The 115,343-nt window shown below is 39.2% G+C and carries 93 protein-coding genes, 1 tRNA gene and 1 pseudogene (1 of these 95 only partly in view); 34 read left to right on the top strand and 61 right to left on the bottom strand.

The window, feature by feature from the left end:
• From PLEUR7319_RS42940 to PLEUR7319_RS0128885, 5 genes are all read right to left on the bottom strand, one after another.
• Window positions 1–1,098 carry the 5' portion of a DUF1254 domain-containing protein gene (locus PLEUR7319_RS42940; RefSeq protein WP_237743633.1) on the bottom strand. 843 nt of this gene lie to the left of the window's left edge, so 1,098 of the gene's 1,941 nt are visible here — the first part of the coding sequence; its start codon is at window positions 1,096–1,098; its stop codon lies off the left edge, out of view.
• A gap of 104 nt (window positions 1,099–1,202) precedes the next feature.
• Entirely contained in the window at window positions 1,203–1,778 is a 576-nt protein-coding gene (locus tag PLEUR7319_RS0128905) for a GrpB family protein (RefSeq protein ID WP_019508720.1), read from the bottom strand.
• A gap of 385 nt (window positions 1,779–2,163) precedes the next feature.
• Window positions 2,164–2,799: a carbonic anhydrase gene (locus tag PLEUR7319_RS0128900; RefSeq protein ID WP_019508719.1), complete on the bottom strand. Its 636-nt coding sequence runs from the start codon at window positions 2,797–2,799 to the stop codon at window positions 2,164–2,166.
• Between the two features lie 737 nt (window positions 2,800–3,536).
• A complete protein-coding gene (locus tag PLEUR7319_RS37065; protein WP_051044480.1) occupies window positions 3,537–4,895 on the bottom strand; it encodes a DNA cytosine methyltransferase in 1,359 nt (452 codons plus the stop codon).
• On the bottom strand, window positions 4,888–5,910 hold the full coding sequence (locus tag PLEUR7319_RS0128885) for a hypothetical protein (RefSeq protein WP_019508717.1): 1,023 nt from the start codon (window positions 5,908–5,910) through the stop codon (window positions 4,888–4,890). Before PLEUR7319_RS0128885 ends, PLEUR7319_RS37065 begins: the two co-directional genes overlap by 8 nt.
• A gap of 362 nt (window positions 5,911–6,272) precedes the next feature.
• Here PLEUR7319_RS0128885 and PLEUR7319_RS0128880 point away from each other — a divergent pair, with 362 nt between their 5' ends.
• The 5 genes from PLEUR7319_RS0128880 (at window position 6,273) to PLEUR7319_RS0128860 (ending at window position 13,014) form a co-directional block, all read left to right on the top strand.
• Window positions 6,273–7,046: a cyclopropane-fatty-acyl-phospholipid synthase family protein gene (locus PLEUR7319_RS0128880; protein WP_019508716.1), complete on the top strand. Its 774-nt coding sequence runs from the start codon at window positions 6,273–6,275 to the stop codon at window positions 7,044–7,046.
• A 122-nt stretch (window positions 7,047–7,168) separates the two neighbouring features.
• Entirely contained in the window at window positions 7,169–7,957 is a 789-nt protein-coding gene (locus PLEUR7319_RS0128875; RefSeq protein WP_019508715.1) for a globin domain-containing protein, read from the top strand.
• A gap of 118 nt (window positions 7,958–8,075) precedes the next feature.
• Window positions 8,076–9,725 (top strand): hydroxylamine reductase, encoded by a 1,650-nt coding sequence (gene hcp, locus PLEUR7319_RS0128870; RefSeq protein WP_019508714.1) that lies wholly within the window; start codon window positions 8,076–8,078, stop codon window positions 9,723–9,725.
• A 273-nt stretch (window positions 9,726–9,998) separates the two neighbouring features.
• Window positions 9,999–11,063, top strand: a complete 1,065-nt coding sequence (locus PLEUR7319_RS0128865) for a glycosyltransferase family 4 protein (RefSeq protein ID WP_019508713.1) — start codon at window positions 9,999–10,001, stop codon at window positions 11,061–11,063.
• A gap of 103 nt (window positions 11,064–11,166) precedes the next feature.
• Window positions 11,167–13,014, top strand: coding sequence for a response regulator (locus PLEUR7319_RS0128860; RefSeq protein WP_019508712.1), 1,848 nt, complete (start codon window positions 11,167–11,169; stop codon window positions 13,012–13,014).
• 68 nt (window positions 13,015–13,082) lie between these two features.
• Here PLEUR7319_RS0128860 and tatA read toward each other — a convergent pair whose 3' ends face one another.
• On the bottom strand, window positions 13,083–13,256 hold the full coding sequence (gene tatA, locus PLEUR7319_RS0128855; protein WP_019508711.1) for a twin-arginine translocase TatA/TatE family subunit: 174 nt from the start codon (window positions 13,254–13,256) through the stop codon (window positions 13,083–13,085).
• 138 nt (window positions 13,257–13,394) lie between these two features.
• Here tatA and PLEUR7319_RS0128850 point away from each other — a divergent pair, with 138 nt between their 5' ends.
• Window positions 13,395–14,171 (top strand): phycocyanobilin:ferredoxin oxidoreductase, encoded by a 777-nt coding sequence (locus tag PLEUR7319_RS0128850; RefSeq protein WP_019508710.1) that lies wholly within the window; start codon window positions 13,395–13,397, stop codon window positions 14,169–14,171.
• Here the strand turns inward: PLEUR7319_RS0128850 and PLEUR7319_RS43715 are convergent.
• Complete coding sequence (locus PLEUR7319_RS43715; RefSeq protein ID WP_158441889.1) at window positions 14,168–14,362, bottom strand: IS1 family transposase; 195 nt, start codon at window positions 14,360–14,362, stop codon at window positions 14,168–14,170. The two genes, PLEUR7319_RS0128850 and PLEUR7319_RS43715, sit on opposite strands and share 4 nt — an antisense overlap.
• A gap of 256 nt (window positions 14,363–14,618) precedes the next feature.
• On the opposite strand from PLEUR7319_RS43715, the gene recG reads away from it, so the two are divergent.
• Entirely contained in the window at window positions 14,619–17,084 is a 2,466-nt protein-coding gene (gene recG / locus PLEUR7319_RS0128840) for an ATP-dependent DNA helicase RecG (RefSeq protein WP_019508708.1), read from the top strand.
• 109 nt (window positions 17,085–17,193) lie between these two features.
• Here the strand turns inward: recG and psbV are convergent, their stop codons facing one another.
• The 4 genes from psbV to PLEUR7319_RS0128820 form a co-directional block, all read right to left on the bottom strand.
• A complete protein-coding gene (psbV, locus tag PLEUR7319_RS0128835) occupies window positions 17,194–17,685 on the bottom strand; it encodes a photosystem II cytochrome c-550 (protein WP_019508707.1) in 492 nt (163 codons plus the stop codon).
• A 162-nt stretch (window positions 17,686–17,847) separates the two neighbouring features.
• Window positions 17,848–18,042, bottom strand: a complete 195-nt coding sequence (locus tag PLEUR7319_RS0128830; protein WP_019508706.1) for a hypothetical protein — start codon at window positions 18,040–18,042, stop codon at window positions 17,848–17,850.
• 201 nt (window positions 18,043–18,243) lie between these two features.
• Window positions 18,244–18,996, bottom strand: coding sequence for a uroporphyrinogen-III C-methyltransferase (cobA, locus tag PLEUR7319_RS0128825; protein WP_019508705.1), 753 nt, complete (start codon window positions 18,994–18,996; stop codon window positions 18,244–18,246).
• A 3-nt stretch (window positions 18,997–18,999) separates the two neighbouring features.
• Window positions 19,000–19,626, bottom strand: a complete 627-nt coding sequence (locus PLEUR7319_RS0128820) for a sirohydrochlorin chelatase (protein ID WP_144054396.1) — start codon at window positions 19,624–19,626, stop codon at window positions 19,000–19,002.
• A 373-nt stretch (window positions 19,627–19,999) separates the two neighbouring features.
• Here PLEUR7319_RS0128820 and PLEUR7319_RS0128815 point away from each other — a divergent pair, with 373 nt between their 5' ends.
• Window positions 20,000–22,279 (top strand): polysaccharide biosynthesis tyrosine autokinase, encoded by a 2,280-nt coding sequence (locus tag PLEUR7319_RS0128815; RefSeq protein WP_019508703.1) that lies wholly within the window; start codon window positions 20,000–20,002, stop codon window positions 22,277–22,279.
• A 275-nt stretch (window positions 22,280–22,554) separates the two neighbouring features.
• On the opposite strand, the gene PLEUR7319_RS0128810 is transcribed toward PLEUR7319_RS0128815, so the two are convergent.
• Window positions 22,555–22,640 (bottom strand) — tRNA-Leu (locus PLEUR7319_RS0128810).
• Between the two features lie 126 nt (window positions 22,641–22,766).
• Here PLEUR7319_RS0128810 and ndhL point away from each other — a divergent pair.
• From ndhL to trpA, 3 genes are all read left to right on the top strand, one after another.
• Window positions 22,767–22,997: an NAD(P)H-quinone oxidoreductase subunit L gene (ndhL, locus tag PLEUR7319_RS0128805; protein ID WP_019508702.1), complete on the top strand. Its 231-nt coding sequence runs from the start codon at window positions 22,767–22,769 to the stop codon at window positions 22,995–22,997.
• A 19-nt stretch (window positions 22,998–23,016) separates the two neighbouring features.
• Window positions 23,017–23,340 carry a DUF3007 family protein gene (locus PLEUR7319_RS0128800; RefSeq protein WP_019508701.1) on the top strand — a complete coding sequence of 108 codons (324 nt, stop codon included), beginning with the start codon at window positions 23,017–23,019 and terminating at the stop codon, window positions 23,338–23,340.
• 384 nt (window positions 23,341–23,724) lie between these two features.
• Window positions 23,725–24,522: a tryptophan synthase subunit alpha gene (gene trpA / locus PLEUR7319_RS0128795; RefSeq protein ID WP_019508700.1), complete on the top strand. Its 798-nt coding sequence runs from the start codon at window positions 23,725–23,727 to the stop codon at window positions 24,520–24,522.
• Between the two features lie 21 nt (window positions 24,523–24,543).
• Here the strand turns inward: trpA and PLEUR7319_RS0128790 are convergent, their stop codons facing one another.
• From PLEUR7319_RS0128790 to PLEUR7319_RS0128770, 4 genes are all read right to left on the bottom strand, one after another.
• Entirely contained in the window at window positions 24,544–24,813 is a 270-nt protein-coding gene (locus PLEUR7319_RS0128790) for a helix-turn-helix transcriptional regulator (protein WP_019508699.1), read from the bottom strand.
• 931 nt (window positions 24,814–25,744) lie between these two features.
• Complete coding sequence (gene tpiA / locus PLEUR7319_RS0128780; protein ID WP_026102845.1) at window positions 25,745–26,470, bottom strand: triose-phosphate isomerase; 726 nt, start codon at window positions 26,468–26,470, stop codon at window positions 25,745–25,747.
• A gap of 261 nt (window positions 26,471–26,731) precedes the next feature.
• A complete protein-coding gene (locus tag PLEUR7319_RS0128775; protein WP_019508696.1) occupies window positions 26,732–27,589 on the bottom strand; it encodes a DUF928 domain-containing protein in 858 nt (285 codons plus the stop codon).
• A gap of 115 nt (window positions 27,590–27,704) precedes the next feature.
• Window positions 27,705–29,273: a CPBP family intramembrane glutamic endopeptidase gene (locus PLEUR7319_RS0128770; RefSeq protein WP_019508695.1), complete on the bottom strand. Its 1,569-nt coding sequence runs from the start codon at window positions 29,271–29,273 to the stop codon at window positions 27,705–27,707.
• Window positions 29,274–29,430: 157 nt separating this feature from the next.
• On the opposite strand from PLEUR7319_RS0128770, the gene PLEUR7319_RS0128765 reads away from it, so the two are divergent.
• A complete protein-coding gene (locus PLEUR7319_RS0128765) occupies window positions 29,431–30,771 on the top strand; it encodes a histidine phosphatase family protein (RefSeq protein WP_019508694.1) in 1,341 nt (446 codons plus the stop codon).
• A 66-nt stretch (window positions 30,772–30,837) separates the two neighbouring features.
• On the opposite strand, the gene PLEUR7319_RS0128760 is transcribed toward PLEUR7319_RS0128765, so the two are convergent.
• From PLEUR7319_RS0128760 to PLEUR7319_RS0128750, 3 genes are all read right to left on the bottom strand, one after another.
• A complete protein-coding gene (locus PLEUR7319_RS0128760; RefSeq protein ID WP_019508693.1) occupies window positions 30,838–32,541 on the bottom strand; it encodes a DUF262 domain-containing protein in 1,704 nt (567 codons plus the stop codon).
• Between the two features lie 869 nt (window positions 32,542–33,410).
• Window positions 33,411–34,331, bottom strand: a complete 921-nt coding sequence (locus tag PLEUR7319_RS0128755; protein WP_019508692.1) for a hypothetical protein — start codon at window positions 34,329–34,331, stop codon at window positions 33,411–33,413.
• Window positions 34,332–34,386: 55 nt separating this feature from the next.
• Window positions 34,387–35,670, bottom strand: a complete 1,284-nt coding sequence (locus tag PLEUR7319_RS0128750) for an ATP-grasp domain-containing protein (protein WP_019508691.1) — start codon at window positions 35,668–35,670, stop codon at window positions 34,387–34,389.
• Between the two features lie 520 nt (window positions 35,671–36,190).
• Between PLEUR7319_RS0128750 and PLEUR7319_RS0128745 the strand changes: the two genes are divergently transcribed.
• Complete coding sequence (locus PLEUR7319_RS0128745; protein WP_019508690.1) at window positions 36,191–36,907, top strand: hypothetical protein; 717 nt, start codon at window positions 36,191–36,193, stop codon at window positions 36,905–36,907.
• Between the two features lie 77 nt (window positions 36,908–36,984).
• On the opposite strand, the gene ruvX is transcribed toward PLEUR7319_RS0128745, so the two are convergent.
• The 4 genes from ruvX to PLEUR7319_RS0128725 form a co-directional block, all read right to left on the bottom strand.
• Window positions 36,985–37,437: a Holliday junction resolvase RuvX gene (gene ruvX, locus PLEUR7319_RS0128740; protein ID WP_019508689.1), complete on the bottom strand. Its 453-nt coding sequence runs from the start codon at window positions 37,435–37,437 to the stop codon at window positions 36,985–36,987.
• Window positions 37,438–37,532: 95 nt separating this feature from the next.
• A complete protein-coding gene (locus tag PLEUR7319_RS0128735) occupies window positions 37,533–38,828 on the bottom strand; it encodes a GNAT family N-acetyltransferase (protein ID WP_019508688.1) in 1,296 nt (431 codons plus the stop codon).
• 9 nt (window positions 38,829–38,837) lie between these two features.
• Window positions 38,838–39,113 (bottom strand): hypothetical protein, encoded by a 276-nt coding sequence (locus PLEUR7319_RS0128730; RefSeq protein WP_026102844.1) that lies wholly within the window; start codon window positions 39,111–39,113, stop codon window positions 38,838–38,840.
• Window positions 39,114–39,213: 100 nt separating this feature from the next.
• Window positions 39,214–40,692, bottom strand: coding sequence for a tetratricopeptide repeat protein (locus PLEUR7319_RS0128725; protein WP_019508686.1), 1,479 nt, complete (start codon window positions 40,690–40,692; stop codon window positions 39,214–39,216).
• Window positions 40,693–40,816: 124 nt separating this feature from the next.
• Here PLEUR7319_RS0128725 and PLEUR7319_RS39740 point away from each other — a divergent pair, with 124 nt between their 5' ends.
• On the top strand, window positions 40,817–43,069 hold the full coding sequence (locus PLEUR7319_RS39740; RefSeq protein WP_019508685.1) for a DNA polymerase III subunit gamma/tau: 2,253 nt from the start codon (window positions 40,817–40,819) through the stop codon (window positions 43,067–43,069).
• Between the two features lie 14 nt (window positions 43,070–43,083).
• Here the strand turns inward: PLEUR7319_RS39740 and PLEUR7319_RS0128715 are convergent, their stop codons facing one another.
• Window positions 43,084–44,265, bottom strand: coding sequence for an LL-diaminopimelate aminotransferase (locus PLEUR7319_RS0128715; protein WP_019508684.1), 1,182 nt, complete (start codon window positions 44,263–44,265; stop codon window positions 43,084–43,086).
• 209 nt (window positions 44,266–44,474) lie between these two features.
• Here PLEUR7319_RS0128715 and PLEUR7319_RS0128710 point away from each other — a divergent pair, with 209 nt between their 5' ends.
• A complete protein-coding gene (locus PLEUR7319_RS0128710) occupies window positions 44,475–45,974 on the top strand; it encodes a tetratricopeptide repeat protein (protein WP_019508683.1) in 1,500 nt (499 codons plus the stop codon).
• 75 nt (window positions 45,975–46,049) lie between these two features.
• On the opposite strand, the gene PLEUR7319_RS0128705 is transcribed toward PLEUR7319_RS0128710, so the two are convergent.
• On the bottom strand, window positions 46,050–46,817 hold the full coding sequence (locus PLEUR7319_RS0128705) for a PspA/IM30 family protein (protein ID WP_019508682.1): 768 nt from the start codon (window positions 46,815–46,817) through the stop codon (window positions 46,050–46,052).
• 287 nt (window positions 46,818–47,104) lie between these two features.
• On the opposite strand from PLEUR7319_RS0128705, the gene PLEUR7319_RS38655 reads away from it, so the two are divergent.
• A complete protein-coding gene (locus PLEUR7319_RS38655; protein ID WP_019508681.1) occupies window positions 47,105–48,358 on the top strand; it encodes a pentapeptide repeat-containing protein in 1,254 nt (417 codons plus the stop codon).
• A gap of 112 nt (window positions 48,359–48,470) precedes the next feature.
• Here the strand turns inward: PLEUR7319_RS38655 and PLEUR7319_RS0128695 are convergent, their stop codons facing one another.
• From PLEUR7319_RS0128695 to PLEUR7319_RS0128675, 4 genes are all read right to left on the bottom strand, one after another.
• A complete protein-coding gene (locus PLEUR7319_RS0128695) occupies window positions 48,471–49,262 on the bottom strand; it encodes an SPOR domain-containing protein (RefSeq protein ID WP_019508680.1) in 792 nt (263 codons plus the stop codon).
• A gap of 367 nt (window positions 49,263–49,629) precedes the next feature.
• Window positions 49,630–49,869, bottom strand: a complete 240-nt coding sequence (locus tag PLEUR7319_RS0128685; protein WP_019508678.1) for a hypothetical protein — start codon at window positions 49,867–49,869, stop codon at window positions 49,630–49,632.
• Window positions 49,870–49,900: 31 nt separating this feature from the next.
• Complete coding sequence (gene larE / locus PLEUR7319_RS0128680; RefSeq protein WP_019508677.1) at window positions 49,901–50,704, bottom strand: ATP-dependent sacrificial sulfur transferase LarE; 804 nt, start codon at window positions 50,702–50,704, stop codon at window positions 49,901–49,903.
• Between the two features lie 215 nt (window positions 50,705–50,919).
• Window positions 50,920–52,128 (bottom strand): hybrid sensor histidine kinase/response regulator, encoded by a 1,209-nt coding sequence (locus PLEUR7319_RS0128675; protein ID WP_019508675.1) that lies wholly within the window; start codon window positions 52,126–52,128, stop codon window positions 50,920–50,922.
• Window positions 52,129–52,158: 30 nt separating this feature from the next.
• On the opposite strand from PLEUR7319_RS0128675, the gene PLEUR7319_RS41505 reads away from it, so the two are divergent.
• The gene (locus PLEUR7319_RS41505; protein WP_019508674.1) at window positions 52,159–52,326 is read left to right on the top strand and encodes a hypothetical protein; all 168 of its coding nucleotides are present in this window, start codon (window positions 52,159–52,161) and stop codon (window positions 52,324–52,326) included.
• Window positions 52,327–52,465: 139 nt separating this feature from the next.
• On the opposite strand, the gene PLEUR7319_RS0128665 is transcribed toward PLEUR7319_RS41505, so the two are convergent.
• The 5 genes from PLEUR7319_RS0128665 to PLEUR7319_RS0128645 all read right to left on the bottom strand — a co-directional run bounded on the left by PLEUR7319_RS0128665 (window position 52,466) and on the right by PLEUR7319_RS0128645 (window position 57,640).
• Complete coding sequence (locus PLEUR7319_RS0128665) at window positions 52,466–53,239, bottom strand: ABC transporter permease (protein ID WP_019508673.1); 774 nt, start codon at window positions 53,237–53,239, stop codon at window positions 52,466–52,468.
• A 93-nt stretch (window positions 53,240–53,332) separates the two neighbouring features.
• Window positions 53,333–54,211, bottom strand: coding sequence for a PhzF family phenazine biosynthesis protein (locus tag PLEUR7319_RS0128660; protein WP_019508672.1), 879 nt, complete (start codon window positions 54,209–54,211; stop codon window positions 53,333–53,335).
• Window positions 54,212–54,253: 42 nt separating this feature from the next.
• Window positions 54,254–54,910: a glutathione S-transferase family protein gene (locus PLEUR7319_RS0128655; RefSeq protein WP_019508671.1), complete on the bottom strand. Its 657-nt coding sequence runs from the start codon at window positions 54,908–54,910 to the stop codon at window positions 54,254–54,256.
• 5 nt (window positions 54,911–54,915) lie between these two features.
• Window positions 54,916–55,092 carry a DUF4278 domain-containing protein gene (locus tag PLEUR7319_RS39735; protein WP_019508670.1) on the bottom strand — a complete coding sequence of 59 codons (177 nt, stop codon included), beginning with the start codon at window positions 55,090–55,092 and terminating at the stop codon, window positions 54,916–54,918.
• 109 nt (window positions 55,093–55,201) lie between these two features.
• Window positions 55,202–57,640: a hybrid sensor histidine kinase/response regulator gene (locus PLEUR7319_RS0128645; RefSeq protein ID WP_019508669.1), complete on the bottom strand. Its 2,439-nt coding sequence runs from the start codon at window positions 57,638–57,640 to the stop codon at window positions 55,202–55,204.
• Between the two features lie 104 nt (window positions 57,641–57,744).
• Here PLEUR7319_RS0128645 and PLEUR7319_RS37050 point away from each other — a divergent pair, with 104 nt between their 5' ends.
• From PLEUR7319_RS37050 to PLEUR7319_RS0128630, 3 genes are all read left to right on the top strand, one after another.
• Complete coding sequence (locus PLEUR7319_RS37050) at window positions 57,745–57,936, top strand: helix-turn-helix transcriptional regulator (RefSeq protein WP_019508668.1); 192 nt, start codon at window positions 57,745–57,747, stop codon at window positions 57,934–57,936.
• Between the two features lie 49 nt (window positions 57,937–57,985).
• Window positions 57,986–58,654: a methyltransferase domain-containing protein gene (locus tag PLEUR7319_RS0128635; protein ID WP_019508667.1), complete on the top strand. Its 669-nt coding sequence runs from the start codon at window positions 57,986–57,988 to the stop codon at window positions 58,652–58,654.
• A gap of 283 nt (window positions 58,655–58,937) precedes the next feature.
• On the top strand, window positions 58,938–59,144 hold the full coding sequence (locus tag PLEUR7319_RS0128630; protein WP_019508666.1) for a hypothetical protein: 207 nt from the start codon (window positions 58,938–58,940) through the stop codon (window positions 59,142–59,144).
• 32 nt (window positions 59,145–59,176) lie between these two features.
• Here PLEUR7319_RS0128630 and tnpA (PLEUR7319_RS0128625) read toward each other — a convergent pair whose 3' ends face one another.
• Window positions 59,177–59,575 (bottom strand): IS200/IS605 family transposase, encoded by a 399-nt coding sequence (gene tnpA / locus PLEUR7319_RS0128625; RefSeq protein WP_019508665.1) that lies wholly within the window; start codon window positions 59,573–59,575, stop codon window positions 59,177–59,179.
• A gap of 35 nt (window positions 59,576–59,610) precedes the next feature.
• Here tnpA (PLEUR7319_RS0128625) and PLEUR7319_RS42290 point away from each other — a divergent pair.
• Window positions 59,611–60,830: pseudogene (locus PLEUR7319_RS42290) on the top strand (RNA-guided endonuclease InsQ/TnpB family protein).
• Window positions 60,831–60,957: 127 nt separating this feature from the next.
• Window positions 60,958–61,911, top strand: coding sequence for a hypothetical protein (locus PLEUR7319_RS0128615; protein WP_019508663.1), 954 nt, complete (start codon window positions 60,958–60,960; stop codon window positions 61,909–61,911).
• A gap of 135 nt (window positions 61,912–62,046) precedes the next feature.
• Here the strand turns inward: PLEUR7319_RS0128615 and PLEUR7319_RS0128610 are convergent, their stop codons facing one another.
• The 8 genes from PLEUR7319_RS0128610 to PLEUR7319_RS0128575 form a co-directional block, all read right to left on the bottom strand.
• Window positions 62,047–62,811: a hypothetical protein gene (locus tag PLEUR7319_RS0128610; RefSeq protein WP_019508662.1), complete on the bottom strand. Its 765-nt coding sequence runs from the start codon at window positions 62,809–62,811 to the stop codon at window positions 62,047–62,049.
• Between the two features lie 123 nt (window positions 62,812–62,934).
• Window positions 62,935–63,075 carry a hypothetical protein gene (locus tag PLEUR7319_RS41500; protein WP_019508661.1) on the bottom strand — a complete coding sequence of 47 codons (141 nt, stop codon included), beginning with the start codon at window positions 63,073–63,075 and terminating at the stop codon, window positions 62,935–62,937.
• 139 nt (window positions 63,076–63,214) lie between these two features.
• Complete coding sequence (locus PLEUR7319_RS37040; protein WP_019508660.1) at window positions 63,215–63,748, bottom strand: carboxymuconolactone decarboxylase family protein; 534 nt, start codon at window positions 63,746–63,748, stop codon at window positions 63,215–63,217.
• Between the two features lie 65 nt (window positions 63,749–63,813).
• The gene (locus PLEUR7319_RS0128595; RefSeq protein ID WP_019508659.1) at window positions 63,814–64,395 is read right to left on the bottom strand and encodes a TetR/AcrR family transcriptional regulator; all 582 of its coding nucleotides are present in this window, start codon (window positions 64,393–64,395) and stop codon (window positions 63,814–63,816) included.
• 127 nt (window positions 64,396–64,522) lie between these two features.
• Window positions 64,523–64,915, bottom strand: a complete 393-nt coding sequence (locus PLEUR7319_RS0128590; RefSeq protein ID WP_019508658.1) for a DUF5615 family PIN-like protein — start codon at window positions 64,913–64,915, stop codon at window positions 64,523–64,525.
• Between the two features lie 5 nt (window positions 64,916–64,920).
• Complete coding sequence (locus tag PLEUR7319_RS0128585; protein ID WP_019508657.1) at window positions 64,921–65,175, bottom strand: DUF433 domain-containing protein; 255 nt, start codon at window positions 65,173–65,175, stop codon at window positions 64,921–64,923.
• Between the two features lie 749 nt (window positions 65,176–65,924).
• A complete protein-coding gene (locus PLEUR7319_RS0128580; protein WP_019508656.1) occupies window positions 65,925–66,230 on the bottom strand; it encodes a nucleotidyltransferase family protein in 306 nt (101 codons plus the stop codon).
• A gap of 333 nt (window positions 66,231–66,563) precedes the next feature.
• On the bottom strand, window positions 66,564–67,118 hold the full coding sequence (locus PLEUR7319_RS0128575; RefSeq protein ID WP_019508655.1) for a carboxymuconolactone decarboxylase family protein: 555 nt from the start codon (window positions 67,116–67,118) through the stop codon (window positions 66,564–66,566).
• A 100-nt stretch (window positions 67,119–67,218) separates the two neighbouring features.
• Between PLEUR7319_RS0128575 and PLEUR7319_RS0128570 the strand changes: the two genes are divergently transcribed.
• On the top strand, window positions 67,219–67,788 hold the full coding sequence (locus PLEUR7319_RS0128570) for a TetR/AcrR family transcriptional regulator (protein WP_019508654.1): 570 nt from the start codon (window positions 67,219–67,221) through the stop codon (window positions 67,786–67,788).
• A gap of 152 nt (window positions 67,789–67,940) precedes the next feature.
• Here PLEUR7319_RS0128570 and PLEUR7319_RS0128565 read toward each other — a convergent pair whose 3' ends face one another.
• Window positions 67,941–69,320: an RNA-guided endonuclease TnpB family protein gene (locus tag PLEUR7319_RS0128565; RefSeq protein WP_019508653.1), complete on the bottom strand. Its 1,380-nt coding sequence runs from the start codon at window positions 69,318–69,320 to the stop codon at window positions 67,941–67,943.
• Between the two features lie 45 nt (window positions 69,321–69,365).
• Between PLEUR7319_RS0128565 and tnpA (PLEUR7319_RS0128560) the strand changes: the two genes are divergently transcribed.
• A complete protein-coding gene (tnpA, locus tag PLEUR7319_RS0128560; protein WP_019508623.1) occupies window positions 69,366–69,776 on the top strand; it encodes an IS200/IS605 family transposase in 411 nt (136 codons plus the stop codon).
• Here the strand turns inward: tnpA (PLEUR7319_RS0128560) and PLEUR7319_RS37035 are convergent.
• Entirely contained in the window at window positions 69,773–70,387 is a 615-nt protein-coding gene (locus PLEUR7319_RS37035; protein ID WP_019508652.1) for a LysR family transcriptional regulator, read from the bottom strand. The two genes, tnpA (PLEUR7319_RS0128560) and PLEUR7319_RS37035, sit on opposite strands and share 4 nt — an antisense overlap.
• 105 nt (window positions 70,388–70,492) lie before the next feature.
• Here PLEUR7319_RS37035 and PLEUR7319_RS0128550 point away from each other — a divergent pair, with 105 nt between their 5' ends.
• The 3 genes from PLEUR7319_RS0128550 to PLEUR7319_RS0128535 all read left to right on the top strand — a co-directional run bounded on the left by PLEUR7319_RS0128550 (window position 70,493) and on the right by PLEUR7319_RS0128535 (window position 74,956).
• Window positions 70,493–71,509 carry an NAD(P)-dependent alcohol dehydrogenase gene (locus tag PLEUR7319_RS0128550; RefSeq protein ID WP_019508651.1) on the top strand — a complete coding sequence of 339 codons (1,017 nt, stop codon included), beginning with the start codon at window positions 70,493–70,495 and terminating at the stop codon, window positions 71,507–71,509.
• Between the two features lie 26 nt (window positions 71,510–71,535).
• Window positions 71,536–72,531 carry a hypothetical protein gene (locus PLEUR7319_RS0128545; protein ID WP_019508650.1) on the top strand — a complete coding sequence of 332 codons (996 nt, stop codon included), beginning with the start codon at window positions 71,536–71,538 and terminating at the stop codon, window positions 72,529–72,531.
• Between the two features lie 775 nt (window positions 72,532–73,306).
• Window positions 73,307–74,956 carry a tetratricopeptide repeat protein gene (locus PLEUR7319_RS0128535; RefSeq protein WP_019508648.1) on the top strand — a complete coding sequence of 550 codons (1,650 nt, stop codon included), beginning with the start codon at window positions 73,307–73,309 and terminating at the stop codon, window positions 74,954–74,956.
• A gap of 122 nt (window positions 74,957–75,078) precedes the next feature.
• On the opposite strand, the gene PLEUR7319_RS0128530 is transcribed toward PLEUR7319_RS0128535, so the two are convergent.
• Together PLEUR7319_RS0128530 and PLEUR7319_RS38650 are read right to left on the bottom strand one after the other, a co-directional pair.
• Entirely contained in the window at window positions 75,079–76,482 is a 1,404-nt protein-coding gene (locus PLEUR7319_RS0128530; RefSeq protein ID WP_019508647.1) for a cell wall metabolism sensor histidine kinase WalK, read from the bottom strand.
• 352 nt (window positions 76,483–76,834) lie between these two features.
• Window positions 76,835–78,034: a HEAT repeat domain-containing protein gene (locus tag PLEUR7319_RS38650; protein ID WP_019508646.1), complete on the bottom strand. Its 1,200-nt coding sequence runs from the start codon at window positions 78,032–78,034 to the stop codon at window positions 76,835–76,837.
• A gap of 619 nt (window positions 78,035–78,653) precedes the next feature.
• Here PLEUR7319_RS38650 and hslO point away from each other — a divergent pair.
• Together hslO and PLEUR7319_RS0128515 are read left to right on the top strand one after the other, a co-directional pair.
• Window positions 78,654–79,547, top strand: coding sequence for an Hsp33 family molecular chaperone HslO (gene hslO / locus PLEUR7319_RS0128520; RefSeq protein WP_019508645.1), 894 nt, complete (start codon window positions 78,654–78,656; stop codon window positions 79,545–79,547).
• A 331-nt stretch (window positions 79,548–79,878) separates the two neighbouring features.
• Window positions 79,879–81,792: a hypothetical protein gene (locus tag PLEUR7319_RS0128515; RefSeq protein ID WP_063822286.1), complete on the top strand. Its 1,914-nt coding sequence runs from the start codon at window positions 79,879–79,881 to the stop codon at window positions 81,790–81,792.
• Between the two features lie 42 nt (window positions 81,793–81,834).
• Here PLEUR7319_RS0128515 and PLEUR7319_RS0128510 read toward each other — a convergent pair whose 3' ends face one another.
• The 4 genes from PLEUR7319_RS0128510 to malQ all read right to left on the bottom strand — a co-directional run bounded on the left by PLEUR7319_RS0128510 (window position 81,835) and on the right by malQ (window position 87,068).
• Window positions 81,835–82,635, bottom strand: coding sequence for a hypothetical protein (locus PLEUR7319_RS0128510; protein ID WP_019508643.1), 801 nt, complete (start codon window positions 82,633–82,635; stop codon window positions 81,835–81,837).
• A gap of 183 nt (window positions 82,636–82,818) precedes the next feature.
• Entirely contained in the window at window positions 82,819–83,634 is an 816-nt protein-coding gene (locus tag PLEUR7319_RS38645; protein ID WP_019508642.1) for an ankyrin repeat domain-containing protein, read from the bottom strand.
• A gap of 100 nt (window positions 83,635–83,734) precedes the next feature.
• Window positions 83,735–85,108: an IS110 family transposase gene (locus tag PLEUR7319_RS0128500; protein ID WP_019503253.1), complete on the bottom strand. Its 1,374-nt coding sequence runs from the start codon at window positions 85,106–85,108 to the stop codon at window positions 83,735–83,737.
• Between the two features lie 418 nt (window positions 85,109–85,526).
• On the bottom strand, window positions 85,527–87,068 hold the full coding sequence (gene malQ, locus PLEUR7319_RS0128495) for a 4-alpha-glucanotransferase (protein WP_019508641.1): 1,542 nt from the start codon (window positions 87,066–87,068) through the stop codon (window positions 85,527–85,529).
• A gap of 238 nt (window positions 87,069–87,306) precedes the next feature.
• Here malQ and psbZ point away from each other — a divergent pair, with 238 nt between their 5' ends.
• Together psbZ and ribH are read left to right on the top strand one after the other, a co-directional pair.
• Complete coding sequence (gene psbZ / locus PLEUR7319_RS0128490; RefSeq protein ID WP_019508640.1) at window positions 87,307–87,495, top strand: photosystem II reaction center protein PsbZ; 189 nt, start codon at window positions 87,307–87,309, stop codon at window positions 87,493–87,495.
• A gap of 128 nt (window positions 87,496–87,623) precedes the next feature.
• Window positions 87,624–88,196, top strand: coding sequence for a 6,7-dimethyl-8-ribityllumazine synthase (gene ribH / locus PLEUR7319_RS0128480; RefSeq protein ID WP_019508638.1), 573 nt, complete (start codon window positions 87,624–87,626; stop codon window positions 88,194–88,196).
• Window positions 88,197–88,385: 189 nt separating this feature from the next.
• On the opposite strand, the gene PLEUR7319_RS38640 is transcribed toward ribH, so the two are convergent.
• Window positions 88,386–89,243: a response regulator transcription factor gene (locus PLEUR7319_RS38640; RefSeq protein WP_019508637.1), complete on the bottom strand. Its 858-nt coding sequence runs from the start codon at window positions 89,241–89,243 to the stop codon at window positions 88,386–88,388.
• Between the two features lie 547 nt (window positions 89,244–89,790).
• The gene (locus PLEUR7319_RS0128470) at window positions 89,791–90,504 is read right to left on the bottom strand and encodes a response regulator (RefSeq protein ID WP_019508636.1); all 714 of its coding nucleotides are present in this window, start codon (window positions 90,502–90,504) and stop codon (window positions 89,791–89,793) included.
• Between the two features lie 138 nt (window positions 90,505–90,642).
• Between PLEUR7319_RS0128470 and PLEUR7319_RS0128465 the strand changes: the two genes are divergently transcribed.
• On the top strand, window positions 90,643–92,775 hold the full coding sequence (locus tag PLEUR7319_RS0128465) for a methyl-accepting chemotaxis protein (protein ID WP_019508635.1): 2,133 nt from the start codon (window positions 90,643–90,645) through the stop codon (window positions 92,773–92,775).
• A gap of 44 nt (window positions 92,776–92,819) precedes the next feature.
• On the top strand, window positions 92,820–93,263 hold the full coding sequence (locus PLEUR7319_RS0128460; RefSeq protein WP_144054393.1) for a hypothetical protein: 444 nt from the start codon (window positions 92,820–92,822) through the stop codon (window positions 93,261–93,263).
• A gap of 489 nt (window positions 93,264–93,752) precedes the next feature.
• Here the strand turns inward: PLEUR7319_RS0128460 and PLEUR7319_RS0128455 are convergent, their stop codons facing one another.
• The 7 genes from PLEUR7319_RS0128455 to PLEUR7319_RS0128420 form a co-directional block, all read right to left on the bottom strand.
• Entirely contained in the window at window positions 93,753–100,037 is a 6,285-nt protein-coding gene (locus PLEUR7319_RS0128455; RefSeq protein WP_019508633.1) for an Ig-like domain-containing protein, read from the bottom strand.
• Window positions 100,004–100,348, bottom strand: a complete 345-nt coding sequence (locus PLEUR7319_RS0128450) for a hypothetical protein (RefSeq protein WP_019508632.1) — start codon at window positions 100,346–100,348, stop codon at window positions 100,004–100,006. Before PLEUR7319_RS0128450 ends, PLEUR7319_RS0128455 begins: the two co-directional genes overlap by 34 nt.
• Window positions 100,349–100,408: 60 nt before the next feature.
• Window positions 100,409–101,632 (bottom strand): glycosyltransferase family 9 protein, encoded by a 1,224-nt coding sequence (locus PLEUR7319_RS0128445; RefSeq protein ID WP_019508631.1) that lies wholly within the window; start codon window positions 101,630–101,632, stop codon window positions 100,409–100,411.
• The gene (locus PLEUR7319_RS40975) at window positions 101,632–106,116 is read right to left on the bottom strand and encodes a TIGR03032 family protein (RefSeq protein ID WP_019508630.1); all 4,485 of its coding nucleotides are present in this window, start codon (window positions 106,114–106,116) and stop codon (window positions 101,632–101,634) included. Before PLEUR7319_RS40975 ends, PLEUR7319_RS0128445 begins: the two co-directional genes overlap by 1 nt.
• Before the next feature lie 731 nt (window positions 106,117–106,847).
• Complete coding sequence (locus tag PLEUR7319_RS37000; protein ID WP_019508629.1) at window positions 106,848–108,110, bottom strand: O-antigen ligase; 1,263 nt, start codon at window positions 108,108–108,110, stop codon at window positions 106,848–106,850.
• 683 nt (window positions 108,111–108,793) lie between these two features.
• Complete coding sequence (locus PLEUR7319_RS0128425) at window positions 108,794–110,560, bottom strand: TolC family protein (protein WP_019508628.1); 1,767 nt, start codon at window positions 110,558–110,560, stop codon at window positions 108,794–108,796.
• 214 nt (window positions 110,561–110,774) lie between these two features.
• The gene (locus PLEUR7319_RS0128420; protein ID WP_019508627.1) at window positions 110,775–113,801 is read right to left on the bottom strand and encodes a plasmid replication protein, CyRepA1 family; all 3,027 of its coding nucleotides are present in this window, start codon (window positions 113,799–113,801) and stop codon (window positions 110,775–110,777) included.
• A 421-nt stretch (window positions 113,802–114,222) separates the two neighbouring features.
• Here PLEUR7319_RS0128420 and PLEUR7319_RS0128415 point away from each other — a divergent pair, with 421 nt between their 5' ends.
• Window positions 114,223–114,927, top strand: a complete 705-nt coding sequence (locus PLEUR7319_RS0128415; protein WP_019508626.1) for a M15 family metallopeptidase — start codon at window positions 114,223–114,225, stop codon at window positions 114,925–114,927.
• 98 nt (window positions 114,928–115,025) lie between these two features.
• On the opposite strand, the gene PLEUR7319_RS39730 is transcribed toward PLEUR7319_RS0128415, so the two are convergent.
• Entirely contained in the window at window positions 115,026–115,202 is a 177-nt protein-coding gene (locus PLEUR7319_RS39730) for a YqaE/Pmp3 family membrane protein (protein ID WP_019508625.1), read from the bottom strand.
• Window positions 115,203–115,343 lie beyond the last annotated feature (141 nt).

The following is a 115,343-nucleotide window of genomic DNA, read 5'->3' as shown; positions in this document are numbered from 1 at the left end:
CTGATTGTCTTTGCTAGACATCTTGCGTGAGTGCCGGATCGTATTAACAGGGTGGTTCTTTACATGGTCGGAAAAGTATTTGTCGGTCTCCGCGACAATGAAGTTTTCCTTAGTCACGGTCGTCAAAGTGCCAGACACTTCTGTATTTACCACCTCGACTTCGGGAAGCTTGTATTCTTGTGAAAGTACAGTTTTCCCAGGACGATAAACGCGCATCAGGAAATTCCAGCCCTCGGTGATGTCCACTCGATTTGCCTGTTCGCCGCAGCATTCCTTGGAGCCAAAGTAGGCGGTGAATGTTCCATCGTCATTAAAAACGACATTTTGGTCATTAATGGTGTTGTTGTCCGACTTGATGAAGCCATCCTTACCGTAAACTGAGATCGACCAGAAGGCATCGTTTTCAGGGACCTGGTAAGTGGCCTTGTAGCATTGGTTGGGGTTGGCAGAACCAGTATAGTTAATGTAGACCGCGTCTTCTTCAGGGAACAGTCCCCACGCGCCGGCTGCGGCGAGGTGGCGCGTCTTCTCATCAACCTCGCCACGAGCTCCCATCCAATCCGGGTCGTATTGATCGAATTTCTGAAACTCTTTTTCATACTCAGCACGGAGTGTCAGCATCGATTCTTTATCCCACTTGGGTTCTGGAAAAAGCTCAGAGCTAGATGCCTGAATCGTGATGCTCTTCTGCAGGCGATTGACGAGAGCAATATCCTCCTCGTCTGAAGGATCCATCAGCCGAATTCGTTGGACTAACCCTACATAGCGGGTATCGTCAGGAATTTTGTGGGTCCCAGGCTCATAAAATACAGCGGCAGCGTAATGGTCGTTGTCGATGACGTAAACTGAGAAATAGCGATCGTCAGGAAACTCTGGAATCGTAACGGTTGCGCCACCCTTAATGTCGACTACCGCTCCAGCGTACAGAGTGTCGCGATTCATTCGGATCACATCTTGCTGATCGAGTGGCGTGGGTTCGGTGATGTAATAAAACTGATTGATTTTGTCTCCGGCATTTTCCTGAAAGCGAGCGAATGCAAAGTCTGTCTCCGCGCGGATGTAGGTTTCCGGAGTCACTTTTTCTGCTCTATTTTGCATGATGTCAAGAAACTTTTGGTACATAAAGTATGATACCAGGTAACTTTCGGCATATTGTTCAGTGGGAAAACCGCTGCAAAAACTGCTTGAATATGTTTGGAATATTATTCACCTAAAACATTATTTTGCTCTAGAAGAGCTCGCTCCATTATTTTCCGAACAACTGCTGACTTAGAGTCCGCGTAATCCTGTAGGTATTTCCAGGTTTGTTGAGATAGCTTACGTTTAGTTGTTTCATATAATTTCAGATCTTCAGGATGGTTTCTTAAGCGATCGCGAAAGGCTATCATGCGCTCAATTTCTTCACAGCCTGAGGTAAACACGTGTAGATTTGCTTGAGTGGCTTGTAGCTTTAAGACCCGGTGCTGGTACCAATCGGGTTCTCGAATCTTCAGTACATACCCTATAGTTTCTAGCTGAGGTACGTAACCAGACTCATCAGATGAATCTGCAACTGCCAAGACCATATCAATAATTGGTTTTGCTGACAGTCCAGGTACAGACGTTGAACCTACATGTTCGAGCAGAAGTACCTTATCTTCTAAAGCATGACGAATTTCCTGCTCTAATTCAGCAAATACCGATGGCCAAGCTGGATCGGAATCTGCAAGATGAATCGTATTATTCAACACATCAGGAGCACCAACCGTGACTGACATGATTTCTGCTTCACTTTTCATATGCCTTACTTTTTTGCTTTTGTTACTTTTCTAAGAGTTAAGCAAACTTTACTTTTAAACATTAGCTAAATCGGAGACTAAACTGTTTTAATTTGAGTAATTTTCTCGAATGCGATCCTTAGGCTATGCCATAAGTAATCGCTTTTTTTCTCTCAAATTCTTCTGAACTCAATTTCTCAATTTAGAGTGTTAGAGGTTTTGGGTGATTACGATCGCGTAGTATCTGGTTTGGCAAGATCGCTAATTAAAGGAAGGTGAATACAACCTTTGTAGATTACCTTGTATTACAAGCATTTCTTAAGCAGGATAGATGACAAAGATTATTAGATGTTAGCAAAGATAGAAAACAATTGAGTTATGCCGCATTTTGTCGGCGAGTATGTGGTCAATCGATAAAATTGACTTTGCCGGTGTGCATATCGTAGACCCCACCGACAATCTTGATTTTGCCAGTTGTTACCCTGCGGCGCAAGTCGGGAACGTGGGAAAGACGGCGAACGGCAAGTTCAACGTTACGCTTTACTGCGTGAGCGATCTGTTTTTGGCGAGACAGGTTTTTGGGGATTCCGACAATTGCGGGTTCAATTCGGTATAGCAAAGAAACCACTTCTGCTGGTTCACCTTCGTCGTTTGAAAGATGGTCCAGCGTAGCCGTGACAGCGCCGCAATTTGAATGACCCATCACAATGACTAGCTGCGTGTCGAGATGATCAATCGCGTATTCGACGCTTGCGGTCACGTCAACGTCAACAACGTTTCCAGCGACACGGACGATGAATAGATCACCGAATCCCTGATCGAAGATCAGTTCGGGCGGGACCCGGGAGTCGCTACAACCGAGGACGACCGCGAACGGATGTTGTCCTTTCTCTAATGCTTGTCGCCAATCGGTTTTCGCATGTGGGTGGCGCGGTCGGTCCGCAACGAATCTGGCATTTCCGGCTTGGAGTTGTTTCAGCGCCTCTATAGCATCAATAGCATTTTTTTTCTGCGCGTTGGAAGTGTTAACAGGAAGGGTCATAGACGATGCGAGATATAAAAATAGGATCGCAATGCTTGTTCTTCTCAAGATCCTGGGCAGGGCTCAGCGGCATATCGGTGGCGAGATGAGTGGAAGAAGTCCGTTCCATTGAGATAGTCCGATATCGAGAAACTTTCTGGATATCATGCCAAATAAGTATAATATCCAGAATTTTTTGGGATATCATTCCGGGGAAAAACCGCCTAAAAAACTGCTTGAACAAGTTAGTGATGTTATTCGTCTTAAGCATTATTCCTATAAAATTGAAAAAAGCTACGTTAAATTGGATTAAACGTTACATCATATTTCATAATAAGCGGCATCCTCAAGAAATGGGAGGAAAAGAAATTGAATAATTTTTAACTCATTTAGCCGTAAAAGAAAATGTAGCTGCATCTACTTAAAATCAAGCTTTAATTTGTATAATGAAGTTCTCAAGCAAAAGTTAAGATTTACAGATTGACGCAGTAAGAACCAAAATGCGATCGCTTTTTTAGCTTAGATTCTTATTAACTCGATTCGGAGTTTTAGAGGTTTGGGCTAATTGCGATCACGCAGCCCCTCGACTTCGCCGAGATCGCAAAGTGTACCATTGTACACAACACCTGAGTATCTGGCTTGGCAAGATCGCTAATCAAAACAAGGTGAATAGAACTTTTATAGATTGTCTTATATTACAAGAACTTCCTAAGCAGGATAGATGACAGAGATTGTTAGATTTAGCAAAGCCAGAAAATTTAACGCATTGCATCAGCGGCAGGAAGAAGCTGTATACCGAATAACGAGCGGTAAGCTTTTGACTGTCCGCTGGTTGCTTTTGTTAGCTGCTGTGCGTAATTGTGCTCGATGAAATTGCTCAAAACTGCTTTGACAACAGGAACTGATACCCCATTCCCCATTTGTTTATAAACAGCATTATCATTATCTAGTAATTTATACGTATCTGGATACCCCTGTAATCTTGCGCATTCTCTTGGAGTTATGCGTCTTGGGATATTATTTTGTACAACACCTAATCTATTTGCATCTGATGCAGTAAGTGTGATTGATATTCCATCAGGATCAAGAAATTTAAAAACCTCAAAAGACATATTGCCGCAAACAGGGTTGTATTTATTGTCATAACAGCTTAAATATCCTTTATTTATCAATGATTTTGTTACTTTAGAGAAATCATTTTCATGGTAAAAGGTTAATATTTGTTCCTTTGTCAAACTTTTTCCATCTTGATGCGTTCCAAATATCTTTTTTCTTCGATTTGAGATAAGTAAATTCATGAATTCCACTTCTTGTGGAGTACAGTCACCTTTTACACCAAGCTCCCATGAGTGTAAAGATTTGCCACCTCTATAATCTATCAATCTATAGCCATGTAAATTCGTAAAATCATTTCCAACTACTTTTCTTAATTTTTCAACAAAATCAAGAGAACAATTATACTTTTGATCTGGATCTGATTCTAGAATATCTCTTACGGTAACAGCTTTTTCTTGTTCTTCGCCGAATAAAGATATTTGTATATATTTCGATTTTTTTTTGAATTTATGAGTGTCAGCAGCCCCAAGGTCGCTGTTAAGTGTTAATTTAACAGGTTGATTCAGAACGCCGACAATATAAATTCTGACTCTATTTTGCGGCACATCAAAATTACTTGAGTTAAGAAGCAAATAGCTAACTGAATAACCAATACTCTCAAGGCTGTCTTTTATCGTTTTAAATGTTCGACCTTTATCATGCGTAACTAACCCCCTTACATTTTCTAGCAGAAAATAGTTTGGTTTTTTTTGTTTTAATATTCTTTCTACATCAAAAAATAATGTTCCTCTTGTATCGCCAAATCCCTTACGCTTACCTGCATAAGAAAATGCTTGGCAAGGAAAACCAGCTAACAAGAAATTAAAATCTGGAAATTCATTAACTTTAGTAATATCAGAATAGGGATTAACTCCAAAATTTAACTCATAAGACAGACATGCATTTTTATCAATTTCAGAGCTATATACACATTCTGTTTCAATACCAAAATCACTACAAGCCTGTTCTAGAGCCAAACGTATGCCACCTGTACCAGCAAATAAGTCAATAAATTTAATCAAGCTCTTCACCTATCCATTTTGATAATACTGAAAACTCGCTATCTGTGTAAGCCACAGTGCAATCACTATTTCTACAGATTGTTGATACTGCTGACCTTCTTTGAAAATTACCGGCTCCATCTAAGATATACGCGATTTTGTATCCATTTGAGTGCATTAACTTCATTCGATCTGCTGCTTGTCCAGATTTACGCTCAATTGTGCTATTCGTTGTTACTTGAAAACTAATTTCGATACCGATTTTTTTATTTCCTTTTTCTACAACCACATCAAAAGGCATCCCACCATCTTTGTTGTACCCATCTAGTTCTATATATCCATTGCTTGAGACAGTATAATCTTGTCCAAGAGAGAGTGAAAGAAAATTAACAACTTCTTTTTGTGCTAACTGCCCTAATGAATTGGCTGTTGCTCCACCAGTTATTCTGCTCACATTTATGTAGCGTTCTTTTACATACTTTTCTAGTATTTCAGCTTTTCCAAGTAATGTTCCAATTTCACATGCTGCCAGACCCGCTTCTTCACTAACTGTTGATGTTGAGCCAAACATTAACAATACAATCATATCCTTGTATACATCTGAAAGCTCTTTTTTCTCTATTAGTCCATCGCCGTCAATAAATAGCTTTTTGTTTCCTAGCCCACGAACAGGAAGTGACTTAAAGATATACTGGTAATTTTTTGAGTTCCAAATAAAATCAATAACATACTCATCATTTTTGGACTGAAAAACTGATTCAAACGACCTGCCTAAACGCTGAATAGGCTCACCTCCATAATCTGCTAATACACATAGATGTTTTAAGAACAAATTTGCTGGAAATCTCGAAGCAGAAATTACATCAAATACTTGAAAAGGTGAGTTTTTTGACAACGAAATGATTTTAAGGAAATCATCCTGTGTCTTTAATAATTTTGGGATAACACTGATTGCGGCATTCATTTCATTAAGGTGTTCAGGCCACCATAAAACAGCATTATTCTCTAAATCGTCAATATCTCGATTATATTGCATCAAAAATCCTAATAATTTTCTTTTTTAGCTTATTGTGCCTAATTATCACCTTATGGGTAGCTAACTATTAATTCAAATGTATAAGTCCAGTCTAATTTCATCATACAAAGCATTATCCGATAGTCATGAGGGATAACACCATGATTTTAGGAATTACTCATGTCTTGAATCTCGGTGCTAGAGGAGTCAGAAGCCCTCTCGATTCAAAAAAAACAATTACATTTCATGAATTTTGAGAGGGGATCGCACTTTTTACATCCAACAAAAAAAACACACAAAACTTTACCTCTAAACATGAGCTACCTCAAAGACGAGACTCGAACTTAATGTCAGAGTAAGAGTATCGACTTTGGATATGACTCATGACAGCCACTCTCAATTTTGCTACTGCCCCTGGTCATCAAGTACTAGCAGCGGCAGGAAAGAAGATATTGCGCCCTGGAGGAAAAGCTGCCACAGAACAACTGTTTACTTGGGCTGATTTCCAACCAGGAGATACTGTATTAGAATTGGCAGCTAGCTTTGGGGAAAGCGCGATCGCATTAGCCAAAAGATTTAACGTCCGCGTGGTGGGAGTTGAGAAAAACCCAGATAGCGTAGCCAAAGCTCAGGAAAAGATTAAGGCGGCTGGTTTACAAGATCGGGTGACAATTATTGAGGGAGATATCTTTCAGTTAGATAAGATTACAGACAAGTTTGATTATGTCTTGGCTGAAGCCATCCTAACTATGCAATCTGATGTAGGTAAATCCAAGATATTGTCGGCAATTAAATACCATCTTCAGCCTGGGGGTAAGTTTCTTTCCCATGAAATGCTTGTTCGCAGTAATGAGTGGGAAGTACGTAAAAGTCTATCTCAAACAATTCGGGTTAATGCTAATCCTTTAACACTCGAAGAATGGGAATCAGCTTGTAGAGAGGCGGGTTTAAATGTGCAGCAATGGAAAGCAGATGAGATGGGATTGCTTAATTTAGGTCAGATGGTGCGGGATGAAGGTTTGTTAGGAACTGTCAAAATTGTCTGGAATATTTTATTTAATTCCAATTTGCGTCAAAGAGTCTTACAAATGCGTCGCACTTTTCAAGAGCAGCGCGATCGTATCGGCTACATCGTTTTTTGGGCAAAAGTTACGTAGGGGCACAAGCCTTACGCCCGTCCTTAATTAGAGACACTAAATTTTACGTCTTTGAATTGTTCATTGGTAGGGAAAAACCGCCGTTCACCCTACAGATTAAATAAATACGAGTCTGTAAAGTTATGAATACCTCAGTTGCATCATCTAACAATTCATTTACTGCTACTTTGCAGGATTTAATTGAATATCCGACCAGTGGCATTCTCAGTAAAGTTTTACTCAAAGATAATAACAGCCAATATAGTTTGTTTTGTTTGGCAGCAGGGACAGAAATCGACGAACACACTTCTACCCGTAACGCTGTCGTAACTGTGGTGGAAGGTACAGGAAATCTCAATTTAGAAGGGCAAGATATTGCTCTCTCTCCAGGGGTATTTGTGTTTATGCCCGCAAATGCACCTCACGCAGTACAAGCCCAGCAAAATCTAGCATTTGTTCTCGCTTTATCAGAACATTCTCCAGAAAAAAAGAAAATCAACCAAAAAACTATTAATATCATCAAATTTACCGCTCCTATTCTTAGAAAACACGGTAAAACAATTACTACTCGGATGTACGAAATTATGTTTCACAAATATCCAGAAGTGAAAGCACAATTTGATATGTCTGCCCAAGCTAATGGTTCTCAACCAGCTAAACTTGCTACTGCCGTCTATAGCTATGCGATTCATATTGACGATCTCGAAGCATTAAAAGCAATGGTAGAAAAAATTGCCCATCGTCACGTAAAAACCAACGTTTTACCAGAACAATATCCCATAGTGGGGGAATGTTTATTGCAAGCAATCAAAGAAGTTTTAGGTGATGACGCAACAGAAGAAGTTATGACCGCTTGGGCTGAAGCCTACAAAGTATTAGCTGATGTGTTTATTAATCGAGAACAACAAATATATCAAACTGTTAATAGCTAATAGCTAATGGTGAAGCACTTGCGTTGGGCGGGTTCCCCGACTTGAGCAAAGTGCTGAACCCGAAGGGCTAATGGCTAATTGTTACCTTCCTTGACTTTTAACTTCGGAGAAATAAATTATGTTTTGCGAACAATGTGAACAAACTGCTAGCGGAAATGGCTGTCATCAATGGGGTGCTTGCGGTAAAAGTCCTCAAGTAAATGCGGTACAAGATTTATTAGTCTATTGTTTGCGAGGAATTGCCCCTGTGGTGCTTCAGGCGAAAGAATTGGCGATCAACACTAGAGAGGTTGATCGCTTTACCTGCGAATCTTTGTTTGCAACTATGACTAATGTCAACTTTGATCAGAAAAGATTTACTAAATATATTAAACAAGCGATCGCCCTCAGAGAAGATTTAAAAGCTCAAATTCAGCAAGTAGTGGACACGCCTATTACTTGGTCGGCAATATCGAGCTATGAACCAGATTACAATGAAAGCCTGGTCGAGCAGGGACAAAATTTTAATTTAGAATTAATCGGTCAGTCGGGAGCCAATGTAGATATCTTTTCTCTTAAACTGACTGCTCTCTATGGTGTTAAGGGGGCGGCTTCCTATACTTTCCATGCCTATGAATTAGGTCAGGAAGACGAGACTGTATATCAATTTGTTCAGCAGGTATTAGCTACTATCGACAGTCAGGATTTGAGTCTAGAAGAATGGGTGAACTTGGCTCTGGAGATCGGCAAAATCAACCTAAGAGCCATGGAATTAATCGATGCTGGGCATACTGGCACTTATGGTCATCCCGTACCTACTGCCGTTCCTTTGAATCATACACCAGGTAAGGCGATTTTAGTTTCGGGACATGATATTAAGCAGTTAGAAGCGATCCTCAAGCAGACTGTAGATAAAGAGATTACCGTATATACTCATGGAGAATTATTACCCGCTCATGGTTATCCCAAACTTAAAGCAAAATATCCTCATTTCTACGGACATTTTGGTACTGCTTGGCAAAACCAAACTAAGGACTTTGCTAAATTTCCTGGCGCAGTTGTAATTACTACTAACTGCCTCATGCCCCCTCACGAACATTATGAAGATAAACTATTTACTTTAGGACCTGTGGGGTATGCTGGTTTGAATTATCTCCCTACAAAAGCAGATGACAGTATAGACTTTACCCCTGTAATTAAAAAAGCGCAAGAATTACCAGGATTTAGTGAAGAATCAGAATATCGCCAGGTTACTACAGGTTTTGCTCGCAATGCTGTTTTAGGAGTCGCCGATAGAGTGATTGATGCTGTCAAACAAGGTAAAATACGCCACTTCTTCTTAGTGGGTGGCTGTGATGGGGCAAAACCAGACCGTAATTACTATGCTGAATTCGTCGATAAAGTACCTGATGATTGTGTAGTGTTGACCCTTGCCTGCGGTAAATTCCGTTTCTTTGACAAAGAAATGGGTGATATCGAAGGTATACCTCGCCTGCTAGATGTAGGACAGTGTAACGATGCTTATTCCGCAATACAAATTGCAGTCGCTTTGGCTAATGCTTTTAAGGTAGGAGTTAACGAAATTCCCTTATCAATGATTCTTTCTTGGTACGAACAAAAAGCTGTTGCTGTATTACTAACTTTACTTTATCTAGGAATTAAAGACATTCGTCTGGGACCGACAATTCCCGCTTTTCTCTCAGCTAATGTCTTGCAGCTTTTATCAGAGAAATACAACTTGCAACCCATTACTACTCCTGATGCCGATTTAGCAGCTTGTTTGGGCTAAAACATTGATTAGCTTTTGGTCATAGGCTAATTCAAATCTAAGATAATATATATAAATAACAGCGATCGCTTAGAAAAGTTTATTGAGCGATCGCTTTTTTTCTATTTCTCTCTCCCAGGAACCAGGCTGATGATCGGGCGCTTTCACACCATTGTCGCTTCGGTCTTGATGCTAAAATACCTCTCTTAGGGGATCAGGACTGCCTACCCAGTTTCTCATTTTCTTTTTCGGGCGCGTAGCGTCCTTCAGGTGCTAAAAACTTCGGTAAACTCAATGCTTAAAATTCTTTTTTTATCTACTTCCGTTGGCTCTTTAGGATCTGGACAAGGAGGTGGAGTTGAATTAACTATTCAAAATCTAGCCCAAGAATTTCGTCGCCGAGGACATCAGCTAGAAGTAGTCGCCCCTGAAGGTTCTTGGTTAAACAATATACCCGTGACAACCATTACCGGTAATTTGCAAGTACCAGTACAAACTCAGAGCCGCGAGGTGCCGATTTGTTTACCTGATAACTCGGTGTTGGCAAATATGTGGGACTATGCCCGCAGAGTGCAGCACAAATATGATTTGCTCGTAAATTTTGCCTTTGATTGGCTACCTTTTTATTTAACTCCCTTTATTGAGACGACGATTGCCCACTTTATTAGTATGGGATCGATGACAGTAGCCAGCGATCGCATTATGCAGCAGATCATCCAACAATATCCTGGTACTTTTGGTGTTTACACTCAATCTCAGGCTGATACTTTTCCTTTTGCCGCTGATTGCGAGATCTTAAGTAGCGCAATTGATTTATCTCTCTACCAGTTTAACAATACCCCTGAAGCCAGTTTGGCTTGGCTGGGACGCATTGCACCCGAAAAAGCTCTAGAAGATGCCGTAGCAGCAGTTAATATTACCGGGATACCATTGAAGATCTTTGGCAAAATACAAGATCAAGACTATTGGGAGCAAATTTGCCGTGATTTTCCCGATGCACCGATAGACTATCAGGGATTTTTATCTACTGAAAAACTACAGCAGGAACTAGGCAAATGTCGCGCTTTATTGATGACTCCCCGTTGGATTGAAGCTTTTGGGAATGTCGCTATCGAGGCTTTAGCCTGTGGGGTACCAATTATTGCCTATCGACGTGGTGGTCCTTCGGAGATTGTTAAAGATGGTCAAACAGGCTGGCTAGTAGAACCCGATAGTATTTCTGGACTAGTTGAGGCAATTAACCAAATCGATCAGATTGAGCGTCAACTTTGTCGTCAACAAGCAGAAGAGCAATATTCCCTTGAGGCTTTGGGCGATCGCTTTGAAGCTTGGTTTAAGAAATTAGTAATTAATAATTAAAAATTATCATTTAGGTTACTTCTCATAATAGTCAAAATCCAAAATCTTATATGCTGCGGTTAAGATAGTGTTCTTCCCGAACTATTTTCTGAGAGTAACCCTAATGCCAGACTTATCTCCAACTACTCAGGATAAGATCCTTATTGTTGATGATGTGCTAGACAACTTGGAATTACTGTCCAGAATACTCACTCGTAGAGGATATGCAGTGCGTTCAGTCGAAAGAGGCTCGGAGGCGATCGCGATCGCCCGTTCTGGTTGGGCGGATTTAATTTTACTGGACATTAATATGCCGGAGATTGATGGTTACGAAGTTTGTCGCCAATTAAAAGCAGATCCAAACACCAGCTCAATTCCGGTAATTTTTCTGAGTGCTTTAGATCAGGTTTTGGATAAGGTTAACGCTTTTAGTCTCGGGGGGGTAGATTACATCACTAAACCCTTTCAAATTAAAGAGGTGATCGCTAGAGTAACGACTCATCTTCAGTTACGCAATTTGCAGAAAAATTTAGAAGCTCAAGTTGCATCTCGCACAAATGAGTTAACCAGAGCTTTGCAGGCAGCTAAAGCCGCCAATAGCGCAAAAAGCATCTTTTTCTCCCAGATTACTCATGAATTGCGGACTCCGATGAACGCTATTATCGGTTTTGTACAATTAATGCAGCGAGACGAATCTCTCAGTAGAGAACATCAAGAACAGCTCCGAATAATTAATCACAGCGGAGAGCATTTAATGGCACTAATCAACGATGTGCTGGAAGTTTCTAAAATTGAAGCAGGTCTACTCGTTCTGGAGAAAAACAACTTTGATTTATATCGAATGCTCCAAGGTATCGAAGAGATGTTTCGACTAAAAGCTCAAGCCAAGAGTTTAAACTTCGTAATTCAGCGAAGCGATCATGTACCTCAGTATGTCCAGACTGACGAGCAGAAATTACGACAGGTCTTAATTAACTTATTGGCAAATGCCGTTAAATTTACGCCTGAGGGTCAAGTAACTCTGAGAATAAACTATAATCTCCAAAAGACTAATCAAATCACTTTTGAAATAGAAGATACAGGTCATGGTATCACTGCTGATGAATTGACCACTCTTTTCGCTCCCTTTGTGCAGACCGAAATAGGTCGTAAATCTCAATCTGGAACAGGATTAGGTTTATCGATTAGCCGTCAATATGTGCAATTAATGGGAGGGGATATCACCGTTAAAAGTAGGGTTAATCAAGGGTCAACTTTTAGTTTTGATATCTATATAGATGCGGGTCAACCGGTTTCTTCCCTACCAGAACAAAGACGAGTAATTGGCTTGCAACCCAATTTACCAGCACCAAGAATTTTGGTAGTAGAAGACCGTTGGGAAAATCGACAATTTCTGACTCAGTTATTAGAAATGGTTGGATTTAGAGTTAAAGAGGCTGTTGATGGACAAGAAGCAATAAAACTGTGGTCCAGTTGGTCGCCTAACTTAATTTTGATGGATCTGCAAATGCCAGTTATGGATGGCTATGAAGCCACACAGCACATTAAACGCTTAGATCAATCCGTGGTCATCATTGCTTTAACCGCTTCCAAGTTTAGAGAGCAAAAACAGTTTATTCTCTCTTCAGGATGTGACGACTTAATGAACATTCCATTTAATGAAGCAGAGTTATGGTTAAAAATCGCTCAATACTTAAAAGTTAAATACATCTACGCGCAATCTCCCCCATCTTTAAATACTCAACTAGGATTAGACAACTTAAATCTAGAATCTACATTACTTGCAGTCATGCCCTCAGAATGGATGCAACAGCTTAATTATTTTGCTACGGCTGCTAATGCCAAAGAAATTCTGAATTTATTGGAGCAAGTTCCTGATGAACATTCTGGTGTGGTCAATGCGATCGCTAAACTAGTTGATGATTTTTGTTTTGAACAAATAATGGATTTAACTCAAACAACTAACCGCTGAAAATATCGCTAATACTTAATTTTTAATTTTAATCATGAGGGTATGTCTGGCACACAATAACGATATTTTTATTCTCGATCTTTTTCTTGACCATCATTTAATTGTGGATTATCCATTTCTTCTTTAAAACCCTTGATAGTTTTACCCAAAGCACTACCAATTTCGGGTATTTTCTTGGGACCAAAAACGAGAATTGCTACTAGGGCAATCACAGCTACTTCAGGTATACCCAAACCAAACATAATTTAATCTCCTGCACTAAAATCTATTACGATTAATAGCTAAATGTATAGATAAGGTCAGTCTCAGTATATCGTTTTATTTATAGACATCTTTGGCTACATTATTTTTTTGCCTAGATTGAATATTTTATAACCGTAATGTTAGAAACTTCCCAACCCTCTCTGCGTCAAGAACAACATCCCTTAATCCATCGACTTGCCGAACGTATTATCAACTCTTGGCAGAAGTATTTGGAGCTATCAGCTTTTTCTTTACCGGAAGGATTGGGTTATGTTGAAGGCAAACTGGAGGGAGAAAGATTAAGGATCGAAAATCGCTGCTATCAAACCCCCCAGTTTCGTAAAATGCACTTGGAATTAGCCAAGATAGGAAACAATTTAGACATTCTTCATTGTGTGATGTTTCCTCGCTCTGAATATCCTTTACCGATGTTTGGTTGTGATATCGTCGCTGGGAGAGGTGGAATTAGTGCCGCGATCGCCGATTTATCTCCTACTGGTCCAGAAAAGACTTTATCTTCTAGTTATATTCAGTCACTTTCAGCATTACCAAAAGTAGATTTCACAGAATTACGCGAACTACCACCTTGGGCTGATATTTTCTCGGATTTTTGTCTGTTTGTACGTCCTCACAATGCAGAGGAAGAACAGGATTTTCTAGATCAAGCCTCAAGCTACCTTCGTATTCACTGTAAAGAAGCAGCTCAATCTATCCCAGTATCCCATCAACTACAAGAGCTGTATTTAGCTGGACAACAGTATTATTGTACTAAACAACAACAAAATGATAAAACTCGCCGTGTCTTAGAAAAAGCTTTTGGCGCAGAATGGGCAGAAAATTATATGACTTCTGTATTGTTTGATATACCTAATTCTCCCGATAGGTCATATGAGAAATCTGTGGAATTCTACTAAATATCTAACCCAACATGGCGATTGGACAAGCTGCTTGCGAAGCAGTGTCCCTCGCTATCGAATTCATACTTATTTATATACAAGCCAATTACAATATCATGCATCTTAACTGAGCGAGAATAGCAAATACTTGTTCTCTGTAATCTTTTAAAGTTAGATAATTGGGTAAATTGAGCTGTAGAATTTTTCATGATGGTGGCGACTGCATTAAAAAGCATAGGTCTAAAACTAGCTTTGTGATTGAGCTTCGCTCACCGCCAGAAGCGATTGCCCGAAGGGCAGTGGCAGAGCTAATCGCGCCACAGCTAACAAAAGATGGAATATGGCAGGATTCTATATACTTTGTATGTCAAAGGTTGTAAGTAATATTTAAAATATCAATGATGAGTTGAAATTTTACTGCTTAAATAGAAGTTCCAGTATCATGATCAACAGCAAAAAGTAGGCATGAGTGAACAAACGCTAGATTGGGTAAGGTTGCAAAAAGCATTATCTGTAGAAGCAGAAAGAGGCTATATAGATTTAATTGGCAATCAGTACCGCTTTAGCGAATTTATCTGTCTTAGTTTAGGCAAGCCGCCGAGAAATATTCCCGCTGGGTACAAAATGCAATGGCACGATATTGCTCAAAAGTTTGCTGGTTATGACAACTTAAGTTCCTCTCAAAGAAAGCAGTTAGTCATTAGCACTCGTAATTTTCTCTATAAACAAAAAGCGATCGCCGAAACTCCTGCCACTCCACCGAAACCGAAAGTACCCCGCACAACATCTTTAAATAGTCCCAGAGCCAAGACTTATTTTAATCAAACCATTACCTTAGATCAGCCTTTGAGCAGGGTAATAGATATTGGGCGTAGGAGTAGTTATTTAGAACGTCTGGGATTGTATACAGTAAGGGATTTATTGTTTTATTATCCCCGCGATCATCTTGACTATGCTCGTCAGGTACAGATTACTCATCTTGAACCTGGAGAGACAGTCACAGTAATCGGAACTGTTAAAAGTTGTAAGTGTTTTACCAGCCCCAAAAATAAAAAATTAACTATTTTTGAGTTAATCCTGACTGATGCTACAGGCAGATTGAAGATTAATCGCTTTCTAATGGGCGCTAGATTCAGTAATCGGGGTTCACAAGAAAGATATAAACGTCAGTATCCCGTAGGCTCAATTGTGGCTGCTTCTGGACTCGTTAAACAAAATAAATATGGTATTACTCTAGATAAACCTGAAATAGAAGTTTTAGATGGTGCAGGAGCGAGTATTGAATCGATTAAAGTGGGAAGGGTATTGCCTGTATACGCTTTAACGGAAGGTGTACCAGCTGATACAGTTAGAAAATCAATCATTGCTGTCTTGCCTGCTGCTGCTCAATTAGTCGATCCTTTACCTAGTGAACTGCGAAACCAATATGGTTTAGTCAAGTTGAAAAATGCGATCGCCTGTATTCATTTTCCCGAAAACTATGAAGAACTTACCCACGCGAGACGTAGATTAGTATTTGATGAATTTTTCTATCTTCAGTTAGGCTTCCTGCAACGTCGCCAACAGCTTAAACAAAATCAATCCAGTGCTAGTTTTGCCCCTCAAGGGAAACTAATCGAACAATTTAACCAGATCCTACCGTTTAAATTAACTAACGCTCAAGAAAGAGTCATCAATGAAATCTTTCAGGATTTAGGTAAGACAGATACTCCCATGAATCGTCTGGTACAAGGGGATGTGGGTTCAGGAAAAACGGTTGTGGCTGTGTTTGCAATCCTAGCTGCGATTCAGTCTGGTTATCAAGCTGCATTAATGGCACCTACGGAAGTATTAGCTGAACAACATTACCGCAAGTTAGTTACTTGGTTCAATTTATTGCATCTCCCCGTAGAGCTACTCACAGGTTCAACTAAAACAGCTAAACGTCGAGAAATTCATTCTCAATTAGAAAATGGTGAATTACCACTTTTAGTGGGAACTCATGCCTTAATTCAAGATTCAGTTAACTTTCATAAACTGGGTTTAGCCGTAATTGATGAGCAACATCGTTTTGGCGTACAACAACGAGCGCGTCTTTTAGGAAAGGGTAAATCTCCTCACGTTTTAACCATGACTGCCACGCCTATTCCTCGTACTTTGGCTTTAACTTTGCACGGTGATTTAGATGTCAGTCAGATTGATGAATTACCCCCAGGCAGACAACCAATCAGCACCATGATGAAAAAAGGTAAGGATCGTAAAAAAGTCTATGATTTAATTCGTCGAGAAATTGCTCAAGGTAGACAGGCTTATATTATTTTCCCTTTAGTAGAAGAATCAGAAAAGCTCGATCTTAAAGCAGCAACGGAAGAACATAAAAGGTTATCAGAAGTAATTTTCCCTGAGTTTAAAATCGCCCTACTACATGGTCGGATGAGTTCAGTCGAAAAGGATGTGGCGTTAACTTCTTTTCGTGATAATGAATCTCAGATTATTGTGTCGACAACTGTGATTGAAGTCGGGGTTGATGTACCCAATGCGACGGTCATGGTGATTGAACATGCAGAACGGTTTGGTTTATCGCAATTACATCAGTTGCGTGGCAGAATCGGCAGGGGAAGCAGTAAATCTTTTTGTTTCCTGATGAGTAGCAGTAAAAATGTCGAAGCCAGACAACGTTTAGCAGTGTTAGAAGAATCTCAGGATGGTTTCTTTATTTCGGAAGCGGATATGCGATTTCGTGGACCAGGAGCAGTTTTGGGAACTCGTCAATCGGGATTGCCAGATTTTGCCTTAGCCAGTTTAGTTGAAGATCAAGAAGTGCTAAATTTAGCTAGGGAAGCTGCGGAGAAGATTATTGCTGCGGACAAAATGTTAGATAATTCTCCCTCGTTAAAGCAGGAGCTGGAAATTCGCTATCGTCGTTTAATGGGTGGAGATATTTGGAATTAATTCTGAATTAATATCGTTTGTATCAAAAAAAAAGATGAGGTAGAACAAAATTCATCCCTCATCTTTTATTGATCTTTAATCTCTTTAAATTTTAAAAAGTAAAAAAGGTTTAGTTATAAACTTTTCCGCCTCCCCAGAGAATGCCACGAATTTCAGGCTGAATTAGGATATGTCCAGCAACTGCTTCTAGATCATCATCAGTTAAATTACGCATTAAGGGATAAAGATCAGAACGGGTAGTATTGGGGTGGAATTCATAGATTTCTCTTTCACCATCATAAGTTGTGGGATTTTTGAGGTAATCTACGATTCCTTCAACATTATCTCTAGCGGGGAATGCCCCAGATAGAGCAGTTAAACCCAAATTGACGTTAGGGTTTGTTTTAGTTGCACCAGATTTATGGCAATAGGAGCAAGTATCTACAAATACTTTTTGTCCTTGTTTGACTTGTTTGAGACTTAAAACTATTTCATCTCCTTGATCGTTGAGTTTTACTGTACGAATATCTTCGTCTAACTCAACTGCATTAACGCTACCAATATTAAATTGAATTACCAAAAATAAAGCAGCTACAGCAGCAAATAATAATCGCTTCAACATTATTCTCCTCAAAAGTTTTAATTTGATTGCGGTGCTATTTGTGATGCACCAATATACATAATCTTCAGTTATTTATCTTGACAGAATACCTGGTAGTTAATGAAAACAGTAACCAATCTTATCGCTCAGGGCGAATGCATATCCAATCGGAGCTAAAATAAATTATTTTTGGTTAGCTTCTAAATTAGTTTTGGCAGCTAGAATTTCCATAATAATTGCCTTGGCATCTTCCAATGCTAGACAGGTGCGTTCGTTTTTATAGTTAATTTTAAAGCGATCGCATAGGTCGAATACTACTTGTTCTTCGATTTGATATTCTGCTGCAATATCTGCAATTGATAGTTCTGCAAAGCCCATAAGCACGATCTATATATATCTCATCAATGAAGACATACTCTAAGTAATTATGTATTATATTAGGATATTTTGTCAGTTATTCTAAGTATTAATACTCAGCACAGCCGATTTTTCCCAAATGATCATGATAATTATCATGCCATTTAATAGACCCAATTTCTGCAAAATTTTCAGTTAATTAGGGATAATGAGTTGTCAAGGCTATGGAACTAAAAGAGAGCGAAAATCTACAACTTGACCGATAACAGCGATCGCTGGTGCTTGAAATTCTGTAGTCAATATCTGCTCGATAATAGTTTCTAGAGTACCCACCAACTCAGTTTGATCGGGTCTCGTCCCCCAGCGAATTAGGGCAATAGGAGTATCTGCGGTCATACCTCCCGCCAATAATTGGGGAATAATGTGGGGAAGATTATGCACCCCCATATAAATTACAATTGTTTCCGAACCTTGAGCGATCGCTTGCCAATTGACTTCAGGGCGATATTTTTCCGTCGCTTCATGACCGGTGACAAAGGTAACAGAAGAATTATATAGGCGATGGGTTACAGGAATCCCCGCATAGGCAGGAGCAGCAATGCCTGAAGTAATACCCGGCACGATTTCTACACCTACTCCTGCTTGCACTAGATCTGCCATTTCTTCTCCACCTCTGCCAAAAACAAAAGGATCTCCCCCTTTGAGGCGCACCACAATAGCGTTGGTTTCGGCTTTAGATCTTAGTAATTCAGTAGTTTCGGCTTGAGGTAAAGAGTGCCTACCTCTACGTTTTCCAGCGTTAATTTTTTCGGCTAGGGGATTGATAATATTGATGATCTCTGGACTGACCAAAGCATCGTAAATTACTACGTCGGCATGTTCTAGTAAGGTTTTACCTTTGACTGTTAATAATCCAGGATCACCTGGACCTGCTCCAACCAAATAAACCTTTCCTACATATTTAAGTTGATGCATAATTTAAACTTCCCCAACAATTAATTCCGCTAAAGTATCAGATGCTCCCAAAGGTTGACCTAGAATCAGTTCTACTTGGGGATAAGCTGACTGTAATGTTCTCACTTCTTCGGCGATCGCTTTAGTGATTCTGCCAGGGAATAAAAAATAAGGCAAAATAGCAATTTTCTTGTAACCGGCGGCTATTTGCTCCGTGACTTGTTGAGTAAGGCTAGGGGAAACTGACCAGTATGCTGTCAAGGCATTTAACTGAGTTGTCAAACTCTGATAGTAATAATTAACTTCTGGTAAACGACTTCCATGAACTACTAATATGCGTGATTCTCCAGATAATTGCTCAAATTCATGGGAAAGCAACGGGACTATTCCCGAATATTTACCTATATATGGAGATAATTCTATTGTAACTTGACTATTGATTTGTTTAATGGCTAAAGCAATTTCTGAAGGAATATCCTCCCGAACATGAACCCCAGGAGCAAGAAACAACGGTAACACTTTAATCTGCTGAATACCTTTTTGCTGTGCTTTTAGAGCGAATTCAACTAAGCTTTTATTCAAAGATAGTGGAGTTAATTCTAAGGCAGCAACTTCAACTAAAGGTGTTTTGGGTGATTCAATTGTTGTCACTATTTCTGACCGAGAAAATGATAAATCTACTCCTCTGTAATATTGCTGAGTTAATATGTTCTTAGATTCAAATTTTATAGTTAATAACTTCCCCAGGCGTATTGCTGCCAATTGGGTTCGAGGGTCTCTACTACCATGAAATACAAGGAAAAATGCGCGACTTGAGGTTAAAGGAGTTCCCGAAAGCTTAGACAAGTTGATTGATAAGTTTATTATGATAATTACTCTAAAGATTATAGCGATTACGACACTTTATTCTGTAGTGAATGATATATCTTTAATAAAGTAGTAGTAATAATACCGAAGTCTTGCCAAAATAATATTAAAACATAGTTTCACCATCAAATAACTTACCTACCTGAATATACTTAATATGTTGAGTAATAACTCTAACGGTCAAAATATAAAAAATTCCAATTTACCTGAAACCTCCTCAAGAGATTCTTTAGATTTAAACTTAAGTGATTATTTACTTAAAGTTAGAAGGCGTTGGAAACCAGCCTTGGCAATATTTGTGCTAACTTTAGGAGTCACTGCAGGGTTGAGCTTATTTCAGAAAAAAACATATCAAGCACAAGGTAAACTACTCTTTAAACAAAAAACTGCTGCATCCCTTACTGGTATTGGTGAACAGACCGGTACTTTGGAACCCATTTTGACTAACCAAACTCCTCTGAGTACCCAAATTGAGGTATTAGAGTCTGAACCAGTTATTCAGCAAGTAATCGATCGTCAAAAATTAACAGATGATGAAGATGAACCTCTAAAGCCTAAAGACTTTAGACAACAACTTACTACTGAACTGATTGGTGGTACTGATGTAGTCCAAATTGGCTACAGAAGTCCCAATCCAAAAGTTGCTTCTGAGGTAGTAAATTCTCTGATGGATGTCTATCTTCAGCAGCAAATAAGAGGCAATCAATCTGAGCCTGCTGCTGCCAAAGAATTTATTAATAAAGAATTACCTACTATAGAAAATAAGGTGGAACAGGCGGAATCTAGTGTTTCCGCTTTTAGAGCCGAAAATGATATTGTTGACCTGACTGAAGAGAAAAAAGGACTAGTTACTAATTTGGGGGCACTAAATCAGCAGATATCATCTACTGGTTCAGAATTACAAGGTTTACAAGCTCAAACATCGGCACTTCAAGGGCAGTTGGGATTAGATTTGAAACAGGCAGTTGCTGCTAATCAACTAGGGGGATCTCCTGAAGTTCAAAGTATTTTGGATCAGTTAGCTGTGACAGAATCAGATTTGGCAAAAGAACGTCAGAGATTTAATGATAATCATCCCAGTATTGTTAGCTTAATCGAGAAAAAAAATAACTTGACACAACAACTAGAAGGGTTAGTTGCTAATGCTGTTGGGCAAGGAGTTGAGGTGTCTCAAGGGTTATTACAGAGTCAAGATGGTATCAAAGAAAATCAGCTAGAAAAATTTATCACTCTAAAAATCGACGAACTCAGTCTACAAAGACAAGTTAGCTCTCTATACCAAACTCAACAAGAGTATTTGAAGCGAGCCAAGGATCTACCCAGATTAGAGAAAAAGGAAAGAGAATTAGTTCGCGCAGCTGAAGCAGCCAGCAAAACCTATGAAACATTGCTGGACAATTTACAAGAAGTACAGCTAGCCGAAAATCAGCAAAGCGGTAATGCAGAAGTTGTGGAGTACGCTGACGTGCCAGAACAGGGTAGCTCTGGCAGAGTTATGTTGTTGGGATTGGGGGTAATATTAGGCTCATTTCTAGCTAACTTATCGATCATTTTGCTGGAGATGCAGGATCGCTCAATTAAGTCTTTAGCTGAAATCAAAAGGAAATTTGCCTACAATACCATTGGCATAACCCCCCTAGAAGCGCCTGATTATCAAGGAAGAATTGTCACTCGGGAAGAACCAGATTCTTTCTCTGGAGAAGTTTATCGGATGATCCAAGCGAATCTCAAGTTTTTGACTAGTGACAAACCACCCAAAGTCATTTTGATCACTAGCTCTGTCCCAGAAGAGGGCAAGTCTACTGTGGCAGCTAACCTAGCTGCGGCGATCGCTCAATTAGGTCGCAGTGTACTATTAATAGATGGAGATTTACGTCGTTCTTCTCAGCATCACTTGTGGGGAGTTGATAATCGTAAAGGTCTTAGAGATATTATTACTGAGCAACTCAGTCCCAAGTCTGTCATCGAAAGACCCATGCCGAAATTAGATCTGATAACCAGTGGTTTAGTACGGACTAATCCCCTAGCATTAATCGATTCTCAAGCAATGAGTGACTTAGTTGGTCGTTCACGACGAGAATACGATTTAATTTTAATTGATGCGCCTCCTTTACCTGTAACTGCAGACGTACTAACTCTTAGTAAGTTAGTTGATGGCATTGTGTTTGTTACTAGACCCGGAGTAGTTGAGCACGAAAGTGCGGAATTAGCCCAAGAAACGCTGGCTAACACTAGACAAAAAGTTTTAGGGATGGTGATTAATGGAGTCAAGCCTAGTGACTTTGACCGCTATTCTTATCATGGTCGGTACGGTAAAAGTTATTTCAAAAGAGATAGTCAAAAGGTCAATAATGATGATTTTGTTTCTAGTGAGGATTTATCCAACATGGAGCAAGGTAATAGCTTAAACGGCAATGTTAGTAAAGCAAAATTATAATTTGAATACAGGGCAAAAATTGGCTTAATGGGAAAATTAGGGTTTTAATTGCCCGGAATTAAAGATAATTTGGCGAAAGTGAGCGAAATCATCTTCAAAAATCTTCTTAGCTTTTCTTTTGCTTGGTTTTTTGACTGTGATAGGAATTCGTTCCGATAGCCATTAAATATACGATAGCCATTAAATATAACAGCGATCGCTATCCAAGCACATTCAGAGGAAGACAGAAATGCAGCCGATATACAACAAGTCTGAGCTAATATTTGGTATTACAGTGGGGGTAGGGAGACTTGAACTCCCACGACCTTTTACGGTCAACGGATTTTAAATCCGCAGCGTCTACCAATTCCGCCATACCCCCTGATATGGTTTAGTGAAAAAAGGTATTTCCTGTGAGGACTAATATATCATACAGTATTGATATCGAAGAGTGCAATTTACCGCCTAAAATATAAATATTAAAAATCTTCAGGAAATAAAAACAATTATGTTATTGACAGAAACTACTCTAGTCGCCTTGTTATATCTAGTTTTAAGTGGCACATATCTTTTGGTACTCCCCGCATTGGTTTATTTATATCTCAAAAACCGTTGGTATGTTGCTAGTTCCATAGAACGACTAATCATGTATCTTTTTGTATTTTTGAGCTTTCCTGGAATGTTACTGCTTAGTCCCTTTCTCAACTTTCGTCCCAAACGCCGCGATCTAAAAGCCTAATATACTCTAGATAAATACTATGCGCAGAATTGATGCTTTGGGAATCAGTCTTGGCGTTTTCGTAGCGGCAGGACTAATTTATGTCATTTTACAGGTACTGGGCATTGATTCTATCAATGCGGGAATTTGGACACAAACTCTGTTAGTTATAGGGTTAATTGGTTGGTCCCTGACCTACTTATTGAGAGTCAGCAGCAAAAATATGACTTATAATCAGCAACTTAAAGATTATGAAGAAGCAGTAATTCAAAAACGTTTTGAAGAAATGTCTCCTGAAGATTTGACCAAACTTCAACAAGAAATTGAGCAAGAAAAAGAATCTCAAACACCTAAACAATCTTAGGGTATGTCATCTTTGACACTTCCACCGCTAAACACTAGCGCGTTTTAACGGGGGATTCTTGACTCATCGACTCTTGACTAGATTACAGCCTTAAGGGAGTACCAAGGTTATGTCCTTATCTCTGAAGCTTTACCATCGTTCTGAGTTTAAAGCCCCTTTCTTCTAGGAAGACTTCTTTTAGTAATTAGTAGTCAATTTGAGCTAAAAACTAAAAACCAGAATCACCGACTTTTTAGGGCGGTGAGGAGTCAATATGCAGAACATTTTTCTCTATGTATACCGCTAAAATAGCTTAGAAGGTATGCTAAGCCCAAAGGATGACATATCCTAGGGAACACAAAAATACTAAAATACTAATCTTCATTACTCAATCAACTTTTCTTAATGAATTCTATTGCCCGTTGTTTTCAAGATCTGAAACAAAATTCTGAATGTGCTCTGATTCCTTTTATTACTGCAGGAGATCCTGATTTGGCTACTACTGCCAAAGCTTTGGAGGTTTTAGCCCAGAGCGGTGCAGACATGATTGAATTGGGTGTACCCTATTCAGATCCGTTAGCAGATGGTCCAACAATTCAAGCTGCTGCTACGAGAGCTTTACAGAAAGGAGTCCAATTGGATGATGTTTTAGAAGTAGTAAAAACAGTAAAAGGCACAACTAAAGTTCCGATCATCTTATTTACCTATTACAATCCAATCTACTATCGGGGAATAGATATATTCCTTAAACAAATCAAAGATGCAGGAATTAGCGGGTTGGTTGTCCCCGATCTACCTTTGGAAGAAGCTGAAATATTACTCAAGCCAGCCGCTGATATCGGCATTGAGGTAACATTGCTAGTTGCCCCCACTAGTTCTCAAGAACGAATTGATGAGATCACTGCCAAATCTCAAGGATTTGTCTATTTAGTCTCGGTAACTGGAGTAACTGGAGTTCGCAGCCAAATGGCAACAGAAATTAAAGATCTGTTGTCGAACTTGCATCGCACAACAACCAAACCCATCGGAGTAGGCTTTGGTATCTCTAGTCCTGAACAAGCAAAACAAATCAAAGACTGGGGCGCAGACGCAGTGATTGTTGGTAGTGCCGTAGTTAAACGATTGTCAGAGGGAACTCCCGAAACGGGACTAAAGGCAGTCAGTAAATTCTGCCATTCTCTAAAACAAGCGATCTTGTCATAGATTCATAGATTTAGTTAATTATTATTTGCTAGTATTTTTGGCATCACTATTCTTGGGAGGCAAAAGTGAGTTAGGCAAGTCGTCAAACTTGAATTTAACTGCTCGGCAAAATTCTTTCATTTGAGCCACTGTCATCGTGGGTTCGGCTTGACCTTTTTCCCAACGCCGAATAGTAGAAACTGCCACACCGATTTCTCTGGCTAATTGTTCTTGGGACAGTTTGACATTCAATCTCAATCTTTTAAAAGGAGAATTTGTTTCTTGAAGCTGAGATTTTTTGGGTCTTGTCATGATGCTTATAAGATGGTTAATTACGATAGAATAGCTTCCTGGCAATTTTAAATGGCAAAAAAAATTATCTATTGAAATCCCAAAAAATCAATATTTTCAATTATAGTTATTGAAATTTAAGAATTAATATAAAGCCAATATGCTTCATTAGCTTTTATTAACTAGAAGATTTTCTTTATTAGCAATTTAATATCGCCTGGCTGACCAAATAAAATAAGAGTAATTACGTAGCCATAAAATATAGAGTAAAAATGCCTCCCCGCAAATTACAATTATTGGCTAGGGGGCAATAATGTAATATTCGCAGAGAATTATACGCTTGATTTGTACGCTCAATTCTGTCCTATACTAACAGAAAAAGAGAAAAAGACTATTAGCGAAAACACCGAAATTTACAAACAAAGCAATTTTTTTTGGTGATGATTTTAGTTTGTTTAATAGCAAAAAAAAGATTGTCTATCGAGAAATATACTGACATTACACACCTTGAATATACATTTAGTGTCATTTTGAGCGGTTAAAAAGCTTGTCTGACAATGATTTACTACTTCAAATTTACCATTTTAACCGTGAAGAAAAGAATTTCATTGTAAACAATTACTTCTTGAAGAATCTGAAGATAAATACAGAAGAAGCAGCAATCAAAATTGTAATAATGATACTTGCAAGTATGACTGAGTCAAAAATCAAAGTTTGTACGGCTCTACGAGGCTCGGTAGAAACTCAACCAGAATCATAATTATGGGTGAAAGGCTTTTAGTAAAAGCTTAGCTAAACCAAGGTTTTTAAAATATCGTATTTCTTAATGTACTTGAAATCTTAATATATTTGAAAAATTTTCGATAAATATAGAAATATCAAATTTAAACGATTAAACTATAGGACTAGAATAAATTGAGGCAATTATTATTAACTGCCCCAATGCTACTAATTATTGATAATTAACAATACGTGCAAAGTCAGCTGCTTCTAAACTTGCTCCACCTACCAAAACTCCATCAATTTCTGCCTGGGACATAATTTCATCAATATTACCTGGTTTAACAGAGCCACCATATTGGATCGTCACATTTTTATTATCTAATTGCTGGCGAATAATCCCGATGACACGATTTGCTTCCGTAGATTCGCATGTATCTCCCGTACCAATTGCCCAAATTGGTTCATAGGCAATTATTAGATTATTTTGATCTATTCCTACTAGATCTTGTTTCAGTTGATTGATAATAATATTTTCGGTTTCGCCAGCATCTCTTTGTGATTTAGTCTCACCAACACAAAGAATTGGTTTCATTCTATATTCCTGCGCTCTCTTAAGTCGTAAATTTACTGTTTCATCTGTTTCTCCAAAATACTGTCGTCGCTCACTGTGACCAACGATCACATAATTAACACCAATTTCGGTGAGCATTTCTCCTGATATTTCACCAGTGTATGCACCTTCAATCTCCCAGTGAATGTTCTGTGCTCCTAACATGACCCTACTTCCGTGTAAATTTTTGGACATGACAGTAAGAGATGTAAACGGAGCACACAAAATAATTTCTCTACTTTCGTCGGTATTTTCGGTTTTTGATTTAAATGCTTGCACAAACTTTAAGGACTCTGCCTGGTTTTTGTGCATCTTCCAGTTGCCAGCAATAACTATTTTTCGCACAATCTAAAAAATATCTTAAATTCTCTGCAAATCTAAGTTTAAGGCTTAGCGGGGGGTTAAGGCTAGATTATGAGCTAAACAATTAACCCAAAAAGTGAAAAAACTAGTGGACGTGGGCGTAAATAAGACAACCGTTATACTGTTAAAGCCTTACCCTTATAAGTCCAGTGGAACGGTTTGACCATCTTGTCATTGTAGTAAGCAATGAAATCCAGAATTTTAGCTACTAACATTACGAAGAAAATTCCTTGGACACTCAGGTTAAAGATTAACGGCTCTTGCTTCTTGCTTTCGCGAAGTGAAATTAGCTCTTATACAGGGCAGGTGATGTAGCTGTACTCCTTTAGCTCGAATTAAATTTTTCCAGTCTTTTTCTAAATCCAGGTCGCTAGAATTGGGTTTATACTGACTTAGTAACTTATCAATGGCATCGTACCAAATACCATGATTTGCATAGGTTAGATGAGATCTTTGACCGTTTTGTTGCAGCTCCAAGTACAAGCCAGAGGTTACAGGAACTCGACGAACCCAACCTTGAACATACTGCGATGAGGCTAGCTGAGAGTTGCAGTATATTTTTACGTACCAAAGATACCATTGACCAATTTTTAAAGGAGGCTCAGTTTCTGGCAAAGAAAATTTATGATATCGACCATCCTGGGGGGTGTGAATCTGCGATCGCCAAATATCTTCTCTGGCCTCATTTTGAACAATGAATTCGATGTGACTGGCTTGTTCGGTAACCAGAGGCAAATAAACCCAAAAACTAGGATGTCCTAAAATTGTTTTACCCGAGTGAGAAACGGGCATAACCGCTTTTAAGAAGTCATTTATATTAGTACAATTCCCTCGACTCTCTCCTGCAGTTTGCTGTCCTGGTCTACCAGTACTAGAAAAGTCTAAAGACTCTTCACGCTCCTCTTTTTTTTGTGGCTTAGTATTTTCTCGAGCTGTCTTAGGTGAAGATGTATTTGAATGCTTTTCAGTTGACAAAGCTTTGGTTGAAAGATAAAGGATTACTAAACAAGCAAGAATTATACTGAGAAAACTTTTTATTTGTGCATAGTAGTTAATCTCCAGTTTCTGCAAAATCAACCCCCAGACTAGATTAAAACCCACAATTTCAGCTCTTAAACTATTCGTAAAATGAATTACATCTAGTATAGAGTGATTGCTGAAGATTGATTAAATAAAAAGCTGAAGATTATTGGAACAATAAAGATGTTCAAATTAGTTAAATACCACTGCCTAAAACGAATAAACTAATTAAGGTGCCACTATTCCAAAGACTGTGAAGCAACATCGGAGCCAAAAGATTACGCGATCGCGTATAAACTACTCCTAATACTATTCCCAAAGTGGTTAATGGTAAGACTTCAGATAAGCTTAGATGAGCGACTGCAAAGATAATAGCACTAATCATAATTGCCCCCGAAACAGATACATAACGTGTTAGAGAAGGCAACAAAAAACCACGAAACATTATTTCTTCAAAGAGCGGCGCAGCGATCGATGCTGTACTAAAGAATATTGCCAATGCTACTTGATCCTGTGCTTGTAATGCTAGAAATAGAAGGGGATTACTACCTCCTTGCCCTTGCCAAATTTGCTGGTTAATCAAAGATACTAGTAATACTAAAGGTACAGCAACTAAATAACCTCCAACCCCCCAAACAAACCAGTTACTAGTTAATTTGAATTTAAACCAATCTTGGGAGAGAGGGATAAAAGATTTAATCGAAAAGTATAAAACTGAAACTCCCCCTACAGCCATTAAAAGATAGGTTCCCAAAATATATAAAGCTTTGATTCTAAGGGAAGAGTTAACCGGATTAATATTTAAAAAACCTAAAATTAAAGGTAAGACAAATTGACCGATAAAGAAAAACCCGACAATCAAAACTTGCCAGGTAATTTCCCAATCCCAAGGTGTCTCCCAGGTAGTGCTGTTATTGGTTGAAATAATCGAAGTTTCTTTTTTAATAAATCTTTGAATAATTAAAAATATTAACAAAGCGACTCCAGTAATACCACCAAAAAAGGGAATGCCACTGATTAAGGCTAATTTAAATATTGAATTGGTAGCAACTTGTAATTCTTGTTCTTTAAGTGAAGCTAAATCGTCAGCAAGATGATTGACTTCGTCAAATTTGGCTAAAGCCTGATAACTGAACCAACTATCTAAATTATTTTCTAATTTACTTTTGATAGTCTCGGTACTTGCTACCAGTTCTTGGGTTTGCTCCTGCCATAACTGTTTAAGGAGTGTAGCTGTTTGTAAGTAACTGTTTTCGGGATTGTTGATACGACTAATTTCACCATCCCAAATAGAAATTGCTTCTTGTGTTTTACCCTGCGCCGCAGCTAAAATCCCTTGTTTTAAATCCAATTCATTAATAAACTGCTCTAATTCGGTAATTTGCTGTTTAAGCTGTTTTTTTTGAGCGACATTTATTCCTTGTTTGTTTGCTTCATCAGTAATATCTGTTTTGCCAGTGTCTAGCTGTTGTAGCTTAGAGACGAAATTATCACGACTAACTACCGTTTCTTGGCGTACTTTCTGATATTGCTTACTGGCTGCCGAATAAGGATCTTCTCCAACTAAAGAGTTGACTGCACTATTTAAATCAAAATCATCATTTGTATTAGTTTTGTATTCCGCAACGTGGAGTAATAAATTAGTTTGATATAGCTCTAAGCGACTTTGGATCTGGGGTTGAGAAAGACTACTGTTTAAAGAAAAGCCAATTCTGGCGATCGCAAATATGGTTAACAGAGCTAAAATTGCTCGTTTGATTGTCATCTATCCTCCAAGGCAGAATCTTATAGTTAGTTTTTATATTCATTTGGCATTATCTCTTGTCAGCGAATAGTTATCAATTAAAAGGATTAAACAAGGTAATTTACCCAATTGTGGCTACAATAACTGAGGGAAATCAATTTATGAGGATGAAAAGGTTTTGGCTACTCGCGTGATTATCGTTCGTCATGGACAAAGTACCTATAATGCACAGAAGATGATTCAAGGACGTTGTGATGAATCTGTATTAACCGAAAAAGGTATTTCCGACGCTCAAAAACTGGGACAAACTCTAAGTGAGGTTAAAATTGATGCTTTTTATTGTAGTCCCCTACAGCGAGCTAGACTTACTGCCGAAACAATCCAAGCTGGTCTAACCAATCCTCCTACTTTGCAACCTACCGATAGGTTGATAGAAATTGATTTGCCCCTGTGGGAAAAAAAGAAAAAAGACGAAGTTAAATCTCAGTGTGCTAATGATTATCGTCAGTGGAAAGAAAATCCCCATGAATTTAAGATGATTCTAGAGGATGAAACAGAACATTATCCTGTACTATCACTGTATCAACAGGCTCAAGACTTTTGGCAAGAAGCTATTAGCAAACATCAAGGACAGACTATTCTAATTGTTGCTCACAATGGGATTAATCGTTGTCTGATTATGAGTGCTATTGGCATTAGTAGCGATCGCTATCACACGATCCAACAGTCAAATTGTTGCATTAATATCCTTAACTTTAGTAGTAATTTTGGCGATTCGGTGCAGCTCGAATCTCTCAATCAAACCTCTCATTTGGGCATTCCTCTGCCTCCTACTCGTCCGCCTCATTCTGGCCCTCGTTTACTCTTAGTACGTCATGGAGAAACTAACTGGAATAAGGAATCTCGCTTTCAAGGGATCAGAGATATTCCCCTCAATGATAATGGGCGATCGCAGGGAAGAAAAGCGGCTACGTTTTTACAGGATGTACCAATTGATTTTGCTGTATCCAGTTCCATGCTCCGTCCCAAAGAAACAGCCGAAATTATTTTAGAATATCATCCTGGTGTTTCCTTAGAGACAACTCCTGAATTAATTGAAATTTGTCATGGTCTGTGGGAAGGAATGTTAGAGTCTGAAATCCAGGCTGAATATTCTGATTTACTTCAGCAATGGAAAGATCGACCAGAAACAGTACAAATGCCAGAAGGAGAAAACTTGCAGCAGGTTTGGGATCGAGGAGTTGCCGCCTGGAATAAAATCGCTGCCGATTATAGCAATACCGATACTCCTCAAACTGGATTAGTGGTAGCTCACGATGCCATAAATAAAGTAATTCTGTGCTATCTACTAGGATTAAAACCCGGAAACTTCTGGAACATTAAACAAGGTAACGGTGCAGTAAGTGTAATTGACTATCCTCAAGGTGCTGCAGGTAAACCCGTACTGCAAGCTATTAATATTACTACTCACTTAAGCGGAGGTGGCATTTTAGATCAAACCGCAGCAGGAGCTTTATAAAAGTGCCTAATAAAGATGAAATTTACAGCAAGCGGTTATCAGTAAGCTGTGATCAATTGTAAATTATTAATAAAAATCAGATCTCCAGATATGAGTAGCACGCTGTGCTAGTTGCCGTTGCCTGGTGGCTAGTGTATGCGCTGACCATTCTTCAGCCAAAATATTCTGGGTTAATTTGTACACACTTTTCTGATAAGTCTCTTTCTTCATTGAGTAAGATTCGTTTCCAACTTGACGATTGAGATTTGGCTCTAAAGGTGTCAGATTGCCGATACGATATACCATTTCTTCTACCTGAGCATCATTAAAGTGTCTTCGCCAGTTCTCGGTTAGTGATTCAGGCAAGATATGTTCAATTGAAAAGCCATCTTCACTAATATCTTGCCGTTCTGATGCATCTAACTCAAGCTTCCAAAGTATGTATCTTACTAGCTTCCTCTTCTGTCCTTTTGTAGAAATTGAGAGCAAAGAAAAGTCTTGTGAAAACTTGTCGTCGGAAACATATACTGCGCGAAGGCGATCAAAAACGTGTCTGGGGTTAGTAATTTCGCCATTCATGATTGAAATTGCTACTTTGTTATAAAGCGTTTCTAATTCATTTGGATTTAGACTACTTACAACTGTGTAGCGAAAAGCTAGAATACATACAACCTTCAATAGGCGAGTAAAGTTATCAGGAGTAAACTGCTCGTATGCAGCAAATAAAGCTGGATAAGCCTGCTTCACTCGGAATAGTTCAAGTTCTCGAATATAAGGTTGGTTTTCTGGACTATCACGCCAGAAATCATCATTAGAATTGCCAAGAGCAATAAAGAGACTACTGTAGTTTTCAAGTTGATCTAGCAACTCAAATGCTTGTTGTCCATTCTTCACTGCTTGCCGAACTATCTTGAATAATCGCTCACGTCTGACTCTGGTTTGCTTGAGGCTAAGATAATATCGCAGAAATTCAGGAAACCTTTTCATCTGAACAGTATTAATAATTCTTCGCCATTGCCTTTGAGCTTCTTGTAAGTCATCTGGACCTTGGAAGAGTGAAAACAGGTAGTTTTTCAATAAGTCTGTTGAACTCAGTTCTATTCCCCTAGCGTTTAAAGTTTCAAACACAGTATATGCGTTCAGTTCATCCTCAACGTTAATTTGGATAAATAGTAATTTTCGAGCAATTACATTTGTCAAAAACTCAGCTAATTTTTCTCCACTGTGAACCACCTCTTGAAGTTCTTCCAAACGGTCTGAATAATACTGGAAAGCCTGCCAAAGCAATTGATTGGATTTAGAAAGAGAACGAATATTAAACGGTCTTCTAAGATTTATCAAATTGCTTTGATAGAAATCATTGTTATTCTCGTTTAAAAGAAGCTTGCTTGAGTAACGAAGAGATCTCGGATCTCTATCACTAAGATAAGTTCGTTTTAAAATTTCTTGGCGATCCTGATTAGCTTCTTTATCCTCTTCTCGCTCTACAAGCTTTTGAATTTTCTCAATAATACCAATAGCAATGATACTCAGAGTAGCTAATCGTTGCTGACCATCAATAACTGTAAACTCTTTATCCGAATTGTATGAGTTCTGTAAAACAATAGCTCCCATGTAATGACTAGAGTCAGACTTATCATGAATAGTCAAAATATCCTGCCAAAGATCTTCCCAATTCTCTTCTTTCCAGGAATAATCTCGCTGGAATGGAGGTACTTTGTAAATCTTGCCATTGCCTATCAGGTCACCAAAACTAGTAGTGCGAGTATCTAATAGGTTGATCCGAGCCATGAGTATGAGATGAGTAAGCTTTTTACCAAGATATCAGGAGACGGACTACTCTGGCTTAGCAATCAATAACAGCTAGCTAATAGTGCGCTAGTGCTGACAGAACGAGGTCGAGCAGCAGTTACTATTAGCTATCTCTTGCCGTACAAGACCACCATTAAATTTTATACTTACAATGATTGAAGTTCGTTTTTCCAAACTTTAACATTGAGCTGTACTCAATGAACTATTTTGAATCGCGCAGTTCAATATGTGTTGCGATCACAACACCTGTCAAATAGCAAACTTGTGTAGAAGTATAGGATCGAAGTCTAAAACCTGATTCTCCTGGCAGCTAATAGCTGATAGCTTGATTCCACTAGATTCGTCCAGGTGGAGGGGGATAATCTGTATTATTTGATAAAATCCAACGCCAAAACAGAATGAAAAATATCATAAACCCTAGATATAAGAAAATTTTCAGCATGACTTTCAAAACTCAGTACAACAATTGAGAACTAGACTTTTAGCTTTCTCACTCCACACTGAATCTAAAAAACCTGAGTTAAGCTTTCCCTTTTTTAAACTCGATTAAGACAAGTTATAAGAAAAGATAAACCCACAAATTAACTCATTCCCTAAATAGATCTGAATTACTTATTTTCGCTCCGGAAAAATGATAATTTTTGGACTGCTTTACTCTAACGATGATTATGAGAAGCTACTTTTTGAGATATTCACGAGGATTACAAGCATTCAGAACTTTAATTGCTTGTTAATTTCATTTAGATTAATCTTACTAATTATATTTCTATTTTAGTTAATGATTTGCTAGTAAGAGTAATAAGTTTTATAGAGTTGAGCAAAAAATAGTTTTCAAAACCAAATGTAGTTTATCTAAGCGATAAAGATTCTTGAATTATAGTGGGAATTTCACTGGGTCTCTTGGCGATCGTGATTCCCGCTTTTTTCAATTTGTTGATGGTTTGGCGATTGCCTTTGGCGGTGGGCGAAGCCCAATCGCAATTGAATGCAGGAATGGAAGCTGATAAGTGATTGCTAATAATTGTCACTGCATCACGAAATACTTTGTCTTGGGGGGTATTTAATCCAGCAATATAGACAACAACTGGTTTGTCGATACCGTGAGTTTGACAGTAGGCGGCTATTTCATTAGTTTCATTGATACTTTGTCCAATCAAAACTATAGCTTCAGTATGGGAATCCTGATTAAGAATCGATAACCATTGAGATAAATTGGAACCAAGTATTCGCTCCTCACCCAAGCTAACTACTAAAGACTGTCCCATGTTAGCCTGATTTAGCTCTGCGGCGACTTCATAACATAAGTGCTGACTACTAGTGATTAAACCAACCGAGCCTGGCTGATAATACTGAGGCTCTAGCTTGCCCAGCCAAATCTTTTGAGGAATAACTAGACCATGGCTGCTAGGTCCTAAAAGTAGCGTTTGATTAGTTTCTGCATACTTGATTAGTTCTATGGTGTCTAGAGGTGGTACTCTTGGTGTAAAAATAATCAGGAAGCGAATTCCTGCGGTGATAGCTTCTTTTGCCGCATCAAGTACTTGATAAGGACGAACGAAAATCAAGCTAGTATCGATAGTTTTATCCTGAGTTATGACTTGTTCAACTAAATCAAATACAGGTATGTTGCCTATTTCTATTCCTCCCTCGCCAGGACTAACTCCAGCTACAATTTCAGTACCGTAAGCTTGCATTTGCACTGCGTATGAAGTAGCGGGGAATTCTGTAATTCCTTGAATAATGACCTTTTTAGGGGGAGACCAATTCATATATAAACTTTTTAGTCCTGATTATCTTGTGGATAAGTTTAGTCACCAAAATATTTTAGCTAGACTGAACTATGGCGCTCGCTTGTGAGATTACTTCCTCTAAATTACTAGATATGTAAATTGACTCATCAACTTTCAGTTCATCTAGATTGTTGTTGACTAATAGCCTCAGAATAAACCGAGGTTTAGCTATTGGGATAGGTTGAGATCCTGAAGATTTACTCTTTTGTTTTAAGTTACCTGAATTGGATTTAAAGTTACTGCTAACTAATGCTGCTTCTTTTCTGGATGATAAAGTTGGTTCAAAAACAGATTGATCGTAATTAGCGATCGCTTGCACAATCTGAAGACTAATTGTTTCGGACTCCCAAACATTGACTAGGATCGCTTCTAAACCAGAAACAGACTCTAATTCAAGTAAAATCTGCTGTACTTTTTCTAGATAAAGTTGGGAATTATCAATGTCTTCAGTCAAGCTATTTTCGATGATGACACCACAAGCGGGGGAAACTTTGTTTTGTTCGAGTAAATCCCAAGTTAGCAGTGCTAAGTCAAAGCTGTTAGAGATTATAGCGATTTTACCTTTTTGGTTTTTCCAATCCAACCAACGCCATCCAATCTGATGAAAAGTGTTTTTCTCAGGTTCAACATATTTACGATAGCTTTCATTTTTTTGCTGTTCGGATAAACTTAAAGTTTCTATAATCGGTTGCCTGGCTAGAGCGTAGTCGTTAATTGTAATCTTGCCATCCAATGCCATCAACTTTCCTTGTTTATTAACCCCTAAAGGATTTATTTCAATTAAATCGAGATCTTTTTCCTGCAATAAGCGATACATCTTGGCAATAATTCCGCTGACAGAGCAGATCAATTCTCCGGATAATCCCATCTTGGCAGCTAAGCGACGAGCATGGAATAAAGAAAATTCCGTATTAATCACAACTTGTTGTAAGTTAGCTAACAATAGGTCTACATTCATTCCTCCAAAGGCAGAACCCAGAAGCACAGGGCATTTCAAATCATAGTCGATGACAATTGCCAGAAAAAATTCTCGTTCAGCATTGTAGTGCGCCTCTGCCAAAATAACTTCAGGGTATTCTCCTAAAATAGACAAGTTAAAAATTGTTCGGGCTGCAGCGATCGCATCAATTGTGTTGGCTACAAAACGTACTCCCCCTGCTTTTCCCCTTCCTCCAGACTTCACCTGGGATTTCAAGACAACAGGATAGGGAATTTGCAATTGTTTAATTTTTCTAGAATCTTTAATAGTCTGAGAAGGTAAAATAGGAATACTTACCATCCTAAACAATTCCTTAGCTTGATATTCTAGCAGTTCCATGAATAAATTACGATTAACGATGAACTCAATAGCTGTTTAATTGTAGATGAGGCAAAATATAGATAAAATTGATTGATTATTCCATCATTTTCAGGGTAGCTAATTCATTATAATTAGGTTAGTTTGTTATCTTATGTTGACATAATTCAATTATTTGCTTGCGAGCTTGAAAATTAAGTCAAGAAGCAATTATGATAGTTACGGCTTAAATCCGATTTTTTGTTAAACAAAAACCAATATCCAAAATAGCAAGGATTACAATCACGTCGAGATATTCAATTGGTGTTTTATACTTATGTTCTAGTATCGCCTAAATTTTATTGCTCTGCTGGCAATTATTGTCAGTTCACAACTCCCAACTAGATAGAACAACAATTCAACTATGCCCTACAACTATCACGAACTATTTTTTCACGCATCAAGAATAATAGCAGTTCAGCAACAAAGCACTTGAATATTGGGGAAAAATAACTGTTCGACTTATACAGCTATGGCAAAATCTCATAACTATGGAAGGGGAATGGAAAAAGTTGTAATCATTATCAACGCCGAAGTTAGTGAACAAGGAAAGCTAATTTCTGCATCGCCAGTAACACAAAAAATGGTTGAAGCCTTGAAGCATAGCATTGCTCAATATTCTGCTGTTTCAACTGTTGTAGAAATCATTTCTGCAGCGAGCCTCTGGTCTAGACATTCAAGAACTAATAAAATAGACAAAGACTCCGAAGCAATTTATTGTCCCTTAACGATTCAGTTGCCAGAGTACTTTGATTTTCCCTACAAAAAAATATATTCTGCTTGTAAAGATCTTCACTCCCGGAGGCGTTGGGTCGAAAAAAATTTAGGATTTAAGACTAGTGTGGGAGATTCTTGGTTAGGTCATCTGTGGTTGCCAATAATTATGACAGATAAACCTATTTATGCAGAGGTTATTGGTGAGGGTGCAATGCCCAACTCTTATGAACAGCCCATAAGCATACCTAATCGCCAGCGTAAATCTCTCCATCGTTTAGCGGCTCAATTACTTGATTCTTTGGATGCTCCCCCATCCACCTATTTACTGCAATTTAGTTTATACAATGGTGAAATAGTTTTTGACCGATTGTGGCCCTTTCCAGCTGCACCAGCCTTGATTACTCTCAAAACCCAACAGCCCGATTTATTTACTTGTCATTGGCATTGTTTAACCGGACAACCGATCTTAGATATTAGTATTTCCGATCCTATGCCTATATAATTGAATGAATTTCTCGTGGATGTTGTGAAGGTGAAGGTGACAGAAGAAAAGAAAAATTCGTTTTGCTTCTTTTGCCTTCATCTTTTATCCTTTTCATCCTTCATCTTTTTCATCCGTCTCATATCAAGCCATTGCTGTAAAATTATTGCTGCAGCACGGCGGTCAATTGCACCTTTATCTCGGGTTGAAAACTGCTTATTATTTTTAAGCTGAGCTTCTGCTTCAACTGAAGTTAAACGTTCATCTACATATTCAACTGGTAGCTGTAAAATTTTAGCAATCTTATTGGCGAATTTTTGAACTTGCTGTGCCTGTAATCCTACTGTGCCATCCAAAGAATATGGCATGCCAATAACTAATATTTCGACTTTTCGCTCTTCAATTATACTTTGGAGTTGTTTGATATCTTCAGCAAAAGAAGTGCGATAGATAGTAGTTAGACCGGTAGCAATTAGACCAGTGCCATCGCAACCAGCTACTCCCATGCGTTTTTTTCCCACATCTAACCCTAAAGCCGAAATTCTTTTCATGGCATCTATTGTAGGATTATTTATGCGATTAAAAAAGACATATATTTAATTTATACGTTCTTAATAGTTAGACTATAGTCCAATTTTTGGGCTTCTTAAACCAAGCCACTACTCGGAGGTTTAAAAGATTTTCCAGATTTATTCTTTTCCACAGGGTTAAATTCAGTGGACTTGGAATAAAAAATATTTTTCTGTCTAACTATATTTTGATATGAACTAGAAAGAGACTTGATTAGAGATATACGAGAAGGAATGGGAGCGCGAGCTGGTTTTAACCCCTGAAGTACATCTGATAGCTGTAACCCTTCTAATGGTTTAGCTTCTTTGATTTTATGCCACACAGAGCGAGACATTAACAGGGTATGTTCTACAGCAGTCGCACCTATTTTGTTAAAGTATTCTTCTCTTTCCGGTTGATAATCAGCAGAAACTATTTCTAAAGGCTGGGAATAGATCTGACTCTCGTCAGCTAAACCATGTTTGCAGTCGAGAGATTTCTGAACTATCTGTGCCATCTGAGCAGTCAATTTAGGATAAAGCCAAGTATAGGCAGGATTTACTGTCAATTGGGCTCTGTGAGGTCGAGTACCATCTTTAGATGACTCTAATCTAAAATAGCCAATTGCAGCTTTACGCTGGGGCTCAAAAACATACCCACTCACCACATCCGTACCGTTCAGCCAGTGTCTAATTTTGCTAACTGCACTTTGCACTAGATTACTTTTAAAATCTTCTACACGACGGTCAAAAACCTGACGCAGTAAAGGAGGCATGGAGACACAATCCAGTTGATATAGAAGTGGTGCATCAGCATTACTAATAGGCAAAAAGTTGGGTAAATCGGGATTTTGCTGGGCTAGTTGGGTAATTAAATCTGAAGATATTTGCCAGTAAGTCATCTGCGCTAATGGCTGAAAACCATTTTCCCGATAGAGAGCTAAATGATTTTTCTCATTTACATTAACTTCTAGCATCCAAGTTCGTGCTTCCCAAATATTTTGCAGACAGTAACGCAATAATTGAGAACCAATTTCTTTCTGAGTTTTGAGTAACTCTAACTGAGGAGAGTTGCTATTGAGCAAAACTCTCTCTACTCTCCAAGTACTGCGAGTACTATTGAGTGAAGAAACTTGAATTAAACCTAATACTTCGGCTAGCTGTTGAGCAACATAGACTCGCCAACCATGATAATAAGAATGAGGTAACAAACTTAAAAACCTTTTGAGTCCGTACCATGAGCCTACCTGTTCTAGTTCCCTATCTACAGTTATAAGGCGTTTGGAAGTTTCTCTGGCGACACATTCGCTCACCAAAGCATTGATTGCATCCACGTCGCGATACTCAAGAGGACGAACTATAAGCTGATCGTTTTTAGGTACGGATGAAGTCATGATATTTTGTTAATCAACCCTCTCTAATTGCCATAAAATTTGATTTCCTTCTCGTCTCACTCTGGATACAACCCAATTTCGCCAAGACCAATGATCTCCTCTACTAGTTACAGCACTAGCATTGATATCCATTAAATCTGCCAGTTCGGAGCTGCTGATTAGATAACCTTTGCTAGCTATTTCTTCAGCGATTCTGAGAGTATCAATTAAGTCCCTAAGTTGGGTTACTCTTTCTTCACTTGATAACCTGATTTCTTCCATTGTGCTGTTTGATGATTCCGTCATAGCTAGCTAGAAATTAAACACCTAATGATTAGTATTGAAGATGAAATTACATCTTACGGCTATTAAAGTTTATCCGATAACTTGATTACCGTCATCTTAGCTAATTTGAACGAGAGTTATCTGCTACTAGGTTAATATATCGCGAACGTGCTGGTTGAAAATCTGGCTTGATTTCTAATGATTTTTCATAACTAAGAATAGATTTATTCCAATCTTCTAGTTGTTCCAGGGCACAGCCGCGATTGTACCAGAATAAATGATTTCCTGGCATTATTTTAATTGCATTATCCCAACTATTAACTGCTTCTAACCATTGTTGCATTTGATATAAGGCGTGAGCGCGATCATTCCAAGCTTGATAATTGCCAGGTTCTATAGTTAAAGCTCGTTGAAAAGATTCCACAGCCTCTTTATATTTGCCCAATCGACCCAAAGCGCTACCTCGATTATGCCAAGCTTCTGATAAATTGGGATTGATTCTCAAAGCCTTTTCCCAAGAGGAGATCGCTTTGAGGAACTCTCCGGCACTCACTTGCTTTAGCCCTAAATTAAACCAGCTTTCGATTAATTCTACACTAGACTGATCCAGTTCATTAGTCGAAATTTTTGGTGACTGCTCAACAGTTTCTAAGGCTAAATTATCTAACTTAATTAGAGAAACATTAAGTTTTTGTGATATTTGTTGAGCTAATTCTTCATCTTCTTGAATTAAGTTCATCACCTGATGCACATCAACAGCTACTGTCTCTTGTGGATCTTGTTCTATATCGTCGTCCACGGATGATAAACTATCTTCTACTGGCTTAGGTTCTACAATTTCAAACGAATCTGATAAATTTAAATCAGTGTCTTCTGAGTCAAGATCGCTTGTTTGCTCCAGATTCTCTTGATGCTCTAGTGGTGGGTTTGGCAATGATAGTTCTGAAGTCAAAGCTGGAGAGCTTTCTATTTCTTGATTTTGGAGAGTATCCTCTTCTACTCTTTCTGAAGATGTTTCGGTTTCTCGGTCCTCATTGGTAGTTGAACCCAGTTGAGAAAAATCAGTAGGTAATCTCTCTGATAACCTCTCCTCTGTTTCTTCCTCAGCAGAATCCATTTCTTCCTCAGTAGAATCCATCACCAAATCTGAACCAACATATTCCCAAACTATATCTTCTGTACTGCCAAATAATAATTCTCGTCCAATCTGATTGCAAATGGCACCAATTTGGTCTACTTCAGAGGTAAATTGAGTTAGTTCTGCCAAACGGATCATCATTGTTCCCAGTTGGCGCTTAGAAGGGATTGGCATGGTCAGCAACTTGATTCTTAGGCGGATGAGCCAAGCAACCCATTTTTGCTGTTGTCCACGATCGCCCAACTGATGAAAAAATTTAGCAATTCTTTTGTCATGCCAACCATGGGCAATACCTTCTAATAGCTGATTGAACAAAAATTCATAGTCTGCATCAGTCAAGGCAGAAGTTGATTTTGATTTTTTGTCCTCAGGCTGAGGTGAGTCTTGATTCGCCCGAGATAAGTTAGAGTTAGAGTTTGACTGTTGGTTGTCTTGCTTGAGGTGCCCAATCGTATGACTCATTACCTTTAGATCAAATATACTGAATTTAAAAGAAAAATAAACTTAATTTCACTAAAATATTGCTCAATTGTACAGGGATAATTTTCTACTAACCAGTGGAAAATAAAAAAGTCCACATCTAAATATGCCTTACGAACCTCTTCACCATAAGTATCGACCACAAACTTTTAAAGATTTAGTTGGTCAACAAACGATCGCCCTAACTTTAAGTAATGCTCTAAAACAAGAAAAAATCGCTCCAGCATATTTATTTACCGGACCTAGGGGAACGGGTAAAACCTCTAGTGCCAGAATTTTAGCAAAATCTCTGAATTGTTTAGCTATTAGTCAACCCACTCCTGAACCTTGTGGTCAGTGTGAAGCTTGTAAGGCGATCTCCAATGGTACGGCATTAGATGTGATGGAAATTGATGCTGCCAGCAATACTGGGGTCGATAATATTCGCGAAATTATTGAGCGATCGCGATTTGCTCCCGTTCAGTGTCGTTATAAAATTTATGTCATTGATGAATGCCATATGCTCAGTACGGCAGCGTTTAATGCTCTGCTGAAGACTTTAGAAGAACCCCCACCAAGAGTTGTCTTTATTTTGGCAACCACCGATCCACAACGAGTTCTCTCCACAATTATTTCCCGTTGTCAACGGTTTGATTATCGCCGTATTCCCTTGGCAGAGATGATTGCCCATTTGCAATATATTGCTGAAGCCGAAAACATTGCGATCGCCGATGAAGCAATAACTTTAATTGCTCAAATTGCTAATGGTGGCTTAAGAGATGCAGAAAGCCTCTTAGATCAATTGAGTTTATTACCAGAAAAAATTTCCGTAGCCAAAGTTTGGGACTTGATTGGTGCTGTACCAGAACAGGATTTATTAAACCTGATCAGAGAAATAAGAAACAACTTACCGATCAAGATCTTACAACAGTGTCGAAATCTATTAGATCGAGGACGAGAACCCTTAGTAGTGTTACAAAACTTAGCTAGTTTCTATCTCAATCTACTAATTGCCAAAACTGCTCCACAACATACTGATCTAGTGGCAGTAACGGAAACTTGCTGGCAAGAATTATGTATAGAAGCAACTAATTGGGATACGGCGCTAATTTTAAGAGGACAACAACACCTTAAAGAGGCAGAAACTCAATTAAAACATACAACTCAACCTCGTTTATGGTTAGAAGTAACTTTATTAGGGTTACTGTCTGGTAATAATTTACCTGTTGTTACTGCCCAGTCTCAAATTGTAGTTAAGCAACCAGTAGCAGATGCCCCAAAACCAGCAAAACCAAATCATACTAACAATAATGGAGCTAAGGCTCAATTACTCAACGGAGCATCTGGTCAAAATCATGTTCCGCTAGCTAATACTACTCCATCTCCAGCGAGTCCTCTTCAGACTACTTCTATTCCTGTAAAAGTCGTCAACCAACAAGAACTTACCAGCGAGCGTTCTGCTATTGATCAGAGAAACCAAACTACGACTAAAGTTCCCATAAATGATTTGGTAAACAGCTCTCAATCTTCAGAGCCAGTCATTGAGCCAGAACTGAAGAAAACTCCGCCAAGTTATGCACCTATAGTCAATGAAAATATTTCTAATCAAGAGCTTTGGAACAAGATTGTCAGTTGTCTGCACCCACCAACAACTCAGGCGTTATTAAAACAGCAATGTCATCTAGTGACCTTTGATGGCTCAAGTGCCATTGTAGGTATTAGTTCTAGCAAACTACAGAAACTACATCAAGGAAAAGTCGCTAATATTGAAGCAGCATTTGCTCAAGTTTGTCAGCATAAAATCAAAGTTCAGTTAGAAGTAGCAAACCCGAGAAATACCTTAGCTAACAATTCTCTAGTATCAATAGATAGACATGATCCTATCTCTCACATACCTGAACGCAATCAAAATGTCAACCATATTCCATCATCAGTAAACAATGATCAGCTTGCCCAGTCTCCAGCAGAGCATACGGAAGTCATCAAACAAAAATTGCCAACTCAGAAGCAAGCATCGCAGACTAGTGAATCGAATTCATCTTCAGTCAAGTCGTGGACATCAATTAGCAATTTAGATCATGATTCTGCGCCTTCAGTCAGCAAAATATCTGCTCTACCATCTCTTGACGTATCTGACACTGAAAATAAGACTATAGTTACCCCAGAAGTAATTGTTGAGCGAGATTTAAATCAGGATTATACGGATGATAATCTTCAGCAGGCGATAGACAACCTAACTCACAGTTTTGAAGGGGAATTGGTTCAATTAGAAAGTACTCAGAGCCATTTTTTTGAATCTTCAGAAGAATCTGAACAATTAGATACAAGCAGAACAAGCACTAATAGACCGAATGTGGAGGATTATGATGATGTTTGGTAATCAATAATCAGTAATCAAATTGGTGCTTGCAGAAACTTATGTATTTTTGCTGCTGCCTGGCGCAATATTTCTGGCTCTTTGACTAAAGCAAAGCGAACATAGCCTTCTCCTGCTTGACCAAATCCAGCCCCTGGTGATGCAGCCACTCCAGTTGTTGTTACAAGTTGGGTACAGAATTCGATAGAGTTATCTTGCCAAAGAGAGGGGAGTTTTGCCCAGATATACATCGTGGCTTGGGGTGATGTCACTTGCCAGCCGATTTCGTTCAGTGCCTGAATAAAAATATCTCGGCGATGCTTGAAGGTTGCCACGGTTTGGACAACAGATTTTTGTGAGCCTGATAGGGCGGCGATCGCACCATTTAAAATGCCACGATACTGATTAAAATCAACTACGGCTTTGATCTGTCTCAGAGCCTGAATTAAAGAGCTATTACCGATCGCATATCCAATGCGAAAACCGCCCATGTTATAAGACTTGGAAAGGGTAAAAAATTCGATACTCAGTTCTTTTTGAGGATCGGCTTGCAGAATAGAAGGGGCAATATCTGTCTGCTCGGTAAACACTAAATCGACATAAGGGAAATCGTGAACCAAGACTAAATTATGTTGACGACAAAAGCTGACTGCCTGATGAAAAAAAGCGAAGGGGGCGATCGCCGTTGTCGGGTTATGAGGATAACTAAGTACCATCATTTTAGACTTAGCCAATACAGTAGCAGGGATATCTTCAAATTGAGGCAAAAAATTATTGGTTGCTAATAAGGGCATGGGATAAATTTCGCCTCCTGCTAAATACACTCCCCCTGCATGGGAAGGATAACCAGGATCTAACAGCAGTGCCACATCTCCAGGATTGAGAATTGCTAGAGGTAAGTGGGCAGTACCCTCCTGAGAACCGATTAACTGTAAGACTTCCCTTTCGGGATCGACAGTGATGCCAAACCTTTGAAAGTACCAATGGGCTGCTGCGACTCGAAAATCTTTGGTGCCAGCGTGAAGTAGATAACCGTGGGTGGAGGGATCTCTCAGGGAGGTTTCAATGATCTTGAGGGTGGGTTCGACTACGGGTAAATCCGATGACCCCAAAGATAAATCGATAATTTCTCTACCCAAGTTTCTGGCTTGAGTTTTGGCACGATCCATATCGGCAAACACATTACGATCGAGACTTTGTAAACGTCTAGCAAATTGCATCTAAATCCCAAAATTCTAATTTTTATTCTGTTCCTCCAATTGAGACTCACCTTAACATTCCAGATTCACAATAGAGGTTTCCATATGGCGGCTGACAATAACATGAGATAAGATTGACACTCATTCATGCTACCTAAATCCAAGACATAACCTCAAGTTCGTCTTGCTTAAATAGTTTGTAGTTTCATTCCCCATGGGTTAATTTTCCTATGCCTACCTTGCCAGATAGCACTTCAGCTAATTCCTTAAACTCTGATATGCGATCGTTGACACTGCTTAAATCATCCGCTCACCTCGATCAACCAACTAATCAGCAAAAAAAGACAATTGCCCAGATTTATTCTCAACAGGCAAGGCTGTATTTTCAAGAGCAGAATTGGCATAAGGCGATCGTCGCTTGTAAAAATGCTCTGGAAATTGCTCCGGATACTGCAGATGCATATAAGATATTAGGTAATATATTACAGTTCCAAGGTAGAAAAGCCGAAGCTCTAGGAGTATATGCCAAAGCACTACAGATTAATCCTAATTCAGCAGCAATATACGCCAATTTAGGGAGCTTTTACGCTCAACAGCAAGATTGGCAGCAAGCCGTTGATTATTTTCAACAGGCTGTAATTATAGATCCTAATTTAGCAGGAGCCTATCGTAGCTTAGCGAAGATTTGGGAGGAATTGGGAGATACAAACAAAGCTTTGGAATGTTTATGTCAAGCTGTCAATTTGGAGCCAAAAACTTTGACTCCGGAAGAGTATTTTGACTTTGGTCAGCAGTTATATCAGCAAGGAAAAATTAAAGAAGCTAGTATTTTTTATACTCAAGGAGTTAAACTGCGTCCCAATGCAGAACAGGAGTTAGCTCGTCTAGTTAAGATCTTAGAAGAGCTTGAGGAATGGCAACAAGCAGTAGCCTATTATCATCAGCTAACTTCATTGACTCAAGCTGTTGGCGGTAATCGTCCACGTATAACCAAAGTCAATAAACCAATTAGTAATTTATTGTCTCGCTCACAGTCGAAATTTCCCTCCAAAAATACTCTCTCATTTACTGGTGGACAAAGCCCTATTTCAAGAAGCGGAGCCGCAAAACCAATCGCCAATAATCCTCAGCAACAAACCTCATCATCATCTATATCATTACCTAAAGCTGCTGCTCCTCAATTATTACCAAAAGTTAGCTTAGAAAAGAGTTCCACCTCGGCTCAGCTACCATCTCAACTCCCTTCCAAGACCTCCAAGGCGACTAATATTGCCATACAAAACTCTCAGGTAACTACTGAAGCAAAGCAACCAAATTCAGCAGTTGCTTGGAATAATTTAGGCAGTCTGTATGCCCAGAAAAAGCAGTGGTCAAAAGCAATCAGCTGTTACCAGGAAGCACTCCAACTTGATCCCAAGTTTAGTAAAATTCATCGTAATTTAGCCAGAGTTTACACTAAACTGGGAAAGCCAGAAAAAGCCAATCACTATTGGTATGAAGCCTTTACTTTAAAACCAGATCAGATAAAACCTGAAGAATATTTCAGTTTGGCCAAGAATTTGTGGCGACATCAACAATTAGAGAAGGCAATCGACTGTTTGCGCCGTGCAGTACAATTGAAGCCTAATTATGACCAAGCTTATCTAATGTTGAGCAAGATATTTGAAAGCCTAGGAAAACATCAAGAAGCAAAAGCTTACTATCTGCAAATAGCTAAAAACAATAGCTAGAACCAAAAATAGCAGGTAGCCTGTACCTGCTTGCCAATACTTGCCAAGATGAATACCTTGATAATCAAGACTTGTTTATTTATCAAGTTGAGAACGTAGTTCGTCTAATTCAGCATCAATTACTGCATCTTGTGGAGTAGAAGTCGTGGAATCTGAGGCAGGTAAAGCTTCCTGAGCAGGAGAAGCTCCAGATAATTGGGCTTTCATAGCTGCTAGTTCATCATCAACGCCACTACCAGCCTCTAAGGCTGCAAACTGTTGTTCGATACCAGTGCCACCTAATTCTGCGGCAGTTTCCGATTCTGCTTCTAGCTGCATTACCTTGTCTTCCATACGCTCAAATGCGCCCATAGCACTACTAGTATTAATGCTACTCATGGAATCTTGTAATTGTTTATTAGCTTTAGCTGCATTAGCTCTGGCTCGGAGCATATCTTTCTTAGTTTTAGCTTCAGAAATTTTGCTCTCCAAAGCAATTAGGCTACGTTTAAGAGTTGTTACCTGACTGCTTTGCTGATCTAACTGAGTTTTTAAACTAGTAGCAGTATCACTAAATGACTTTTTGCGTACAAGTGCTTCCCGCGCTAAATTTTCATCACCTTTAGAAAGAGCTAATTGTGCTCTTTGCTGCCAAGTATTTGCTTCAGACTGATTTTTATTGTATTGTTGCTCGGTACGTTTTTGAGTGGCGATCGCTCTGGCAACAGCTTGACGTAGCTGTACCAAATCCTCTTGCATATCAATGACAGCTTGTTCCAGAACTTTCTCTGGATCTTCGGCTTTGCTAACTAGATCGTTAATATTGGCTCGAACAACTCGGCTAAGGCGATCAAATAATCCCATGACTTTGTATATCCTTTAATCGTTTACAAAATAGTTTAGGCTTGGCAGACTCAAGGATACTAAGTCCACCATCAGTTAGTTACATTAAGAGAGTGATAGTGATTTTCATCTTCACATCTCTAGTGTGACATATTCTCCCAGTGTACTGTTGATATCAAGATAAAAGGTACGGTTGTCCCAAAAACATACAATCTTTATAAGCGGAAAACTAAATTAATCCCGATGAATTGATGACTATGATTAAGTCGTATATATAATCGAAGTCTTAAAAAATTAATCTTTAAAAAATGGTCAACAAGAAATGCTACGCTTCCTTGAAACGTGGTGTCGAATATTGGAATAAGTGGAGAAAAAATAATTTACATATTCAGCTCGATCTTAAAGGAGCTAACTTGAGCGGCAAACTGTTGATGGGAATCAATTTTACGGGAGTCGATCTTGCGGGTGCAACCTTAGTCAAAACTAAATTTAATGGAGCTAATTTGGATGGGGCTAACCTAACCGAAGCTAATTTAACCAATGCCAATCTAACAGGAGCTAGTTTAATTGGAGCAACTTTAACTGCTGCCAATCTGATCAAAACTAATCATAGAAGCGCCGATTTTGTCGGGGCTAATTTAAGTCTTGCTGATTTAGCCGAAGCAGATTTGAGAGTAGTAGATTTTACTGCCGCCGATTTGGCTGGAGCTAATTTTAGTCAGGCTAATCTCAATAGTGCAAATTTTTTGGGAGCAAATTTGGCTGATACCAATTTTAGACTAGCACAGCTCAACAAAACTGATTTTAAAAATGCTAATTTGACTCGAGCTAGTTTCCATAAAGCTGATTTAACTCGAGCTAATTTAGAACAAACTAATCTGAGAAAGACCAACTTAGTTCAAGCTAACTTACAACAAGCAAATTTGTTTCAGGCAGATTTAGATGAAGCCAACCTCCGTGAAGCTAATTTGACTCAGGCCAATCTTTCTAAATCTAATTTAACGAAATCTTGTTTAGCAGGGGCAGATCTCAGCCAAGCTAATTTAACTCGAGCCAATTTGACCAAAGCAAACCTTCGTCAAGCTAATTTAATCAAAGCTAATTTAACTCAGGCTAATCTGCTGCAAACCCACGCCTGGGGAGGTAATTTTAATCGGTGTCAATTATCAGGAGCCTGTTTAGAGGAGTTACAAATCAACTCTCAATCAAGCTTTGAACGGGTAATTTGTCAGTATCTTTACTTAAAATCAGCTCAAAGACGCCGTCGCCCCAAAAACATCCACAAAAACTTGACTTCCGAAGAGTTTAAGCTAATCATCCAAGATTTACATGGTTCAACTAGCATCATCTTTAATGGTGAAATTGACTGGGCTATTTTCCGTTATACCTTAAGAAAATTAAAGCGCAAATATCATGCCCAAACAATTGAAATTAGAGCAATTGAATTTATCTCTAATCATCGGCTTTTAGTCAAGATTAAAGTATTTCCTGGCTCAGAAGTTAATGCTATCAAACAGTATTTTTGCCGTAAGTATGAGTCGCTCTTGCCTACTAAAAACTAATTGATCAGCTTTAATCTTAAAGCTCTAAGCTTTAGAGTTTAATTAAGTAGATAGCTTATAGCCTATAGCTAAGGAGAAAGCCCTGGTTAAACTCTTCCTTGGCTCAATCAGATTAATCTAACGGATAAAGATAAGCGGGAAAATTTTCTTTCTTTAACTGTGACACAAATTCATTTGCTCGATCTTTATCAGTAAAAGCACCTAAGTAAATAAACACTCCTTGAGGCAAGTTTACCAAGGAAACTTGCTTAGTTTTTTGTCTTACTATCGACAAAGAGCGATCGCCAGTATATTCCGATAGTACGTAGTAGTATTGAGGATTAATTGACGATAAAGCAGTGACGTTATTCAAAGGAGCCAAAGCAGGAGGAATTGGGGTGAGGGCTGCTGGGGAATCTTCAACGGATTTATCTTCGGCAGTTTTGAACATACTTAAGGTACTCAGGTTGAGAGGCATGAATTCTTTCCTCGTCAAATTAGTATTGCCGACAGTAGAAACTGAAACGGTATCTTTGTCTGATGCGGCTACTGTTCGGGAATTGCGCCAGATCATGGCACCTGAAACTAGATTAGTGAAAAAAATAATAGCGATCGCACTAATCCCCCAAGGGCTAAGTAAACTGTCGCTCCAATTTCCGTCACGATACTCTACTTCAGAAAAATCTATATCTGTTTGGGGGACAGTAGATTGTGGTATTTCGTCTTCTAGTTCGGCATTTAAAAATAATTTCGGTACGTTGAGCCCCTCATTAGATTTACTAGATTGACTTCTATGGGGATTAAAAATATTAACCGTTCCCGTAGGAAATGGTTTATGAACAATACTAGATTTTAAATTAGGGTTGCTTGCCGAATTTTTCTTTTGAGAGCGATCATTTTGCTCATTCAAGTTCTTAGAAGACATATCGATACAAGATTTAATAGAAATGCCTAGCTTAACTTTTTGATTAGAAAACCGCAGGTGTTAAGCAAAATGATTAATAATTTTTAAATTTTTATCCTGAATTTTAATTACCTAAAATCAATTGTTCGATATTCTTAAATATACTAATTATTTCCTGAATAATCTGTTCAGAGCTAATGCCAAAAGCGATTTGCATCACTAAAAAAATTGCCACAATTGTTAATAATGTTTTGATACTAGCTTTAAAGATTTTAATTGACCAAGTAAATAGTAACCATAAAATAATAACTGCAATGATCGGAATGATTATTTCTACTGACATATACAAACACTTTGCTAGGTTACAAGGTAGAGCTTTGCCTAGGTGTTATTGACAGAAAAAAAATGCGTTTAGTTTCCCAAAAAAAAGAGAGGGAATAATTTCCCTCTGCTGATCGCGTTTTCTTTTAGTTTGTTTTTCTGGTTTGAGCTCACCATTATTTTTAAGCTTTTGGCGGAGCATCTGTTCTCTTTTACGGAGTTGTCTTGCTCTAGCTGAGCCTCCTTTTCCTTTGTCGTTACGCCCTCTTTTGCGGGGAGTTTCCCACCGTTTGAGTCTCTCTACCATGGCTATTCATTTTTGACTTATGTATACACACTTATTGTAGCACTTGATTTAGTTTGCCACTACGATAACCCTCTAGATCGAGAGTCACATATAAAAAGCCCAATTCTTGAAAAGTTTTGACTAGTTTGGGTAAATCAACCTGTTGCACAAACTGGGAGATTTCTACAGCAGGTAATTCAATTTTAGCGGTGTCTGCTTGGGAGCGTACCCTTAAATTCTGATAGCCTAACTGACGGAGATAAATTTCCGCCCTGCCTACCCGTTGTAGTTTGGTGACTGTAATTGCTTCACCGTAAGGAAAACGAGAGCTAAGACAGGGTTGAGCGGGTTTGTCCCACCAAGGCAATCCCAAGCTACGAGAAATTTCTCTCACTTCCGCTTTGCTAACTCCTATTTCAGCTAAAGGCGATCGCGCTCCTCTTTCTTTAGCAGCTTGGATACCAGGACGATAGTCTTGTAGATCGTCAGCATTTACTCCATCAACAACATAGGGATAACCACGCTCGATAGCAAGAGGCTTGAGAGTATCGTGGAGTTCACTCTTGCAAAAATAGCAACGGTTTACGGGATTAGAAGTATAGTTAGGATTTTCCATTTCATGAGTTTCTACTACCTCGTGTTTAATACCAATCTGTGCCGCTTGGGTTTGAGCATCAATTAATTCTTCTGGCAGCAGAGAAGGAGATACGGCGGTGATAGCTAAAGCGCGATCGCCCAAAACATCATGGGCAATTTTGGCTACTAAAGTACTGTCTACTCCTCCAGAATAAGCAATTAAAGCCTGTTCCATTTCTTGAAAGAGATTTTTTAACTGTTCTAATTTCTGCTCGCTCATTACTCAACTATCAACCAACTGTTCACTTTATGTTATGGTAGCCAATCTCAATCACCAAAGTTAGTCAGACTAGTTAACCTCAGTTCGGGTCAAGGCAATATAAGGGTGGGGTCAGCTCTAAGCTTTAAGCTATTAGCTATTAGCTTTTTTGGTTTATTTTCTTGTCAACCTTGTTATGAATTAATGAAAATCATGGTTTTTAAATTGTCAATTGCTCATTGATGTTGAGGTAGCCAAAGAGTAAAACAACTTCCCTTACCCAGTTTTGAAGTTACTGTAATATCTCCGCCATGAAGTTGAGCTAGTTTTTGTGACAGTGCCAAGCCCAAACCTGTACTTTCGTGGTGATTGGTGATTTGCGGAAAAGGCTTAAATAGTTTACTTAGGTTCTCAGTGGAGATTCCTATCCCAGTATCTATCACGGCAAAATAAAGTAGATCTTGTTCTAGCTGAACTTGTAAAATTATCGAGCCTTCGTTGGTAAATTTAATCGCATTGCTAAGTAAATTAACTAAAATTTGCTTGAGACGTATAGAATCAGCAGTGCAAAAGTCAATATTGTCTCCCTGCTCATAAATTAGCTCCAATCCTTTTTGCTTGGCTTGGTCAGCAACAATAAACAAAGATGCCTGACAAATTTCTGACACCGCTAGTCTTTCTAGGTCTAATGTTTGTTTATTGGCGTCAATTTTGGCTAAATCAAGATAATTATTAACTAAATCTAATAAATGTTGACCAACAGTAAGTAAAGCACTGACATACTGCAACTGTTTAGAATTTAGTGGACCATAGTACTGTTCTTTTAACATTCCCGCAAAGCCCAACATCGAAGAAATCGGACTGCGCAATTCATGATTTAAGTGAGAAAGGTGTTCTTGCTTAGCTTTTTCTTGATTTAATAACTTTTGCTTCTCTGCTTCTAGTTCCTTAATTTTTTTCTGTTGTTGATTAATCAGATCTAATTGTTGAGCAATAATAGTTTGTTTACTGAAAAAGTTAAACAGAGTATTTTCCAGAACATCCGGTAATTTATACAGTTTTTGTCTAAGTATATAGCCACTGACTCCAGACTGGATTAACTCTACCGCCAGTTCATCTCCTAGAGCATCCGTAATCAATATGAAGGGAGTTTGAGGACAAAGATTACACCATAATTGCAGTTGTTCGGTCAGAGTATTAACTGTTGTCAAATTGGAAACTGGAAAATAATCATACAAGATGGCACTATATTTTTGCCGAGGTAACTTGTCCACCAACTTGTCCACCGAGATAACTTCATAAGTCAAATCTATGCCTGCTGAATAAAGAGGTTTCGCGATCGCCTCAATATCATTACCATTATTTGAAGCAATAAGAAGATTTAAGTTACTGAGTGCTGTTGCTTTTGGTTGTAGCTGTAATATTGACCCAGAACTATCGGACATAAGTATCAAAGTGTCTTGAGATTTAGATATATGTTAAATGTTGTCGTATTTCATAGTATCTATCAACCTCTAATCACAGTAAAAACTCTAGATAAACCTTTACTTAATTATTTATTTTCTGGTTGTGAAAAAATAATTAAGCTATCTCTGCTTATCGACACTGCTATGTTGACAGAATTTTATGGTAACGCAGAATAAGAAACTCTACATACTAGTTGGGAAAATTTAAATATTTAGGCAAAATTGAACTTGGCTGTGATGAAGAAATTGTGTTATTAAAAGCATACTTATTTCACCCAAAAAACAGAATTATGCTTGTTTAATTATACATGAGTGCTTAAAATTCTTTTTGAGCAAAAATTATCATAGAAATAATTAACAAAAGAGCCGTGTACAGTAAGCCATATAAAGCATGGTATAGAAGTTCCGTAGAATTTGGGAGTAAACCATAAACAGCTTCGTTTTTAAGATCTAGTCGTGAAAGATTGGGTAATACCAGATAGAGACTAGTTGTTAAACTTTCGATGCTGGCATTTTTGCTGAGTTTTCCTAATTCAACTAGATCCTCACTAAAGTGTCCCATTAGGTAAACGCCGAAACTAAGCAAGGTAGCTAAGATTGAACTAGTAAAAACTCCAAATAAAATTGCTACTGCTACAATCAAAGCTAATTCTAATAGCAAGTAGATCGCAGCAATTACCAAAGCACCTGTAGGATAATTAATCCCAGAAAAACTGAGCATGGCTAAATAGATTGCCATCATGATCGTGATCATGATCGCTAACACTATGGTAAGTCCTAAGTGTTTACCTAATATCAGTTCAGCACGGCTAATTGGCTTGGGAATTAGCATTAATAGCGTACGTTTTTCGATTTCTTTATTGATTAATGCTGTACCTACAAAAATTGCTACCACTACGCTCAGAATAGCGATCGCCCCAATGCCAAAATCTAAGAGAATTTTTTCGTGAGTACCCGCTGCTATTTCAGGAATAATTCTTTGAGCCAAAATCAGTAATAGGGAGAAAAAACCCAGAAAGTAGAGGATGCGATCGCGGATAACTTCTTTAAAGCCATTATTGGCGATAGTAAAAACTCTAATTAGGTTCATGTTATTTAGAAGATCGAGAATTAAACAACAAATATTTCAGGGTTTACACTGTTATTGTTCCCAAATTCAACTTAATAACCAACATTAATTTTTTTAGATGTTGACACGCATTTCTTGGTTATAAACGCAAGCACCAGTTATTTTGATCTCTATCTTCTCGCCATGTTTCCACGCATAAGCCTTCAAATTTCCATCTTTTCCCATTTCTCTCCCCTGTAGTACATCTATTTCTATTTTGTTTTTCCGGTATTTTTTCAGTAGATAAGCAGCAATCACTCCGCTAGCAGTTCCTGTTACAGGATCTTCTATCGTACCCGAATGCGGTGAAGAGAAATGCCTTGCCACCACCAGATTATTTTGATCAAAATATTGTAAAGTGTACGGGTGAATGGAAGTTTTTGGTATCTGGGTTAACACTTCAGGAAAGTTATTTGTTTGGGGCATCATAGTTTCTAAATCTTTGCCACTTTTGACTGGAACCAGTAAAGTCCACGTTCCTGTATTACCATATATTATTTCATTATCTATGAGATTTTCAGGAGCAATGTTTAACACACTAGCTAGTTTTTCTACCTCACCTTCAAACATTAAAAACTTAGGCGGTTCCTGCTCCATTTCCACAATACAATCACGATCTTTAGAGATTGCTTTTGCCTTAATTATGCCGATATTTGTCTTTATTTCTATTGCCAAATTTTCTTTCAGGTCATTATATTGGTACAAAGCATAGACTCCTGCGATCGTGGCATGACCACATAGATTCATTTCATGCTCTGGAGTAAAATATCTAAATCTATAATCTGCGTCAATACATTTTTCAATAAATACAGTCTCGTTAAACCCAACTTTTTTAGCTATTAGTTGCATCTCTTCTTCTTTCAATTCATCTTTGAAAAGCACAACGCCAGCAGGATTACCTTTATCTTTTATCTTGGTAAATGCATCTAGATGCAATACTTTTATTTCTTTCATTCAAAGACCTTGAGCTGAAATTACTAATTTTAATATTCGGTGTTAGTTAATTCCTACTTCTTCCTCTTCAATCACCTCGGTCTCATTTTTGGCAGCTTCCAGCCAGCTCATAACATCTGGGTCATTTAATACATTATTCATATATTCAGTAGCTAATGAGTCGCATTCAACCCCATAGGTATTAAAACGAAAAACTACTGGGACATACATAGCATCGACAATAGAAAATTCACCAAATAACCATGAACCTAACTGTCTATTTTGATTTCTACAGGTAGTCCATATAGTTTGAACTCGATTGATATCAGCAGCTAATCCATCTGTAATTTCTACCTGCCGCCCTGTTGCTCGACAATTCATTGGCATTTGCGATCGCAATGCCAAAAAACCAGAGTGCATTTCGGCAGCTAAAGAACGTGCTAAAGCGCGTTGGTTGATATTTCTGGGTAATAATCCTGAATGCTTTTCTGCAAGATATTCGGCGATCGCCAGACTATCCCAAATCACCAGCTCATTTTCTAGGTAAACAGGAACTTGTCCCGTGGGGGAATAACGTAAAAGTTGTTCTTTATATCCTTCACGAAAAAGAGAAACCCGCACTTCTTCAAACTTAATTCCTAGTTTAGCTAGAATAAGCCAAGCTCTGAGCGACCATGAAGAGTAATTTTTATTGCCAATAATTAATTTGGGATTGACCATGGTATTTATTTTTGATAGACAATTCCGCGATATTTGTACCTATCTGAGGAAGAAGTACTTTGATAATTAGTCTGGCGAAGAGTATATGTTCTCCCCAAAAACTTAGCATTAATGCCTGATTCCACTGTATCGATAGAGTTGATTGGTGCTTGATATTTATTACCACGATAACAAAGTTGCATGATTAAAATCTCCTGTTAGTTAACTTGTTATGTAATTTAGGGAGTAAACGAGAACAAGTCAGGATGAAATCGGGAACAATTAGAGAAGTAAGATTGATCGCGATCAAATTTATTCAATAATTGAGGATTCAGTTAAATCAATAATGGCATCAAAGTCATATTGAGCTAGCATTTCTGCTATTGCTTGGGTGATATGCTGATGAGAATCAGGGATTTGCATAATTAATTTTTCAATTTGTTCTGCATCTACAGCGATCGCCGCCTGGTTGAGTTGAGTAATTAAATCGGGAGAAAGAGGACTTAAATCTCTAATAGAAAGTGGTGTTGCGCTTTTATTTTCAGCTCCATTGCTTGAATTGCTAGATTTTCGTTCATAAATAAATTTGACTCCCAGATGTAGGGTCAATTTATCAAAAATAATTTGTTCGGGAAATGGTTTGGGAACAAAGTCATCGCAACCTGCTGCTAAAATTTTTTCTCTTTGTTCTTCAAAAGCCGACGCAGTTAAAGCGATAATAATTGTCTGTTGAACATCAGGATGGCTTTTGATATGTCTTGTAGCCTCATAGCCATCCATTACTGGCATCCGCATATCCATCCAAATTAAATCAGGTTGCCATGTTTCCCAAAGAGCGATCGCCGTCATCCCATTGTCTGCTGTACGGGGGTGGAAACCAACGGATTGTAATAATTTAACCAACGCCAAACGATTAGTTTGATTATCGTCCACAACGGCAATTCGATAGTCAGGTTGACCTGGTGCCAACTGTTTTATTTGCACTTGGGAAGATACAATTTTTACTTCAGATGAATCAGGTAGCTCCACTTGAATGTTAAAAGCAAAAGCAGAACCTTCCCCCACAATGCTTGTAGCTTGGATGTTTCCCCCCATTAATTCAGCAAACTGACGACTGATTGATAATCCTAGTCCAGTCCCTCCTTCTGATTGAATACCACTAGCTGTCTGCACAAAAGGATCGAATAGCTGATTTAATTCTTCCGGAGCAATACCTTTTCCTGTATCGGATACTTCAAAACAGAGTTGGGCTTTATTATCTAATGAGCGATTTGATTGACAGATAAATGCCCTGAGTGTAACCCCTCCAATTTGAGTGAATTTAACAGCATTACTCAAGAGATTAATTAATAACTGACGTAATTTACGGGAATCGCTAACCACATATTGAGGTAAATTATCTGCCAGTAAAAATTTAAACCATAGTCCTTTGGCTTCAGCTTTGATCTTAAACATCTCTTGAATAGTTTGTAAAAGTCGATGCAGATCGAATTGAGTGTTATTAAGGGTGATTTTTCCTGCTTCAATTTTGGACATCTCTAAAACATCGTTAATTAAATTAAGCAGGTGTTCGCCACTACGATTGATAATATCCAAAGATTCTTGTTGCGCGGTGGTGATGCTCGTATCCCGTGACATTAACTGCGAAAACCCTAAGATGGCGTTGAGGGGAGTCCGCAACTCGTGACTCATATTAGCTAAAAATTGACTTTTAGCTCGATTTGCTGCTTCTGCTTCTTGTGCTTTGAGTTGTAATTGATAGCTGGATTGTTCTAACTGTTGACGGGATAAAGATAATTGCAGGGATAACCAGTTAACTCCTATTAGTAGTCCTAATACCGATACTAAACCCACCAAAACAATTGCACTAGCTAATTTTCGGGCAGGATCGAAAGCTTCTTCTTGGCTAATTTCAACCAGCAGCGCGATATCTTGTTCGTTGAGCCAGCGATAGACTCCCAAGACGGAAGACTGGGAATAGTTTCGGTAAAGTCCATAACCACTCATCCCACTCATGGCAGCATCAATCCCTGCACTATTGATCCCATCAGGAAAAGCTTGACTTGACTCGGATTTTCCCGCAATAAAACTATTTTTGCTAATGAGAGAACCAACTAAATAACTTTCACCACTTTCACCTAAACCGGTTTTTTCTCTTACAATTTGATCGATCCGTTCTAGATCTAGATCGACCAAAATCATTCCTTGGCGATTTTCCAGTGGTTTTGCCAAAGTAATTGCCGGTTTTCCGGTCACGGGAGAAACATAAAATATGGGGGCAAAATTGGCTCCGATTTCAACTTGCTCGATATAGGTAATATTGGCTAAGATTTCGTATTCTTGTTCGCGTTCTTTGTTAGTAGAGAGAATAATTTTATTACTGCGATCGAGAATGAAGATTTCTCTTAAATTAGGTTTGATCTGGTTAACCCTGGTGAGATAATAAGCGAGAACTTGATAAGCTTGTTGTTTTTCTTTAGTAAGACTGGAGTTAAGTAAAATATTTAAATTTGCTTGCACATCGGGCATCTCAGTAGTTTGCAAGAAATCTCTTTGTTGATCTTCAAACCAACGGGCAATTTCTTGCTCTTTTAAAGTTGCTGCCACACTAAGACGATCAAATGCTGCTTGCTTTAAAGCTCCTCTAGCTCGAAAATAGGCAACTCCCCCGACGATACTTACGGTAATCAACGCCAGCAGCAAAAAGTAATTGGCTATCTTGGTAGTCAAGGATAACTGCGGTAATTTCATCGAAGAACATGAAGCTCCAAGGAAACTGAATTTTGCTTTTTAAGCAGAAACTCATAATTATCTGAATTATATATAGTATGTGAATAGATAATTACATAATCACTATGGTGTCTTATGACTTACTAGAAACTAAATTTTTTATACCATCGAGCAAATCTAATCTAGTTAATCGCGATCGCCTTTATATTAGTTTAGCTACAGTCAAATGGCATACTAGTAATATCTACGGCAAATTGTCTGTCAAAAATCGTAATCAGGCCGTAGTAAAAGCCAGAGAGTTGGAAATTTTAAAATAGGGAAAGTATAAAAATTCAATTTGTGGATATCTAAAACAAAGAAAGTTCGATGGTAAATGACCGGGACGTATTTGGTAAGGCTTTGCTTGATTATTATCACGGTAACGCAGATGCTTGTCTGAAAGTGTTTTCAACTGAAGCAGAAACATACAACCTCCCCGTCTCTGTATTTTTTCGTCCTCCAGATCAGCTTACTATTGATCGACTTGCTGTGTCGCTCTGTTCAGGAAAGATCTTAGATATTGGTGCTGGTACTGGTATACATACTTTATATCTTCAGAATAAAGGAGTAGAAGTTACAGCATTAGATGTTTCAAGAAATGCTTGTTTAGTAATGTCACATAGCGGAGTGAAAAATATTATCAATCAAGACATTTTTGAGTTAGAGTCAGAATCAAAATATGAGACATGGTTAATACTCGGTCGAAGTATCGGTGCCGTCGGCAACCTAGAAAAACTTAGAAATTTTTTCTTGAAAGCTAAGTTATCCCTAACTCCTAGGGGAAAAATAATCCTCAATTCTACTAATGGTGAAAGAAACATAACGATTATCCGCAAGTTGCAATTTGAATATCAAGGAACAAAGAGTTCAATTGTCGATTGGCTTAATATTGATCGAGAAACTCTGCAAAAAATTGCTTATGACGTAGGCTTTGCTCCAGAAATAGTACATATTGAGAATGATGGTAATTACTTAGCTGTACTGAGACAAGCTTAATTACAGGTGAGCTTGCTCCATTATCCATAGTATTTCTTGAAGACTTTTTAATTAAACTCACCACTCAGTATATTTGCACTGGCGGAGTCTTGAATCCTAGGTCGATAATTGATTAATAGGAAAAGATTGTAATTTCTAATTCCGGATTAGAGAGAATCTTAGAACATGCAACGAATTGCCCATTGATAATTGTCAATTTTTGAACTAGCAAATTCAACGCCAGGTAACTTGTCCCCATATCGATCCAAAATCCTATCTTTGTCTGGAAGGATTAGGAAAATTTATGTTGAAACCCACAGTAATTATATTCGGTGCAATTAGCTTAGGCATAGTTGTTATGTATGCTATGTTGACAAGCATATTAACTCCCAATTTAGCTTCATTTGATATTGATTCCAACATTCCTGATGAAGCATTAGAATTGACTAATTTACCAAAATCACGCCCCTTTTTGATGGGATTTACCAATCAACCTTTTGACCGAAGGTAATGGGATACAAGCCTCGTGCTTCTAGCACGACTTTATATGGCTGGACGGTTTTGCTCTTTAATATACTTGATTAATACTTCTATGGGTGCGCCACCTACAGAAACCGCAAAATAACTAGGACTCCATAATGCTTTCCCATTTTTAGGCTTTTTGAAACCAGCTTGCCCAAATCTACGACTAGATACCCCTTTAAGAGAGTTAACCATTTTAGATACAGATAACTTGGGAGGATATTCAACCAAAACATGAAGATGGTCTGTCTCTCCATTAATTTCGAGTATCTGTATATTCATCTTTTTAGCTACTTCATAAAATACTTTTTCAATTAATTCAATCTGCGGTGCAGAAAACACTTGAGCGCGATATTTGGTTACGCAGACTAAGTGTACTTTTAAATCTGTAACGCTATTTCTCTCTCTTCTAAACTTCATAATCTTATGTACAGACCAATGTTATCATACTGTACATGAAAGCTAGATACCAGTACAGAATTTATCCCAGACCGACTCAGATTGAGCCATTAGCCAAAGCTTTTGGTTGCGCTCGTGTAGTTTGGAATGATGCGTTATGGGTCTACAAGAAAGCTTTCAGAGAAGGTTTGCCAAGACCAAAGGATGTAGACAAACAGGTTATTACTCAGGCTAAAAAAACTGAAGAAAGAAGTTGGTTGGCTGAAGTCTCTAACATTGTTCTCCAACAGTCATATAGAGATTTATGCACTGCCTGGAATAATTATTTTTCTAGTTTAAAAGGAAAAAGAAAAGGTAAACCAGTAGGAAAACCTAAGCTCAAGAAAAACAATCTAGACAATCAATTAGATTCAGAATTGGTGGCTTTAGTGTACATTCTCAATCGGTTAAACTTGCCAAAATTGGTCATATACCAATAGTTTTTTCTCGACCACTACCAAGCGAACCATCAAGTGTGACTATCATCAAAGATTGTTCTGGCAGATATTTTGCTTCTTTTGTAGTTGAAGTTGAGCAACCTGTTTCACCTGTTACGGAGCAATCTGTTGGGATTGATTTAGGTTTAACCTATTTTGCTATTTTAAGTTCAGGCGAAAAGGTTGAAAATCCTCGTCTACACAAGAAAATGCTCCGGAAAATCCAAAAAGCTAATCGAAGATTATCCAAAGCTACCAAAGGCTTAAGCCGCATGGAAGAATCTGAGCGGAGAAAAAGACGCAAGCATAGGCTAGCTAAACTTCATGCTAAGGTAAAAGACCAAAGAACAGATTTTATTCACAAGTTAACTACTCGCCTAGTACGCGAAAATCAAGCTCTGGCAGTAGAAGACTTGAATGTGGCAGGAATGGTTAAAAACCGTAAGTTGTCACGAGCAATTAGTGATGCAGGTTGGAGTAAATTTAAAACTACACTTGCTGCTAAATGCGACAAGTACGGTAGGCATTTAACTATCGTAGACAGATGGTTTCCATCATCTCAAAAATGCTCATGCTGCGGAGAGTCAGAAGGAAAAAAAGAGCTAGATGTTAGGGAGTGGGAATGCTTGTTTTGCAATACTATTCACGACCGAGATATCAACGCAGCAGAAAATTTAAATCGATGGGCGGGTGGGCAATCCGACCAATATATCAACGGACGTGGGAGCAAATGTCAGACTACAGTAGTAGCAGTTTGTGTTGAACCGTCTACCACCCCTAAACAGTTAACTTTGTTTTAGGGAATCTCCGTTCTTTAGCGTCAGCGCAGGACGGAGAGGATGTCAATGGAACGAACAAGCTTTTAAAAAAACAGCCGAACTAATTCAACGTCATGGAGACACCATAACGATTTTTCTTGATGTGGGAGTGCCTTGGGTTGAATCTTATGAGGGCACAGCTTACCACCCTAATATCGAAGCTGACTTAGAACGACAGCAAAACATCGCTAAAGAATTTGAGCATATCATTGTTCTTGCCAGCTTTCTTGCAGGCGATCGCCTTAGTCTCGCATCCTATGCACATGGGGAAACAGGAGTGAAAGAACGACCAGGTATCTGGGCAGACTTAGATTTTAACGAGCCACAAGTTATCAAGTCCTATCTCAACTACTGTCGGGATCTAATTGCGCGTTTTCAACCTGATTATTTTGGTTATGTGGCTGAGGTTGATTCAGCTTTTACGGATATCAATGATAACCGTTTTAGCAAGCTTCGCGAGCTGGCAAAGACAATTTATACAACCCTCAAAAATGAATATCCCGATCTTATTATTTTTGCTGAATTTAATCTGGGTGATCGACCTTATATGAAAGAACGCTCAGAAGTGATTTCTGCTCTCCTACCCTACAGTGATATCTACGCTTTAAGTACTTATCCTGCACGGTTTGAAAAGATAGCAGGAGACGCATCAAAACTGTCTGACAACTGGTTCACCCTAGCTAGGCGTTATGCAGCAGATAAACCGATTGCTGTATTGGAAACAGGCTTTCATGCCGAACACTTCATGCATCCTAAGTTGGGAGTAAAAGTATCCGATCACGACCAGCGTCTACTTATTCCTGGAGGACAGAAATCACAGGCACTTTATACTAAACAGTTACTAGAAGCAGCTCATCAGATGAATATGCCATTTATCAATCTCTGGACAGTTCATGACCTTGACGCTCTGTTTGCTCTTCTGGAAAAAAACGATCCTGAAACTAGAACTTCGATGTTACGCTTAGCTATGGATATGGGTCTGTACGACCAAGACGGAAAGCCTCGTCCTTCTCTCGATATATGGGATGCGTGGTTGAGCTTGCCATTACAAACAGATATTTGAGTAGTATTTAAGTGGGAAACATAATCAATCTTATGAATTACTAAAGCAAGTTGTACCCGCCAAGCAAAGGGACTACCACTAATCCAAAATAGTTCTAATTTTTGATTCATCGTTTTCTATTCCCAATTAATTGAATTAGATTGGCGATCGCAGCATTATTTTCCCTTTCTTTCCCCTTAAAGAAACGGGTTGAGTCTTGAATAACCACCAAGCAACCAAGCCATTCATCAAAACTAATAGAGGCACAATAATTGTTGGAGCGATAACAAGGGGAAACTCAAACATAACTTCAGCAGTAGGTGGCGAATTAAACATTTGTAAAAATCCTGGTAGCCCCATCTGAATGGCAATTTCACCTGGGATTATGATTATTCCGGCTCCGACTAAATTCCAGATTGCCAAACTTCTCCAACCGATAGTATTAGCACGAACTCTCTTCGCAATGTAAAAAGCAGAGCATCCAAAAATTAAATCGGAAATACCAATTATCAACTCAACATGAACTGGAAATTGACCAATAATAGTTTTATAGAGTGTACCCAGAGCAGCAATTCGTAATCCTTGTAAGTAAACCAACCAATAAATAGGAGTAGCATTCAAAATCTTAATTAGACTATCTCTAAACTGAGATGAAATGGCAAAAGGAATCAGACAGAAAGAAACAGGAACAAAAGGAAACCAAAGTCCAGGCAACAATGCCCAAAAACGAGGTGAAGCATAGAAGCCTTTTATTGCCAAAATCGAACTTACTACAGTCCATAAGCCTAAAACACCAAGTAAGTAATAAACATTTTTGGCATTTTGGGGTTGAATATAACCTAGTTTTACTGCTCTGCGAGTAATTATGGTAATAAACCCTAAGACAGTAGCAAGTAAAAAAGGAAGGGTGGAAATTTTCATCTTTCAATATTTGCTAACTATATAATTTAAGTAGTCGTGCAAAATTAATTGCATATTTGAGAAAGAGAACAGGGAACAGGGAATAGAAGAGTATTTAATGTGTAAATAATTATGCTTAGGTACTTAAAATCCTCGACCAAAAGCACCTTCAATATTGTGGGTCTCCAACCAAGAACTAAAATCTGGTGCATAAGCAGATTGAGTAACAATCGGATGATGGCGATTTTGTTCGTATCGCTCTAAATTAGGGGCAGGAGTAATCAAAATCTGGATAAAGTTCCCAATAGCCTTTAATTTGTTGCTTAGAGATGGTTTAGCTTCCGCACGCTGGGCTACATAACGGCGAGTTGAATAACCAGAATAATTGTTCTGATTTAAGTCAAAAAAAATAGGGTTTTGCTGTTTACCTCGCCGTCTGGATAACAGCTTGATAACCTTGAGTATTTATCATCTTCGCCATACCCATTAGTTGTTCTTGACCTGGAGATTCAAAGCCAAAACCATCAACTAAACGATTCATAAAATTAAACAATGAACAAACAGCGATCGCATCTTCTACGGCTTGTCGATCCCAACCTGCTGCCAAGACTTCATTTATATCAGCTTGAGTAGTTTTACTCGGAGTTTGAGTAAGCTTTTGTACTAAGGCAAACACGGGGCGAAAACGCTCTTCAATTGGCGCAGTACTTATATCATTGATAACGGCTTTGAGCAATTGAGGATCGACATTTAGATCAGCAGCGATCGCTTGATGCGAACCAAAACAAAAGTTACAAGCATTTAAACTCGACACATAAGCAGCAATTAATTCTCTTTCTCCTGCCGTAAAAGCAGATTCCCCTCGCATGACATTTTGAACCAATTGAGTTAGGGGAGAATAACGTTTAGGATTGTGGTTGAAAAGTTCGATTAAGCTTTGCTGTGGTAGAAAAGGCACGATCTTAAAATCTCCAAAGATAATGTTGTATTCAGAATAACCATTCTGATTTAAGTAAAAAAAATTTAGCCGAGTGTTTTCAACGCTACCCTTACATAACTTTCGATAGTTTTTGGGTCAACTTGCGATCGCGCATAGACGCATAAACCTAACGTTACTCCAGTAAGATATTTAGCAAAATCATCTATATTGATATTTGACTTAAATTCCTGACCTTGTTGAGCATTGCTCAAAGCCTTACGAAATGCTTTAGTCAGACGTTGAATGTGACTATCTATCTTGGCAGCAACGCGATCGTCATGTAAAGCTAATTCTGTAGCAGTGTTGCACATAAAGCAGCCTAATTTACCCCGCTCAGTTTTACTTAATTCCATAAAAGTCTCAAAAAAACTCTGAATTTCTGCCAAGGAAGCATTAGGAGTCTCTAAATCTGCTATTAACTGAGCCACAAAAGTATCGCGATAGCGATCTAAACTAGCTAAAAACAATTCCTGCTTGTTGCCAAAAGTGCCATACAAACCATAGCGACTTATTCCTACCTGCTGCACCAGATCGTCAATAGAAGTATCAAAATAGCCCTTACGCCAAAATACTCCCATTGCTTTATCCAGTGCTTCCTCCGGCTCAAATTCTTTATTGCGAGGCATTAATTAAGTGAGTAAAATCTAAATCAGAATGATTGTTCTGATAATAGCAAGATATGGAGGAAATTGTCAAAGGAAAAGAGCGATCGCTTTTGTCTAAATTTTTTGCCTGAGATAGGAGAACTTGTGACTATCGAAAATATTCTTGAACAACAAACATCTGCTTACTTGAACCTTTTTGATTTTGTTTTTTAATCCGAATCAAGCGATTATTAAGACTATCCTGAGTTTGCAAATATTCATGGAGTGTTTGAATTTGTCCTTCATAATCTCGGTCTGTTTTACAAATAATTATCCCTGCGTGTTTCAAACCACTATTGTGTAATTCAATAAAATCATCTCGATTGAAGGTAATGACAGCAAAATTATTTTGGGTTGCATAGTTCAAAACTTCATGATCGGATATGCCTTGGTTTGCTTGTCCTGCATCATAGCTTGTTGTTATCCGATATCCCAAATCTCTTAGCTTGTAAACCATATCCAAAACAAAGTTTTCATTGGAGTAAAAGCTAAAGTTCTTCATTAAATCTATTCGTCAATTGAGGCAATAATACTGTCTATTTCTGATTTATGATTAAAATAGTAGCCCCATACAGCAGTTAAATCATCTAAAGTCAGATTTGGATAATTATGTAGTAATTCTTGTTCTGTTGCTCCCTGTTGGCGTAATGAAACGAGTGTCCAAATAGGAATCCTGGTATTCCCAACACGAGCATGACCTCCACAAACCCCTGATGTTTTCTGTATAATTTGTTTCTGAAGGGATGCTTCTGAGAGTTCCATGCTGATCAACTCCAATTTTTTGTAGAGGCTATTTTCAATATAATCTTTTTTAATCTACTTCTATTTCTCTAGGATGACGTTTGTGTCAAAGAGAATGAAGTCTTTGATGCAATGAATATAGTATTTTTCAGTTTTTAGACTAAAGTGCTTAAGTCGAGCGACTTGGCGAACTCGATCATGAAATTTGGAAATATTCAAAAGACCATCTAACAATGCGTTCAATCTGACTACTATTCCTCTAAATTCCGTAGCGGCAGCCAAACTTAATTATTAACTGATGTTACGCACTTTAGGACTGAAACCCTTAATATCTCGTCCCAAAATAATTACTGAAACTATTGAAATCTAATTTAACTGCGTAACATCAGTTATTAAGCAAAATGTTCACGATTTATCCTATTCATGAGTCTTAGAGCGATAAGCTTCCTAAATGAAGTAGAAACTAACTGACACTATTTCTTAAAAGTAGTTAGACATATAGAGAGTGTTTTAGTATTGAGAAAAAGCTTTTAATCTCTTGTTTATTATGACTTTTGACTTTTACATCATACGAAGTCTCTCGTTACTTTTAAAAATTAATATGATTTAGCAAGAAATTGGAACGACTATCGCGATCACTCTTGCTGGGTTCTTCATATTTTTATTGATGGCACAAAGAATTGAGTAACTTTACCTTAAAGCGATCGCTGGATTATTACCCGACAAATCGTTTGCCTCTATGATATCCAGAAGCTTTTCACGATCGCTCCTCATAGTTCGATAGCTTCTTGCAATACTCGATCGCGAATTCGTTGCTTGAGTCCTTTTTCAGTAACGACATCTACGGAACAACCTAGCAGATCTTGTAAGTCAATCGCCAAACCACCTAAGTCAAACAGACTGCGTCCAGGTTCCAAGTCTACCAATAGGTCGAGGTCGCTTTGGTCATCATCTTCACCTCTAGCAACGGAGCCAAAAATGCGGAGGTTTTTAGCTCCATAGATTTGGGCAATGCGAAGGATTGCTTGCCGTTGAGTTTGAAGTTGTTGGGCGAGGGGAGATGTGAATCGCTTCATAGTTATTTAAACAACTCTTGAACAGTATCGTAATAGCGACATGATCAGAATATTCACTAAAGCTAATCCTTAGATTCTTTTATTTTAATTGCGTTCGATTGATATTTTCTGTATCGCGATCGCTCAAACAGTCTTAACCACCAGATATTTTAAAAAAGCGATCGCATCTAGAGTGATTAAAACTCTCATTTGAAACACAATAGAATTTCCGGAAGAAACAAGTAAGTAGTTTAATGAGATCGCGCATAAACGCACAAACTAAGTTTTATCACCGTGAGATATTTGTAATTTTGTATTTTTAGCTCTCTTGCAAAAGATATAAACTCACCTCAACTACACTCTTGGTTTTGACCAAACGTTAGATTGAAATTGCCTGTCCAGCGGTGTTTTGGCGATGTGATTAGTGTAGTTGTGTATGACCTTGATAGCAATGCCTAAAATTACCTCTAATACATGCTGTTGAGTATATCCAGCTATCATAAATGCTTCTATTTCACTGTCGTCCACCCAGCCGCGAGTTTTCACCATTTGTTGAGTAAAGTGACGTAATGCTTGCAACTTTGGATCTGGTATTGGCGTTCCATTTCTTAAAGCTTCAATATATTTTCGGGGCATTCCGATCGCTTTAGCCAACCCAGAATGAGCTGCCATGCAGTAATCACAAGAGTTTTCATAGTTCGCCGTTAAATAAATTACCTGCTGTTCGACCGCAGTAAAACTGGTAGTCTCAAATAAATCCCATAGCGCCATCGAACCTTTTAACAAGGCTGGAGCTTCAGCCGAAATTCCTTCTAGATTAGGGATAAAGCCAAATGTTTCTTTAGCGTGAGCTAAAGCCTGTTTCGATTCTGGTGGTCCAGTCTCTAAAGTATAAATTGTAAATTTCATTGATTATATCTCTGATTTAATAGTTAATGAGACAACATTGTCTACCAATTTTGTTGATACTATACCTTTATAGAGACAAGTTTGTCTACTTCGTGCCAACATGAAATCTTCTAGCAATCCTCGGCAGCAAATTCTAGAAACTGCCTCACGACTCTTTTATCAAAAAGGTATCCAAAAAGTAGGCATTAACGAGATTATTGCCACTAGCAAAGTAGCAAAAAGGACACTTTATCGTTACTTTCCCTCAAAAGACGAACTAATTGAAGCAGTGATGAAACATCGCGCCACAGAATGGTTATATTGGTTTGAAACTTCAGTAGGCGATCGCGGAAACACTCCGAAAGAGAGATTGTTAGCAACCTTCGACGTACTCAGGGAGTGGTATGCTAGTCCAGATTTTCGAGGTTGTCCGTTTATTAATGCTGTACTGGAGATAGCTGATACTTCTCATCCCGCTCATGATGTCTCGGTAAGAGTAAGAGAGTCAATTAGGCTGCAAATAAAGAGTTTAGCCGAACAAGCTGGAGTCAAGGATTCAGAAGCATTTTCCCAGCAATATTTGCTATTAATTGGAGGAGCTAGTTTGATGGCTACCATCGAAGGAGTAGATGGAGGTGCAGGTTATGCTCAAAAAGCATTATCTACTTTAATTGATAGTTCGGTTAAATAGCTCTGAATTTGTGCTTTTTGTCAAACATCGAAAAAAATTTTAAATAGCTCCTTGACCTTCAAGTTACTTGAAGCTTTAGTATGTTTTACATCAGCTTTGAGGAAGCCAAATGTTCCGAATTGGTGAATTTTGTGACTTCTCCCGACGTTCGCCTATCGGCAGAACGCGGGCTTCTGAAAACCTCGTAAGATAGTCAGAACTTCCTTTAAGGTACTATTAGTTACAGAGTTGATTGTAACCCGATTCCCCTTACGGCGTTTTATAGTGGGGAACAAGCCCAGCCCCACTCTCTTGATATTGATACCAGCGTTAATGTCGCGGTCAATCAAAAGCTTGAATTCTTCATCCCAATACTCTCGAATGCTGCTATCAGTAAAGACAAATTCATCTTTATAACTGAGTAGCTGTGAGGTATAGGCAGGATTCACTTCTTGAACCAAAGCACCAGCTTTTTCGGCTTTGTACTTTAGTATGTTGAAAAATTGAGCAAAAGCAGCATCAGTCCAACTTAATGCCAATCCGCTTTTAGCTGACTGACCATTAGGTACATAATGCCCATTGCCATCTGATTTAGGTTGATTACGTTTCATCAACCCTTTTAGGTTTAACTTCTCATGGAAAAAAACTTTTTTGCCAGTAGCAAGTAGTGCATTAGCCGTATTGTATGCATGGTCTTTTCTGGCTCTAGCTATTGAGGAGTGTAGCTTTGCTTCTTTTTTGGCTAGTTTACGTCTGGCTTTACTACCTTTTTTAAGAGCATTTTTGCGCCTTGAAACTTTAGCTAATTTAGATTTAGATATACGTAGTGATTTTAAACTTGGTAGCTTAACACCCTCAGATGTAGCCAAATAATCCGACTTATGAAGTACCGCATCCATACCCAGGGTATTATCCCAAGTTGGAATAATATCTGGTTCGTAATCTGGAATACTGTTGTCTAATAATCTTAAATTTATATACCAGCCATCAGCTTTTTTGATTACTTGAACTGACTTTAATTTCGCTCCATTAGGTATTGGTCTGTGATGGCGAATATTAACTACACCAATTTTAGGCAAGACAATATATAGCCATTTACCGCCAACAGAACAAGAGTGAAGTTTTGCACCCTCAAACACCATAGACTTGAAACGAGCTGTATTTTTAAACCGAGGTCTACCACTACGTTTCTTGTTTTTGTCTCCAGATATATAACGAGCAAAAGCCTTTTTAACTCTGTCACATACTTCTTGTAAAGTTTGTGATGGTACAGAGGAAAAATCAAGTAATTCACCACTCCAGCCAATAACAAGTAAATCTTTCTTGATTACTGGCAGTTGCTTTTTCTGCCCGTAAAACTCAGGTTTGTCCTTTAATTCTGGTAGATGACAAATTAAAGGGCATCTATCAGTGTAGCTACGATTTCTTTCCCACCAATCAAACCTTTCACCTAATTGGTGGTTATACCAATAACGACAGATACGAAACCAGTTATTGAGTACTAGCTTTTGCTCCGTATTCGGTCTTAGTCGGTATTGGTAGTTGTAAATCAAGTCAATGTGTTTAAATAAGAATACATTGATTGTAACACAAGAATAATGAAAAATGATTTTGTATCAAGTGCTAGGTCGATATCAGACATGAAAGCCCATTTGGTGCTGACAACTAAATACAGGCGAAAAGTATTGACCAGTGCAATGATTGACCGATTAAAAGAGGTAGTGATTGACTTGTGCAGTAAATGGGATTGTAAAGCAATTGAATTTAACGGGGAAGAGAATCACATTCATTTGCTTTTTCAGTACTACCCTCAAATGGAGATAAGTAAGTTTGTTGGTAATCTTAAATCTGTTACAAGTAGAAAATTGAGACAAGAATTTTCTATTGAAATTAATAGTTTTTACCAGAAAAAAGTTCTTTGGAATGAATCTTATTTCATTGCTTCATGTGGTGGAGTTACAATATCAACATTAAAGAAATATATTCAAAACCAGAATACGCCTAGTTAGTGCCAGCCCGTGCTGTCATCCCGACGTTCGTTCCTACATCCTTGGGAGCACAAAGGACTTGTCCGCATGTACGCGGGGCTTCTCGCACGGACGGCTAAAAAATGATCGGATGGTAACACTACTACTAAAGGCTCACTGAGAATAGTCAAACTGGCAAGTTCTGGTTGAGTAATGGGAGCATAACAAAAACCAATATCAATCTGATTATTTAAAAGTGCCTGGATTTGCTTTTCTTTGGACACTTCTGTGAGATTTACCCGATTCTCTGGATACTGTTGGCGAAACATTGTAATTATTTCGGGCAAAACGCGATCAAAGGCACAAAGGGAAAATCCGATAGTTAATTTGTTAGTTTGCGCTTGTTGGGCTGCATTTACGGCTCGTTGTGCTTGAGCCAGAGTCAGTCTCGCCTCATTTAATAAAGCTTGTCCTGCTTCGGTGAGAGAAACACTGCGCTTAGTGCGATGAAATAGCTCTACCCCCAGTTCGGTCTCTAGCTGACGAATCTGGCGACTTAGGGGTGGTTGTTGTATGTAAAGTTTCTCGGCTGCACGGCGAAAATTCAGCTCTTCTGCTACCGCTACAAAATACTTAAGCTGTCGCAATTCCATAAGGGAAATTAATACTTATTTGGTATCAGTCTAACTAAAAACAGGTATTGGACAGAATCAAGCGATCGACTGCATCATAAAACTTGTAGCTAGATCGACGAGTCTATGAAAACAATTCAGCTTGTAGATAACTTTGGTATCGAACGTCTCAAAATTGTCGAACAACCCCAACCTCAATTAACTAAAAAGCAAGTTTTAGTAAAAATTGAAGCTGTTTCTCTTAATTATGTCGATTTACTAGTGATTAAAGGGTTATTAAACTCCAATTTGTCATTGCCATATATTCCCGTTTGTGATGGTGCTGGAATAGTCGAAAAAGTAGGAGAAGAAGTTACAGCATTTAAAACTGGAGATAAAGTAGCCACAACTTTTATTCCTGATTGGATCGATAGTCAACCTACAGCACAGACAACTGACTATCAAACCAGACAGGGTTTAGGCAATATCTCAGGTCAACTGAGTCAATACAAATGTTTTTCTGCTAATCAACTTATTCTTATTCCTAGCAATCTGACTACTATTGAGGCTGCTACTCTACCAATTGCAGGACTTACCGCTTGGAATGCTCTAAGGTACGGTAATTTACAAGCAGATAACACCGTATTGTTACATGGAACGGGAGGCGTATCGATATTTGCTCTCCAATTTGCCAAGGCACGAGGAGCGAAGGTAATTATTACTTCTAGTAATGAAAAAAAATTACAGAAAGCGCAGCAGTTAGGAGCAGACTTAGTTATTAACCACCAAAAAGATGCTAATTGGGAGACAACTGTACGCAATATGACTGAAGGAAAGGGTGCTGACGTAATTGTAGAAACTGTAGGAGGGAGTAATTTAGAGCGATCGCTCAATGCACTTCGCATGGGAGGTTATATTTCAGTTGTTGAGTTATTAGATGGTTTTAAGTCTAATATCGATGTTTTGGCATTGATACACCAACAAGCGACTCTTCGCGGACTAGAAGTAGGCGGAACGCATCAATTTAAAGCCATGAATCGAGAAATTGAAGCTAAGGAGATTCATCCCATAATTGATCGCGTATTTTCCTGGGAAGAAATTAAAGCAGCATTTGAATATCTAGAAAAAGGCTTACATTTTGGCAAAGTAATTGTTTCTTTTTAGTATTTAGACATTATTTAATTGATGGAATGAAACGTCGAGAATTACTTTTTGCTTTAGGAGCTACTACTGGGATCGCCCTGTCTTCTATTCATCCTAGTAATGCTTCGATAATAGAGCTAGCTCCCATCGAGTTACCTATTGACTTTCGATATCCTAATTGTATTACCCGTGCCAAGGATGGAACTCTTTACGTGGGTTCTGTTACTAGCGGTCGCATTCTACAGATTTCTCCTCAAGGTAAAATTGAAACCTTTTTTCCTGGTAATAAAGACATATTTGCAGTTACTACTCTAAGACTAGATGAAGCACGAAGAATATTATGGGGGGCTTCTCCAGACGTTTTAGGTAAACCTCAATCTAATGGTAATAATGGTAAAGTTGTTCGCAGACAGCATCGAATTTTTGCCATTGATATTCGCACTAATAAAGTACTCAAAATCATGGTCATGCCTGACGGTGGTTTTGGTAATGATATTGCACTCGATTCCCAAGGCGGTGTTTATATAACTGATACCTCACGTCCTCGAATTCACTATATTCCACCAGGAGCTAGTCAACTTCGGATTTGGGCAGAAGATGAGCGATTCAATACCCAACTCCGATTTGGACTATCTGGAATTACTCGGAGAGCAGATGGTATTTTGTTTGTAACAATGTATTCAGATGGTAAGTTGTTCAGGGTAACGCCGAGAGCGAGAAGAAATCCTACAATCGAAGAAATTGAGCTACCTCGCAGAATTGATGGCTCAGATGCGATCGCCTTAACAGTCGATGGTTCTCTTCTAATGATTGAGGGGGGAATAGAAAGCGAAGATGGTCGCTTGTTGCAATTGTACGGATTGGATACAAAAGCCAAACCTCAATTGACAATTTTGGCATCAGGAATGAATTTACCCGTTAACTTGACCACTGTAGCTAAAGAAGTTTGGGTGACAGAATCGCTCTTTCGTCATCGGCTTGTACCAGGAAAGGAGAAAGAGATTCCTAGTCGTTTTTTTATCCGTCGATTTGTACTTCCTTGACTTCCTCCGTCAGTTTACTCTGATAATTTAGGAATAATTCAATACGGTTCTCAGAAGATTATTGGCGATCGCTTTTGTCTTTTGGGGCATGCCGCCGGTTTTGTCGATCCACTTTTTTCTAAGGGGCTTTACACTTTTCTAACTAGCGTTTCTCTACTGGCAAATTTATTATTAGAAGCGAAACAAACAGGAGATTATTCGAAAACTAATTTTGAGAGCAAAGATGAGCTTAATAGAGCGGTTAATAAAATAAAATCTTTGTATTCGCAAATAGAATGGATGCCCGATGTGTTTAAACAAATTTTCAAGGGCAAAAATCATTTACCAGCTAGTATAGCAATACGAACTTTTATTAGGACACTCATTACTCGTTACTCGTTACTCATTACTTACGAGCAATCAAATAAACTTGTCCTAACGTAACTTTGTACGGCTATAAAATACGCACTAAAATATTTCAACGTCAAGGAGGATTCTTAGGGATCGATGCTTATTGCCAATATTTTTTTGACAATCTTACTTTAAGTTTATTAATTAAAATATTTATTCAAGAAAAAGCTAGATATTCTATATTTAATTTGAATCTTAGAAAAAGAGGTTATTTTCTTTTTTGAAGAAAGCTAATAGTTTCTGAGTAGTGGCTAATCGCTAATAGCTTACTTTTTTTCACACTTAGATGTCTTGATTAATTTCTTCCCTAGTTAATCTCGATTTATTTTTATAACTATAAATAACACGTCTGGTGTGAATTCAAAATTGCTTTCAAGTGAATACTATGAAACGCTATCAAATATTTATTTTAAGTATCTTTTTAACTATTAGTTTTAATTGGTTTAATTCGACGATAAGCAAAGCTGAGCAATCAACTGCACCTTTGTTTACTGGAATGGGAGAGCTTCATCATCCTATTACGACCAACTCATCAAAAGCGCAGCGTTATTTTGACCAAGGGTTGACTTTAGCATACGGTTTTAACCATGCAGAGGCAGCTCGCTCTTTTAGACAAGCGATCGAGCTAGACCCCGATTGTGCGATGTGTAACTGGGGTTTGGCTTATGTCTTGGGACCAAATATCAATGCCAAGATGGAAGACGATACGGTTCCTGAATCTTATGCTGCTATCCAAAAGGCTGTGAAGCTAGCTAATAATAGCAGTCAACAAGAACAAGCATATGTAAATGCTTTGGCTCAAAGATATACTGATAAACCATTAGAAGATCGTAGCTCTCTAGATCTTGCCTATGCGGAGGCTATGAAGCAGGTAACTCAGCAATATCCAGATGACATGGATGCAGCGACAATCTATTCCGAGGCATTAATGGACACTATGCCTTGGGATTATTGGACAGAAGAGGGAGAACCGAAGCCAGCAACGAAAAAAGTTCTGAGTACTTTAGAATCGATTCTAGAACAAGAGCCTAATCATCCTGGGGCAAACCACCTTTATATTCATGCCGTGGAGGAAATACGACCCAAACAAGGTATTGCCGCAGCAGATCGATTAGGTGATTTAGTTCCTGGTTCGGGACATCTAGTACATATGCCATCTCATATTTATATTCGAGTTGGTCGATATCACGATGCTGCCATTGCCAACCAAAAAGCGATCGCTGTAGATAAGGACTACATTACTCAATGTCACGCCCAAGGAGTTTATCCCCTAGCATATATGCCTCATAATCATCATTTCTTGTGGTTTGCTGCTACTTTTGAAGGTGATAGCCAGCTAGCAACAGAAGCAGGGAAAAATGTCGCTGCTATGGTAGATCCTCAAACTATGCGGGAACCTGGGATGGGAACTTTACAGCATTTTTATTCTGTTCCCTTATTCACAATGATTCGCTTTGGTCAATGGGAGCAAATTATGGCTACTCCCCAACCAGAATCAGATCTGAAATATCCTACAGGATTATGGCATTATGCTAGAGGTTTAGCTTATACTGCCCAAGGCAAAATAGACGAGGCACAGGGAGAGTTAAAAGCTTTAGAGCTTCTTGCTCACGATCCAGAATTAGAGGAAGTAACTATTTGGGATATCAATACTACTCAAAGCATTCTTCAAGTAGCTACTGAAGTTTTAACGGGAGAAATTGCCGCTCAACAAGGAAAATATTCTAGGGCGATCGCTCATCTACGTCAGGCAGTTAAATTGGAAGATACCCTCAACTATGATGAACCTGCTGATTGGTCAACTCCCGCTAGACAATATTTAGGCTCGGCTTTAATCAAAGCCCAACGTAATGTTGAAGCTGAGCAAGTGTATCGGGAAGACTTAGCTATTTATCCTGACAATGGTTGGTCATTATTTGGACTACTGCAAAGTCTCCAAGCTCAAGGAAAAGATGCCAAAGTTGAGACCGTAGAACAGCAATTTGAATCTGCTTGGCAATATGCTGATATTCAACTAACTGCATCGAAATTTTAAATTTTAGCTCTCAGCTCTCAGCTCTCAGCTCTCAGCTCTCAGCTTATTATTCCTCACTCCCTTGAGACTATCTTACGGGAGTGGGGCTTTGTCTTTGGTTTAAAAAATTGTTTGCCAGATTTTCATTCTAGAGGTAATACGAGAGTAAACTTCGATCCCTGATTGAGGCGACTAGATAATTCGATTGTACCGCCATGAGCTTGGGCGATCGCAATGACAATAGAAAGACCTAAACCAGTACTATTGGTGCCAATATTATTCGATCCTGTCTGGAAACGCTCAAAAATTCTTTCTTGTTCTGACTCAGCAATACCTTTTCCTGTATCTTTGACCCATAAACGGATATAATTTCCTTCGATAGCAGAACCGATGGCAATAGTATCTTTAGGATTGGTAAACTTAGTAGCATTTTGAGCCAAATTGGTAATTGCCTGAACTAATCTTTGACGATCCACTAAGATATTGCCCCTTCCTATTGCCTCTAATCGCCATTGGCGATCAGCGATCGCCTGAACTTTAGTATAAATTTTTTCGGTCAAAGAGTGGAGCGCTGTAAATTCAAGGTGCAAAAAGTCTGGCTGTTCGGATTGAGCTAAGATCATCAAATCGGCAATTAAACGATTCATTCGTTCTAATTCATCAAAAACTATTGCCTTGGTTTCTTCTTGTTCTTCAGGAGTATCTCCCATTAATTCAATATGTCCTTGAATTATGGTGATTGGGGTTTTTAGCTCATGACCCACATCATTAAGAAATTGTTTTTGAGTAACAAATGCAGATTGCAATCGATCTAACATTTCATTAAATGTGATACTCAATTGAGTAACTTCATCATTTCCTTGGACTTTAATCCTTTGATCTAAATTATTCTCGCTAATTGCTCTTGCTGTTTTGGTTAACAAGCGTAATGGAGTTAAAATTCTACCAGCAAAAATCCAAGCTAAAATTGAAGTGATGCCCACTGTAATTAAAGTTACACGAATAATTACCAAGATTGCTCCACGTACCTCTTGACGTTCACTGGCAGTTGCGATCGCTACCACAAAAATCCCCTTAATTTTGTCATTTATCTTAATGGGTTCAGCTAAATAAACAATCGGGTTTTCAGAACTACCTATCTCACCGCGCTCGGAAACAGTAAGCTTTTGCCAATGTCTTACTATAGGAGAGTTTTGGTCGATCAATTTTGGTAACTTGGAGGGGACAGAAGCATAGAAGCCCTCTGGAAGTAGAGCAATTGTATACTCGTTGGAAATAGGAATGTTGCGTCGGAGAAATACATTAAAAATAGCAGCAATATTATCTCCAAAAGGTTGAGCTGTATCAGGGTCTTTCCCATTAACTAATACTCGAAACTCTTGTACCTCTTGATTGAGGGCTTGTTCTAATCTATAGTTAAGGCGCAATAATAATACTCGACGAATTGCTATCACTGCACCAGAAAAAGATAGCAAAATTAACAAGCAATATACCGCTAGAATGCGAATCTGAAATCTATACGATGTAACTCCCCGATTTTCGAGCATCTTGAATATTATTTGAATTTCCTCTAGATGAAGCGATCAACCTACTAATATTTATACTCATTACACTTCATAAACTTCTTAGGAATCGCATAATTATTATTATTCAGGAAGTTCGCTAATTTTTTAGTAATATCAGAATTTATTATCAGCACCTGAAGGACGCTACGCGCCCAAAAAAGAAAATGAGAAACTGGGTAGGCAGTCCTGATCCCCTAAGAGAGGTATTTTAGCATCAAGACCGAAGCGACAATGGTGTGAAAGCACCCGATCATCAGCCTGGTTCCTGGGAGAGAGGAAAAAAGAATTGATGAGAGAGAGGAGTCAACAAGAGCTAGACTCAATTGGCTTAATTTTAACTATGTTTGGCAAAATCCTGGGAAATAGAAGAGATGGATGTTTGATTAAATCGTTTTAATGCCCATTCTGCAGTTTGCCGTACCTCTCGATCAGAATCATTCAACATTTGATTGAGGCGTTCAGTGATTTGAGATACTGGTTTATATAGAATGACCAAATCACAAATGGCATTTTTTCTCACTTCAGAATTTGCATCTTGTAGAGAAGTAAACAAAGCACTATTAATTGGTTGAATATTTCGTAGAGCAATTTGAGCGATTGCATCGAGAATCAGATTTTTATCTAAGGCATCTACTTGAGACATAATTTCCATTAAGGGTTCTAGTGCTCTGGAATCTGCTGTTTGGGCTAACTCCCAAATTGCTTTACGTCTTAAATCGAGATCGCTATGTTGCAAGTCCTTGATTAGTTCAAACACAACATCAATCTCAGTTGTATTAGAGGTTACTATTTTTCCCCTATCTTTTAGATTGGCTTCTACCAGCGGCTGAACATTTTTGGACATCAAGTCTTGGATCTTATCGGCTTTAGGCTGATGCCCATCAAAGCTATTGGCATTAGCAATGGTGATAGCTTCGATAGATTGACGAGATTTCCCACTTTGATTGCTGATTGGCTCTCCCTCAGAATTTAGAACTGTAATTCTGGGGAGCTGCTCCGAAATTATGAGTTCCTCATCAAACAATTCACTTTTTTTATCTTGTGTTTGCAATGAGACTGATTCACTGTCTACCTCCCGGTCTTGTTTTTGCTCTTCTTTTTGAAATAACGACCAGAGAATAATCAATGACAGCAGGAAGGTAATAGCCATCCCAATAAGTGACCAACGCCTGCTAATTCTCTGTGGCTCTTCAACAGTTACTTGACTATTTAATATTTCTTCTTTAGTCTCTGCTTGTGATTTTGTTGCTGATTTAAGTTTTTCCTGGTGTGGTTGCAGAATCTTATTCTGGGCTAAAATCAGCTCAGAATTATGATTATTTAAATTATTTTTAAGATTAATTTCTGGTTGCTCGAATGACTGTATCCTACTTTCAACAGAAATTGGTAGAGTCATCACCCCTAAAGTGATCGCTCTATTTTGCGGGATATAAAACGTGCTAGTTTCTGGTTCCCCAGCTAAGCTACTCGAACAGTTAGCGATATTAGATAAGGCAAGGCAGATAAGAGCAACAATAGAACGTTCAGAAATCATGAGAATTAGTTGGCTATAAAATAATTCGTGATGCGTTAAGAAGCGAAACCTTTAATTATGACTGCTGATTATGACTGCCAACGGAAATGATTTGAATTGACTTCTCACCATCATAAATGAACGGTGATTCGTAGGTTAAAAGGAAAAGGGAAAAAAATTAATCCTTTACCCCTTAACCTTTACCCCTTCCCCAATCGTCATAAATTATGGGGCTTTACATTGTGCCCTTGTCCTAAAGGATACCGCTCCGCATATGGTAAACCAATTTATTAAAGGGTAACGAGCCAAATAAGAAATAATCTCTCAAATTTCGCTCATTTTGATGAGCGAAAAAATCAAAGGTAAGTAGTTAGCTTGACACTATGAGTTCTAAAACAAATCCACTAGTGAATTCTACAAAAAAAATTGGTTTTTATGGTAGTCGGTAAAACGAAAAATAATGCGAGCGGCAAGCTGCTTACGATAGTATGAGAACGAAATAATGTTGGCTTCTTTATAGCATCTAAAGTAAGCCTTATCTTACAATAAGCTTGGCAACCAGCAGAAAATTTTTAAAGTGCTAATAATAAATTTTTAGCCAATCATAATATTTTAGTAGATTCCAAAAATATTTAACTAAATGATAGATAAACTAATTCGAGCTACAGCAGCAGATGGTGGTATTCGGGCTGTGGGGGTTATTACCACCAATCTAACGGAAGAAGCAAGACGTAAACATAACCTCTCCTACGTTGCTACCGCTGCTTTAGGTCGCTCTATGGCTTCTGGGTTGCTGTTAGCTTCTAGCATGAAAAAAGAAGGATCTAGAGTTAATATTCATGTCAAGGGAGATGGTCCATTGGGAACAATTTTGGCTGATGCCGGTCTAGATGGTACAGTCCGAGGCTATGTCCAAAACCCTCAAGTAGAGCTTCCCCCTAACTCTCAAGGCAAATTAGATGTAGGTCAAGCCGTTGGTCATAATGGTTATCTCCATGTAGTAAGAGACGTAGGGTATGGGCAACCATATTCTAGTACCGTAGAACTAATCTCAGGAGAGGTGGGAGAAGATATAGCCAACTATTTAGTGGTTTCTGAGCAAACACCCTCAGCTCTTTTAGTTGGCGTTTTCGTTGGTGCTAATGGGGTAACAGCAGCAGGAGGTGTCTTATTACAAATTATGCCCAAAGCAGCTCGCGATCAATCTTTAGTAACCTTGCTAGAATCCCGTATATCTCAGCTTTCTGGTTTTACTCCTCTGTTACGAGCAGGCAAAACCCTGAGAGAAATTATGGAACAGTTACTAGGAGATTTAGATTTATTCATTTTTCCTGAATTTCATCAAGTTAAATTCCACTGTGGCTGCTCTTTTAACCGAGTTTTAGGTGCGCTTAAAATGTTAGGAGAAGCTGAATTGCAGGATATGATTGAAAAAGATGAGGGAGCAGAGGCGGTCTGTCAGTTTTGCGCCGAAGTTTATCAGGCAAATGAAACCCAGTTAACCCAATTAATTGCTGATTTAAAGGCTGAATAACTTAAATCTTCTGGGAAACAAGACTTTAGCTAATGATTGGAGTTGAAATCTAAATCAATTCTTCATTCGACTGACATAGATCTAATATTGAATCTATAAAATCAAGTGATAAGATGGTTTACGATTTAGTCCCCTCCATGGAGAAATCAAACATAATCGACGAGATAGTGACTGGCATTACATTGGGTAGTTTATGGCCATAAACAAAGAGACATCAAACTCGAACTCCGATGCAAACAAAATTGAATCTGAGACTAAAATTAATGTCAATAAGTCACAACAACCTAATTCAAACTCGGATATTAATCACGATTTAAAAGAAAGCTTAATAATGCCTGTGACTCCTCGAACTTCTTCAGTTAGAACTGTTTCTAACCAATCTAAACTAGTTTCACCTCCAGAAAGAAAAAAAGCCTGGTGGCAGAACTGGCAATTGTGGGGGATTTTGTTGGTTTTGTGTTCCGGGGGGGTAGGCTATGGTGCAACTTCTATTTTGTTAAAGTTACCCAAAACTCAAAGTTGTTCTAAGGTTTTTTGGCCAGTTGCCTCCGCATCAATTCGTTTGTACTGCGCTCAAACAGCTGCTGAGGATAAAAATGTTGAGGGCTTACTCTCGGCAATTGATTTAGTAGCAGTATTACCAGAAAATCACCCTCTAAGACCCGAAATTAACCGCAACATAGACAGATGGGCTACCACAATTTTAGAAATTGGGGAAGAAGAATTTCAAGCTGGAGAGTTAAAAAAGGCGATCGCCACGGCCAAGCAAATTCCACCAAATCTCTCAGCTAGCGAACTGGTAGATGCCAAAATTGCCGAATGGGAATCTATCTGGTCTAAGGGAGAAGAAATCTACGCTCAGGTAGAGGACAAACTTCGAGAAGCTGATTGGGATGGAGCTATTAGTTCGGCAGTACGTTTGACCGAAAGTTCTAATGAGTACTGGGCAACCACTAAATACGAGGAAAGTATCAATAATATCAACGTTGCCCAAGAAGAGAATGCTAGTTTAAGTAAAGCCCAAACTCAAATCACTAATGGCAAAATTGATGACTTAATTTTGGCAATTGATAAGGCTGATGATATTGATGAAAAAAGCTACGCTTATGAGCAGGCTCAAGAGATTATCGCTCAAGCCAAGAAAAAGCTAGTCAACAACATTGAACAACTAATTGAGACCCAAGATTGGCGCCAATTACTCCAGGTGGCTAATCGCATTCCTCGTAGCTTGAAATTGCAAAATCGGGTTAAAGATTGGCAGATTTTAGCTAATGCTGGCTCTAGTGCGCAATTAGATACGGTGTTTGGTATTGAAGAGGCGATTGAAGAAGCCAATAAGCTAGAGAAAAAGAGCGAATACTATAAGCTAGGACAACAGTTGATTCGTCGTTGGGAATTAGAAATTGAAGATGTACGCCATCTTTCTAAAGCTCGAGAGTTAGCTATAGTAGGTACGATTGCCAACCTCAATAAAGCGATTACCGAAGCCAGATTAATTCCTAGCTCAAATCCTCGCTATAATGAAGCTCGTCAAGAAATGATTAAGTGGCGCAGACAAGTTCAAACTATTGAAGATCAGCCCATTTTGAATCGCGCCCGAGAGATATCCTATGGCAATAATGTTAATGCTTGGCGGAGGGCGATCGCCGAGATCAATTTGATTTCTGGTGATAGCCCTCTCTATGGTGAAGCACAGGGGTATGCCCGGACTTGGCGCGCTGATATTGAACGAGTGGAAGATCAACCGATCCTTGACGAAGCCGACTCTTTTGCCAATATTGAGAACTATCCCGCAGCAATTAATGCTGCCAGTAAGATTAAATCCAGCAGAGCTCTGTATCCAGAGGCACAAAACAGAATTCAGCGCTGGCAACAAGAGCTAGACGGAGCAAGATATCTGCGTGAAGCCAATAACATAGCTAATCAGGGTACACCAGAGTCATTAGCTCAGGCTATTAGAATAGCAAGACAAGCTTCTGCTAATAGTTCTGTTCATCCCCAAGTAGTCCGCGATATTAATGATTGGGGTGCCAGAATTTTGTCTATGGCCCGAGAAGCGTCTAATAATTCTCTGGAACAAGCCATCGCGATCGCCCGAAAAGTTCCCCCCGGTACAACCAGCTTTATCATTGCCCAAAACGAAATTAAATTTTGGCAAGAAAGACTCAATCCTCCTGAACCAGAAATTATTCCTCCCACTTTTAAATTAGATAAACTCAAGAAAGAACGCAATCGGGATAATTAACAATAATTCATAATTGACAATTAATAATTAATGATGAGCAACTTATTTCCTCAAGTCAATGCCCATTCCTTCACGACGTAGACGTAAATCGTAGTAGATAACGGCTTTTATTGCTTGCCAAAAGGGAATCATTAAAGCTCCACTCCCTATCAGCAAAACTAGATAGAGCAATACTCCAATCCCCGCAAAACCAGGAGCATTCTCTAGCCCAGCACCAATCATCACTTGTAAGATGAAGCTGAATATTTGGACGGCGATGCCGATAGGCAAACTGATTAGAAAAGCTATAAACACAATTAATTGAATTCTGCCAACAGAGCCTTTAGTTAATTGCCAACTTCTACTGATTGTATTCACAGAAGTTATGTTTTCTTCTATCGCTAAAGGAAGTTCGACGAGAAATAACCGTGAAATAAGCCAAATCATCCCAAAAATGAAGAACAGTATGGCTGCTATCATCACTAAAATAAAGATGATAGGTAGGACAGAAGAACCTTGACCAGCAATTGTCCCGATTATCGCGCCAATAATACCTAAGACGATGAAATAAGGAATGATCGCTGCCGAAAAAATCAGGCTAACTAAAATTCCCGCAACGAAAAAATCCCACATCCTGGGTTTAATGTGTCTTTGAGCATCTTTAATCGCTTCAGGTTTTTCGGCAACTTCCCCAAATGCTAAGCGAGCAATCAATCCCATCATGGCTGAGAATTTTGCCCAGCCATAAATAGGTACAAATATCCATAAGTAACCGAAAAAAGCTAACTTAAAATATTTTTTAAAGTTGTCGCGATAAATACGTAACCCTGCACTAACAACATTACCAACACTAAGGGGTTTCATTATTTTTGCTCCCGCCTTCAGGCGATGTATAACTAGTAGTTACTTAATAAAAACTGATCGTAAGTACTAACAAATTATATTTTTCCCTAAAAAGCAAAATAATTAACCATAATAGAAATTATCGAAATTTCTATTAGGAAAGTTAATCAGTTGAGTTGATAGTTGTCTAATGTTATTTATCTTTTATTCTTCATCCTTTGATAAATCAGGTTCTAACAAACGCTCCTCCCCAAGGATAAACTTTTGATGTTGATATTTAAGCAAATTTAACTGAGGTTGAGTCAAAATCTGCTGAAGATAGGTTTTTTGTTGCTCGCTAATACTTCTACTGATAAGATCTTGAGCTTGGTTACTCTGATTATCAGTAATTGATAAAGATGCCCCACTATTAATCAGTAACTCCACAATTTCCATTCTGGTCTTTCCGGTAGCGTACATCAAAGCAGTTTTACCATCTGATGCTTGAGCATTGACTTCCGCACCATTATCAATCAGATGCATAATGATCTGTAGCTTATCTGTCATTGGTCGCGCGTCCTGTATCCCCAAAATAACAGTCTTCATTAATGGAGTAATATCATTGGGATCTTTTAAGTTAGGATCGGCACCATGAGTGAGCAACAGTTTAACTATATGAGGCATACACCAGAGAATTGCTAGCTCTAAGGCAGTTCGTCCGAAACTATCTCTAACATTGGGATTTACTCCCCATTCTAATAACAAGCGTAAACATTCTTCTCTGGCTGTAATTTTATAAAGAGTCTTTGGGCGATCGCTCATTGACCCTGAAGGCAAAGTAAACCAAATTTTCTGAAATATTAAAAATATTATCGGTTCAGAAGCATTGCCGACAATTTTTACATTCGGATCTACTCTCTGCTCTAGCAGTTGTCTCATACCATCAATATCATTAGCAACAATTGCCTCCGCTAACTTCAATTCCTGCTTCTGAGAGTAGAGTCTAATTCTCTCTAGAAAATCAAAAATCACCCAACTCATTTCATACAGATAGGTTTAAGTTTGTCTAATCATTTATAGCAATACGGACTTACATTAGGACACTCATTACTTATTACTTATTACTCTCCAGAAACTAAAATCAAGTAGAAGATGCCTCAACTACTTCTAAACCAAGGGATTTTGCTCTTTGCTTGAGATTTTTGATGAGTCTTTCTTGATATTTTTGTTCATAGTAATCAGCTCCACGATCGAGATAAGATTCTTTTTTTGTCCAGAGAGTATAGAATAGACGAGCAATTTTGTGTGCTGTAGCAGTAATGGCCTTGGGTGCGCCAGCACGGGAGCGAATGCGTCGATAAAATGCGCCCAAAGCTGAATGAGAACGACTAACAGCTTGAGCTGCCAATCGAAAAGCTGTTGCAGCTCGATTGTTAACTCGACGAGTCTGAGAACTTTTAACTTTGCCCCCTGTAATCCGACAACCAGGACATAATCCGAGCCAAGAGCTGAAATGTTTAGCACTCTTAAATTTAGTCGGGTCTAATCCTACTTCACTGAGGATGGTTTGCACTGTGACTACACTTAAACCATCAATGCTGGTAAAATCTACTCCCGCAATACGATAGAGATGAGAATGTAAGTCGAACCCTGATTTGATTGAGCGACGACACTTTTTCTGGCTATTTAGGGGCGGAGTCTCTTTTGTTTGGGAGGGCAATTTACTGAGACATTGTTCGATTTGTTCCTCTAATAATCCGATTTGTTGTTGATAAAATTGATAACAAGATAATTCTTGATGCAAAATAAAAACCATTTCTGGACGATAATTACCCGTTAGGGCATCTCTAATTTGTTGTGGACTACTTTTAATTCTTCGGTGTGCTAATTTGGCTAAGGTTTGTGGATTTCTTTCCCCAGCAATAATGGCCCTCAGAATATTTAATCCTGTCACCCCTGTAAGATCGCTAATGACTTTATGCAACTGCAAATTCATCTGTGTTAAAGCTTTTTGCATTCTTTGCACATGAGTCGAACTAGCTTGAATCAAATTTTCTCGTTGTCTTAAATAGCTTCTCAGTACAGTTATTTCTCCTTCGGGGATAAAGGAAGGTGCAAGTAAGCCATAACTATGCAGTTGTTGTAACCATTGACAATCTTGGACATCGCTTTTTCTTCCTGGTACTGTTTTTACATTGTGAGCATTGACTAAACAGACTTGGAAGTTATGCTGACTTAAGATGTTAAATAAAGGTATCCATTCTACTCCCGTCGATTCGAGGGCAATACTCGTCACACCGCATTCACTTAACCAATTTGCCAGAGCTAGTAAATCTGGTGTACTACACCCAAAACAACGAACATTAGATTCTGTTGCTGCTATAGGTACACAAACCCAATGCTCTCTTGAGCCAATATCAATTCCCGCCGAGTGCGGATTGATGACTTTTATTTCTGGCTCCTGTCTTTTGCTACTTTTTTTCTGGGATTTTTGGCTTCGACCAATTGGCTTCATTTTTTGCCCTCACTCTTGATAGGGAAATGTTTTCGATGAGGAATGGTTTTCTCTTGTCATTCTCTCCAACGGGATAAGGTTTTTTCTCCTTTCACCAATTTATTTGTCCACTTTCCTCTAACCAAGCTTATTCTCGGGCGTTCGTTGCACCATTGTAACTTCGGCTTTTTTGTGATGAAAACATTTCCACGTATCATGATACTTGGTCTACCAATTTGGTTTCTCATCTTTATTTTGGGGCGCAAAGCGTCCTTCAGGAGCTTATTACTTGTTACTTATGAGCAATCAAATAAACTTGTCCTAATACAACTTTGTACGGCTATATATGACCCTTGGAGACTTCAAAGGCGTGGTTGAAAAACTTGCTGCACCGCAAAGTGAGCGGCATATACGTGCAAGTTTGAGTTTTGTCAGACCATTATTCATCCTCCTCTGTCGATTGTTCATTTTTATTATTGATTGGTGTGCGCCCATAGAGATAGTTTAAATAGCGCAAACGGCCACTCAATTCCTCATTAAACGCTTCAACTCGACAACGCCATTCCCAGTTACCTGTTGGTTGGGAAGGGGTATTCATTTTGGCATCTGTTCCTAATCCCAAAATGTCCTGAAAAGGAATTATGGCAGTATTGGCAACCGAGCTTAATGCCAAACGAATTAATGCCCAGTGAATACCATCCTCACAAAGACAACCTAAATAGTCTACTACTCTTGATTGGGCTTCAGACGATCGCTCATCAAACCACCCTACGGTCGTGTTGTTATCGTGAGTACCTGTATAAACAATACAGTTACGATTCGTATAGTTAAAAGGCAAAAAGCCGTTAGCACGATCCGAATCAAAAGCAAAATGAAGAATTTTCATGCCCGGAAAATCAAATTTATCCCGCAATGCTTCTACCTCTGGAGTAATTACTCCTAAGTCTTCAGCAACAATAGGCAGTTGCCCTAAGTCTTTGTCTAGTAGTTGGAAAAATTCGTCACCAGGAGCATCGAGCCAAGCTCCTTTAATGGCAGTAGTTTCCCCTTGAGGCACCGCCCAATATGCTTGAAAACCTCTAAAGTGGTCGATACGAATAATATCAACGTATTCAAGGATGCCCTCTACTCTTCTAATCCACCATTTAAAATCGGTTTGCTTGAGTTCTTTCCAATCATAAACAGGATTGCCCCAAAGTTGACCAGTAGCACTAAAGTAATCTGGCGGAACACCAGCCATCAGAGACGCTGACCCTGTTTTCTCATCTAAGCAAAAAATTTCTCGGTTCCCCCAAACATCCGCACTATCATGGGCAACGTAAATCGGAATATCGCCAAAGATCTTAATTCCTTTTTGATTAGCATATTGTTTCAAGTCTCGCCACTGGCAGAAAAACTGAAACTGCATAAATTTATGAAAAAAGATCTCGTCAGCCAACTCTGTTGCCCATTTTGCCATTGCTTGAGGCTGACGGTAGGCAATCTCTGGTTTCCATTGATGCCAACTACTACCATTATGTGCTTTTTTGAGTGACATAAATAGCGCATAATCACTTAACCAGTCATTGTGACGATCGCAAAAACGCTTAAATTCGTCTTGTTCGGTGGTTGAAGCTTGGGTTTTAAAACGATCGCTTGCCCGACGTAACAAAGGCATTTTGGTGGCTATGACTTGCTCAAAATCCACCCAATCTAGGGGAAACATTGGCAGACAGTCTAATTCTTCCTGAGTCAACAATCCCTGAGTTTGCAAAACTGCGGGACTAATTAACAAAGGATTTCCTGCCAAAGCAGAATAAGATAGATAAGGAGAGTTACCAAAACCTGTCGGTCCAATTGGCAAAATTTGCCAAATTTGTTGGTCACTATTGGCTAAAAAATCGACGAATTGATAAGCACGATCACCTAGATCTCCAATGCCAAAACGGCTAGGCAAAGAAGTTGGATGAAGTAAAATACCGCTAGCTCTAAAATCTAACATTTATTAATAGTAAATTTGGTCCAGATATCCCAGAGAAACCATAGCTTTTTGGTGGCTTCGGTATCAGTCTAGTTTACAAAAGTTTGGATAAAGTTATTTAGCATTGCGCAAAATATCCCTTCTCAGATGTGGTCGATTTTTGGTAGCTTAATATATCAGGAAAAAATAACCAAATTAAAACTTTATTTTAAAGATTTGCCAGTTTCTGATTGGCTATCTTAACTAGGAGAATCAAACAATGACTATTTTATTTCAATTGACACTAGCGACTCTAGTTTTGTTTTCTTTCGTGATGGTAATTGGTGTTCCAGTTGCCTATGCTTCTCCCCAAAACTGGGAGCAATCTAAATCTTTAATCTATGTAGGGTCAGGGATTTGGACTATTTTGGTTGTCTTAGTTGCGATTTTAAACTTTTTTGTCATTTAGATGGCATCAATTGGCAATCTAGAAATATAAGCGATCGCTGTATTATCGGCGATCGCACTATAATTGTTAGAAAAATCAATCACTGTAATCATTATAAATTTTACAAATACTACTTAATTTAGAGAATTATGGCTGTTTTTGAGGGTAATTTTGCAGGTAGTGTCGCCAATTTGCGTCTGGCAATTGTGATTGGACGTTTTAACGATTTAGTCACTGAAAAGCTGATTTCTGGCTGTCAAGATTGTCTCAAACGCCACGGAATTGATGTTGAACCTGATAGTGGTCAAGTGGACTATGTCTGGGTTCCTGGGAGCTACGAAATCGCCATGGTAGCACGACAGTTGGCCATCTCTGGCGGTTATAACGCTATCATTTGTTTGGGTGCAGTGATTCGCGGACAAACGCCTCATTTTGATTTTGTGGCATCAGAAGCAGCTAAAGGGATTGCTGCGGCAAGCTTTCAAACAGGGATCCCTGTTATTTTCGGTGTTCTGACCGTAGATACAATGCAGCAAGCTTTAGAACGGGCGGGAATCAAAAGTAATTTGGGTTGGAATTATGCTTTAAATGCCCTAGAAATGGCTAGTTTAATGGAACAGATAGGCTGCAGTCCTGTATCTGCTTCTCGCTCCAATTTACCCCCAGGAAATGAGGCTATTGCCTTACCCAAGGTTTCTAGCCAAAACGTGACTAATACTTAAAAAGCTCTTAGCCTAATCAAAAGTAGATTTTGAGGGCGCAAGCGTGAATTTAGTTCACGCTGTTGACCGTCCGAACTACTGTTGATTAAAGACTATTTATCTCATCGCTACTCGATAGAATAGGGGACTTAGACTCGTTTAGCTAAGAGCTATTAGCTAGGGCGTAGCCCGTTAAATAAATGATACGCTCTAAGATAGTGCAATAAATACTAATAAGCTTAAAGAAAACAAAATAATAAAAATCAAGAGTTTGAATTCAAAACTCTTCATAGTTTTCTTAACTTGAGTTAACCTTACGCTATGGAACATTGGTGTTTTTCGTCGCTGTTGCCTGGGAGCGCCTATAGATTTTGGCTGAGTATGATTTTTCGCCAATAAAAGCTCTAGCTGATTTAAGTTGTTTTGATTTCGTTGCTGATGTTGATTGTTGCGAGATAGGGCTGCTACTTTTGGCGGTTCAGCTTTTGGTAGTTCAGCTTTCGGTAGTTCAGCTTTTGGACCGATTTCTATAGTAGGTTTTTCAATTTTTAAATAATTGAACTTAGACTCACGGTTAAATTCCCGTTGAGAAGGTACTTGAGGTTGTGGAGGAAGTTCTTGAGCAGCTTGTGCTTGAGGTTGTGGAGGAGTTTGAGATGTTTGAGAAAATTGTTTTTCCAGTAAATCTGACTTGATTGCCGAGTATCCTTGATGAACCAATTTTATTGACCATTCAAGCTGTTGAGAAGAGGCACTTTTGAGCAGATACCCTTTTGCTCCTAAGGCAGTAGCCTTTTGAACATATTGCTCATCTTCGTAGCTACTAAGCATAATTATTTTAACCTGAGGAAATTTATCGCGAATTTTATCCGCTACTGTTAGTCCATCAATACCAGGCATATTAATATCTAGAAGCACAATATCTGGTTGCAGCTTTTCCATTTCTTGGAGTGCGATATTACCATCTTCAGCAGCTCCTACAACTTCAATTTCTGTTGCTTGTTCTAGTAATATCTTGATGCCTTCACGAACTATATTTTGATCATCAACGATGAGAATACGAATCATTAGAATATAACTAATTAAAAATTATTTTAGTGACTCGAATATTTTGCGAGTCTAATTTACCACCTATTATCTAACATTAGGCAAAATTAGTATAGTTGTAGATAGTTAATAAACCGACAATCGAGACTTGCTATCAGTTCAAATTCATACTGTCTGTTTCTATTGCCAAACTATTAAGATTATGAAAGTTATAAAGATTGATTCTCAATGATCTATGTGGATACTTGAGAGATAGTTGATTATACCGATCATTATTAATAGGTCTGGTGTAAATTAAAAAGTTTGATTAAGTGTTTTTCGGTAGTTTATTACGTCGTTGGCGTAGCTGAGTGTTTCAAATTTTGCTGGGTAGTAGGAGATGATGGTGATGAGGTGTAGTCTTAGAAATCGCCGACGAATAACTTTAGCTATTAGCTATTAGCTGAAAACTCATGAATCTGAATGTAACTAATTTACAAAAGGCTTATTTTATTAAACGTTTAATAGTATTGAACCTCGCAAGTAAAATTAAGTAAATTTGACCTATAAAGAAATTATTACTAGGGACTTATAAATTTTCATCTTCAAATTTATAACCAACTCCAACCACAGTTTTAATAAATGTCGGATTGGCTGTATCTGGTTCAATCTTCTTACGCAGCCTTCTGATATGAGTATCTACTACTCTCTCATCCCCGAAAAAGTCATTGCCCCAAAGTTTATCGATTAATTGGGTTCGACTCCAAACACGACCAGGGTAACTCAAAAAAGTTGCCAATAAATTAAACTCTAGAGTAGTTAAATCTAAAAGATCACTCCCTTGAGAGTCTAACTGTCTGGTAGCTGTATGTTGTGCTAAATCAACGGTAAAATGCTTGGTGCGATAAATTTGGTCAACTTCTTGTACTCCATGACGTAAGCTACGACGTAGTAAAGCTCTGACTCTAGCGACTAATTCTCTGGGACTAAAAGGTTTAACTAAATAGTCATCTGCCCCTGTAGAAAGTCCTATTACCCGATCTATTTCTTCTCCTCTGGCAGTCAACATCAAAATATAAGGGTCTTTATTGTCTGGTTGTTGACGGATACGAGTACATACTTCTAATCCATCTAAGCCAGGAAGCATCAGATCGAGGATTACTAGATCGGGTTGTTGCTGCTTAAATACAGTTAGGGCAGTTAAGCCATCGTTAGCAATATGACACGAAAAGCCTTCTCTAACTAAGGTTTGTTCGATTAATTGCGCAATTTCTTGCTGATCCTCAACAATCAAAATTTTCATCTGGACAATATTGAATCAAGTCAACTATGTGAAATTTAGCCGTTTTTTTGGGCAAACTAGGTTAGACAAATTATTAAGTTTAATTTTTCTTGTTTGCTAGCTGAAAGTCTAATTTTTAGAACTAACTAATATCAGGTTATGAAAGTAGCATTTTTCCGCAGTTTGCGTGTTCAGATTCCTCTATTAATCCTAATTGGTATGATCCCTTCAATACTCGTATCATTAAGTTTAGCCAGTTTTAATGCTACTAAAATTATTCGTGAAGATGCTCAAGAAAAATTAGCATTAGAAACTCAAGGTTTAGAGCACAGCTTATCGAAATGGAATGAAATGAATGTTCGAGCCTTAAAGAATCTTAGTAAACAACCAGCTATTGTCAGTATGGAGGTAGAAAAACAAAAACCAGTCTTAATGAAAATGCTGGAAACTTACGAATATTTATACACTGCCAGTACTACTGGTCTTGATGGAATTAATGTGACTCGTAGTGACAATCAAGCCCCTAAAAAATATGCAGATAGACCATGGTTTTTAGGGGCAAAAGCTGGAAATGATATTACCTATCAGACATTAATCGGACGTACTAGTAATAAGCCCTCTTTATGCCTTTCGGTACCAATTCGTCAACAAAAGGTAATCAAGGGCGTAAATTATATTTGTGCAACTCTTGATATTGTTAGCGAACAAATCAAAGCAGTTAAATTTGGTACAACAGGTTATGCTTTGCTTGTAAATGAGAATGGTCAAGTTTTAGCTCATCCAGATTCTACTTTTACGTCTGGAGATACCCTAACCGATCTGAGTAAATATCCTCCAGTCAATAACTTGTTATCAGGAAATGAAGGTGAATTTGTTTTTTCTGATGATACTAATACAGAATGGATGACCCACGGAACTCTATTGAATAATGGTTGGGGGGTATTAGTTTTACAGGAAAAAGCAGAAGTATTTGCCTCAGTAAAACAATTTAAACAAACAGCAATTTTAATTGCTCTGGCTTCAGTTGCCTTAGTATCTATTATTGCTTGGTTCGTGGCAGAAAGTTTAGTCAAACCTGTTATTAGTTTGACAAATGTTTCTACAAGTTTGGCAGCAGGAAATTTAGACCAAACTGTAAATATTGAACGTCAAGATGAATTGGGTTTGCTAGGTATTGCTTTTAATAAGATGGCTCGACAACTGCAAGAATCATTTGCTACTTTGGGCGATCGCACTCAAGAATTAGATCGAGCCTTAACCGCTCAAAAACAATCAGAACAAGCCCAAAAAACTGCTAAGGAAAAACTTCAACAGCAAGTTAGAGAGCTGCAAAGACAACTCAAGTTGGCGAATAACGGGGATTTAACTGTCCGCGCTCAGATCTCTGAAGGAGAAATTGGTCAGGTAGCAAGCTCTTATAATTCCACTCTTGAAAGTCTACGTCAAATTGTGGCACAAGTTCAATTAGCCAGTCAAACTGTGGCCAAAACAACCAATCTCAATGAATTGGCTATCTCCGAGTTATCTGCTGGGGCTATGTTGCAGACTGATGAAATTACGAATATTCTCAATCAAATGCAAACTATGTCGGTTGCCATACAGGCGATCGCTGATAATGCCGATCGAGCAGAAAAAATTATTGAACAAACAACGGACAAAGCTAGTGCAGGAGATATTGCCATTGAGCAAACAGTGCAAAGAATCTCAACCTTAGGTCAAACAGCCTCGGAAACCACCGAACAAGCAAAAAATTTAGCCAAAGCTTCGCGCAAAATTGCCAAAACTATTGGCTTAATTAGAAAAATAGCACTACAAACTAATGTCTTAGCTGTCAATGCCTCAATTGAGGCTGCTCGTGCAGGAGAAGAGGGCATAGGATTTACGGTGGTAGCTGATGAAGTTCAAGTTCTGGCAACTCAGTCGGCACAAGCCGCAACAGAAATTGAACAATTGGTGGGAGAAATTCAATTTGAGACTAGCAAAGTAGTTAAAGCGATGGAAACTAGTACTATAGAAGTTACTGAAGGCAGTCGCAATTTGGTGGCGGTTCGTACTGCTCTTCAACAAGTAAAAGGTGCCAGGGAGGAAGTGGATCGTTTAATCAAAACTGTAACCACTGTGGTAACAGAACAATCCCTAACTAGTCGTAACTTGACTGCCACTATGGAAGATGTTTCGGCGATCGCCCATAAAACTTCAACTTCAGCTACTAAAGTTTCTAGCTCTTTCCAAGATTTGCTAACCGTAGCCCAACAGTTAGAAGCCAGTGTGGGACAATTTAAAGTTAATTAATAATTATCCCGCTTCGCTCCGAAGGCAGAGGAATGAGAAGACCATTGACCAAAGCCATATTTACCACAACTATTATTTCCATACTTGGATTTGGTGTTTGGCTAGCATATGAACCATGGTTCAAACTTTCGGCAGCTTTTAAAACTGAATTAAATCCTCCCCCCAAAACATTTTTTAAAGGACAAAGCTGTATACTTGGAGAAACTCGTATAAGAGGCTGGATTAATATTGGTATTATTGAACAAAATCTTTATTTATCTCATACATCGCCTGGTGAAAATATTATAATTCTCCAGCCTTTATTAATAAATTTGGATGCAATTACCAAAATTGATATATGTTTTGAGCCTTTATTAAACGAGTGCTATAAATTTTTTATAGGAGATCCACACATAACAACTTTAGTTTTGGCACAAGATTTAATTGAAAAGTTAGAAGAAGATTATGGTGAACCAATATTTTCTAACAAATTAAGGGGATTTAGTTAAGCTATATCATGTGTTTGTATAATAGACGAGAAATTTTGGTCGAATTGAGGATTTTTTGAGATTAACTGTCCCACTCAACAGTTATTAAGAATTCAATTTCTTATTATCTGCGATCGCCCATAAAAATCGGATGGTTATTATAAAAAAAGCCATAACGGGGCTTCGCCGTATCTATAAGCTATAAGCTTAATTAGAAGAGGTTTTAGACCTCTCCTAATTGCAGACCACCAAACAAGTTTGGAGGGGGTCTTAAACCCACAAGCTATAGGTTTAAGGCTACTACGCAAGTAGTCAACTAAAAGGCTTAGAGCCTAAAGCTTAGAGCTTATAGCTTTTTGATAAGTTATTTACTTAAGTAAATAGCTTATGGCTTATAGCTTATAGATACGGCGAAGCCTCAGCAATATCTGAGATTAAAAAGTATCCAGAGATCTAAAATCTCCCTACCATTCTCCTGTAAGTAAGATTGAATGATAGGGTCAGATGACATCACTCGAAATTGATTTGAAAAATTATGTCGTTGTAGTCAAAATCGCTGTCACTGCTGATTTTATCCTCAAAACCAAAGGTATTATCAGCCAATAAGCGAATATGATCAAGACCATCGGCATTAGCAGCCAGATAAGGGACATAAACCTCATCAGTGTTCCCATCAGCTAGGATATAGGGAACATAAACCTCCCCACCTTCTAACTCCATTTGGAAGCCAGATGCAAACTCGTCAAAGCTTCCTACACTTAGGGCTTGTACAGCATCAATATAACCCTCATCTCCAGGCTCAATAAAATTACCTGTGATTGGGTCTTGAACTGTTCCCTTCTCAGCATCGATCACGGGATACAAACCCCCCAGATTATCGAAGTGGGATTCTCCAGTAACAGAGACTTTAACTTGGAAACTTCCTTTCAATTGCTCTAAATCGATAAATTCCTCAGTTGGCTCTCCCTGGGTAAGAGCACCAATGGTTTCCGATTCAGTGGTTAGCTCCATGATCATGTTCAGGTCATCAAAATCTTGATCGATTCCTTCGGTACTATCTTCAAAGTTGAGTTGGAAGCTGCCATTATCTAACTGCTCAACCTGTAATCTGTTGAAGTCATCGCCATTGATATTCGCGGTAGACAAGTAAACATTAGTAGGGGATTCTCCCGCACTTAACTCTGCCAACGCATTATCAACTGTGCCGTTTTGAATAAAGAAAAAGCCAAAAGAGCCAGTGGACGAAAAATCATCTAGAATTCTGGTTGGTGATTGACCAAATAGGGTCGAAAAATCACTCAAGACCGAGAACACGACGGTTCCATTATTTAAAACAGATTGCAGATATCCGTCTTCATTAGGATCAACGCCATCAATAGTACCATTCGAGTTTTCCACTTTGAAAATGCCGATTTCGTTGACCAAATCAGTCGTGCTATTCTGGAGAGTAAATTTTAGATGAGTTTCAGTACTTAACTCATCCAAGGTAACCACACTATGTCGAGTTTTTCCTTCGGGGTCAGCTACAGTATAAGTGAATGTAGTTTCGATCTCGGGAGATCCTCCAGAAAGCATGAACAATCCTCCTCCTTCGGAAAATGAATTATTTACATTCTCTTGGTCTAAGGAAAAAGGCTGATCAGTGCTCGGAGTGAAACGGATACGATTATTGTCAATAATAACTGTACCTGCACTGGGATTGGGTTGAGTTACACTGACTAAAGTTAATGCTTCCCCATCAGGATCGCGGTCATTGCTAAGTACGTCGAGAAACGTTGACTGCCCTGGAAATCGCATCAAGGTATAGTTATCGGCAGTGGCAATAGGGGCAAACAGATCGATAATTAGCTGTTGCTCTTGGATTTGACTAATATTCCCCGCCTCATCAGTAGCTTTCGCTTCAAGCTTAATTTTGTCGCCATCGATTAGGGTGGGAATAGTCCCAGTCTTGGTAGTGGCAGTAGCTAAGTCAATAGTCCAATGTCCAGCACTATCAGTCTTAGTTTCATAAGTCGCTTGACCATCTACATCTACTTCCACAATGCTTTCGGGTTCAGCTAATCCACTCATAACAGGGGTAAGACTACTGCTAACATCTGAGGAAGTGAACTGTGGGGCATTGGGAGCGACTGTATCAATCAGTAAATTTTGGCGGGTACTGGCACTAGTATTGCTGATGGGATCGATCGCTGTGGCGATAATTTGGACATTTTGTCCATTAGTTAGGGTAAGTTGACTTCCTGTATCAGGAGTTTGGGTTGTATCTACCTGCCAGTTACCATCTGGATCAGTTGTTGTATTGTAAGTGACATCAGCCTTTCCGTTTCGATCAACATCGATGCCCACTTCAATCAGGGTACCAGGCTCATCAGTCCCTTTAATAATCGGAGTCAGATTGTTGGTTACATCTTTGGAGGATAATTTGGGGGCGACTATTGTGCCTGTATCCACCGTCAATTGTTGGAGAGTTTTAGTACTAGAGTTATTCGCAGCATCAATAGCGATCGCTTCTAGATTGAGAATGCTCCCATTACCCAATGCAGGGAGATTTCCGCTCTTAGGTTGCTCTTGACCCAGTTTGAAATTCCAGTTTCCGGCACCATCAGTCTGTACTTCGTAGACAATATTGCCATTCACCGTGACTCTGACAGTGCTATTGTTTTCAGCTAATCCACTCAGTTCTGGAGAAATGGTATTAGTAACGTCTGGCGAGTTAAACGATGGTGGATTCGGAGGAGTAGCATCAATCTTAATATTTTTAGTAGTAGTAGCACTTGGATTACCCAATTGATCAGTGGCGAACGCCTTGATAATTGCTGTTTGCCCATCGACTAGACTAATAGTATTCCCTGTGATATCAGTTTCGGTGGCTAAATCCACCTGAAAGTTGTTACTGCCATCAGTTTTGACTTGATAAGTTGCATCTATATTCCCATCTCCTTCCCTATCGATTTCAACGGTTATATCACTGCTAGCATCATGGATACCACTGATAATGGGAGTTGTGGTGTTAGTAATACCTGAAAGGTCTAAGGTTGGAACCGAGGGACCTGTAGTATCGATTTCCAGTGTTTGAGTAGCAGGATTGCTGGGGTTCCCAGCCTCATCGGTTGCGATCGCGGATATATTGAGAACCGCTTGATCGGTTAGGGTAGGTAGAGTTCCAGTTACAGGTTGGGCTGTTCCTAAATCTAGTGTCCAGTTGCCACCAGGATCTACTTGGGGTTGATAGATATATTTGGTTCCATTAACCGTTATTTCTACTTCGAGAGTAGCATCCTTTTCCGTACTTCCTTCAATGATTGGGGCAAGTTTATTAGTTCTATCAGCGGAAGTAATACTTGCGGAAGGTGCAGTGGTATCAACTTTGAGTGCTTGTGTAGCAGGATTACTGATATTTCCTACTTTATCGCTATCTGTGACGGTAATTGTTGCTGTTTTCCCGTCTTCTAGAATGGGTTTATCTCCAGAAGTAGGTTGTTGAGATAAATCTACTTGCCAGTTACCACTGCCATCAGCTGTTTTTTCATAGGTACCTGACTTACCATTACTCTCAACTACAACCTTGACCGTGCTATTGGCTTCAGCCTTACCCGTAATCGTGGGAGTTAGGGTGTTAGTAACACCAGCAGAATCGATGCTAGGTTTTGCAGGGGCACCAGTATCTAAAGTAAGCGTTTGGGTATTATTCTTGCCCTGGTTGCCCGCTACATCTGTTGCGAAGGCAGTTATCTTAGCAGCAGTACCATTTACAAAATTAGGAGCACTTCCAGTTATCAGTTTGGCGGTGCTGAGATCGAGTGTAAAATTACCCGAATTCGTTGCTGTTGTTTGATAGCTAGCATCGGTGTTACCATCACCATTCCCATCGATGTCTATTTGCACTGTGCTACCTGGCTCAGCCGTACCACTAATAATTGGGTTCAGACTGTTTGTAGCATCGGGCGACGTAAATACAGGCTCTGGAGGAGCAACCGTATCGATAGTTAGCTCAGTTGGGGTGGGGTGACTTGTATTGCCCGCAGCATCTGTTGCCAGGACTCTAACTTGCACTTTTCCACTTTTCAGAGCTAGGGAAGATTGGTTTAAATCAACACTCCAAACACCATTGCCATCGGCAGTTGTTGTAAGGGTGGCATCTGGTTGACCGTTATTATCGGTATCTATTTGGACTAAGACTTTTGCATCAGCTTCAGCTTTACCTGTTAAGGGATTGAGGGTTGGATTAAGGATCGTACGATCCAAAGTGGGTGGATTAGGAGGAGTCAAATCTACAGCAAGAACCTGAGTAGCTGTTTGACTCTCTTGACCAGAAGGATCGATCGCCTTAGCTGAGAGAGTTGCACTGCTACCATCACTTAATGGAAAAAGAGAACTCCCCAAAGTTGGGGAAGCACTTGCCGTATCGACTTGCCAATTCCCTCGGGCAGTAGCTTTGATTAGATAGACCGCTTCAGAACTATTATTAGTAACCTTGAGGTTAATGGTACTACCAGGCTCTGCTGTACCCGTAATTGTAGGATTGGGTAAGTTAGTAAGCAAGGAGGATGTGATTTTGGGTGCATCAGGAATCTGAGTATCAAGCTCCTCAAAAGCGCCAATATCTGCCCGTCCATTTTCAATCCGTTTAAAACCCGTACCTCGTTGATCGGTGGTTAAGCCATTGTCATCACCTGTATTTATGGCAGGAGAGCCAGGTTGCAGAGCAATAGTTTGAGTTGGTCCTCCATTATCTTTCAGACCAGCAGGGTCTAGCAAGGGGTCTTGACCCACAATATTGCCATCTGTGCCATCGGTAATCTTGCCATTCCCTACTTCGAGCAAACTATTGGTGACTGTAATGGTTCCAGTATCATTAATATCGGCTAAAGTACCACCAATGTTATCTCCAACTAGAGTACTATTTAAGTTTAGGGTGCCTTTAGCAGCATTATTAATCCCCCCTCCATCTAGCAACGAGCTATTACCACTGATAGTGCTATTGCTTACGTTCACGCTGCCTGAAGCGTTGTATATTCCACCAGCAAAAAATCCCCCAGTGTTGCCACTAATGGTACTGTTGCTTACGTTCACATTGCCTAAGGCATTGTCAATTCCCCCGCCGTTAGATCTTGCTTGGTTGTCACTAATGGTGCTGTTGCTCACGTTCAGGGTGCCTGAATTGTTCTGGATACCTGCTCCATCTTGTGCTACGTTTCCGCTGACCGTGCTGCCCGTCAGAGTAACTGTTCCATTACTCTTGTTACCCAGTCCTCCGCCATTGATGGCTGAATTGCCGCTGAGTGTGCTACCCGTGAGGGTGAGATTCTCATCGTTGAGAATCCCACCACCATCATCACTTGTGAGACCCCTACTAATTGTCAAGCCAGAGAGGAAAACATCGAGATCGGGCGTACCATTGTTATCGTCAATATTCAAAACACGGCTCTTGTCGCCGCCATCCAGGGTGATATCTCCGCTGCCATTGCCATCAATATCACCTTCGATGGTTACAGCCTTAGCAATCTCGATCTCACTACCATTTAGGGCAATAGTTTGACCGCTCAAATTACTGGCAAAGGTAATCGTTCCACCATCGGCGATCGCGCCTAGGGCATCTCGAAGACTAATATCCCCATCGATGATACTGCCGTCTGTTTCATCAGTTAGGGTATCGACCTTTAGCTCGTTGAGAGGCGGATTTACAAACTCCAAGGCTCCTATATCTGCCCGTCCATTTTCAATCCGTTTAAAACCCGTACCTCGTTGATCGGTGGTTAAGCCATTGTCATCACCTGTATTTATGGCAGGAGAGCCAGGTTGCAGAGCAATAGTTTGAGTTGGTCCTCCATTATCTTTCAGACCAGCAGGGTCTAGCAAGGGGTCTTGACCCACAATATTGCCATCTGTGCCATCGGTAATCTTGCCATTCCCTACTTCGAGCAAACTATTGGTGACTGTAATGGTTCCAGTATCATTAATATCGGCTAAAGTACCACCAATGTTATCTCCAACTAGAGTACTATTTAAGTTTAGGGTGCCTTTAGCAGCATTATTAATCCCCCCTCCATCTAGCAACGAGCTATTACCACTGATAGTGCTATTGCTTACGTTCACGCTGCCTGAAGCGTTGTATATTCCACCAGCAAAAAATCCCCCAGTGTTGCCACTAATGGTACTGTTGCTTACGTTCACATTGCCTAAGGCATTGTCAATTCCCCCGCCGTTAGATCTTGCTTGGTTGTCACTAATGGTGCTGTTGCTCACGTTCAGGGTGCCTGAATTGTTCTGGATACCTGCTCCATCTTGTGCTACGTTTCCGCTGACCGTGCTGCCCGTCAAAGTAACTGTTCCATCCTGGTTACTCAGTCCTCCGCCATTGACGGCTCCGTTTCCGATGACCGTGCTACCCGTGAGGGTGAGATTCTCATGGTTGAGAATCCCGCCACCATTCTCATTACTTACGCTGCCTCCACCAATTGTCAAACCAGAGAGGAAAACATCGAGATCGAGCGTACCATTGTTATCGTCAATATTCAAAACACGGCTATTGCGTTCCCCATTCAGGGTGATATCTCCGCTGCCATTGCCATCAATATCACCTTCGATGGTTACAGCCTTAGCAATCTCGATCTCACTGCCATTGAGAACAATAGTTTGACCGCTCAAATTACTGGCAAAGGTAATCGTTCCACCATCGGCGATCGCGCCTAGGGCATCTCGAAGACTAATATCCCCATCGGTGATACTGCCGTCTGCTTCATCAGTTAGGATATCGACAGTTAATTGATTAAGTTTTGTTGTTGGTATTTGCATAGGTATTGTTGGTATTGTTGGTGTTTTTGGTATTGTCCATCAGGAATGGTTAAAGTAAGTAGCTCCTTGTTCGTCGGGGAGCTTGTCGTACCAGGGGGAGTCAAAGTATAGTCTGCGGAAATCTCGGCTAGACCACGGAGTTCGATAGTTACGTCGAGGTCTCCTGTCGTGTCTGCGCCTCGCGAGATCGTAAAGCTCCCTGGAGTACTCCCTTTTTCTGTGGCATTATCATCGGTAACACTAAGGCTAATCGTAGAAATCACGGGGGGAGCAGGATCTGCCTTGTTAGGAATATTATTTTTTTCATTCATATTATTGGTGTTTATATGCTCAAGCATCTTAATTAATCAACAGAATATATAAATAATTAATCACGGAGGAACGGCTTCGATTGGTAAGCTATTAAATGGCAAATCCCTTCGTGATAGACTGCTCGACGGATGAGAGGTCGAACAGAGTGTTTGTCTCAATCCATTCATCTCTAGTAAATTTTCTATATGGTGAATAACTTGTTCAGCCTTTAGATGATTCATGCAAGAATGTTCGCTCAGCAAACAAGAATGATTGCGAAAGCGGTTTTCTTGGCATAGGGTACAGGTATAATTTGAGTGGGCGATTTTCACTTGGGCTTGTCGAGGTGCCCAGAGCCTACAAGGGCTGGCTCCATTACCCTCTTGGTCGTTGCCAAAGATTGCGACAACAGGGCAACCTACGGCAGCAGCAATATGCATAGGTCCTGTATCGACAGAGATAAAGACTTTTGCCTGACGGCAAGTCCCTGCGAGTTCGGTAAGAGAAGTTTGTCCCCTAAGATCTATCAATGAAGTATTGGTTAACAACTCTGTTTCAGCATCGTTAGCGCAGTAATGCAATTGCTGAAGACTAGGACTGCTGCCCACTAAACCAACTGTAAAGGCTTGTGACTGGCACCACTCGATCACCTGTTGCCAGTATTTCACTGACCACATTTTGGCTGGACGAGAAGCTGTCACATGAATTAGCACATCGGGGACGCTAAACTGGGGGGGCTGGCTGGGAACCTCTAACTTGAAGAAATCGGTATCTACATAAGCAATACGACAAAAAATCTCGCTGATGTAATTGCTGCTAATCAAGCTGCTGTGACGTTGCAAAAACCCTGGACTATCCCAATCTGAATCGAGCAGCATTTTTTGCACTGGATCGTCGCTAGCATCTAGTTTCGAGCGAAAATCAAGCGATAGGGCACCGCCAGCCACGTAGGTAGGGCGTAAGGCGGTTACCATAACCAAATTAATTTCACTAAACTCATCACAATTAATCACCAAGTCATAGTTCCCTGCTTGCTGACGCCGCAGAAGAATGGCATTAGCTAAGGACTCCAAAAAGTTAAAATGTTGGGAATAAAGAGAGAATCGCCAGTCAATGTAGGGAGAGTGAATTTCAAAATCGCGAGTGATTTCGCTGCCAAAAAAATCTAGGACACAATCGGGATATTTCTCTTTTAGTCCCCTGAGGAGAGGAGTCGTAATCACAAAGTTTCCTACTTTGGTAGAGGAAAAAACGGCCAAGTGAGGTTTAGTAGGTAATGGTTGATCGCGAAAGAGTTTCATCATTAAATCTCTACCTCCAAAACTTGAAGTAAACGAGAAATCTGTTTTTGCCAGCTCCAATCTGCCATAAAGGCAGCTGCCGCTTGACCTCGATCTTTAGCCTTAGTAGCGTCAGTGTAGATAAGTTCTAGCTTTTCGACGATTTCTTCAACCTCAGATTCACCCCATCCCTCAACACCCTTAAAGGTGGGGATAGATTTGACTGGTCGTTGAGTTCTTAAGGGATAACAATGTTGTTCTTCAATCAGGTCTAGATGCCCAGTATTGGCTGAGAGAATAGTGGGAATCCCACAAGCCAAACATTCCATTGCTGCTAGATTAGTGCCACCTTCACAGCGATTGGGAAAAACAGCGGCATCAACTTCTCTCAAAATACTTCCCATTTGGTGATTGGGAATAGCTCCAAGGGCACAGAGGGCATTGGTTGGGATGCCATTGGCAGCTAGCCATTGAGGAATCAATAGTTGTTGCTGGTCAGAGAGTTGGGGCAACCCTACTACATAACCAGTTTGCTCTAGACCTGCCATATACTGAGGCCAGGCATTGTGCCAAGCAGTCACCAATAGTGCTTCTGGATGACGCTGATGAAACTGTTTAAAGGCTGCGATCGCAATATCTTGACCCTTGCGGTATTCCAATTTACCACCTGAAAAAATCACAAATCTTCCTGCCCAAAGGTCGGACTTTGACCCAGGATAAAAAAGAGTAGGGTCAATTCCCTGAAAAACTTGCCGTACCTGCTTAATGCCCTGACTTTTGAGTAAGTCTGTATTCCAACTAGAGCCGCTGACAATTAAATCGTAAGCGTTTGCCTGGTCTTGTTGCTGGGGTGAGATTTGAGTATCTTCTCTAAAAACAACCCCTACCCTGAGCTGACTATTGAATTCATCTGGCATCGTTAAACCTAAGAATTGAGAGTCAAGGGCATGGAGGGTAAATCCACCCAACGGAACTTTAGGATGGCGGTTACTTGCTGCTGAAACAGACTTTTGCTCTTGCCAAAGTGAAGCTAATTGAATTTGTTGAACGGGATTTAAATCATTTAGAGAAAGTTGTGAGGGAACAAGTAATTGGGGTTCGTAACCTTGGGTTTGCAGGAGTTGTAGGGTCAAATTCAGACCATATACGCCCCAGCCACTGGTAATGCTTACTGGCCAACCAATACCAATTTTCTGGGGACTTGAGGAGGAACTGCTCGAAGCTTCGGAGAGATCTTTTTGCTGAGTAATACCTGGTAGGAGTGGAGAAATATCTGACAGAGGAGGCGGTGGCACAAACTCTGTTAACGCAGCGATCGCCTGATCAAACACTCTAGACCAGTCACCAGGTCGCTGCTGGCGGAACAAGCGCATGGTTGGATACCAAGGGTTATCGTCGCGATCGCTTAGCCAGCGCCAATCGGGGACAAAGCTCAACATTACCCAGACGGGTTTGCCCAGAGCACCAGCCAGATGAACCACTCCAGTATCGACAGCAATTACAAGATCTAAATGTTCCATCGCTGCTGCGGTATCGCCCCAGTTGTGGATGTGTGGGTTGAGATCCTGGAGATTAATATCTGACGGCAAGTCGGAGAGTTCGGCAACCCTTGCGCCCTTTTGCAAGCTAAAAAATTGGACACCAGGGACTCGCAATAGGGTCAGAAAATCCAGCAACCGACAGGAGCGATTGCGATCATTGCCTTGGGTCGGACTGCCACCCCAAGCGATACCTACTTTTAGCTGGTCGGGCAGGGCACTGACCAGACCAGCCCATTTGTCTACTTTCCCAGACTGTTTAACAGGCGATCGTACATAGGGCACCTGAGTGGGAATTGTTTCTAAGGTGGTACCCAATACATGAGGTAAGCTCATGAGCGCAATATACGTATCAAAATCCCGGAGGGAAATGTCCCCTGGACCAAAGATTTTGTCAATGCCTGGAACAGTTGCTAGCAAAGGACGCAATACATCGGTACAGACAAGTAACACCCGCTCGGCTTGGGCTGCTACCAAGGGAATATAGCGGACAAACTGAATCGCATCCCCAGCACCTTGCTCGGTGTGAATCAAAATAGTTTTACCCGTTAGGTTGCTGCCATCCCATTTAGGCTTAGGGCAGTCTATCGCTACAAATTGATCGGTTTGCCAGCGCCACTCAAACTCGGCAAAGCCCTTTAAAAAATAACCATTGCTGAGCAGAATCATGCCCAGATTCATATGAGCCTTGGCGAAATCGGGTTGTAGAGCGATCGCCTTTTGGTAATAAGCAACAGTTTCTTCTAGTTTATTTTGCTTACTCAAAGCCATACCTATACTGTTATAGGCTTGAACGTGCTGAGGGTTCACCTCAATCACTTGCTGGAGATGATAAACCCCTGCAAGCCACTGCTCCAAATCGATATGGGTAACTCCCAGGTTATAGCGTGCTTCGATCGCATTGGGCTGAAGAGTTAGGCAACGATAGTAATGGCGGGCAGCAGCCACCCAGTCACCGTGATTGTGAGCCTCATTCCCTAAGCGAAACCAATGGTTAGGATCACCTGCCTGAGGCAACTGCTGCGTTAAAAATTCTTGTCGTCGAGGGATTTGAGCCTCTACCAGGGCTAAAACAACGGGAGAGATTTCTGACTCTTGTTGCAGTTTTTCTCTAGTAAAGTTATGAGTATTGCCTGAAAATTGTTTGGTTTCGACGGTGGATAGTTCCACCTCAACTACGCCAAAGAAATGATTAAGCAAAGCATGGTAAACGCGATCGCCTAACATATCATCCGAAAGAGAGTTCGCATCTAAATCTGCAAACCCCCCGATAAAGTGGTGGGCTGCTCTGCGAATGCCTATATTAAGTAAGCTACTCTGCTGTAGTTCAGATTGCCAGTCAGCATGAACAGAATCTGAAAATTGTAGTCCCGTTTTCACCGCAGCAGGGAAGAAGTTAGCAAGTTGGCATCGGGGTTGATGGTCTTCTGACAGCGGCTGATTTAAAGCCGTCAGCACAGTAAAAATATGTTTTTCTTGATAAATACTCCCAGGATCGCAGTAACAGATGACCTGAGCCTGGGACAAACTAACACCTGTATTCCGAGCGGCAGCCAACCCCTTGCAGTGATCGTGCTGAACTAGGCTGTAATGAGGTCGGTCAGCGCATAGGCTATTTACCCATTCCCAAGTGTTGTCAGTAGACCCATCATCAACAATTATCACTTCAAAAGTTAGCTTTTCGGATTGGGGATAGTGGGCTTGGCAGTAAGTCCAACTCGCATCAATGCTGTTGAAGGTTTTTTGTAAGTCGTATTCGTCCTGTTCCTGGAGAGTTTGGTCTTGCAGATTAAAGACCGGCATCACCACCACTACCGAAGTTACGCTAGCAGGAGCGGTAGGGGAGCGATCGCCCCAAAATATAGGCTGTTCATTCAGGGGGGTAAAAGCCACCTCTGCCAGAGCATCATCTGGCAACACATAAGAGGCATTGAGATGGTCAGTATCGCTATCAATAATCTCTGGAAATTTTATGCCATCAAGCACTTGAACTGCGAAGATTTCTTGAACTGCCTCTTCAAATTTGAGATAAGCCACAGTTTGCCCAGACTCTATGTTGACTACCCAAACCCCGCAGATGCGCTGTTCCATCTCCTCAACAATCGGCATATGGCTAAACATCGAGGTTTCTCGAACTTGAGAAAGACCAATAAAAGCCAGCGGACCATAGAAGTCTAGCCCACGAGTGAATCCTGGTAGCTCAACCACCCGTTCCCATTGCCCTGTTTTAGGGTCTACGGTAGCCAAACCGCCATATCCAGATTCCAACACCCAAAGGCGATCGCGATACCAACGGGGAGAATGGGGCATCGATAGCCCTTGAGCCACAATCTCATGGCTTTCAAAATCAATGATCAGCCCCCCATTGGCTTTATTACGACGCCAGCCTCCAGGAAAATCGCTGATACCCAGAGCGGTGACATACTTAGGTTGACCGTCAACCATTCCTAGCCCATTTAGATGACAGCGATCTTCAGGGGCATAAGCACTAACAAACTTAGGTCGCCAGCGCGGCACAAAGCTGTGGTCTCTATCGAGGTTACATAGACAACTAAAGCGAGTGTTGACAAACCATAACCCTTGATCTCCCCAAGCCATCTCGTGAATATCAATATCTCCCGTGAAATGAATATTTTGTGGCAAATAGCAAGCATCGTGCTTATCAGGCGGATGAAGTTTTGCGGCTGTTGCTGGTACATTTTTAAGTTCCCAGATCTGACTACCTGAACCAATAGCTAAACGAGACCCATCTGCCGCTAGACCCATCGGCTTATTGAACAGTCGAAAGTGGGTATTCAGGCTGCCCTCATTCGCGCGCACTACAATTAGCTTTCCAGCCTGATAAGTGGAAACTAACAACGAAATTCCCAGCTGATTTAACAAGTCTGGCAAGCTTTCGGTATGCAGACTACGATAAGATTGATCTCGCTCTTGAACAATTGATTTGGTTAGCGGTGTAGCTAGAATCACAGTTATGTTTAGAGGCTTAAAAGTAAATTTCTAAGTTAATAAAGTTCGATTTCAGAATTTAAAGTCAGAATGAACTTGACTAAAGAAAAATAATGATAATTTCATAAAATTTTACTGAAGAATAACAGGGATAAATCCAAATAAAAATCTTAATAATAAGGTTTATTGTGCATGTTATAAATAAATCATATTGAGAATTCAAGAAGTATTCCAAGATTATATATTGATGTTATTAAAAAAACATCAATATATTTACCTGGCTGCCAAATTTAAGATGTAATTATCTCCGAGTTATTACTTATTGAGCGAAGATAAAATTGGCGATATAGATTTTATTTCTTTATAGCTATTAGTCATTTTTCTAATATTCTTCAGAACCAAAAGGCAATACCTGTTAGCTTTTCAATAAAAATATACAAGTACGATAAATGTTCTATTAAAATATTTTAAAAATTACTAATAACATTTAAATTGAACACAAAATCCTTGAGTTAATTAGTTGGACTCTTTTCAATTACAACAGTCCAAAAAGTAATTTATACGCACCTAAAAAGTTTTCTTATTACAGACGAAATACACTTATAATAAGTTTTTAAAATACTAACAAAAGAACATAATAATCCAAGTAATGTTGATATTTATATTAGAAAATTATGGTAAGTCTATTCAGAGACAACAGAATCGTGAGGATATTCTTGCAAAAGAATAGCTTAATAGGGAGAGTAACTTTTTTATGACGCTCGCTTCCTCAAATCAATATCTTGATGCTTTACTATTGAGCTAGTTGTAGATTTTGATCTAACTACACCATCAATTGCGGAGAGAAGTATCCAGCCAATAGTATTCACTCTCAGATCGAAAATAGTAACATCTGATAAATTGAAAAGAGTGCAACAGCCAAAAGCAACTAAATAGCTAAAAAAGATCAGTCCTGAACTATTAAAAGGCTTCTTGATCAGTAAAAGCATTCCCTGAATCATGATCTTGCCAACGATTCCCAGAAGTAACAGTGTGGCAATAATTCCTGTTTCGGCACTCAACATCAAAATAAGACTGTGAGGATGTCCCAACCATAAATTCATTTTGGCTTTGTAAAGAGGTGTAAAATTCCTTAAACCCCAACCAAACAAGGGACGCTCTTTGATTAAATCCCAGCAGAATTGCCATTGAGTAAGACGAAGAGTTTCCACTGGGCGATCGGGATACATTTGATCTGAAAGTCTTGCCCAAAAAAAAGCAGGAATAACTTTTCTTAATTGTTCTCCTCCTAAATGAGGGGCAAATGATGCCCAGAGAATTGTACTAGCTAAACCAGCAACTCCCCCAACTAGCCATCCCCAACCCATATATAGGGCATAAGCTAGAAAACTAATCAGAGCCAGTCCCCAAGCGTTACGAGAACTAGTAAGTATTAGACCACTAATATCTGACAGTAAAATCAGTGACAGTAGCAGTAAAGTCCAGGTCTGTGTTGAAGACCGTTGATTTCGCCAAGTTCGCCAGGTATCTAACCATAAACCTAAAGCTAAAGTAAAGGCGATCGCCAAATAAATAGCCAGAAAATTAGTATAGTTAAATACTGAGGACATTCTTCCTTCAGGTATTCCTTGAGGTTCAAGCTGCCAACCCAAAATAGACTCTAGTAATGGAGGAGTATCCCAAGCAGCAAATATTTGACCGAAACCAAGCATTACAACAGGCAAAGAAGGAAGTATTAAACACCAAGAGAGCTGTCTCAGTTGTCGAGGGTGTTGGATCAGGATCTTTAAAGCAATAAAAAGCAGGAAAAAAGGTAAGAAATTAGCTAAACCCAACCAAGCCTCTTGGGGATATTCGGCTAAAGCTGAACTAATCAAGAATAATACAGCAACAATTGCTAAACACCAGTTGAAATGGTTTTTAATTATTTGCTCAAAGCGACATTGCCAGACTCTAATTAAAACCACAAATAATCCTATTGCACCCATCGCGGGAAAGAGAGGCAAAATCAGCACGCTAACTAAAAAACATGACCATGCCCAAAGTAAATTTTGTCGGTGTTGATATTGGTGTTGATTACTGATAAAAACTTTCCTCGGATATTAAATCTAAATCTCAACAAGTCGATCTAGACTAAATTTAACCACAAAAAAAGTAGAGAACTATAAGCAAAATACTTCTCTACTCAACAATTCAGATTTAAAATCTCTTAAAACTTCTTATACCAAATTGAATAGCTTTGACTACACATTGATCGTAAGGGCGCATTGCCATGCGCCCCTACACAAACGATCTGTTGTCTTTTAAATTTAAAACGGTATTAATTCTTACTTTCGCACAAGCGTTATCTATGAAAGCTATAAGCTCTAAGCCTTAAGCTCTAAAGTTTACTTAAGTAAATGGTTTATCTTTTAAGCTTTTAGCCTTTAGCTCTAAAGCCGAGAAGATTAGTTTTCGTGCTTACTAAGAGCTAAGGGTTTAAGACCCACGCTAAAAATCTTGGATTTTAGCGGTACATTATTCAGTGATGGGTTACAATCCCAAGTGCCTGTCATCTGGGGAAACCCCAGATGTTTATAAGGCACGCCCACTGAATATCAATAACGATGCCAACAGATAAACCAAGCTAAAAGCTAAGAGCTAACGGCTAATAGCTATTGAAAGCTTATAGCTAAAGCGAAGCCTTTTACTACAAAGATTACGGTAGATCTTGTAACCCATTATCGGGAGTATTGGAAACTTGTCTTTGTAAATCAACATAAGACTGGTTATATTGAATAATCGAAGATAGTAAACTGCCACGAGCAGTGGTTAATTGAGTTTGGGCATCAATTACATCAGTTTGGGTTCCTACTCCAGCCTGAAAACGTAATCTTGCCAACCGTAAACTTTCCTCTGCTAGCTCAACTTCCTTAGTTGCTGTGCTAATATTCCTTTTGTTAGCTTGTAAGCCAAAAAAAGCTTGCTCGACTGCAAAACGAATCTGGTTACGCTGATCGGCAAATTGAGTTTCTGCACTTTCAATATCCTTCTCTGCCTGTTCCGCACTGGCACGAGCTGCACCACCATCAAACAGTCTCCATTGTAAGTTTACACCTACACTGTACTGATCGTTAATATCAAAATCATCCTGAAAATCATCATTTAGGTCATAACTAGCAGTAGCATTTACTCTTGGTCTAATCTGTGACAAGGCAATTGTGCGCTGTTCGTTGCCAATTTCTCTTTGTAGCAACAATTGTTCTAGTTCAGCCCGATTTTTAAATGCTTGTACAATAGTTTCTGGTAAAGGCATTTCCCACGTACCAGCTTCTTCAACCGCATCCGCTGTAGCAAGTTCGGCATTATGAGAAACACTTAAAGTTTCTGCTAGTTGTCTTCTAGCGATGTTCTGATTCGCCTCCGCAGTACTGAGTCTTTGTCTTGCTTGGGCTAATTCTACTTCAGCTCTTAAAACATCAAATCTGGTTCCCAAACCCGCTTGTTCTAATAATTGCGCATCCTTGAGGGTTTGTAATGCATCTTCTACTGCTGCTTCCTCAATTTTGACCTGAGCATCACTATCCTGCAAATCGTAATAATCACTGGCAGTCTCAAAGCGAGTCTGTTCGACAATTGTTTCTAAATCCAATTCAGTCGAGCGAAGCTGTTTTTCGGCTGTGCGAATTGAAGCACCTCTGTTACCACCATCGTAAATATTATAGTCTAGGGTTACACCGGTAGTAAAAGTAAAGCTGTCAGAGTTGGAATTTGTAAATTGATCTTCCGCTGCCGACCTCGCTTCTTCTTCTGATAAGCCTGGGGTAGCTTCTAGCAAATCTTCTTCCCTCTCATCGATATTTTGCTCAATTATGCTATCGAGAAAAGCATCGTTACTATAGCTAAGTCCACTATTGAAATCGAGAGTTGGAAAAAGTGCTGCTCTGGCAACTCTTAATCCAGCTTCTGCACGCTCGACTTGCGTTCTTGCGTCTTCTATGTCTTTATTATTTTTCAGTGATAACTCAATCGCCTGTTCTAAGCTAATCAGTTTTTGATTGTCAACCTGAACCTCATCTCCCTGAGTTGGAAACGATAGAGGATTACCACTAGGGTTAAGTGTTTCTGGATTGGTAATCGGCTGTTGAGCTGGTTTAATAATATCTTCTGTAGGGTCTCCTGACTGAGCAACTTGCACAGATGAAAGACTATCTTGAGAAAAATCAGATGATTGGCGATACTGCTTTTCATCTCTGATTGTTAAAGGTAATTTTGCTGCAGATGCAGATATAGATGCAGCAGATATAAATTTTGAGGTTTTGTTTTTTTCTAGTTTTAAATTATTTATTATGTCTGATTTATCTGAGGTTTGATTAGCATTGGTACTAGAATAAGCTAAATTTTGCGCTAACGCTAAAGTAGCATTGCTAAGTAATACAGCTGTACTTATACTGACAGCTTTAACAAATTGATTCTTCTTACCCACTCCTCACTCCTTTTCTGTTTAGGCTATTTTCGGATTATTGAGTTATACAGACTAATTGTATACTCGCCATTGTGGCTCTAACATCAGTTTTGTCAACTCTCATTACAGCTAAATTGCTAATGTGCGAAGAGAGTATGGCGAAACCGTTTAATTTAGAACTTCTGAAGGGAATCCTCCGCTTCTATCCTAGAAGATTGGCTTGCTTGCTCTTAAATCAAATTTCCAGGCGCAGTTGCAGATATTGGCTTTGAGTATTGTTAGTGACAGGCTGATGAGAATTAAGAGCTTTATTTTCTGACCAAAATAAAGAATTACCAGGTAATTGACGATCAATATTTAACCAATGAGCAAATACTTGTTCTCGTAAATCTTCTGGGGGCAAAATTTTATATACTCTAACTCTCTTCTTATTTTGGCTTTCGTAACGGATACACTTAATTTTGCAGCCAATTTTATCTAACAAACGACTTACTATAGTGATCGGACTAAAGTTTTTGGCAATTCCAATCCCTAAAATAGTTTTAATTTCTCGACGATTATTATGAGCGATCGCTGCTAATGACTGTAAATCTAGATCGGTATTGCGCAAATGCCTAGCTGTATTTTGTAATAATATCGGAATCCCCATAATTTCTAAAGTACCGACTAAAGCTCCTAGCTGAGAACTATTAAAATCAGGCAAAAATAAACTGCCATCTCCCTGTTCAATTAGTTTGCGGGCTACTTTGGCATCTCGATCTGCTAGATAAGGACGACCAATAGTCAGAAAATAATGTAAGCGAATTTTTTGATACCAACCATCATCATCGAGAGCAACTAATTCAGGTGTAATTGGCAGATGATAGCGTTGTTGCAGTTCATATCTACGAAGTTTACGACGATCGCTGAGGGATTTGATCAGCCGTTTTTTGAGATTTTGGTACTGTTTCTGATCGAGACTTTCTGAATTAGCGATCGCCTTACATTCGGCTAAATAATTTTGACTACTAATTTCACTAATTACAGCCAATAAACAACTATCAGTCTTTAGCTCTGTTCTAAGTCCTGGCTGAATTTCTGGTTGTTTGAATTTGACTTTAGCTGCATCAAGGATCTGATGACCTTCGGCTTTTAATCCCGCCAAAATAGACTGACGATAATCAATTGCTCCAGCATTAAAACGCACCGCCATCTTAGCCCAACATAATAAAGATTCTGCTTGAAAACCTGTATCTAAATCATCTAAATAAGCAAAATCTGACTGCTGCAAAAGACGAATATTTAGCTGGGTGAAACGCTGATTAGAACTAAGTAAGGCGGGAATAGAAGTGGAGCCATTACCAATTTTATTAAAGCTATAGTTAGCACACCAAAGATGTCGAGGAACATTATCTCTAAGACGAGCCAATGTTTGCCTAACAGCGTTTTCTCCTTGAATCCCCTGAGCGATCGCCCAGACAGAAGTAAAATGATCTTTGAGTTCTATGGATATTCCCGTCTCAATGGAAGGGCTTGCCAATACTAGATCATACTGGAGTAGAATCTGTTCTAAGTTCGTGATACAACGATAGGCAGGATGATGGGGATCAGTTAAAGATTCTGAATCAATACGCAGAATGCGTTTTTGGGGAAATTTCTGCTGTAGATAAGTCTCTAGAGTTTGGGTACTCCACTTGCTAGTCAGTTTTTGGGCTGAAAGACAAACAAAGGGTTTTCCTCCTTGTTGAATGTGAGTTTCGAGATTTTTTACCAGCTTTTTTGGGGTTTTACCAGAATAATTATAAACCTGCCAACACAACTGGCGATCGCTTTGCCAGACATTCTTGATAATATAAGGCTCCAGATTAATCCCCGACAAAGAAATCAAGTAATCTAGAGCAATATCACTTAAGTCAGCATCGGCTACGAACACTTGCCCCTGTTGCCCAATGACATTCTGCATCAGATTTTTAAATGACTTGAGAATCTCAACCCGACGTTCTTTGCAGGTACTAGAATTGAGACTATGCCACAGTACTTGTTCTACTTCGTCGATAATGACTAAACTATTGGACCATTCCGCAGGATTAAACTTTGCTTGGGAAGAACTGTGGAGGGAATCAATACAGAGACCATAACCCAAATTGGCAGTATGGGGTTGCTGGTTTAATTCTGTAACGTAGTTGAGTCCAAATCTTTGACATAATTCTTTTACTAGCTGTACTCGATGACCAATCACCAAAACTTTTTGTCTACGGGCGATCGCTTGAGCAACTATTTTAGAGAGAGATTCAGTTTTACCTGAACCTTTGGGGGACTTGATACCGATTAACTTGGTTGCTGGGGGGATATCTAACTCTGGTAAATAACGACTATTTACTTCTATCTGAGTCGGATAAGTTAAATTAGTCCAAGATTTAGCTTTCCAAGTTTCTAAACCCAGTGCACGCTCATAAGCCTGAAAAAAAGATTCCTGACCCTGATTGGCAATCAAGTCATCTACCCCTTTACCGAGTCGACTATTCCAAGTCACTACTCTGACCTGGCACCCCGCTTTTTGTAACAGATAACCTGTTTTTTTGATAGCAGCATTAACTGCTTTAATAGTTTTGGGTTTGGAGTCTTGATCAAAAACTATGTATATATCGCGTTTAGGACTAGCTAGTTTGGCTAACTGAGGAATTAAGTGAGACTTGCCGATCCGTTTGCCGTTATCATCTTTGGGAGTACGATAACCGTTATTAATACCAGGCAGAGCGACCGCTCCATAACCAGCAGATAATAATGCACCTGCCTTTTTCGCACCTTCGGTAATACAAAGAGGAACTTCAGCATGATTGCTCATCCATTCCCAAAAGCCCAAGTCAGCCCGATGTGGCTTAATATCTGCTTCGGTTAGGCTAACTCCGGCTCTATCAGCAATTTTTTGCCAAAGATGACGAGGCACTTTTAGAGCAAATAAACCTGTCGATGTCTTAGGGGGATGCTCATACTTGATTAATTTGTGGCAATTATCTTGACTACGGGGATATTCGGGTTTAAAACAGCCCCAGATATCTTCTTCTCCACTGAGAACATCTATTCCAGAACACCACCAACCACCAGCATCCGTATGGGCATAACGTTGAAGAAATCTTTCACTAATTCTGCCATCATTTCTTCTCGGTATAGAATTTGAATATAGTAAATATTCGGCGGGGGAAGTTCCTTGGAGGGAAACCACATTTAAGTGGGTTAACTTTTCATCAACACCGCTTGCTTTCCATTCCAATAGATAATCCATCTCTTCTAATTCTTTGCTCCAGGAGGATTTGTATCATAACACTATATATAGCGTATGCAAGTAAAATATTATGCAAAGCCACACTATATATTTGACTCCTCACCGCCCTAAAGAGTCGGTGATTCTGGTTTTTAGTTTTTAGTTTTGTCTTACGAAGTTTGCTCAAGCGGGGGAACCCCGCCACCGCAACTTCGCGCTAGTTTTTAGTTCAAATTGACTACTAATTACTAATTACTAATTACTAAAAGAAGTCTTCCTAGAAGAAAGAGGCTTTAAACCCAGAACGATGGTAAAGAGTGAGATTGTATATATTTGTTAAGTCAGAATTTAGAGGTAGTCGTTTACAATTTATTGAGTAAAAATTTTGATGACAGACACAGATTTTCGGTAATCAAAGATAAATGTTTATTTAACTAAAACTGTGAAACCTTATCATCAAATTAAAATCGAAGAGTGCGGTGAGCCTCTGATTGCCATCCCTTTAGACAATTTTTCCGTCGAGTTACCACATCCTTACGTGAGGCTAGGAGCAGAATACGGTGAGAAATCACCATACTGCTTACGTCAAGGAGTTATCAAGACCTTACTGGAAGCACAATTTTTACTAGAAAAACGACACCCAAACTGGAAAATCAAAATCTATGATGCCTATCGTCCTGTTGGGGTACAACAGTTTATGGTTAATTACACATTTGACTCTTTAGTCAAAAACCTGAACATCAAGGAGCGACAGTTATCGGCTCAACAACGTCAAGATTTATGGGGACAGGTTTATCAGCTTTGGGCGGCACCTAGTCTCGACAAAAATATGCCTCCTCCTCATAGTACAGGAGCAGCAGTAGATGTCACAATTGTTGATGAACAGGGTAAAACCTTGGATATGGGGGGAGACATTGATGAGCTTTCTGAGCGATCGCAACCGGACTATTATTTGAGCGATCCCGATGAATCGAGACAACAATATCATTTTCATCGTCAACTACTCAATCGAGTTATGACTAATGCTGGTTTTTGTAGACATCCTGGCGAGTGGTGGCATTTTTCTGTTGGTGATCAAATGTGGGCTTGGCTTTATAATTTAAAAAACTCTTCTCATACAGCGATCGCTCGCTATGGTAGAGTTTGATTTATCACTATAAATAGCCTCTAAAATTAGTTGTTACTCATCATTAATCACTTAATACTTTGCAATTTGATTGAGAATATTTTTGTGAATTTATTTGATTAAGCATTAACTTTATCTGTCTGTTTGGAGTAGATCCAGAGTGCATGAATAATCCCTGGAACAATGCCCAAGAACGTTAAGATAACGTTGATTATGAAAGCTGAACCAAAACCAACAGTTAGAAAAACTCCTAATGGAGGCAGCAAAATACTGGCAATAAGTTGTAGAAGCTTCATAGTATTTTAGTCAGAATTTATACGGCTTGTATTCAAATATTTAGAATTACAAATATTGTAGAATTAGTCTTCAATTATCCGATATAAAGTTAATAGTTATTATTAATTTATCACCAAGAAAATATTAAAAAAATCTATCTT

Source organism: Pleurocapsa sp. PCC 7319, from assembly GCF_000332195.1.
GTDB lineage: Bacteria > Cyanobacteriota > Cyanobacteriia > Cyanobacteriales > Xenococcaceae > Waterburya.
Note: the sequence above shows the minus strand (reverse complement) of the source record. Positions and strands in the feature narration are given on the sequence as shown.

What these genes read in the sequence shown, in the direction of transcription:
- PLEUR7319_RS0128905 (WP_019508720.1), bottom strand. Translation starts at nt 1,778, where the DNA reads ATGAAAAGTGAAGCAGAAATCATGTCAGTCACGGTTGGTGCTCCTGAT.
- PLEUR7319_RS0128900 (WP_019508719.1), bottom strand. Translation starts at nt 2,799, where the DNA reads ATGACCCTTCCTGTTAACACTTCCAACGCGCAGAAAAAAAATGCTATT.
- PLEUR7319_RS0128885 (WP_019508717.1), bottom strand. Translation starts at nt 5,910, where the DNA reads ATGCAATATAATCGAGATATTGACGATTTAGAGAATAATGCTGTTTTA.
- PLEUR7319_RS0128880 (WP_019508716.1), top strand. Translation starts at nt 6,273, where the DNA reads ATGACAGCCACTCTCAATTTTGCTACTGCCCCTGGTCATCAAGTACTA.
- PLEUR7319_RS0128875 (WP_019508715.1), top strand. Translation starts at nt 7,169, where the DNA reads ATGAATACCTCAGTTGCATCATCTAACAATTCATTTACTGCTACTTTG.
- hcp (WP_019508714.1), top strand. Translation starts at nt 8,076, where the DNA reads ATGTTTTGCGAACAATGTGAACAAACTGCTAGCGGAAATGGCTGTCAT.
- PLEUR7319_RS0128865 (WP_019508713.1), top strand. Translation starts at nt 9,999, where the DNA reads ATGCTTAAAATTCTTTTTTTATCTACTTCCGTTGGCTCTTTAGGATCT.
- PLEUR7319_RS0128860 (WP_019508712.1), top strand. Translation starts at nt 11,167, where the DNA reads ATGCCAGACTTATCTCCAACTACTCAGGATAAGATCCTTATTGTTGAT.
- tatA (WP_019508711.1), bottom strand. Translation starts at nt 13,256, where the DNA reads ATGTTTGGTTTGGGTATACCTGAAGTAGCTGTGATTGCCCTAGTAGCA.
- PLEUR7319_RS0128850 (WP_019508710.1), top strand. Translation starts at nt 13,395, where the DNA reads ATGTTAGAAACTTCCCAACCCTCTCTGCGTCAAGAACAACATCCCTTA.
- PLEUR7319_RS43715 (WP_158441889.1), bottom strand. Translation starts at nt 14,362, where the DNA reads ATGAAAAATTCTACAGCTCAATTTACCCAATTATCTAACTTTAAAAGA.
- recG (WP_019508708.1), top strand. Translation starts at nt 14,619, where the DNA reads ATGAGTGAACAAACGCTAGATTGGGTAAGGTTGCAAAAAGCATTATCT.
- psbV (WP_019508707.1), bottom strand. Translation starts at nt 17,685, where the DNA reads ATGTTGAAGCGATTATTATTTGCTGCTGTAGCTGCTTTATTTTTGGTA.
- PLEUR7319_RS0128830 (WP_019508706.1), bottom strand. Translation starts at nt 18,042, where the DNA reads ATGGGCTTTGCAGAACTATCAATTGCAGATATTGCAGCAGAATATCAA.
- cobA (WP_019508705.1), bottom strand. Translation starts at nt 18,996, where the DNA reads ATGCATCAACTTAAATATGTAGGAAAGGTTTATTTGGTTGGAGCAGGT.
- PLEUR7319_RS0128815 (WP_019508703.1), top strand. Translation starts at nt 20,000, where the DNA reads ATGTTGAGTAATAACTCTAACGGTCAAAATATAAAAAATTCCAATTTA.
- ndhL (WP_019508702.1), top strand. Translation starts at nt 22,767, where the DNA reads ATGTTATTGACAGAAACTACTCTAGTCGCCTTGTTATATCTAGTTTTA.
- PLEUR7319_RS0128800 (WP_019508701.1), top strand. Translation starts at nt 23,017, where the DNA reads ATGCGCAGAATTGATGCTTTGGGAATCAGTCTTGGCGTTTTCGTAGCG.
- trpA (WP_019508700.1), top strand. Translation starts at nt 23,725, where the DNA reads ATGAATTCTATTGCCCGTTGTTTTCAAGATCTGAAACAAAATTCTGAA.
- PLEUR7319_RS0128790 (WP_019508699.1), bottom strand. Translation starts at nt 24,813, where the DNA reads ATGACAAGACCCAAAAAATCTCAGCTTCAAGAAACAAATTCTCCTTTT.
- PLEUR7319_RS0128770 (WP_019508695.1), bottom strand. Translation starts at nt 29,273, where the DNA reads ATGACAATCAAACGAGCAATTTTAGCTCTGTTAACCATATTTGCGATC.
- PLEUR7319_RS0128760 (WP_019508693.1), bottom strand. Translation starts at nt 32,541, where the DNA reads ATGGCTCGGATCAACCTATTAGATACTCGCACTACTAGTTTTGGTGAC.
- PLEUR7319_RS0128755 (WP_019508692.1), bottom strand. Translation starts at nt 34,331, where the DNA reads ATGAATTGGTCTCCCCCTAAAAAGGTCATTATTCAAGGAATTACAGAA.
- PLEUR7319_RS0128750 (WP_019508691.1), bottom strand. Translation starts at nt 35,670, where the DNA reads ATGGAACTGCTAGAATATCAAGCTAAGGAATTGTTTAGGATGGTAAGT.
- PLEUR7319_RS0128745 (WP_019508690.1), top strand. Translation starts at nt 36,191, where the DNA reads ATGGAAAAAGTTGTAATCATTATCAACGCCGAAGTTAGTGAACAAGGA.
- ruvX (WP_019508689.1), bottom strand. Translation starts at nt 37,437, where the DNA reads ATGAAAAGAATTTCGGCTTTAGGGTTAGATGTGGGAAAAAAACGCATG.
- PLEUR7319_RS0128735 (WP_019508688.1), bottom strand. Translation starts at nt 38,828, where the DNA reads ATGACTTCATCCGTACCTAAAAACGATCAGCTTATAGTTCGTCCTCTT.
- PLEUR7319_RS0128730 (WP_026102844.1), bottom strand. Translation starts at nt 39,113, where the DNA reads ATGACGGAATCATCAAACAGCACAATGGAAGAAATCAGGTTATCAAGT.
- PLEUR7319_RS0128725 (WP_019508686.1), bottom strand. Translation starts at nt 40,692, where the DNA reads ATGAGTCATACGATTGGGCACCTCAAGCAAGACAACCAACAGTCAAAC.
- PLEUR7319_RS39740 (WP_019508685.1), top strand. Translation starts at nt 40,817, where the DNA reads ATGCCTTACGAACCTCTTCACCATAAGTATCGACCACAAACTTTTAAA.
- PLEUR7319_RS0128715 (WP_019508684.1), bottom strand. Translation starts at nt 44,265, where the DNA reads ATGCAATTTGCTAGACGTTTACAAAGTCTCGATCGTAATGTGTTTGCC.
- PLEUR7319_RS0128710 (WP_019508683.1), top strand. Translation starts at nt 44,475, where the DNA reads ATGCCTACCTTGCCAGATAGCACTTCAGCTAATTCCTTAAACTCTGAT.
- PLEUR7319_RS0128705 (WP_019508682.1), bottom strand. Translation starts at nt 46,817, where the DNA reads ATGGGATTATTTGATCGCCTTAGCCGAGTTGTTCGAGCCAATATTAAC.
- PLEUR7319_RS38655 (WP_019508681.1), top strand. Translation starts at nt 47,105, where the DNA reads ATGGTCAACAAGAAATGCTACGCTTCCTTGAAACGTGGTGTCGAATAT.
- PLEUR7319_RS0128695 (WP_019508680.1), bottom strand. Translation starts at nt 49,262, where the DNA reads ATGTCTTCTAAGAACTTGAATGAGCAAAATGATCGCTCTCAAAAGAAA.
- PLEUR7319_RS0128685 (WP_019508678.1), bottom strand. Translation starts at nt 49,869, where the DNA reads ATGGTAGAGAGACTCAAACGGTGGGAAACTCCCCGCAAAAGAGGGCGT.
- larE (WP_019508677.1), bottom strand. Translation starts at nt 50,704, where the DNA reads ATGAGCGAGCAGAAATTAGAACAGTTAAAAAATCTCTTTCAAGAAATG.
- PLEUR7319_RS0128675 (WP_019508675.1), bottom strand. Translation starts at nt 52,128, where the DNA reads ATGTCCGATAGTTCTGGGTCAATATTACAGCTACAACCAAAAGCAACA.
- PLEUR7319_RS41505 (WP_019508674.1), top strand. Translation starts at nt 52,159, where the DNA reads ATGTTAAATGTTGTCGTATTTCATAGTATCTATCAACCTCTAATCACA.
- PLEUR7319_RS0128665 (WP_019508673.1), bottom strand. Translation starts at nt 53,239, where the DNA reads ATGAACCTAATTAGAGTTTTTACTATCGCCAATAATGGCTTTAAAGAA.
- PLEUR7319_RS0128660 (WP_019508672.1), bottom strand. Translation starts at nt 54,211, where the DNA reads ATGAAAGAAATAAAAGTATTGCATCTAGATGCATTTACCAAGATAAAA.
- PLEUR7319_RS0128655 (WP_019508671.1), bottom strand. Translation starts at nt 54,910, where the DNA reads ATGGTCAATCCCAAATTAATTATTGGCAATAAAAATTACTCTTCATGG.
- PLEUR7319_RS39735 (WP_019508670.1), bottom strand. Translation starts at nt 55,092, where the DNA reads ATGCAACTTTGTTATCGTGGTAATAAATATCAAGCACCAATCAACTCT.
- PLEUR7319_RS0128645 (WP_019508669.1), bottom strand. Translation starts at nt 57,640, where the DNA reads ATGAAATTACCGCAGTTATCCTTGACTACCAAGATAGCCAATTACTTT.
- PLEUR7319_RS37050 (WP_019508668.1), top strand. Translation starts at nt 57,745, where the DNA reads ATGGTGTCTTATGACTTACTAGAAACTAAATTTTTTATACCATCGAGC.
- PLEUR7319_RS0128635 (WP_019508667.1), top strand. Translation starts at nt 57,986, where the DNA reads ATGGTAAATGACCGGGACGTATTTGGTAAGGCTTTGCTTGATTATTAT.
- PLEUR7319_RS0128630 (WP_019508666.1), top strand. Translation starts at nt 58,938, where the DNA reads ATGTTGAAACCCACAGTAATTATATTCGGTGCAATTAGCTTAGGCATA.
- tnpA (WP_019508665.1), bottom strand. Translation starts at nt 59,575, where the DNA reads ATGAAGTTTAGAAGAGAGAGAAATAGCGTTACAGATTTAAAAGTACAC.
- PLEUR7319_RS0128610 (WP_019508662.1), bottom strand. Translation starts at nt 62,811, where the DNA reads ATGAAAATTTCCACCCTTCCTTTTTTACTTGCTACTGTCTTAGGGTTT.
- PLEUR7319_RS0128595 (WP_019508659.1), bottom strand. Translation starts at nt 64,395, where the DNA reads ATGCCTCGCAATAAAGAATTTGAGCCGGAGGAAGCACTGGATAAAGCA.
- PLEUR7319_RS0128590 (WP_019508658.1), bottom strand. Translation starts at nt 64,915, where the DNA reads ATGAAGAACTTTAGCTTTTACTCCAATGAAAACTTTGTTTTGGATATG.
- PLEUR7319_RS0128585 (WP_019508657.1), bottom strand. Translation starts at nt 65,175, where the DNA reads ATGGAACTCTCAGAAGCATCCCTTCAGAAACAAATTATACAGAAAACA.
- PLEUR7319_RS0128580 (WP_019508656.1), bottom strand. Translation starts at nt 66,230, where the DNA reads ATGAAGCGATTCACATCTCCCCTCGCCCAACAACTTCAAACTCAACGG.
- PLEUR7319_RS0128575 (WP_019508655.1), bottom strand. Translation starts at nt 67,118, where the DNA reads ATGAAATTTACAATTTATACTTTAGAGACTGGACCACCAGAATCGAAA.
- PLEUR7319_RS0128570 (WP_019508654.1), top strand. Translation starts at nt 67,219, where the DNA reads ATGAAATCTTCTAGCAATCCTCGGCAGCAAATTCTAGAAACTGCCTCA.
- tnpA (WP_019508623.1), top strand. Translation starts at nt 69,366, where the DNA reads ATGAAAAATGATTTTGTATCAAGTGCTAGGTCGATATCAGACATGAAA.
- PLEUR7319_RS37035 (WP_019508652.1), bottom strand. Translation starts at nt 70,387, where the DNA reads ATGGAATTGCGACAGCTTAAGTATTTTGTAGCGGTAGCAGAAGAGCTG.
- PLEUR7319_RS0128550 (WP_019508651.1), top strand. Translation starts at nt 70,493, where the DNA reads ATGAAAACAATTCAGCTTGTAGATAACTTTGGTATCGAACGTCTCAAA.
- PLEUR7319_RS0128545 (WP_019508650.1), top strand. Translation starts at nt 71,536, where the DNA reads ATGAAACGTCGAGAATTACTTTTTGCTTTAGGAGCTACTACTGGGATC.
- PLEUR7319_RS0128535 (WP_019508648.1), top strand. Translation starts at nt 73,307, where the DNA reads ATGAAACGCTATCAAATATTTATTTTAAGTATCTTTTTAACTATTAGT.
- PLEUR7319_RS0128530 (WP_019508647.1), bottom strand. Translation starts at nt 76,482, where the DNA reads ATGCTCGAAAATCGGGGAGTTACATCGTATAGATTTCAGATTCGCATT.
- PLEUR7319_RS38650 (WP_019508646.1), bottom strand. Translation starts at nt 78,034, where the DNA reads ATGATTTCTGAACGTTCTATTGTTGCTCTTATCTGCCTTGCCTTATCT.
- hslO (WP_019508645.1), top strand. Translation starts at nt 78,654, where the DNA reads ATGATAGATAAACTAATTCGAGCTACAGCAGCAGATGGTGGTATTCGG.
- PLEUR7319_RS0128515 (WP_063822286.1), top strand. Translation starts at nt 79,879, where the DNA reads ATGCCTGTGACTCCTCGAACTTCTTCAGTTAGAACTGTTTCTAACCAA.
- PLEUR7319_RS0128510 (WP_019508643.1), bottom strand. Translation starts at nt 82,635, where the DNA reads ATGAAACCCCTTAGTGTTGGTAATGTTGTTAGTGCAGGGTTACGTATT.
- PLEUR7319_RS38645 (WP_019508642.1), bottom strand. Translation starts at nt 83,634, where the DNA reads ATGAGTTGGGTGATTTTTGATTTTCTAGAGAGAATTAGACTCTACTCT.
- PLEUR7319_RS0128500 (WP_019503253.1), bottom strand. Translation starts at nt 85,108, where the DNA reads ATGAAGCCAATTGGTCGAAGCCAAAAATCCCAGAAAAAAAGTAGCAAA.
- malQ (WP_019508641.1), bottom strand. Translation starts at nt 87,068, where the DNA reads ATGTTAGATTTTAGAGCTAGCGGTATTTTACTTCATCCAACTTCTTTG.
- psbZ (WP_019508640.1), top strand. Translation starts at nt 87,307, where the DNA reads ATGACTATTTTATTTCAATTGACACTAGCGACTCTAGTTTTGTTTTCT.
- ribH (WP_019508638.1), top strand. Translation starts at nt 87,624, where the DNA reads ATGGCTGTTTTTGAGGGTAATTTTGCAGGTAGTGTCGCCAATTTGCGT.
- PLEUR7319_RS38640 (WP_019508637.1), bottom strand. Translation starts at nt 89,243, where the DNA reads ATGATTCGTATTCTCATCGTTGATGATCAAAATATAGTTCGTGAAGGC.
- PLEUR7319_RS0128470 (WP_019508636.1), bottom strand. Translation starts at nt 90,504, where the DNA reads ATGAAAATTTTGATTGTTGAGGATCAGCAAGAAATTGCGCAATTAATC.
- PLEUR7319_RS0128465 (WP_019508635.1), top strand. Translation starts at nt 90,643, where the DNA reads ATGAAAGTAGCATTTTTCCGCAGTTTGCGTGTTCAGATTCCTCTATTA.
- PLEUR7319_RS0128455 (WP_019508633.1), bottom strand. Translation starts at nt 100,037, where the DNA reads ATGCAAATACCAACAACAAAACTTAATCAATTAACTGTCGATATCCTA.
- PLEUR7319_RS0128450 (WP_019508632.1), bottom strand. Translation starts at nt 100,348, where the DNA reads ATGAATGAAAAAAATAATATTCCTAACAAGGCAGATCCTGCTCCCCCC.
- PLEUR7319_RS0128445 (WP_019508631.1), bottom strand. Translation starts at nt 101,632, where the DNA reads ATGATGAAACTCTTTCGCGATCAACCATTACCTACTAAACCTCACTTG.
- PLEUR7319_RS0128420 (WP_019508627.1), bottom strand. Translation starts at nt 113,801, where the DNA reads ATGGATTATCTATTGGAATGGAAAGCAAGCGGTGTTGATGAAAAGTTA.
- PLEUR7319_RS39730 (WP_019508625.1), bottom strand. Translation starts at nt 115,202, where the DNA reads ATGAAGCTTCTACAACTTATTGCCAGTATTTTGCTGCCTCCATTAGGA.